The 112,322-nt window shown below is 70.3% G+C and carries 98 protein-coding genes; 60 read left to right on the forward strand and 38 right to left on the reverse strand.

Annotated features, from left to right (window positions below):
• From AC507J_RS20380 to AC507J_RS20390, 3 genes are all read right to left on the reverse strand, one after another.
• A partial coding sequence (locus tag AC507J_RS20380) for a DinB family protein (RefSeq protein ID WP_496290762.1) occupies positions 1–484 on the reverse strand: 484 nt, incomplete at its 3' end.
• 40 nt (positions 485–524) lie between these two features.
• Positions 525–965, reverse strand: a complete 441-nt coding sequence (locus AC507J_RS20385; RefSeq protein WP_496290763.1) for a GbsR/MarR family transcriptional regulator — start codon at positions 963–965, stop codon at positions 525–527.
• Between the two features lie 3 nt (positions 966–968).
• Complete coding sequence (locus AC507J_RS20390) at positions 969–1,538, reverse strand: alpha/beta fold hydrolase (protein WP_496290764.1); 570 nt, start codon at positions 1,536–1,538, stop codon at positions 969–971.
• A gap of 143 nt (positions 1,539–1,681) precedes the next feature.
• On the opposite strand from AC507J_RS20390, the gene AC507J_RS20395 reads away from it, so the two are divergent.
• Positions 1,682–2,359 (forward strand): hypothetical protein, encoded by a 678-nt coding sequence (locus AC507J_RS20395; protein ID WP_496290765.1) that lies wholly within the window; start codon positions 1,682–1,684, stop codon positions 2,357–2,359.
• Between the two features lie 51 nt (positions 2,360–2,410).
• On the opposite strand, the gene AC507J_RS20400 is transcribed toward AC507J_RS20395, so the two are convergent.
• Entirely contained in the window at positions 2,411–3,352 is a 942-nt protein-coding gene (locus AC507J_RS20400; protein ID WP_496290766.1) for an NADP-dependent oxidoreductase, read from the reverse strand.
• 128 nt (positions 3,353–3,480) lie between these two features.
• Between AC507J_RS20400 and AC507J_RS20405 the strand changes: the two genes are divergently transcribed.
• Entirely contained in the window at positions 3,481–4,095 is a 615-nt protein-coding gene (locus AC507J_RS20405) for a TetR/AcrR family transcriptional regulator (protein WP_496290767.1), read from the forward strand.
• Positions 4,092–4,502, forward strand: coding sequence for a hypothetical protein (locus AC507J_RS20410; RefSeq protein ID WP_496290768.1), 411 nt, complete (start codon positions 4,092–4,094; stop codon positions 4,500–4,502). Before AC507J_RS20405 ends, AC507J_RS20410 begins: the two co-directional genes overlap by 4 nt.
• Before the next feature lie 16 nt (positions 4,503–4,518).
• Here AC507J_RS20410 and AC507J_RS20415 read toward each other — a convergent pair whose 3' ends face one another.
• The gene (locus AC507J_RS20415) at positions 4,519–5,313 is read right to left on the reverse strand and encodes an SDR family NAD(P)-dependent oxidoreductase (RefSeq protein ID WP_496290769.1); all 795 of its coding nucleotides are present in this window, start codon (positions 5,311–5,313) and stop codon (positions 4,519–4,521) included.
• Positions 5,314–5,390: 77 nt separating this feature from the next.
• Between AC507J_RS20415 and AC507J_RS20420 the strand changes: the two genes are divergently transcribed.
• The gene (locus tag AC507J_RS20420) at positions 5,391–5,795 is read left to right on the forward strand and encodes a winged helix-turn-helix transcriptional regulator (RefSeq protein WP_496290770.1); all 405 of its coding nucleotides are present in this window, start codon (positions 5,391–5,393) and stop codon (positions 5,793–5,795) included.
• Positions 5,796–5,898: 103 nt separating this feature from the next.
• Here the strand turns inward: AC507J_RS20420 and AC507J_RS20425 are convergent, their stop codons facing one another.
• The 4 genes from AC507J_RS20425 to AC507J_RS20440 form a co-directional block, all read right to left on the reverse strand.
• Positions 5,899–7,602 (reverse strand): ABC-F family ATP-binding cassette domain-containing protein, encoded by a 1,704-nt coding sequence (locus tag AC507J_RS20425; protein WP_496290771.1) that lies wholly within the window; start codon positions 7,600–7,602, stop codon positions 5,899–5,901.
• A gap of 219 nt (positions 7,603–7,821) precedes the next feature.
• Complete coding sequence (locus tag AC507J_RS20430) at positions 7,822–9,960, reverse strand: CotH kinase family protein (protein ID WP_496290772.1); 2,139 nt, start codon at positions 9,958–9,960, stop codon at positions 7,822–7,824.
• Entirely contained in the window at positions 9,951–10,184 is a 234-nt protein-coding gene (locus AC507J_RS20435) for a hypothetical protein (RefSeq protein WP_496290773.1), read from the reverse strand. Before AC507J_RS20435 ends, AC507J_RS20430 begins: the two co-directional genes overlap by 10 nt.
• Positions 10,181–10,783: a DUF4956 domain-containing protein gene (locus AC507J_RS20440; RefSeq protein WP_496290774.1), complete on the reverse strand. Its 603-nt coding sequence runs from the start codon at positions 10,781–10,783 to the stop codon at positions 10,181–10,183. The genes AC507J_RS20435 and AC507J_RS20440 overlap by 4 nt, the downstream gene beginning before the upstream one ends.
• Before the next feature lie 895 nt (positions 10,784–11,678).
• Between AC507J_RS20440 and AC507J_RS20445 the strand changes: the two genes are divergently transcribed.
• Together AC507J_RS20445 and AC507J_RS20450 are read left to right on the forward strand one after the other, a co-directional pair.
• Positions 11,679–12,416 carry an IS5 family transposase gene (locus tag AC507J_RS20445; protein WP_496290775.1) on the forward strand — a complete coding sequence of 246 codons (738 nt, stop codon included), beginning with the start codon at positions 11,679–11,681 and terminating at the stop codon, positions 12,414–12,416.
• Between the two features lie 347 nt (positions 12,417–12,763).
• Positions 12,764–14,143, forward strand: coding sequence for a glycoside hydrolase family 10 protein (locus tag AC507J_RS20450; protein ID WP_496290776.1), 1,380 nt, complete (start codon positions 12,764–12,766; stop codon positions 14,141–14,143).
• Between the two features lie 167 nt (positions 14,144–14,310).
• Here the strand turns inward: AC507J_RS20450 and AC507J_RS20455 are convergent, their stop codons facing one another.
• From AC507J_RS20455 to AC507J_RS20465, 3 genes are all read right to left on the reverse strand, one after another.
• Complete coding sequence (locus tag AC507J_RS20455) at positions 14,311–16,062, reverse strand: ABC transporter ATP-binding protein (RefSeq protein WP_496290777.1); 1,752 nt, start codon at positions 16,060–16,062, stop codon at positions 14,311–14,313.
• 20 nt (positions 16,063–16,082) lie between these two features.
• Complete coding sequence (locus AC507J_RS20460) at positions 16,083–17,759, reverse strand: ABC transporter ATP-binding protein (RefSeq protein WP_496290778.1); 1,677 nt, start codon at positions 17,757–17,759, stop codon at positions 16,083–16,085.
• Positions 17,760–17,842: 83 nt separating this feature from the next.
• Positions 17,843–19,408: a glycoside hydrolase family 43 protein gene (locus AC507J_RS20465; RefSeq protein ID WP_496290779.1), complete on the reverse strand. Its 1,566-nt coding sequence runs from the start codon at positions 19,406–19,408 to the stop codon at positions 17,843–17,845.
• 363 nt (positions 19,409–19,771) lie between these two features.
• Between AC507J_RS20465 and AC507J_RS20470 the strand changes: the two genes are divergently transcribed.
• The gene (locus AC507J_RS20470; protein ID WP_496290780.1) at positions 19,772–20,938 is read left to right on the forward strand and encodes a glycoside hydrolase family 12 protein; all 1,167 of its coding nucleotides are present in this window, start codon (positions 19,772–19,774) and stop codon (positions 20,936–20,938) included.
• A gap of 149 nt (positions 20,939–21,087) precedes the next feature.
• Here the strand turns inward: AC507J_RS20470 and AC507J_RS20475 are convergent, their stop codons facing one another.
• Positions 21,088–22,920: an RICIN domain-containing protein gene (locus AC507J_RS20475; protein WP_496290781.1), complete on the reverse strand. Its 1,833-nt coding sequence runs from the start codon at positions 22,918–22,920 to the stop codon at positions 21,088–21,090.
• A 234-nt stretch (positions 22,921–23,154) separates the two neighbouring features.
• Between AC507J_RS20475 and AC507J_RS20480 the strand changes: the two genes are divergently transcribed.
• The 4 genes from AC507J_RS20480 (at position 23,155) to AC507J_RS20495 (ending at position 27,914) form a co-directional block, all read left to right on the forward strand.
• A complete protein-coding gene (locus tag AC507J_RS20480; protein ID WP_496290782.1) occupies positions 23,155–24,393 on the forward strand; it encodes a sugar ABC transporter substrate-binding protein in 1,239 nt (412 codons plus the stop codon).
• Positions 24,390–25,310 (forward strand): carbohydrate ABC transporter permease, encoded by a 921-nt coding sequence (locus AC507J_RS20485; RefSeq protein ID WP_496290783.1) that lies wholly within the window; start codon positions 24,390–24,392, stop codon positions 25,308–25,310. Before AC507J_RS20480 ends, AC507J_RS20485 begins: the two co-directional genes overlap by 4 nt.
• Positions 25,307–26,128, forward strand: coding sequence for a carbohydrate ABC transporter permease (locus tag AC507J_RS20490; protein WP_496290784.1), 822 nt, complete (start codon positions 25,307–25,309; stop codon positions 26,126–26,128). The genes AC507J_RS20485 and AC507J_RS20490 overlap by 4 nt, the downstream gene beginning before the upstream one ends.
• Positions 26,129–26,213: 85 nt before the next feature.
• Positions 26,214–27,914, forward strand: coding sequence for an amylo-alpha-1,6-glucosidase (locus AC507J_RS20495; RefSeq protein WP_496290785.1), 1,701 nt, complete (start codon positions 26,214–26,216; stop codon positions 27,912–27,914).
• A gap of 58 nt (positions 27,915–27,972) precedes the next feature.
• On the opposite strand, the gene AC507J_RS20500 is transcribed toward AC507J_RS20495, so the two are convergent.
• Positions 27,973–28,992, reverse strand: a complete 1,020-nt coding sequence (locus AC507J_RS20500) for a LacI family DNA-binding transcriptional regulator (RefSeq protein WP_496290786.1) — start codon at positions 28,990–28,992, stop codon at positions 27,973–27,975.
• Positions 28,993–29,048: 56 nt separating this feature from the next.
• On the reverse strand, positions 29,049–29,876 hold the full coding sequence (locus tag AC507J_RS20505) for a class I SAM-dependent methyltransferase (RefSeq protein WP_496290787.1): 828 nt from the start codon (positions 29,874–29,876) through the stop codon (positions 29,049–29,051).
• A 141-nt stretch (positions 29,877–30,017) separates the two neighbouring features.
• On the opposite strand from AC507J_RS20505, the gene AC507J_RS20510 reads away from it, so the two are divergent.
• A complete protein-coding gene (locus AC507J_RS20510) occupies positions 30,018–31,274 on the forward strand; it encodes a GlxA family transcriptional regulator (protein ID WP_496290788.1) in 1,257 nt (418 codons plus the stop codon).
• 413 nt (positions 31,275–31,687) lie between these two features.
• Here the strand turns inward: AC507J_RS20510 and AC507J_RS20515 are convergent, their stop codons facing one another.
• The gene (locus AC507J_RS20515; protein ID WP_496290789.1) at positions 31,688–31,945 is read right to left on the reverse strand and encodes a GNAT family N-acetyltransferase; all 258 of its coding nucleotides are present in this window, start codon (positions 31,943–31,945) and stop codon (positions 31,688–31,690) included.
• Positions 31,946–31,969: 24 nt separating this feature from the next.
• Here AC507J_RS20515 and AC507J_RS20520 point away from each other — a divergent pair, with 24 nt between their 5' ends.
• Positions 31,970–32,467, forward strand: coding sequence for a DinB family protein (locus tag AC507J_RS20520; RefSeq protein WP_496290790.1), 498 nt, complete (start codon positions 31,970–31,972; stop codon positions 32,465–32,467).
• Positions 32,468–32,505: 38 nt separating this feature from the next.
• Positions 32,506–32,865, forward strand: coding sequence for a Sir2 family NAD-dependent protein deacetylase (locus AC507J_RS20525; protein ID WP_496290854.1), 360 nt, complete (start codon positions 32,506–32,508; stop codon positions 32,863–32,865).
• Between the two features lie 22 nt (positions 32,866–32,887).
• On the opposite strand, the gene prfH is transcribed toward AC507J_RS20525, so the two are convergent.
• On the reverse strand, positions 32,888–33,496 hold the full coding sequence (gene prfH / locus AC507J_RS20530; protein WP_496290791.1) for a peptide chain release factor H: 609 nt from the start codon (positions 33,494–33,496) through the stop codon (positions 32,888–32,890).
• The gene (locus tag AC507J_RS20535; RefSeq protein WP_496290792.1) at positions 33,493–34,668 is read right to left on the reverse strand and encodes an RNA ligase RtcB family protein; all 1,176 of its coding nucleotides are present in this window, start codon (positions 34,666–34,668) and stop codon (positions 33,493–33,495) included. Before AC507J_RS20535 ends, prfH begins: the two co-directional genes overlap by 4 nt.
• A gap of 210 nt (positions 34,669–34,878) precedes the next feature.
• On the opposite strand from AC507J_RS20535, the gene AC507J_RS20540 reads away from it, so the two are divergent.
• Positions 34,879–35,736, forward strand: a complete 858-nt coding sequence (locus AC507J_RS20540) for a DUF4253 domain-containing protein (protein WP_496290793.1) — start codon at positions 34,879–34,881, stop codon at positions 35,734–35,736.
• Positions 35,737–35,745: 9 nt separating this feature from the next.
• Here AC507J_RS20540 and AC507J_RS20545 read toward each other — a convergent pair whose 3' ends face one another.
• Positions 35,746–36,591: an endonuclease/exonuclease/phosphatase family protein gene (locus AC507J_RS20545; protein WP_496290794.1), complete on the reverse strand. Its 846-nt coding sequence runs from the start codon at positions 36,589–36,591 to the stop codon at positions 35,746–35,748.
• A 266-nt stretch (positions 36,592–36,857) separates the two neighbouring features.
• On the opposite strand from AC507J_RS20545, the gene AC507J_RS20550 reads away from it, so the two are divergent.
• The 7 genes from AC507J_RS20550 (at position 36,858) to AC507J_RS20580 (ending at position 41,811) form a co-directional block, all read left to right on the forward strand.
• Entirely contained in the window at positions 36,858–38,348 is a 1,491-nt protein-coding gene (locus AC507J_RS20550) for a M20/M25/M40 family metallo-hydrolase (RefSeq protein ID WP_496290855.1), read from the forward strand.
• Positions 38,349–38,531: 183 nt separating this feature from the next.
• Positions 38,532–38,882, forward strand: coding sequence for a VOC family protein (locus AC507J_RS20555; RefSeq protein WP_496290795.1), 351 nt, complete (start codon positions 38,532–38,534; stop codon positions 38,880–38,882).
• A gap of 103 nt (positions 38,883–38,985) precedes the next feature.
• Positions 38,986–39,360 (forward strand): ArsR/SmtB family transcription factor, encoded by a 375-nt coding sequence (locus tag AC507J_RS20560; protein WP_496290796.1) that lies wholly within the window; start codon positions 38,986–38,988, stop codon positions 39,358–39,360.
• Positions 39,357–39,863, forward strand: a complete 507-nt coding sequence (locus AC507J_RS20565; protein ID WP_496290797.1) for an SRPBCC family protein — start codon at positions 39,357–39,359, stop codon at positions 39,861–39,863. The genes AC507J_RS20560 and AC507J_RS20565 overlap by 4 nt, the downstream gene beginning before the upstream one ends.
• On the forward strand, positions 39,851–40,405 hold the full coding sequence (locus AC507J_RS20570; RefSeq protein ID WP_496290798.1) for a dihydrofolate reductase family protein: 555 nt from the start codon (positions 39,851–39,853) through the stop codon (positions 40,403–40,405). The genes AC507J_RS20565 and AC507J_RS20570 overlap by 13 nt, the downstream gene beginning before the upstream one ends.
• Before the next feature lie 126 nt (positions 40,406–40,531).
• Positions 40,532–41,221, forward strand: a complete 690-nt coding sequence (locus AC507J_RS20575; RefSeq protein ID WP_496290799.1) for an alpha/beta fold hydrolase — start codon at positions 40,532–40,534, stop codon at positions 41,219–41,221.
• 110 nt (positions 41,222–41,331) lie between these two features.
• A complete protein-coding gene (locus AC507J_RS20580) occupies positions 41,332–41,811 on the forward strand; it encodes a hypothetical protein (RefSeq protein WP_496290800.1) in 480 nt (159 codons plus the stop codon).
• 88 nt (positions 41,812–41,899) lie between these two features.
• Here the strand turns inward: AC507J_RS20580 and AC507J_RS20585 are convergent, their stop codons facing one another.
• Positions 41,900–43,294 (reverse strand): short-chain fatty acyl-CoA regulator family protein, encoded by a 1,395-nt coding sequence (locus tag AC507J_RS20585; RefSeq protein ID WP_496290856.1) that lies wholly within the window; start codon positions 43,292–43,294, stop codon positions 41,900–41,902.
• A 218-nt stretch (positions 43,295–43,512) separates the two neighbouring features.
• On the opposite strand from AC507J_RS20585, the gene aceA reads away from it, so the two are divergent.
• On the forward strand, positions 43,513–44,784 hold the full coding sequence (gene aceA / locus AC507J_RS20590) for an isocitrate lyase (protein WP_496290801.1): 1,272 nt from the start codon (positions 43,513–43,515) through the stop codon (positions 44,782–44,784).
• Complete coding sequence (gene aceB / locus AC507J_RS20595) at positions 44,781–46,382, forward strand: malate synthase A (protein WP_496290802.1); 1,602 nt, start codon at positions 44,781–44,783, stop codon at positions 46,380–46,382. Before aceA ends, aceB begins: the two co-directional genes overlap by 4 nt.
• A gap of 46 nt (positions 46,383–46,428) precedes the next feature.
• Here aceB and sthA read toward each other — a convergent pair whose 3' ends face one another.
• Positions 46,429–47,832 (reverse strand): Si-specific NAD(P)(+) transhydrogenase, encoded by a 1,404-nt coding sequence (sthA, locus tag AC507J_RS20600; RefSeq protein WP_496290803.1) that lies wholly within the window; start codon positions 47,830–47,832, stop codon positions 46,429–46,431.
• Positions 47,833–47,987: 155 nt separating this feature from the next.
• Here sthA and AC507J_RS20605 point away from each other — a divergent pair, with 155 nt between their 5' ends.
• From AC507J_RS20605 to AC507J_RS20640, 8 genes are all read left to right on the forward strand, one after another.
• Complete coding sequence (locus AC507J_RS20605; protein WP_496290804.1) at positions 47,988–48,272, forward strand: ArsR/SmtB family transcription factor; 285 nt, start codon at positions 47,988–47,990, stop codon at positions 48,270–48,272.
• Positions 48,254–48,643, forward strand: a complete 390-nt coding sequence (locus tag AC507J_RS20610; protein ID WP_496290805.1) for a VOC family protein — start codon at positions 48,254–48,256, stop codon at positions 48,641–48,643. The genes AC507J_RS20605 and AC507J_RS20610 overlap by 19 nt, the downstream gene beginning before the upstream one ends.
• Before the next feature lie 39 nt (positions 48,644–48,682).
• Complete coding sequence (locus tag AC507J_RS20615) at positions 48,683–49,333, forward strand: biliverdin-producing heme oxygenase (protein ID WP_496290806.1); 651 nt, start codon at positions 48,683–48,685, stop codon at positions 49,331–49,333.
• Entirely contained in the window at positions 49,330–49,650 is a 321-nt protein-coding gene (locus AC507J_RS20620) for a DUF2470 domain-containing protein (RefSeq protein ID WP_496290807.1), read from the forward strand. Before AC507J_RS20615 ends, AC507J_RS20620 begins: the two co-directional genes overlap by 4 nt.
• Positions 49,651–49,768: 118 nt before the next feature.
• Complete coding sequence (locus AC507J_RS20625; RefSeq protein ID WP_496290808.1) at positions 49,769–50,764, forward strand: DUF5954 family protein; 996 nt, start codon at positions 49,769–49,771, stop codon at positions 50,762–50,764.
• A 67-nt stretch (positions 50,765–50,831) separates the two neighbouring features.
• Positions 50,832–51,194 (forward strand): metalloregulator ArsR/SmtB family transcription factor, encoded by a 363-nt coding sequence (locus tag AC507J_RS20630; protein WP_496290809.1) that lies wholly within the window; start codon positions 50,832–50,834, stop codon positions 51,192–51,194.
• On the forward strand, positions 51,191–51,694 hold the full coding sequence (locus AC507J_RS20635; RefSeq protein ID WP_496290810.1) for an SRPBCC family protein: 504 nt from the start codon (positions 51,191–51,193) through the stop codon (positions 51,692–51,694). Before AC507J_RS20630 ends, AC507J_RS20635 begins: the two co-directional genes overlap by 4 nt.
• Before the next feature lie 126 nt (positions 51,695–51,820).
• Positions 51,821–54,088: a catalase gene (locus AC507J_RS20640; protein ID WP_496290811.1), complete on the forward strand. Its 2,268-nt coding sequence runs from the start codon at positions 51,821–51,823 to the stop codon at positions 54,086–54,088.
• Between the two features lie 71 nt (positions 54,089–54,159).
• On the opposite strand, the gene AC507J_RS20645 is transcribed toward AC507J_RS20640, so the two are convergent.
• The 3 genes from AC507J_RS20645 to AC507J_RS20655 form a co-directional block, all read right to left on the reverse strand.
• Complete coding sequence (locus tag AC507J_RS20645) at positions 54,160–55,173, reverse strand: T3SS (YopN, CesT) and YbjN peptide-binding chaperone 1 (RefSeq protein WP_496290857.1); 1,014 nt, start codon at positions 55,171–55,173, stop codon at positions 54,160–54,162.
• Between the two features lie 311 nt (positions 55,174–55,484).
• Complete coding sequence (locus AC507J_RS20650; protein ID WP_496290812.1) at positions 55,485–56,651, reverse strand: CHAT domain-containing protein; 1,167 nt, start codon at positions 56,649–56,651, stop codon at positions 55,485–55,487.
• Complete coding sequence (locus tag AC507J_RS20655; RefSeq protein ID WP_496290813.1) at positions 56,641–56,985, reverse strand: CU044_2847 family protein; 345 nt, start codon at positions 56,983–56,985, stop codon at positions 56,641–56,643. Before AC507J_RS20655 ends, AC507J_RS20650 begins: the two co-directional genes overlap by 11 nt.
• 373 nt (positions 56,986–57,358) lie before the next feature.
• Between AC507J_RS20655 and AC507J_RS20660 the strand changes: the two genes are divergently transcribed.
• The 4 genes from AC507J_RS20660 (at position 57,359) to AC507J_RS20675 (ending at position 71,403) form a co-directional block, all read left to right on the forward strand.
• Complete coding sequence (locus AC507J_RS20660) at positions 57,359–60,529, forward strand: DNRLRE domain-containing protein (protein ID WP_496290858.1); 3,171 nt, start codon at positions 57,359–57,361, stop codon at positions 60,527–60,529.
• A gap of 56 nt (positions 60,530–60,585) precedes the next feature.
• Positions 60,586–64,113 (forward strand): LamG domain-containing protein, encoded by a 3,528-nt coding sequence (locus tag AC507J_RS20665; RefSeq protein ID WP_496290814.1) that lies wholly within the window; start codon positions 60,586–60,588, stop codon positions 64,111–64,113.
• A 95-nt stretch (positions 64,114–64,208) separates the two neighbouring features.
• Positions 64,209–71,015, forward strand: a complete 6,807-nt coding sequence (locus tag AC507J_RS20670; protein WP_496290815.1) for a polymorphic toxin-type HINT domain-containing protein — start codon at positions 64,209–64,211, stop codon at positions 71,013–71,015.
• The gene (locus AC507J_RS20675) at positions 70,996–71,403 is read left to right on the forward strand and encodes a hypothetical protein (protein ID WP_496290816.1); all 408 of its coding nucleotides are present in this window, start codon (positions 70,996–70,998) and stop codon (positions 71,401–71,403) included. Before AC507J_RS20670 ends, AC507J_RS20675 begins: the two co-directional genes overlap by 20 nt.
• Positions 71,404–71,771: 368 nt before the next feature.
• Here AC507J_RS20675 and AC507J_RS20680 read toward each other — a convergent pair whose 3' ends face one another.
• The 9 genes from AC507J_RS20680 to AC507J_RS20720 all read right to left on the reverse strand — a co-directional run bounded on the left by AC507J_RS20680 (position 71,772) and on the right by AC507J_RS20720 (position 82,816).
• Positions 71,772–72,020, reverse strand: coding sequence for a hypothetical protein (locus tag AC507J_RS20680; protein ID WP_496290817.1), 249 nt, complete (start codon positions 72,018–72,020; stop codon positions 71,772–71,774).
• Positions 72,021–72,074: 54 nt separating this feature from the next.
• Complete coding sequence (locus AC507J_RS20685; RefSeq protein WP_496290818.1) at positions 72,075–72,836, reverse strand: hypothetical protein; 762 nt, start codon at positions 72,834–72,836, stop codon at positions 72,075–72,077.
• Positions 72,833–73,396 carry an RNA polymerase sigma factor gene (locus AC507J_RS20690; RefSeq protein WP_496290819.1) on the reverse strand — a complete coding sequence of 188 codons (564 nt, stop codon included), beginning with the start codon at positions 73,394–73,396 and terminating at the stop codon, positions 72,833–72,835. Before AC507J_RS20690 ends, AC507J_RS20685 begins: the two co-directional genes overlap by 4 nt.
• A 97-nt stretch (positions 73,397–73,493) precedes the next feature.
• Positions 73,494–76,136 carry a hypothetical protein gene (locus AC507J_RS20695; protein WP_496290820.1) on the reverse strand — a complete coding sequence of 881 codons (2,643 nt, stop codon included), beginning with the start codon at positions 76,134–76,136 and terminating at the stop codon, positions 73,494–73,496.
• A complete protein-coding gene (locus AC507J_RS20700; RefSeq protein ID WP_496290821.1) occupies positions 76,136–77,473 on the reverse strand; it encodes an SWIM zinc finger family protein in 1,338 nt (445 codons plus the stop codon). Before AC507J_RS20700 ends, AC507J_RS20695 begins: the two co-directional genes overlap by 1 nt.
• Positions 77,474–77,554: 81 nt before the next feature.
• Positions 77,555–78,835, reverse strand: coding sequence for a multidrug effflux MFS transporter (locus tag AC507J_RS20705; protein WP_496290822.1), 1,281 nt, complete (start codon positions 78,833–78,835; stop codon positions 77,555–77,557).
• A 202-nt stretch (positions 78,836–79,037) separates the two neighbouring features.
• Positions 79,038–80,630, reverse strand: coding sequence for a GMC family oxidoreductase (locus AC507J_RS20710; protein WP_496290823.1), 1,593 nt, complete (start codon positions 80,628–80,630; stop codon positions 79,038–79,040).
• 150 nt (positions 80,631–80,780) lie between these two features.
• A complete protein-coding gene (locus tag AC507J_RS20715; protein ID WP_496290824.1) occupies positions 80,781–82,466 on the reverse strand; it encodes a sodium:solute symporter family protein in 1,686 nt (561 codons plus the stop codon).
• Positions 82,463–82,816: a DUF4212 domain-containing protein gene (locus AC507J_RS20720; RefSeq protein ID WP_496290825.1), complete on the reverse strand. Its 354-nt coding sequence runs from the start codon at positions 82,814–82,816 to the stop codon at positions 82,463–82,465. The genes AC507J_RS20715 and AC507J_RS20720 overlap by 4 nt, the downstream gene beginning before the upstream one ends.
• A gap of 278 nt (positions 82,817–83,094) precedes the next feature.
• On the opposite strand from AC507J_RS20720, the gene AC507J_RS20725 reads away from it, so the two are divergent.
• From AC507J_RS20725 to AC507J_RS20750, 6 genes are all read left to right on the forward strand, one after another.
• Positions 83,095–83,508, forward strand: a complete 414-nt coding sequence (locus tag AC507J_RS20725) for a hypothetical protein (protein ID WP_496290826.1) — start codon at positions 83,095–83,097, stop codon at positions 83,506–83,508.
• Between the two features lie 375 nt (positions 83,509–83,883).
• Positions 83,884–84,645 (forward strand): DeoR/GlpR family DNA-binding transcription regulator, encoded by a 762-nt coding sequence (locus AC507J_RS20730; RefSeq protein WP_496290827.1) that lies wholly within the window; start codon positions 83,884–83,886, stop codon positions 84,643–84,645.
• A 55-nt stretch (positions 84,646–84,700) separates the two neighbouring features.
• Positions 84,701–86,062 (forward strand): ABC transporter substrate-binding protein, encoded by a 1,362-nt coding sequence (locus AC507J_RS20735; RefSeq protein WP_496290828.1) that lies wholly within the window; start codon positions 84,701–84,703, stop codon positions 86,060–86,062.
• 56 nt (positions 86,063–86,118) lie between these two features.
• The gene (locus AC507J_RS20740; RefSeq protein WP_496290829.1) at positions 86,119–87,051 is read left to right on the forward strand and encodes a carbohydrate ABC transporter permease; all 933 of its coding nucleotides are present in this window, start codon (positions 86,119–86,121) and stop codon (positions 87,049–87,051) included.
• Positions 87,048–87,890 carry a carbohydrate ABC transporter permease gene (locus AC507J_RS20745; protein ID WP_496290830.1) on the forward strand — a complete coding sequence of 281 codons (843 nt, stop codon included), beginning with the start codon at positions 87,048–87,050 and terminating at the stop codon, positions 87,888–87,890. Before AC507J_RS20740 ends, AC507J_RS20745 begins: the two co-directional genes overlap by 4 nt.
• Positions 87,887–88,873, forward strand: a complete 987-nt coding sequence (locus AC507J_RS20750) for a zinc-dependent alcohol dehydrogenase family protein (RefSeq protein WP_496290831.1) — start codon at positions 87,887–87,889, stop codon at positions 88,871–88,873. The genes AC507J_RS20745 and AC507J_RS20750 overlap by 4 nt, the downstream gene beginning before the upstream one ends.
• 54 nt (positions 88,874–88,927) lie before the next feature.
• Here the strand turns inward: AC507J_RS20750 and AC507J_RS20755 are convergent, their stop codons facing one another.
• Positions 88,928–89,854: an NADP-dependent oxidoreductase gene (locus tag AC507J_RS20755; RefSeq protein WP_496290832.1), complete on the reverse strand. Its 927-nt coding sequence runs from the start codon at positions 89,852–89,854 to the stop codon at positions 88,928–88,930.
• Complete coding sequence (locus tag AC507J_RS20760; protein WP_496290833.1) at positions 89,851–90,483, reverse strand: DsbA family oxidoreductase; 633 nt, start codon at positions 90,481–90,483, stop codon at positions 89,851–89,853. Before AC507J_RS20760 ends, AC507J_RS20755 begins: the two co-directional genes overlap by 4 nt.
• 95 nt (positions 90,484–90,578) lie before the next feature.
• Here AC507J_RS20760 and soxR point away from each other — a divergent pair, with 95 nt between their 5' ends.
• The 6 genes from soxR to AC507J_RS20790 all read left to right on the forward strand — a co-directional run bounded on the left by soxR (position 90,579) and on the right by AC507J_RS20790 (position 97,818).
• Positions 90,579–91,028, forward strand: a complete 450-nt coding sequence (soxR, locus tag AC507J_RS20765; RefSeq protein WP_496290834.1) for a redox-sensitive transcriptional activator SoxR — start codon at positions 90,579–90,581, stop codon at positions 91,026–91,028.
• A gap of 216 nt (positions 91,029–91,244) precedes the next feature.
• Complete coding sequence (locus AC507J_RS20770; protein WP_496290835.1) at positions 91,245–91,598, forward strand: hypothetical protein; 354 nt, start codon at positions 91,245–91,247, stop codon at positions 91,596–91,598.
• Positions 91,595–92,713, forward strand: coding sequence for a hypothetical protein (locus AC507J_RS20775; protein ID WP_496290836.1), 1,119 nt, complete (start codon positions 91,595–91,597; stop codon positions 92,711–92,713). Before AC507J_RS20770 ends, AC507J_RS20775 begins: the two co-directional genes overlap by 4 nt.
• Before the next feature lie 22 nt (positions 92,714–92,735).
• Positions 92,736–95,135: a lanthionine synthetase LanC family protein gene (locus AC507J_RS20780; protein ID WP_496290837.1), complete on the forward strand. Its 2,400-nt coding sequence runs from the start codon at positions 92,736–92,738 to the stop codon at positions 95,133–95,135.
• Between the two features lie 111 nt (positions 95,136–95,246).
• On the forward strand, positions 95,247–96,050 hold the full coding sequence (locus AC507J_RS20785) for an AAC(3) family N-acetyltransferase (RefSeq protein WP_496290838.1): 804 nt from the start codon (positions 95,247–95,249) through the stop codon (positions 96,048–96,050).
• A 160-nt stretch (positions 96,051–96,210) separates the two neighbouring features.
• Positions 96,211–97,818 carry a serine/threonine protein kinase gene (locus tag AC507J_RS20790; RefSeq protein WP_496290839.1) on the forward strand — a complete coding sequence of 536 codons (1,608 nt, stop codon included), beginning with the start codon at positions 96,211–96,213 and terminating at the stop codon, positions 97,816–97,818.
• A gap of 177 nt (positions 97,819–97,995) precedes the next feature.
• Here the strand turns inward: AC507J_RS20790 and AC507J_RS20795 are convergent, their stop codons facing one another.
• Entirely contained in the window at positions 97,996–99,165 is a 1,170-nt protein-coding gene (locus tag AC507J_RS20795; RefSeq protein ID WP_496290840.1) for an MFS transporter, read from the reverse strand.
• Between the two features lie 41 nt (positions 99,166–99,206).
• On the opposite strand from AC507J_RS20795, the gene AC507J_RS20800 reads away from it, so the two are divergent.
• Positions 99,207–99,674, forward strand: coding sequence for a MerR family transcriptional regulator (locus tag AC507J_RS20800; RefSeq protein WP_496290841.1), 468 nt, complete (start codon positions 99,207–99,209; stop codon positions 99,672–99,674).
• Positions 99,675–99,741: 67 nt separating this feature from the next.
• Here AC507J_RS20800 and AC507J_RS20805 read toward each other — a convergent pair whose 3' ends face one another.
• A complete protein-coding gene (locus AC507J_RS20805) occupies positions 99,742–100,728 on the reverse strand; it encodes an aldo/keto reductase (RefSeq protein WP_496290842.1) in 987 nt (328 codons plus the stop codon).
• Complete coding sequence (locus AC507J_RS20810) at positions 100,725–101,501, reverse strand: SDR family NAD(P)-dependent oxidoreductase (RefSeq protein WP_496290843.1); 777 nt, start codon at positions 101,499–101,501, stop codon at positions 100,725–100,727. The genes AC507J_RS20805 and AC507J_RS20810 overlap by 4 nt, the downstream gene beginning before the upstream one ends.
• A 161-nt stretch (positions 101,502–101,662) precedes the next feature.
• Here AC507J_RS20810 and AC507J_RS20815 point away from each other — a divergent pair, with 161 nt between their 5' ends.
• From AC507J_RS20815 to AC507J_RS20865, 11 genes are all read left to right on the forward strand, one after another.
• Positions 101,663–102,307: a M23 family metallopeptidase gene (locus AC507J_RS20815; protein ID WP_496290844.1), complete on the forward strand. Its 645-nt coding sequence runs from the start codon at positions 101,663–101,665 to the stop codon at positions 102,305–102,307.
• A gap of 70 nt (positions 102,308–102,377) precedes the next feature.
• Positions 102,378–103,913: an ABC transporter substrate-binding protein gene (locus AC507J_RS20820; protein WP_496290845.1), complete on the forward strand. Its 1,536-nt coding sequence runs from the start codon at positions 102,378–102,380 to the stop codon at positions 103,911–103,913.
• Positions 103,914–103,931: 18 nt separating this feature from the next.
• A complete protein-coding gene (locus AC507J_RS20825; RefSeq protein ID WP_496290846.1) occupies positions 103,932–104,876 on the forward strand; it encodes an ABC transporter permease in 945 nt (314 codons plus the stop codon).
• Positions 104,873–105,766 carry an ABC transporter permease gene (locus tag AC507J_RS20830; RefSeq protein WP_496290847.1) on the forward strand — a complete coding sequence of 298 codons (894 nt, stop codon included), beginning with the start codon at positions 104,873–104,875 and terminating at the stop codon, positions 105,764–105,766. The genes AC507J_RS20825 and AC507J_RS20830 overlap by 4 nt, the downstream gene beginning before the upstream one ends.
• Positions 105,763–106,755 carry an ABC transporter ATP-binding protein gene (locus AC507J_RS20835; protein WP_496290848.1) on the forward strand — a complete coding sequence of 331 codons (993 nt, stop codon included), beginning with the start codon at positions 105,763–105,765 and terminating at the stop codon, positions 106,753–106,755. Before AC507J_RS20830 ends, AC507J_RS20835 begins: the two co-directional genes overlap by 4 nt.
• Positions 106,752–107,819, forward strand: coding sequence for an ABC transporter ATP-binding protein (locus AC507J_RS20840; protein WP_496290849.1), 1,068 nt, complete (start codon positions 106,752–106,754; stop codon positions 107,817–107,819). Before AC507J_RS20835 ends, AC507J_RS20840 begins: the two co-directional genes overlap by 4 nt.
• A gap of 84 nt (positions 107,820–107,903) precedes the next feature.
• Positions 107,904–108,350: an RrF2 family transcriptional regulator gene (locus tag AC507J_RS20845; protein WP_496290859.1), complete on the forward strand. Its 447-nt coding sequence runs from the start codon at positions 107,904–107,906 to the stop codon at positions 108,348–108,350.
• Positions 108,351–108,646: 296 nt separating this feature from the next.
• Positions 108,647–109,669: a sulfate ABC transporter substrate-binding protein gene (locus AC507J_RS20850; protein ID WP_496290850.1), complete on the forward strand. Its 1,023-nt coding sequence runs from the start codon at positions 108,647–108,649 to the stop codon at positions 109,667–109,669.
• Complete coding sequence (gene cysT, locus AC507J_RS20855; RefSeq protein WP_496290851.1) at positions 109,666–110,514, forward strand: sulfate ABC transporter permease subunit CysT; 849 nt, start codon at positions 109,666–109,668, stop codon at positions 110,512–110,514. The genes AC507J_RS20850 and cysT overlap by 4 nt, the downstream gene beginning before the upstream one ends.
• Positions 110,507–111,343 carry a sulfate ABC transporter permease gene (locus AC507J_RS20860; RefSeq protein ID WP_496290852.1) on the forward strand — a complete coding sequence of 279 codons (837 nt, stop codon included), beginning with the start codon at positions 110,507–110,509 and terminating at the stop codon, positions 111,341–111,343. The genes cysT and AC507J_RS20860 overlap by 8 nt, the downstream gene beginning before the upstream one ends.
• On the forward strand, positions 111,340–112,322 hold a 983-nt coding region (locus tag AC507J_RS20865; protein WP_496290853.1), incomplete at its 3' end, for a sulfate/molybdate ABC transporter ATP-binding protein. The genes AC507J_RS20860 and AC507J_RS20865, both read left to right, overlap by 4 nt.

Genomic DNA, 112,322 nt, shown 5'->3' on the forward strand with positions numbered 1-112,322 from the left:
CGGCGACGTTCTTCATCAGTTCGGCGTTGACCCACGCGAGCAGGTGCCCGACCGTGTGCTGCGGGTCGCGCGGCCACGGGAACGGCGCGACCGCGTCGAGGTCGGCGTCGGTGAGCCGGTCCAGCACGGCGAGCCACTCCGCCCGCAGCTCGCGTAGCCAGCCGATCGTGGCCGCGCCGTCGCCGGGCCAGTGGACCTCGGTGCGGTCCCGGGGCGGTCGATCCTGGAGGTGGTCGGTGGCGACGCTCCACCACCAGCCGATGTGCCAGGTCAGCCAGGCGACCGTGGGCACCGGGACCGGATCGGGTTCGGTGTCGGCCCAGTCCGGCACCCACCGGCCGGCCGCGTCCGGGCGGACCGTCCAGGAGTGCCCGGCGGCCTCCCAGCGGAACTGGGCCGGCTGCAACCGGTCCAGGTGGTACTCGAACAAGGACCAGGTCAGCTCGAACTGCCAGCGCAGCAGCTCACGACGGGTGGCGGACATCGGAGGATCATCACACCCGCCCGTCGGCCGGGTCGATCGGTTAATCGCGGGCCCGCCGCAGCATTTCGTCGCCGGCCTGCACGTAGGACTCGAAGAGGTCGGTGACGTCGGTCAGCCGGCCGCGCGCCCGGTCGTCCTCGGCGAGCGTGACCCCGTTCCGTAGCACCCGGATGAGGGCCCGGGACCGTTCGTGGCTGGCGGCGAGGAGCTGCTCGAACCCGCCCGCCGCCTCGACGAGCAGGCGCCGGCTGCCGGGCTGCGGAATGGTGCGCGCGAGTCCCCATGAGACCAGTTCGCGTACCGAGGTGCTCACGGCGCCTTTGCTCAGCCCGAGCGTCACACCGAGCGCGTCGAGCGAGGTCGGAGCGGAATGCAGTAGCAGGTGTCCGTAGATCCGGCCGGTGCTGCGGGAGAGGTTCCAGGAGGCGAGCAGGTCACCCATCGCACCGATGAAGGCCGCCCGATCCTCGTCGGTGGTCACGACTCACCTCTCCCCGTCGGCGCCGCTGCTGCGTGCCCATCCGTCGAGGATGGCGACGAGAGCGCGGGTCGTCGCCTCCGGCGCGTCCAGGGTGACGACGTGTCCCGCGTCCGGGATCACCTGCTCGGCCACCCGCTCGGCGGCGGCCCAGCGCGGCATCGCCGTCGCGATGTTACCGGTGCGGTCCCGCTCGCCGCGGACAAGTCCAAGCGGCACGGGCGTGCGGTAGCCCGGTTCCGGGGCGACGAGCGCGGCCGTCGCCCGCCAGACGAGGGAGTGGCCGACCAGGACCGGGCGTTCCAGCGCGAGGTGGTCGAGCAGGGCCACGAGGTCGTCCAGGGCGGACGCCGCGTCGAACCGTACGCCCGGGGCGAGCGTGGAGGCGCCGTGACCGCGTAGGTCCCAGAGCACCACCCGGTGCCCGGCCGACCGCAGCGCCTCGGCCTGCGCGTCGAACATCCGGTGGTCCACCCCGGCACCGTGGGTGAACACCACCGGGGCGCGTCGCCCTCCGGTGTCGGCGTAGCGGAGTTCGCTACCCTTCCGGTCCAGCGCCCGATCCAGATTCGCCATATTCTGAATATAGCAAACTTGCTCGTCTCGAGGCTCTTTCGTCATCGACGAGCAAAGTTCGCGTGAGACATACGCAAGTATCGACGTGATGCGGGGCAAGGGTTAGGCTCCGAGTCCGTACAGTCTTCGATGCGAGGGGTGTCATGTCCCGTCGAACCGGCCGCCCCTCCCATCTGTCGACCTCGCCGGCCCGGTCGGGACGTCCTACGGCCCGGACCATCGCGGTGGGTGTGGTGGCGGCACTGGTCGTGGGCCTGCTCGGCGGGTTGGTCGGATATGCCGTGGGGCGGCCGGACGCGACCGAGTCCAGCATCGAAGAACTGCGGGAAGCGGACGCCAGGCGCGACGCGCAGCAGATCACCGAACTCACCGACATGTCCCGCCGGACCGGCGAGGAACTCGGCCCGATCCTGGTCGCCATCAGGCAGGACGTCGAGGCCGGGCGTACCCCCGAGGCGGCGCGGGTCGGCCAGTGGCAACAGACCATGCGCCAATTGACCGCCCAGTTCGCGGACCCGCCATCGGGGATGACCGCGACCAACGTCGCCCGTGGCGGGCTGCGCAGCGCGGTGGAACAGGCCGCCGTCGCCGTCGACATGATCGCCCTGGCCGCCGCCGGTCCCGCCGAGGGGCGAACGGAGCAACTGGCGCTGGCGGCGCGTCAGGCGGCGCTCGCCGCGACCGCCTGGTCGGTCGCCGCGACGCAACTCGACCAGATCAACGTCGATGCCGGCAACGGCCACCAGCACGTGCACCTCGACGGCGACGGCGCGGAGGGCGCCCTGACCCCGGACGGTGCGGCGGAGGGCTCGGGCGGCTGACCTGCCGTACTGCCGTACCCGACACCGAACGGCGGGAGCGGATAGCGGAACTCAGACGGCCACCACGAGCTTGCCGAAGGTCGGTCGGCGTACGAAGTCGGTGAGTGCCTGCACTGCGTCGTCGAGCCGATAGCGGCGGCCGATCGTCGGGGTCAGCTCGGCGACCTCCCGCATCCCGCCGAACCGTCCCGCCACGTCGAGCACCAGTTCGAAGAGCACGTCGTCGCGGTCGAGATACTCCGGCTTCGGCGGGGGCAGGGTGATGGTGTAGAGCCGGCCACCGGGACGCAGGGCCCGTCCGACCCGTTCGACGCGGTCGCTGGGCAGCACCAGGTTGAACGCCAGGTCCACCCCGCCGGGGTAGTCGTCGTGGTAGCCGATGACCTCGGTGGCGCCGAGGGCTTGCAGCCGCGCGGCGTCCTCCGGCCGCCCGGTGGCGATCACCGTCGCGCCGCGCAGCAGAGGTAGCAGGGTGGTGCCGACGCCGCCGCTGGCACCGACGACCAGGATGGTGTCGTCCGGCTGCGGAGCGGCGGTGGCGAGCAGGGCGCGACCGGTGAGGCCGACGGTGGGCAGCGCGGCGGCGTCGGCGATGTCCAGCCCGGCCGGTCGGTGCGCGATGAACGGAGTGTCCGCCTCGAAGACGGCGTACTCGGCGAGGGTGCCGGTGGTCAGGCTCGGCCGGCTGGTGCCGACGATCTCCCGCAGCGCGCGTGGCACGCCGTGCCCGAACACCTCGTCGCCGACCCGGTACGCGGTCACGCCGGCGCCGACCTCGCTTACGGTCCCGGCGAAGTCGTTGCCGGGCACGTGCGGGAAGACGAGGTCGATGGCACCCCGGAGCTCCCCGCCCGGCAGCCGTACGTCGAGCGGGTTGATCGACGCCGCGGCGATGCGTACCTGGAACTGTCCGGGGCCGGGCCGGGGGACCGGCACGTCGGCGAGGGTGAACCGCTCGGGTGGTCCGTAGCCGGTGGCGACCACAGCCTTCATCGCTGACCCTCCGCTGACTTCGTGCCGATGTCGGCCTCGCCCTTGAGCTTCCACGGCGCCTGCTAACCGGACCGCGCGGTCACGTTAACCCTGACCGGACCGCCCGGTCAACTTGTTACGGTGAGCCGGTGGAGAGCACCGACCGCCGGCTGCGCGCCGACGCCGCACGCAACCGGGCGTCGCTGCTGGCGGCGGCGGAGGCGGAGTTCGCCGAACGGGGTCTGGAGGCGTCGATCGCCGACATCGCCCGCCGGGCCGGCATCGGCAAGGGCACCGTGTTCCGCCATTTCCCGACCAAGGACGACCTGCTCGCCGCGGTGGTCCTCGACCGCGTCGACGGGCTCACCGCGCTGGCGCGCCGGCTGTCGGAGGCCACCGATCCGGGTGCCGCCCTGCTGGAGTTCCTCGACGCCGCCGCCGACCGGCAACAGCAACTGGACCTGTCCTTCCTGCGCGAGGCAGGCGAGGTCAACGCCCGGCTCAGCGATTCCCGGGCCGAGCTGTTCGAGCAGATCACCCTGCTGGTCGAACGCGCGCAGGCGGCGGGGGCGATCCGCGCCGACATCACCGGGACGGACGTGATCCTGCTGATGTGCGCGCCGAGCCACGTGGTCAGTTTCGTGCCGTCCGCCCCGCCGGGGCTCTGGCGTCGCTACCTGGCGATCATCTTCGACGGCCTCCGCCCGCACGGCGTACGCCCGCTGCCCGCGCCCCCGCCAGGGGCCGGAAGGATGGCCCGTTGAGTGGTCGAGCCAGCCTTTTCGGCACCGGCACCGGCACCGGCACCGGCACCGGCACCGGCACCGGCACCGGCACCGGCACCGGCACCGGCACCGGCACCGGCACCGGCACCGGCACCGACTGGCGTGGTGCCCGCCCGAGTGCCGCGTTGACAACGTGTGCGCAGGTGAGCATCATTCGCTCACCCACAAGGAATGCCAAGCCGACCCGCTCGCCTTCCCGTCGATCGAGCTATCGATGCAGCTCGGCCTGCCGAGCGGGAATTGCTCAGGATGGTCGTTGCGGGCGAGTGGCGATCCCTATTCACGCTCTGGAACATTGGTCGGCGGCACCCGGAGAGGAGCGCATCGGCGACATGACGGACAACGAGCGCATGCGCATCCGGTCCGTATTCGCCGCACCCGCGTGACCTGCGCGGGCGCTCCTTAGTTGAGCAGCTTTTCCGTGAGGTCCATCAAGCGTTCGGCGTTCTGCGGGTCGAGCGTGGGGAATCTGGGCGGAAGTCGCCTGTTCCGGTCGACGGCGGTCAGCGGGTCGGCTGGCGGCGCGTCCAGGAACTGGTGGATCGGAGCCACCGCATCCGCGACGGGGCGGGCCGCCACCGACACGGCCGCCAGCAGCCCGCGGACGATCAGCGGAAGCGGGCTGCGGTCGCCGCTCTTGGTGAAGCCGGGATGGTAGAGCACGTATCGGGCCCGGCTGCCGGACCGCTGGGCAAAGCCCACGCCGAGCAGGTCGTTGGCTCGACCGGCCTGTAGTTGTGCGGTGACGACCGAGTAGCCCGACGCCAGTTGCGGGTCGGCCCAGCGCACCCCGCCCTTGGTGACGCCGACGCCGGCGATGTTCACGATCACCGGCGCGGTCGCCCGGTCCAGAGCCGCACTCAGGCCAAAGCTGAGCAGATACCGACTGACGTAATAGAGCGCGAACGTGCGTTCCAGGCCCTCGGCGGTCACGATCCGACGCGGCGCCACGGCGTTGGCGAACAGCGCGAGCGCGTCCACGACCTGGTACTCGGTGAGGATGTGCTCGACGACCTGCCGCGTCTCGGCCACGCTGGACAGGTCGACGGGAAGGAAGGTGATGGCGCCGCCCGCCAGCGCCTCGCCGCGTTCGCGGTTGCGGCCGAGCACCAGCACCCGGTCACCGCGTTCGGCTCGTCCGAGGGCGAACGCACGCCCCATTCCGTTGGTGCCGCCACTGACCACCACGACTCCCATGTCGCCTCCACTACCGTTCTCTACTGACCGTGCTCATCCTGGGCGGAAGATCGGCGGAGGCGAAAGAAGGCACTTTGATGGCCACTAGTAACACCGGTGTGCGTACCTTGCTGGACAGCCACCGGTTGCCGAACCCCGTTCCGGCCGACGAGTACGAGTGTTGTCCGGCCACGGACGTGCTGCGGCGGGTGAGTGACAAGTGGACGCTGTTACTGATCACACTCCTCGGCCAGCAGCCGTACCGGTTCAACGAGTTGCACCGGACGGTGGAGGGCATCAGTCAGCGGATGCTCACCCGGACGCTGCGGACGTTGGAGAACGACGGACTGGTCGAACGGGAAGTTTTTCCGACGTCGCCGCCGAGCGTCGAGTACCGGCTGACGCCACTCGGTGTCAGCCTGCTGGAGCCGCTCTCCGCACTGGCCGGCTGGGCGGTCGACCACCACGCCGAGATCGCCGCGGCACGTCAGCGATCCACCTGAGACACCACCTGACAACCGTGACCACGAGCAACGGCCGCAGCACGTCCCGGTAGCCGGAGCCCAGCTCAGGAGCACCCTCGGGTGATTACGCGAAGGCTCTGGATCAATGTCTCCCGCCTTGTCGGCGCGCTCCGAGCGGCAGCGTGGGCCACGCCGCCAAGTCGTGTAGCAGCTGCCGGTCGTGGGTGGCGACGACGACCGCTGCCCGGGTCTCGATCAACGCGGCGGTGAGGTCGTCAACCAGGGGCGCCGACAGGTGGTTGGTGGGCTCGTCGAGGATCAGCAGATCGGGCCGCTCGGCCAGCCGCAGGGCCAGGTTCAGCCGGCGTTGCTGCCCCTGGGACATCCGCCCGACGGGAGTACGCAGGGCCTCCTTGTCGAGCAGGTTGGTCGCGGTAAGTGACACGAGGTCGCGGTCGCTGAGCTGCCCGGCGGAGCGGAGCCGGCCGAGGTGCTGGTCGTACAGTTCGCGGGCGAGCCGGCCCGGCGGCCACTCCGGTACCTCCTGCCCGAGGCGAGCGACGCGGGCCCGGGAGAGGTGGCGGACCTCCCCGGTCGACGGTTCGAGTTCCTGCGCCAGCATCGCCAGCAGGGTTGACTTGCCCGCGCCGTTGGGGCCCGTCACCAGCAGGCGATCCCCACCGTCCAGGGTGAGGGTGACCGGCTGGTGCAGGCGACCGGAGACCGTGACGTCGTGACAGCGCAGGATCGGCAGCCCCGGACGGGTGTCGAGCGCGGGCCAGCGCAGGGGCAGTGGCGGCTCGGGCACCGTGATCCGGTGCGCCTCGAGCGCTTCCTGCCGGCGGCGCAGCGCCTGGACGAGACCGGGGGCACGGGACTGGCGTTGGTGTTTGCCGTGTCCCTTCTCCGGCCGCCAGCCGGTGCTCAGCCGCCCCTGTGCCTCGTGCACCGCCTCGGCCAGCCGCTGGTGTTCGGCCTGTTGGGCCTCGAAGTCCCGCGCCCAGCGCTCGCGCTCCCGTACGCGCCCCTCCTGCCAGCCGGCATAGCCACCGGCGAACAGGCGTGGTCGTCCGTCCTGGCTGGGGTCGAGGTCCAGGAATTCCCGGGCCACGTCCTTGAGCAGGGCACGGTCGTGGGTCACGAGCACCACCCCGCCCGCGTGCTCGCGAAGCCGTGCGGTGAGGAACGCCAACGCGTCGGCGTCGAGATGGTTGGTCGGCTCGTCCAGCAGCAACAGGTCGTGGCGCGCCCCGAGCAGGCAGGCCAGCCGGACCCGGTAGCGCTGACCGACCGACAACGTCGACAGCGGGCGCGTACGGTCGGTGCAGGCGTCGAGCCCCGCCAACGCCACGTCGACGCGACGCTCCGCATCCCAGGCATCGAGTCGTACGGCGGCGTCGAGGGCGGCGGCGTACGCGTCGTCTGCGCCGTCCACTCCTTCAACCAGCGCGGTCGCGGCCTCCTCAAGCGCCCGCAGGGCGTGCTGGGACTCGCGGATCGCAGCCGCCACGAGGCTGCCCACCGTCTCGCCGCCGCGTGCCTCCAAGGCCTGCCGGGCGACACCGATCGTGCCGGTCCGCTGCACCGTGCCCTGGTCGGGCGCGATCAGGCCGGCCAGTACGTGCAGCAACGTCGTCTTGCCCCGGCCGTTCTCGCCGACGATGGCCAGTCGAGAACCGGCCGAGACGGTCACGCTGACGTCGGTGAGCACCACTCGACCACCCAGCACCACCCGCACGCCGTCGGCTCGAACGTGTGCCCGGCCGCCGGCCGGCAACCGGCTACCCCAGTTGAGGTCGGTGTCTTCGGTCAGGTGCTGCGATGGGGGCTGTTCAAGATTCTTCACTGTCTGCTCTCAGGCTCGTCATGGAGCCGGGCAGCACGAGAAGGCCGCCCGGCGGGGAACGCCAGGACGGCGGAACAGAGCTAGTTGAAGTCGGTAGACCCTGCCGCCGTCAGCGGCGGGACCAGAGCTTCATCGTGGCGACACCTGAGTGCATGCCCCAACCCTATACCTGGTACCGGGCCGCTGCCGGCCCGGTGCCCAGGTACGTCTGCCGGTAGGTCAGCTCGCCGTGCAGGTCGCGGTGGTTGTGCTGGTGGAACCGGCGGCGGAGCCGAGGAAGCCGAAGGTGGTGCTGGCGCCCGGGGCGAGCGTGCCGTTGTAGCTGACGTTGCGGGCGGTGACCGTCGATCCCTGGGCGGTGACCGTGGCGTTCCAGGCCTGGGTGATCGCCTGGCCGCTGGCCAGTGTCCAGGTCACCGTCCAACTGCTGATCGCCCGCGGGCCCGCGGTGACGCGTACCTCACCCTGGAAGCCGCCGGCCCACTGGTTGGTCACCGTGTACGTCGCGGTGCAGGCGGCGCTGTCCGGCGGTGGCGTGGTCGGCCCGGGCGGGGGAGTGGTGGGCGGGGGAGTGGTGGGCGGTGGCGCGGTCGGCGGCGGGGTGGTCGGCGGAGCGGTGGTCGGCGGGGGAGTTACGGTCCCGCCCCAACCGGCGGTCGAGTCCAGCCAGGCCGCCCGGCGCAGCATCCAGTCCCGCATGAACTGGACCTGCCCCTGCCAGGTCGACGCGGTGGGGGTGATGAAGGGCCCGATCATCCGGGTGCTCAGGTTGGGCCAGCGCTGGAAGTTGCGTTGCGCCGCGTTTGTCAACGGGGCGCTGAGGGCGTTGATCCGGGCCTGCAACGACGCGTCGGCGAGCGCGCCACGGCGCAGGGTCTGCCAGCGCAACCGGACCTGGTTGACGAAGGCCGGGTCCCGCAACAGCTGGTTGTACCAGTCGTTCGCCACCGGTTGGCGTCCCTGCTGGTACTGCCAGCCCGAGGTCTGGTCGTTGGCGAAGTAGCCGCCGACGCCGAAGCTCAGGTCGTAGTCCCAGAGCGGACCGGCGAAGATCTTGGTGTCCCGGTCCTTGTAGAAGTACGCGCTGCGGACGTAGGAGTCCATCTCCCGGCTCAGTTCGTTGATGATGAGCTGGTCGACGAAGGAGTCCACGTCGATATAGGCGCGATAGCCGGTCGTCGGGTCGGCGAAGTTCGACGCCCGTAACACGTTGTGGAACTCCTGGATGTGGTTGCGCAGCCAGTCCCGCTGTTCCGGCTGCAACGGCGAGGGGTCGGCGACCTCCAGGTAGTTCCAGCAACTCGCCGCCGGCCCGGTGCACGGCAGGGTCGGCTCCTCGGCGGCCATCCACTCGAACTTCCAGATGTAGCCACCGGTGATCCTCGGCAGCGTGCGGTCGTCCTCGCGGAGCTGCTTGAGGTCGAGGCGGTTCTTGGAGTTCTTGACCGTCTCAACGATCATGTAGACGCCCAGGTAGTCGTCGGCGCCGACCGGGCCCGCGTCGGTGTTGAGGTAGAACTCGGCGAACGCGTACCGGGGCGCGGGTAGGCCCATCTGCCGCCCGAGGTCGTAGACGAAGGCCTCCCGGATCAACGCCTTGTCGGTGAAGGGGCCCCGGAGCACCCAGTCGGCGTCGGCGGGCATGCCGAGCACCGGATAGTCGGCGTCGTCGTCCTCGTTGTCCCAGAACTCCAGCCGGTACGGCGTCTTCTCGAACGAGGACGACGACTGCCCGCGCAGCCGGAACCCGGCCCGGGTCGCCACGGTGGGGGCAGCGGCCAGCGAGGTGGTGCCACCGCCCGGCTCGAAGATCATTGTCGCGGCGTCGAAGTAGTCCCGGTCGGGTCGGCCGGCACCGTACGAGTCGATCAGGATCACCGGCAGGTCGTGGGCGGCGCTGGTGGTGCGGGCGACGTACATCGCCGTGCCGGGTGCTCCGGACGCCGTCTGCCCGACGAAGGCCTGCGCGCGTAGCTGCGTGGTCCGGGTCAACCGCAGCGGCGAGCCGGAGTAGAGCGGCGACTGTGCGGTGGGCAGCCGCCCGTCGGTGGTGTAGCGGATCTGGGCGCCGCTGACGGTGCTGCTCAGCGACACCGAAACCTCGCCGGAGAAGGTGCCGCTGGGCACGGAGAAGCGGATGTCACCGAGCAGATCGTCGGCGGCGGCCGCCGCCGCGACGGCGTCGGCCGTCGAGGTGGTGGTCGTGGTGAAGCCGGCGGTGCGCTCGGTGCCGGCGAGTGCTTCGGCGCCAGCTGGTGCCGGGGACGGGACGAGCAGCCCGGCGGCCAGCCCGGCGGCGGCCAGGACTGTCGCGGCGCGGAAGGTCGCGGTGCCGGTGCTGCGGACGGTCAGACGCACGATGCCTCCTGTGCGGAGCGAAGGGTGGTGCGGAACACCCGCTCGCCGTCGATCTCGAGCACCCGGGCGGACGCGACGAGCTGGTCCAGCAGGTGCGGCAGTTGGTCGAGCGGTACCACGTACTTGCGGTCGACCCTGGTCTGGAGCGCGGCCCGGTCGACGAGCTCGGCCAACCCGACGGCTGCCAGTTGGGCCAGGGACGAGGTGAACGCGGGCGAGTTCATCGGTGCGCTCCCGCCGGTGCCGGCCGGCTCGGGGTGGCCCTGGTGGTGCCCGGGCGCGTCGAGTACCGGACGTCGACCATTGTGGTCTCGTTGACCAGATCGAGGCGCTGCACGGTGACGACGTGCACCCGGGCGCCGAGCAACTGTTCCAGTTGGGCGACGAGCGCCACGTGATCGGTCACGGCGGAGTCGAGCACCAGGATCTGATGCCGGTAGTGGCGTAGCACCCGGGGATGGTCACCCAGGAACATCACCACCACGATAAGTCCCATCAGGGCGCCGCTGAGCCAGATCTCGGTGGTGCTCAGCGCGCCGAGGATGCCCAGGGCCAGGGCCGAGAAATAGTACGCGACCTCGTGCTGGTCGAGCTCCGTCGAGCGCAGTCGGATGATGGAGAGTACGCCGAACAGCGCCAGCCCCAGGCCGAGCCCCGCGCCGACGTTACTGGCGCTCAGGGCGCTCGCCACCGCCAGGACGCCGATGTTCACGCCCAGGTAGGCAACGACGAGATCGCGGCGGCGGTGTCGCGGAAAATAGAGCCCGAAGACGAGCAACGTCACCGCGCAGATGTCGGCGGCGAACAGCACGAGCTGGGACATCTTGTCTCTTCCTCCCGAGTCACTGCCGCGTCGGCCCGCGCCGTTCCGTGCTGCCCCGGCACGGACACCCGTGCTGCCCCGGCACGGATTGCGAACGGATGACCGAACGTTACCGAAAGTTCCGGTGAACTTGCGGGAACTGTTGCGGAAAATGGTACGGCTCGACATCGAGACAGGTCAATGCCGAGCTGCGGGTGTCAACGGGTCACCCATCGCGCGAGCAAGAGCTTGATCGCGTTTCGTCAGGCGGCTGACCGATCCGGATGGCGGACCCGGAAGTCTCCGGAAACCCTATGACACCTGAGGGCTCGCCGCCGTCACGCCCGTGCAGGACGAGGGGGGCCGACTGCCCGATGCCCGACCCGCTGTCGCCACCGGGCAGGTCCCGGCTGCCCGATCCCTTCCGGAAGCTGAACGGCAGCCGGATCTCGGCCGGGTCCGACTGGTGCTGCCGCCGGGCGGAGGTCAGGCAGCTTGCGTAGCGCTAGGTCTAAGTGCGACCGGCAATAGGCCGTCCGTGGTGTCTCGCCGCCGCCCCGCGTCGCTCACCGCCGCCCACAGCTCGGCCCACTGCCGGGCGGCCCGACGCCGGCACACCCTTCCGCGGTCCCTGTCGAGCTGAGCCGTCTACGCCATCACACGACGCAACGCCCACCGTCACCCCGCCGGCAAGCCGCGATCCGTCAATGCGCTCAGCTCGACAGGACCAACACCCGTACCCTGACCCGCCCTATTGCCGGTCACACTAAGTGAGCGTCCGAGAACTCGGTTGGGTGGATGTCACAAGGCGGTGAAGCGCGGCGTGTAGCGGGTCGGTATGAGGCGAGCTCCTGGTGGATCGGCGGTTGTCTAGGCCAGCCGTTCACCAGGAGCTCGTGGTGTCATTGTCGCCTGCGTGTGTCTGCTCGTCATGCCCGGCCCATCCGGTGGGCGTGCACCGTCGACCTGCGGGTTCTACCCGTCGTCATCGCTGACTGACGCCCAGTGGGCGATCATCGAGCCGTTGCTGCCGGCGCCGGGCAACACCGGCGGGCGGGGTGGGCGGCCGGAGAAACATTCCCGTCGTCTGATCCTGGACGCGATCTTCTACCTGGTGCGGGGCGGGATTGCGTGGCGGCAACTACCAGTCGGGTTCCCGCCACCGACCACTGTCTACGACCGGTTCCGCGTCTGGGCCAAGGCCGGCGTGTGGCAGGCCGTCCATGACGCGCTGCGCGACCTGGTCCGCGTGTACGAGGGCCGTGACCTGCAACCGACCGCGGCGATCATCGACTCCCAGCCGGTGCGCGGTGCGGACACCGTGCCCCGCACCCGTCGCGGCTACGACGCGGGCAAGAAGATCAACGGAACGAAACGGCACCTCGCCGTGGACACCGGCGGCCTGTTGCTGGCCGTGATCGTCACGATGGCCGCAAGGCAGGACCGCGACGCCGCCCACCGGCTACTGGCCCGACTCCGGGAACGCTTCACCACCATCACGCTGGTCTGGGCCGACGCCGGATACACCGGACGGTTGCTCGTCTGGGCCCGCACCGTCCTGCACCTGAGCGTCCAGATCGTCAAACGCAGCGTGATCCACATCGCCATGATCATGGTCATGTCACGCCGCCTCGCCCGCACCGGCAACTGGTAACCGGAGTTCCCGGACGCTCACTAAGGCGAGAAGCCGGCGAGGCCGCAGAGTGTCACCGGCGCGGTCTCGAACACGAGTGTCGCGATCGCCGCACGGTAGCTCCGGCCGCGACGAGCCCGCCTGGTCCCGGGTGCAATGCGGCGGTCTTCGTACCCCCGGGGTGGCTTCGGAAGTTGCGGTTTAACTTCCGGAAGTTATTGACGTGCGTGAAACATCGCTGCAATACTTCCGGCCAGAAAGGCCGATGTGATCCCTTTGTCAGGGATTCACGGGCATCACCCCTATCCCCCCGCACGTCCGGATTCATGCTGCCCGAACCGGGCCACCGGACCCGGAAGGAGCGTCAGATGCTTAAGGACTCTTCCCGAGCGCCGGGACGGCCGAGAGGACTGCGCGCGGCGCTCGTCCTGTCGGCCGTCGGCCTGCTGGCAGCGGCGGGTGCCGTGGCGCTGCCCGGCAACGCCAGCGCAGCGAGCACCCTGGGCGCCTCGGCGGCTGAGCGCGGTAGGTACTTCGGCACCGCCGTCGCGGTGAGCAGGCTCAACGACTCGGCGTACACGACCATCCTGAACCGCGAGTTCAACCAGGTCACCGCCGAGAACGAGATGAAGATCGACGCGCTTCAGCCGCAGCAGGGGCAGTTCAATTTCGCCAACGGCGACCGGCTCGTCCAGCACGCGCGCAGCCGGGGTATGCAGGTCCGGGGGCACACCCTGGCCTGGCACGCCCAGCAGCCCGGCTGGATGCAGAACATGTCCGGCACCACGCTGCGCAACGCGATGCTCAACCACGTGACCCAGGTCGCCACCCACTACCGTGGCCAGATCGCCTGGTGGGACGTGGTGAACGAGGCGTTCGCCGACGGTTCGAGCGGTGCCCGTCGCGACTCCAACCTCCAGCGCACCGGTAACGACTGGATCGAGGCGGCCTTCCGCGCCGCACGTCAGGCCGACCCGAACGCCCAGCTCTGCTACAACGACTACAACATCGACAACTGGAACGACGCCAAGACCCAGGCCGTCTACCGGATGGTCCAGGACTTCAAGAACCGTGGCGTGCCAATCGACTGCGTCGGCCTCCAGTCGCACTTCACCGGCGGCTCGAACTACCCGAGCAACTACCGCACCACGCTGTCGAGCTTCGCCGCGCTCGGCGTCGACGTGCACATCACCGAGCTGGACATCCGCAACGCGCCGGTCGACGCGTACCGCAACGTCGTCAACGACTGTCTCGCCGTCGCGCGCTGCAAGGGCATCACCGTCTGGGGCATCCGCGACTCCGACTCGTGGCGTGCCAGCGAGAACCCGCTGCTCTTCGACCGCAACGGCAACAAGAAGGCCGCCTACGACGCCGTACTGAACGCGTTGAACAGCGGCAGTGGCCCGAACCCCACGCCCACGGCCACCACCCCGCCGCCCACCGGCAACCCGACCACGCCGCCGCCCACCGGTGGCGGGTGCACCGCGACGATCACGCCCGGCCAGGTCTGGGGTGACCGCTACAACACCTCGGTGACGGTCAGCGGGGCCAGCACCTGGTCGGTGGTCGTCGTCATCACCGCGCCGCAGAAGATCTCCAGCACCTGGAGTGGCAACCCCACCTGGGACAGCAGCGGCAACGTGATGACGATGCGCTCCAACGGCAGCGGCAACACCTTCGGCTTCACCACGATGATGAATGGCAACTCCAGCGCCCGGCCGCAGATCCGATCCTGCACCGCAGGCTGACCCGACCCACCCCTTGCAGTCGGCCGTGCGCTCTCACCCGCACGGCCGACTCTCGTCTCCGCGATCATGCACTTTCCGCCCCCGCATAACGGACATTCCCCTCTTGTCGGCGACCGAAAGTGCAAGATCGACGGGGCGAGGGGGGTGGGGGACGGGTGGGGTGGGGGTTAGCGGTGCCAGGCGGACCAGAGGGTGGCGTAGCGGCCATTGGCGGCGACCAGCTCTGCCGGGGTGCCTAGTTCGACGATGCGGCCGTGCGACATCACGGCGATCCGGTCGCAGGCGTGCGCCTGGCTGAGCCGGTGCGCGACCACGATGGCCGTGCGCCCCTGGATCAGGGCTGCACTTGCCTGTTCGAGCTGCCGGGCGCCCGCGCTGCCGGCCTCGGCACTCGCCTCGTCGAGGACCACGATCGGCGGGTCGAGCAGGGCGACCCGGGCCAGCGCCACCTGTTGCGCCTGACCGGCGGTGAGCGGATGCTCGCCGTCGCCGACCCGGGTCGCCAGCCCGTCGGGCAGCGCGGTGACCCAGTCGGCGGCACCGACCAGCTTCAACGCGGCGTGCAGGTCCTCGTCGGACGCGTCGGGCGCGGCCAACCGGAGGTCGTCGGCGAGCGGCCCGGCGAAGACATGGACCTCCTGGGTGACGACACCGACGGTCCGGCGCAGCTCGGCCGGATGCAGTTCGTCGATCGGGCGGCCACCCAACCGCACCTCGCCGTCGGCGGCGGGAAAGACACCACCGAGGATGGCCGCGAGGGTCGTCTTGCCGGCCCCGCTCGCACCGACGATCGCCAACGACTCACCCTCGGCGATCTCGATCGAAACATCCTGTACGACCGGCGGGCCACCCGGATAGCGGTGCCCGACCGACGTAGCGGTGATGCCCGCCGGGCGCCACGGGGAGACCGGACCCGCCGGCCGAGCTGCGGGCACGTCGAGCCCGGCGATACCGACGAGCCGCGCGAGCGCGGCGCCGGCCGACTGGATGTCGTTGAACGAGATCAACAACATGCCGAGCGGCCCGAAGAGCCGGTGGAAGAGCAGGGCGGCGGCGGTGACGTCGCCGACCGTGCTGTCGCCCGCGCGGACCAGCAGGAAGCCGGTGAGCAGCACGGCGGTGAGCCCGATCGCCTCCGCGTAGTTCATCGTGTTGGCGAACCAGAGGAAGCCACGGACGGCACGCAGCCGCGCGACCACGGCATTCCGCGACGCCTCGTCCACCCGTCGGTTCTGGCGTTCCTGCATGCCGTACGCGTGCACCGTCCGGGCCCCGGTGAAGGTGGTGAGCATGCTCTGCGTACGGACCGCCGCGGCCTGCCGCTCGTCGGCGTAGAGCCGCTTCGCCTGGGGCACGAACCGGCGCAGACTCAGCACGTACACCGGGAAGACGACCAGGAACGCTGCGGCGATGCGCCAGTCGAGCGAGGCGAAACCGGCGAAGGTGATGACGACGGTGACCAGCGCGGTGAAGATTCCGGCCGCCAGTCGTACCGAGTCGGTCACCCGCTCCACGTCCTCGGTGACCCGGGAGGCGACGTCGCCCGCCCCGGCGCTCTCCAGCCGGGCCGCGTCCATCCGCAGCGCCCGGTCGAGCACCTCCTCACGGAGATCGGCGCAGGCCCGCATGCCCCACTCGGTGACCAGCCAGTTGGCGGTGCCGGTGAGCACTGCGGCGGCCAGGCCCGCGCCCAGGATCCAGGCCGAGGTGAGCAGCAGCGATTCGACTGTGTCGCCGGCCACCACCAGGTCGACGAGCCGACCGAGCAGGATCGGCACGACGACCGCCGCCACACTCGCAGCGGTCGCCGCCAGCACCGAGGTCCAGGCGAGCAGCGGATAGCGCCGCAGGGCACGCCAGAAGGCGGCGAGCGTCACCCGGCCGGTCGCCACCGGCAGGATCGTGGGGTCCGTGGTCATCGCAGCACCACTGGTCGGGGTCATCGCAGCACCACCTCCGCGTACGAGGAATCGGCTAGCAGTTCGCGATGACGTCCGGCGGCCGCCACCCGGCCGTCGCGGAGGAAGACGACGCGGTCGCAGCGGTCGAGCAGCGGTGCGCTGGTGGTGACCAGCACGGTCGAGCGACCGTCGCCCGTCCGGTAGGCGCGTATCCCGTCGGCGATGGCGTGCTCGGTGACCGCGTCGATCGCCGTGGTGGGGTCGCGGAAGACGGTGACCGGCCGGTCGGCCAGCAGCGCGCGGGCCAGGGCGATGCGCTGGCGCTGGCCACCGGAGAGGTTCAGTCCGTGGTCGACCAGGTCGCGGTCCAGACCGGCGGTGTCGGCGAGCACATCGTCGGCGGAGGCCGCCGTCAGGCCGGCGGTCAGCGCGGCGTCGTCGCGATCGTCGCCGGTCTGCAGCACCTCGCGCAGGGTCGCCCCGAACAGGTCGACCCCGTGCGGCTCGACCAGCACCGTTCGACGCAACGAGGCGAGCGCCAGCTCCCGCATCGGCGTACCGGCCAGCGTCACCTCGCCCTCCTCGGGCGCTCGCGCGCCGGAGAGCAGGTCGGTGACGTCGTCGGCGGTGCCGGCGTCGCCGGAGACGATGCCGACCAGCTCACCCGGGGCGACGGCGAGGTCGACGCCGGCCAGGTTCGGCGCGTGCACCGCGTCGAGGGCCAGTGTGCCGGGCTGGGCCGTCCGCGTCCCGGACAGCCCCTCCTCCGGGGCGGTGAGCACCTCGGCCACGCGGGCCGCGCTGGCGCGTGCCGTCGCCAACCGGAAGACGCAGTCGGCGAGATTGAGCACCGGATCGGTGATGAACGTGGCCAGCCCGACGATCGTGATGAGCTGCCCGACCGTGATCCGCCCCTCCAGCGCGAACCAGCCGGCCAGGGCGGCCACGGCGGTGACCAGCAGCCCGGTGGTGAAGGTGGACGCGCCGATGAACACGGCACCGGCCTTGACCGTGCCCACGCCGGCGCGCAGCGAGGTACGGCTGGCCGTACGGTAGCGGCGGGTGGCCTCGTCGACGCCACCGACGCCGCGCAGCGGTCGTAGCCCGCGCAGCAGGTCGGCCGCCGTGGCGGCGGCCCGGCCGACGGCCTCCTGCTGTGCTGCGGTACGGCGCCCCACGACCGGCCCGAGCGCGTTGAGCCCGAGCACCAGAATCGGCACGCCCACCACCAGCCCGAGTCCGAGCGACCAGTCGATCCGCAACAGCACGATCGTCGACACCGTCAGGCCGACGAGGGCGCTGACCCCCCGACTGCCCAGTTCGAGCAGGTCGGCGGTGCCCTGGGTGTCGGAGGTAGCGATCGAGAGCAACTCGCCGCTCTGGCGTCCGGTACGGATTCCCCGGCCACCGGCGACCCGCCGGACCACCCGCATCCGCAACTGGTGCGACTCCTCCGCCACCGCCCTGGAGAGGAACCAGAAGCCCGACCGCCAGCCCATGGTGAGCGCGGTGAACAGCGCGAAGATGCCCAGGACGGACCAGGCCATCGCGGAGGTCGACCCGGTGCCGACGGCCTGGTCGATCACCAGGCCGATCGCCACCGGGACGAGCGCCTCGCACACCTGGTGCAGGGACCAGAAGAGGGCGCAGAGGGAGGTGTCCCGACGCTGGCGCCAGAACATCTGGCCGATCAATCGCCCCGTGGATTGCCTCATGCGCCCGCCTCACGCTCGATAGTTAGGGCAGGCTAACCTGTCGTCCCCGCTCGATGCCATCCGCTGGCGCCGCGGCGACGTGGTCAGTCACCGTCGGGCGGCGTCGGCTGGTAGTCGAACCAGTCGAAGGCGGCGCTGCCCTCGGTGACGTAGAGGCCGAAGACCCGACCGGTGAAGCCGGAGGCGACCTCGGTGGAGAGGTAGCGGCCGTCGAGTTCGGCCAGGACGACCGGCCCGTCCGCCGTCGCCACCTCGAAACTGACCGTGTCGGAGGCGGCGGAGCGTACGCCGAAGGGGGCCCCGTCCGCCGTCACCTGGTCGGCGGCGGTCACCGTCGGTGGCAGCACGTCGGAGGTCCTGGTGGCGATCGTCAGCGCGACCGGCCCGGCCGGCACCGGCAGCTCGCCGAACACCTGGCGGAACGGTCCGACCCGGCCGACGACCCGCACGCTGCCGTCGGAGACCTCCAGGTCGTAGTGGTGTGCCTCGTCGATGCGCAGGGTCAACCCGGCCCGCCCGGCGCCGGGGTCGACGAGGACGCCGGCCCGGCAGTCGTGGTGCAGCTGCCGGTGGGCGACCATGGTCGCCCCGGCCCGGTCGAGGGTGTCGCCGACGGCGTGCAGGGTGAGCCAGCCCGGTCGCTCGGTGAGCGACCAGCTCGTCGCCGGCCGGTTTCGCAGCGAGACCCAGCCCGGCGCCAGCGTCGCGTCGTCGAAGTCGTCGCGGTGCCCACCGGGACCGGGGGCGGCGGCGAGCGCGGGCGGGCTGCCGGCGGGGGCGGCCATCACCTCCTCGACCGGGTCGACCAACGGCCAACCGTCCACCCACCGCACCGGCACCAGGAAGGTCTCCCGGCCGAGTACGTGGTACGGCGGCCAATGGCCCTTGGCGCGGATGCCGAGCAGCACCAGCCACCAGCTTCCGTCGACGGCCTGGACCAGGTCGGCGTGGCCGGTCGCCTGGATCGGCTGGTCGGTGCTGCGGTGGGTGAGGAACGGGTTGGCCGGTCCCGGCTCGAACGGACCGCGGATGTCGCGGGAGCGGGCGATGGAGACGGCGTGCCCGGTGTGCGTACCGCCCTCGGAGACCAGCAGGTACCACCATCCGTCGATCCGGTACAGGTGCGGGGCCTCCGGGTACTGCCCGCCGGTGCCGGACCACACCGGCACCGGACCTTCCAGGACCGTGCCGGCCAACGGATCGATCCGGTACGACTCCACTCCAGACACGGTCAGCCAGCAGTCGCCGTTGTCGTCCCAGGCCAACGACGGATCGACGTGCCGCAGCTCGAAGTAGACCGGATCCGACCACGGACCGGCCGGGTCGGTGGCGGTGACCAGCAGGTGTCGGCCGATGTTGACATTTGTGGTGACCATCCAGAACCGGCCGTCGTGGTACCGGATGGTCGGCGCGAAGATGCCGCCCGAGGCGTGCGTGTCCGGCGGCAGTTCGAGTTGGTTCGGGCGGTCGAGCACGTTGCCGATCTGCCGCCAGTTGACCAGGTCGCGGCTGTGGAAGATGGGTACGCCGGGGAAGTACTCGAAGCTGGAGCAGACCAGGTAGTAGTCCTCGCCCACCCGGCAGATGCTCGGATCGGGGTGGAAACCCGGGACGACGGGATTGCGGAAGGTGGCGGCGGAGTCCGTCATGCGGGTAGATCTTAGGGTGACGAGCCGATAACTCCAGGGCAGCGTTGCTGCCTGCCTGCCCGTCGGCGCTCGTTGACGGCCATCCGACGATTGTCGTACCTTCACAACGATACTTATCGATGATGGGCATGGCGGTCGAGCCGGCGTCGTGTCCGCCGGGCGGCTACTCGGGCACAGTCGCCGGGCGAGTTGGGCTGTTAGGCGGTCGGAACCTGCATCGATGCGTTGGCTGGCCGCCGCACGCGCCGCCGCCGACTGCCGCAGCCGTACGTGATCACGCCTGATCGGACGGACAGAACCGTCGTGAGTGAACGCGAACATCGGGGCAGCTTCGGCCGGCGGTCCGGACCGAAGGAGAGAGTAATGGCGAAAAGTAGACGCCTCGCCCTGTGTGCCGCCACGGCGGCCGTCACCGTTGTCACCGCCGCCGTCGGGGTGGCCGTCGCCCATGCCGCAGCGGTCGGCTGCGCCGTCCGGTACGCGGTCTCCGCTCAGTGGCAGGGCGGCTTCAACGCCGACGTGACCATCACCAACCTCGGTGACCCGTTGTCGTCCTGGCGGCTCGCCTGGTCGTACGGTGCGGGTCAACGGGTCACACAGGCGTGGAACGCGACCGTGACCCAGAGCGGTGTCCAGGTGACCGCGACCAACGTGTCGTACAACGGCGCGATCGGCACCAACGGGACCGCGAGCTTCGGCTTCAGCGGCTCGTGGACCGGCAGCAACCCGGTGCCCACCGCGTTCACGCTCAACGGGGTGACCTGCACCGGATCCAGCAACCCCGGCCCGACACCGACCCCGACGCCACCGCCAAGCAATTCACCGCCGGCCGGCGACTACCCGCCCTCCGGCCGGCTCTGCAACAGCAGCGACCTGATCGACATCGGCAAGTACTGGATCCCCAACAACCAGTGGGGCTCGACCGGCGCCACCGGCAGCCAGTGCATCTGGACCACCGGCGGATCGGGGGATCAGATCCGGTGGGGGACCAGCTACACCTGGAGCGGCAGCGCCAGCAGCGTCAAGTCGTACGCCGCCGCGATCCTCGGCTGGCACTGGGGTTGGCGGCGTCCGAACACCGGCCTGCCGGTGCAGATCTCGGCCAACCGCAACGTCAACACCTCCTGGCAGTTCAGCGTCACCGGCAGCGGCAACATGAACGTCGCGTACGACATGTGGTACCACCCGATGGCCAACCCGGGCTCGGCGGACCAGCCCACCGACGAGCTGATGATCTGGCTGTACCGTTCCAACGCCTACCCGGCCGGCAGCCGGCAGGGCACCGTCACCATCGCCGGCACCACCTGGGAGGTGTGGCGCGGCTATGTCGGCACCTGGAACGTCTACTCGTACGTGCGGACCAGCAACACCACAAATGCGACGCTCAACATCCGCGACTTCACAAATGACGTGGTCTCCCGGGGCTGGATGAGCAGCTCGAAGTATCTGACCAGCGTCCAAGCCGGACCGGAGATCTTCACCGGCAGCGGTGAGGTGGTCACCGGGTCCTACTCGGTCACCGTCGGATGACGCTCGTCAACACTCTTCAGGTCGGTGCCAACCAGGTCTGGCGCCTGCCGGCCTGACCCGGCCACCGCGTCGACGGCCACGGCGGCCCCGTCCTCGGATCGGACGGGGCCGCCGCAGCTGGTCGACTGTTCACCGGCGGTGATCGGCGGTCACCGGCCCCAGAGCCGCCAGGTCTGGTTGAGCGGGCTGCCCTGGCCCGCCGGGTTGCACGTCCACTGGTGGATCGGGGCGCGGGGCGCGGTGGAGATGGTGCTGACGTCCACGCACTTGTTGCTGTGTCGGGCCACGAGCTGGTAGTCGTGCGAGTCGTTGCCCGGATAGGTCACCTTGCGCAGGGTGAACTGCTGGTTGAGGCCGCTGTGGCAGCTCCACTGGTGCACGGCCGCACCGTCGGCGGTGGAGACACCACTGACGTCAAGGCACTTGCCGCTCTGCTGGTTCACCACCGTGAAGGTGTTCGCCACGCCGGCCACCGGCCGGAAGTTCCACAGCTGCTGGTCGCCGCCGTCGCAGTGGAACTGCTGCTGGACGTTGCCGTCACCGGTCGCCCGGTCGGTGTTGTCCAGGCACTGCTGGGAGTGCTGGGCCACCGCCACCGACTGGAAGCCGCCCTCGGCGGGCGGCAGCAGCGTCAGGGTGTACGTGTCGGTCTGGTTGGTGTAGGGCAGCGTGACCGTGGCGTTGTTGCCGCTCACGGTGACCACGTTTGACGAGACGGTGATCGGGCCCTGGACCGCGCCGCCGCCGTTGTTCGGGATCCGCTGCACCAGCACGCGCACCTGGTTGTTCTGCACGATGCCGCTGGTGGTGTCCAGCCGTTGCAGGTTGACGGTGAGGTTGCCGGTGGTCCGACCCCCGCCGATCAGGACCTTCGCCGTCCCGGCCGTCTTGGTGGCAAAGGCGTCGTACGACGGGCTCGGCGTGACCGAGACGATCTGCCCCGTCTGCGAGGCGTAGAAGCGGTAGACCCACCATTCGCCCTTGGGCTGGTGCTGCCCGGCCGAGTTGCGTACCAGCAGGTTGCCGAGGTCGTTGTGCAGGTTGCCGGCGCTGGCCCAGTTGGCCCGCAGTCCGTCCGCGCGGGCGCGTTCCAGCCGCGAGATGTACCACGCGCCGTCGGCGGGGTTCTGCTCGTCGGGCGCGGCGTACTCGTTGATCTGGTACGGGCGGGGGTGCGGGATGCCGCGCGGGTCGAGGGTGGCGTTGGCGGCGGCGACGTTTGCCACCGGGTCGCCGGGCAGCGAGTGCCAGCTGATGATGTCCGGCACGGTGTTGGTCGAGCGGACGAAGTCCAGGTACTGGTTCCAGAAGGTGTGGTTGGTCGACGGTACGCAGGCACAGCTCGGCCCGACGATTAGCTGGTTGGGGAACTCGGCCCGGATGCGCTGGTAGGTACGCCGCCACAGCTCGAAGTACTGGGAGATCGGGCGGTTCCAGAACAGGGTGATGTTGGGTTCGTTCCAGATGTCCCACTGCACGGTCAACCCGGCCGCGCGGACGTCGTTGATCACCCGGTTGAGGAAGTTGTCGTAGTCGGTCCAGTTGCCGTTGTCGCCGGGAAAGCGGGAGATAGCGGCACCGTCCGCACCCCACAGGTCGTGCGGCAGGAGGATGAACTCGCCACCGAGCGTGGCGGTGCGGCGGGCCTGGGCCAGGGTGGAGTTCCACCGGCGTTCGTAGTTTCCGCCGACCCAGCCGCTGCCGGGCAACTGTGCGCCACCGGCGCGCATGTACCGGAACTTGACGTCCCGGTAGAAGTGATCGGGCGGGCCGGCGGCGTTCTCGGTCATGCCGTAGATCCAGCCGGCCGCCCGGTACGTCGGCGTGCCACTGGTCACCGAGAAGTTCACGCTTATCGACTCGTCGGCGGCGCGGGCCGGTGTCGCGACCGCGCCGACGGCGGTCGCCGCCAGGGCACCGACCGTCAGTCGGGCGACGATGCGGCGGACGGGTCCTGGTCTGCTCGTGCGGGGGAGCTTCACGGGGGACTCCTTCGGGACGGAAGCGCGCTCCTGCCGGGTGCAGGGGTGTGGCGAACCGATTCGCTGGGAGCGTAGGAGTTGGCAGTGATGGATGTCAACGTCGTGTCATTCGGGTGAAGCATCGGTTTCTTGCGGCGCTCAGGGGATGGCCCGTCGACTCTCTTGACCGGATTTGCCGGGCGGGCCTATCGTCGGCCGAACCGATTCGGCGAATCGGTTCGAAGGAGGCGTCTCATGACACGTTCCATCCGGCGAGGGCGCGCGGTGGGCGCCGCCCTGTTGGCCGTCGTCATCGCCGGCCCGGCCACCGCCTGCTCCGCGGACGATCCGTCGGCCTCAGCCGGCGGGGCGTACACCATCTGGGACCCGTACCCGCAGTTCACCGACGACTCCGACTGGGTGCGGCTGCTCCAGAGCTGCGGTTCCTCGGCCGGGGTGACGATCGAACGCACCGGCTACGACACCACCGACCTGACCAACAAGGCGCTGCTCGCCGCGCAGCAGGGCAACTCTCCGGACGTGCTGGTCATCGACAACCCGGTGATCAGCACCCTGGCCGAGGCGGGCGCGCTCACCACGACCGACGAGACGAACCTCGACGTGTCGGCGATGGAGCCCAACCTGCTCGGCGCCGGGCAGCGCGACGGCAGGACGTACGGCGTGCCGATCGGCGCGAACACCCTCGCGCTCTACTACAACAAGGACCTGCTGACCGAGGCGGGCGTGGACATCGCCACGGTGACCGACTGGTCGTCGCTGACCGCGGCGCTGGTCAAGGTCAAGGCCGCGGGTAAGCGGGGCATCACCTTCTCCGCGATCGGCACCGAGGAGGGCAGCTTCCAGTTCCTGCCCTGGTTCTGGGGCGCCGGCGCCCAGTTGACCGCCCTGGACTCGCCGCAGGCGGTGTCGGCGCTGACCCTGTGGACCGATTGGCTGGCCGCCGGCCACGCGCCGAACTCCGTAATCAACAACACCCAGACCACCAGTTGGCAGGAGTTCGCCAGCGGTGACTACGCGTTCGGTGAGAACGGCACCTGGCAGCTGGCCAACGCGGCGAAGCTAGACTTCGAGTACGGCATCATCCCCATCCCGGCCCGCTCGGGCGGCACCGCACCGGCCCCCACCGGCGGTGAGTTCATCTCCATCCCGGTGCAGGGCGACACCGACCGGTACGCCACCTCGCAGCAGATCGTCACCTGCCTGACCAGCGGTGACAACCTGATCACCACGGACAGCACGCTCTCCTATATCGCCCCGGTGGCCGCCGTGCAGGACCAGCAGGTGGCGGCGAACGCCGAGCTGAAGGTCTGGGTGGACGCGGTCCGGGCGGCCAAGGGCCGTACCGGCGACGACCTCGGCACCCGGTACCCGAAGATCTCCGAGCCGCTCTGGACGGCGGTGCAGTCCGCGCTCAGTGGCGGCCAGCCGCCGCAGGAGGCGCTGTCGGCCGCGCAGCGTGCGGCGGGTCGGTGACCGCCACTCCGACGGGACGCCCACCACACCGACGTGCCGCCGGTGCCCGGTGGGCGGCCTGGGCGTTCCTGGCCCCGATCGTCGGCTACCTGGTCGCCTTCTACGCCTACCCGCTGTACCGCAACATCGAGCTGAGCCTGCGGGAATACACCGTCCGCTCGTTCGTCCAGGGCGGTGCGCCCTTCGCCGGGCTGGACAACTACCGCGAGGTGCTGGCCGCGCCGACGTTCGCCCCGGCGGTGCTGCACACCGCGGTCTTCACAGTCGTGTCACTTGTCTTCCAGTTCACCATCGGCCTGGCACTGGCGCTCTTCTTCCACCGGCACTTCCCGCTCTCCCGTACGCTGCGCGCGCTGTTCCTCGTACCGTGGCTGTTGCCGTTGATCGTGTCGGCCTCCACCTGGTCGTGGCTGCTCAACAGCGAGGCCGGCCTGGTCAACGCGGCGCTCGCGGTGGTCGGCGTGGACCCGGTCAACTGGCTGACCTCGCCCCGGTGGTCGCTGCTCTCGGTGATCATCGCCAACATCTGGATCGGCATCCCGTTCAACCTCGTCGTGCTCTACAGCGGAGTGCAGGCGATTCCACGCCAGCTCCACGAGGCGGCGGCGCTGGACGGGGCGAGCGGCTGGCAACGCTTCCGGTGGATCACCTGGCCGCTGCTGCGCCCGGTCTCGGCAATCACGCTGCTGCTCGGGCTGATCTACACGCTCAAGGTCTTCGACCTGATCTGGATCATGACCAGGGGTGGCCCCACCGACTCGTCGACGACCCTGGCCACCTGGTCGTACCGCCTGGGCTTCGGCAACCTGCTACCCGAGTTCGGGCCCGGGGCGGCCGTGGGCAACCTGCTGATCATCCTCGCGGTCGGCGCCGGAGCGGTCTACATCGGTTACGAGCGGAGGCAGCAGCTGCGATGAACCGGGCGACGCGTGACTGGTGGCGGACCGGGCTCGGAGTCCTGTTGACCGGGCTGATGCTCCTGCCCGTCTACTGGATGATCAATGTCTCGTTCACCCGGGACCAGGACCTGCGCAAGAGCCCACCGCACCTCTTCCCGGTCGACGGCACGCTCGACGGCTACCGGGCGGTGCTCACCCAGCAGTTGCCGTACGTCGGCACCAGCCTGGTGGTCGGGCTCGGCACCGTGGCACTCACCCTGGCCCTCGCCGCCCCCGCCGGGTACGCGCTGGCCAAGCTCCGGCCACCCGGTGGCGGCGCGGTCCGGTTCGTCCTGCTGATCGCGCAGATGATCCCCGGGATCATCATGGCGATGGGCTTCTACGCCATCTACCTCAACCTCGGGGTGCTCAACACCCTGCCCGGGCTGATCCTGGCCGACTCGACGATCGCGGTGCCGTTCGCCGTGCTGATCTTCACCGCCTTCATGTCGGGGATACCGGACGACCTGCTCCAGGCCGCACACGTCGACGGCGCCAACCGGCTGCGTACGTTCTGGTCGGTGGTGCTGCCGGTCAGCCGCAACGCGATCGTGACCGTGGCACTGTTCGCGTTCCTCTGGGCCTGGTCGGACTTCATCTTCGCCTCCACCCTGGCCGGTGGCGGCGATCACCGGCCCGTCACGCTCGGCATCTACCAGTACATCGGCAACAACAACCAGGAGTGGAACGCGATCATGGCCACCGCTGTGGTGGCCTCCATCCCCACCACCGTGCTGCTGGTCCTCGCCCAGCGTTACGTCGCCGCCGGGGTCACCGCCGGCGCCGTCAAGGACTGAGCCGACCGTGCCGCACGCACCCACCCCGCCGAGCGCACCGACGCGCCGACCGCATCAGCCGTACCAGGAAAGGCAGTCCGCGCCCATGACCGTCGTCCGCACCGGCCCGACGTTTTCCATCCAGGACATCCCGTTCAGCCATCGCGGATCCTGGTTCAGCATCTCCCCGGTGGTGGCCGCGCACACCCACGCCCACGACCTGCACCTGGTCTCCCACCAGACCGGAATGCATCCGGTGCTCCGACTCACACCCACCGCCGACGCCACGGTGACGGCCACCCCGGCGTTGCTGACCTGGCGCCACCAGGGCGGCCTGATCGAGCTGACCTACGATGGCCCGGAGGCCGTCCGGTTGCGCGGCCGTGGCCTCGGTCTACGGATCGCCGCCGCGCGGGACACCCTCACCCCGTTCAGCGGCAGTTATCTCTACGCCGACCCGGTCACCGGCTCGTACGTCCTCACCTCGTACGAGACCGGCCGCCGCTACCGGGTCACCCCGCTCGCCGGCGACCTGCGGGCGGTGGGTGCTGAGGCGCTCGGTACCGCCGAGCGGGCCCTGGTCCTGCCGAGCGACAAGCCGTGGGAGATCGCCGTCGAGGAGTACCGGACCGCCCGTAGCCGGTACCCGGCCGGCCGGGACTTCGACCAGCTCGTCCGGTCGATGGCCGCCGATTTCGCGAGCTTCGTCGACGCGCTGGCACCCTGGCGCGGCCCGGAGACACCCGCCGCGGAACTGGCCGCGTACGTGCTCTGGTCGGCAACGGTCGCGCCGGCCGGGTTCCTCGCCCGCCCCGCCGTGCTGATGTCCAAGCACTGGATGAACAAGGTGTGGAGCTGGGACCACTGCTTCAACGCGCTGGCCCTCGCCGGGGCCGACGCGGAACTGGCCTGGGACCAGTTCCAGCTGCCGTTCGACCACCAGGACCCGACGGGGGCGCTGCCGGACTCCGTCGCCCACTCGGAGGTACTGCACAACTACGTCAAACCACCCGTGCACGGCTGGGCGTTGCGGCAGCTACGGCGGCGACTGAACCGTCCGCTCTCCCGCGACCAGTTGTCCGACGCGTACCAGCGGCTCGCGCGCTGGACCGGCTTCTGGCTCGACCACCGTCGGGTGCCGGGTCACCAGCTGCCGCACTACCAGCACGGCAACGACAGCGGCTGGGACAACGCCACCACCTTCGACGGCGAGCGGGTCATCGAGACCCCCGATCTCGCCGCGCTGCTGCTACTGCAACTGCACCAGCTCGCCGAGTTGGCCGCGGAGCTGCGGCTACCGGAGGAGGCGGCGCGGTGGAGCCGTACCGCCGCAGGCATCCGCGCCGAACTGCTGGGCGAGCTGTGGGACGGGCAGCGGTTCACCGCCCGGAGCGCGCGCGACGGTCGGGCCCGGTCGAGCAGCAGCCTGCTCGACCTCATGCCCATCGTCCTCGGCGCGGAGCTGCCCGCCGACGTCAGCGCCGCGCTCGCCGGTGGGCTGAAGCGCCACCTGACCGCACACGGGCTCGCCACCGAGCCGGTCGACTCGCCGCACTACGCGGCCGACGGCTACTGGCGCGGGCCGATCTGGGCACCGGCCACGATTCTGATCGAGGACGGCCTGCGCCGGGCGGGGCACACCGGGCTCGCCGACGAGATCAGCCACCGGTTCCGGGCGCTCTGCGAGAAGTCCGGCTTCGCGGAGAACTTCGACGCCGAGACGGGCACCGGTCTGCGCGACCGGGCATACACCTGGACCGCCAGCAGCTACCTCCTCCTCGCCGCCGACCACCACCGTCGTCACTGACCCGGTTGACCAAGAGGTCGCGTCACGCACCCCCGTGACCGTGACGCGAACCTCTTGGTCAACGCGGGGGCAGGGGGGCCGGTCCGGTGCTGGCGCGCAGCGAGATCGGGGGGCGGTAGAGGTGGTGGCGGGGGCCGGCAGTCGGGGCGGCGATCCGTTCCAGCAGCAGCGCCACCGCCTCCGCGCCCATCTCAAGGGTGGGTACGTCCGCCGCCGTCAGCGGCGGGCGGAAGTCCTCGGCCCAGTGCGTGGCGGCCACCCCGACGACGGAGAAGTCGCGCGGCACCATCCGGCGCTCCGCCGCCAGCGCCCGCTGGATGCCGGGCAGCGCGGCCTCGTTGATCGTGGCGACGGCGGTGACCTCCGGATGGCTGGTCAACAGCCGGGTCATGGCGGCCTCACCGGCGGGCGCGTCGTCACCACAGCACAGGTCGACTCCGGTCAGGCCCCGCTCGGTCACCGCCTGGGCGAAGCCGGCCAGCGCGCGGTGGCCGGGACCGTAGCCGGCGGCGACCAGCTCGGCCGAGCGGTTCACCAGGGCGACATGTCGGTGCCCCAGATCGGCCAGGTGATGGACGCACCGGGCGATGAGTCCCTCGTAGTCCACGTCGACCCAGCTGGTGCCCGCCGGCTCGGCGGTGCGGCCGATGGTCACGAAGGGCAACCGGCTCTGCCGCAGCCGGGTGACCCGGTCGTCCTCCAACCGGATCTCCATCAGGATCACCCCGTCGACCCGGCGGCCCGTCACGATCCGTTCGAACGACCGGTCGTGGTCGCCGCCGGAGGGGGAGAGCAGCACGTCCAGGTCGGCGCGGGCGGCGGCCTCGACCACGCTGGCGACGAAACCGAGCTGCATGTCGGTCAGGCGCTGGCTGGCCGGGGGGATGACCAGCCCGAGGGTACGGGTGCGCCCCTCCTTCAACGCCCGGGCGTTGGCGTTGGGGCGGTAGTCCAGCTCGTCGATGACGGCCTGGATCCGTTGCCGGGTCGGCTCCGAGACCGCCCGCTTGCCGCTCAACACGTACGACACGGTGCTGCGGGACACGCCCGCGCGGCGGGCGATCTCCCCGATGTTCATCCCGCTCCTCGCTGTCGAATCGATTCAACCCAGGTTATGAGGGGTGTCCGGCAGGGTCAATGCGGTTGCCCGGCCGAACGCCGAACCACCGCCGGTCGGCGGACCCGGCCCAACAGCGTCGTGACACGGACGTTCTCCCGGAACCGGGTTTCCGGCTCCAACGCCGCCCGGATCCGGGCGGCGAGTTCCGTGCGCTGTTCCGGCGGGGGCAGGGCGTCGAGGGGGAGGGCCGAGTAGACGCCGCCGACGACATCGTCGAGGACGATCTCATCGGCGTACTCGACAACGACCTCATCGACGTCGTAACCGGCGGCGACCAGGCTGTCCCGGTAGCGTCGCTGGCTGGCCGCGTCGGTGCCGCAGGTCTGCGTGAGCCTGGTGCCCCACCACTGCTCCAGGCAGTCGCGCAGCGCACGGGACCAGGCGGTGTCCTGGAGCCACAGGGGTGTCCCGTTGGTCACCACGGCCACTCCTCCGCCCGGCCGCAGCAGCGCGGAAAGCCGTGCGAAGAGCGTCTGATGATCCATCCAGTGCAGCGCCTGCCCGATGGTGACCGCACCGACAGAGCCACCGCCGAGCAGCGCCACCAGCGCGGGCACGTCGGTGTCGGCACCGAGCAGCCAGTTGACGTTGTCGATGCCCTGCTCCCGGGCCGCATCGCGGGCCAGCGTCAGCATGTCCGGTTCCGGATCGACCCCGACCACCGCCCGCACCCGCGACGCGATCGGCAGGGCCAGCTGACCCGTGCCACAGCCAAGGTCGACAACCGTGTCCTGCGCCGTCAGGTCGAACGCCTTCGCCAGCGCCGCCACCACCGCCGGTGGATAGCCCCGCCGGTAGCGCTGGTAGTAGCTGGCCACCTCACCGCCGAAACCAAGTCCCATGGCGTCAGCCTTTCCTGCCGAGCCGCCCCGGACCACGGATTCTGCTGACAGCAGCACGTCCGCCCCTGACAGCAGCACCTCCGCCCCGCCGCCGGCCGGTAGCTCCGGCCAGCAAGCGACGCCCGGCGATACAGTCGGGCGATGGACGGGACGCGGGTCATCGTCGTAGTCGGCTATCCCGAGGCCGAGCTGCTGGAGATCACCGGCCTGGCCACCACCTTCACCTACGCGAACCGGGGCCGGGACACCCCGCGCTACGAGATCCGGGTGGTCTCGCCCGGCGGCCGGCCGATCACCGGCCGGTCCGGACTGACGCTGGCGGCCCAGGCCGCGCTCGAACGGCTGCACGGACCGGTCGACACCCTGATCGTCGCTGGCGGCGAGGGACATCTGGCCGCGTCCGAGGACGCCCGCCTGGTCGGACACGTACGCCGGCTGGCCCGGGAGGCGCGGCGGGTGGCGTCGGTCTGCACCGGCGCCTCGGTGCTGGCCGCCGCCGGTCTCCTCGACGGCCGCCGGGCCACCACGCACTGGATGTTCGCCGACCAGCTCGCGGCCAGCTATCCCGCGGTACGGGTCGACCCGGCGCCGATCTACATCCGCGAGGGCGCGGTCAGCACCTCCGCCGGAGTCACCAGCGCCCTCGACCTCGCTCTCGCCTTCGTGGCCGAGGACCACGGTGGCGAGGTGGCCCGGCGGGTCGCCCAGGGGTTGGTGACGTATCTGCACCGGCCGGGCAACCAGGCGCAGATGAGCATGTTCCTCGCCGCGCCGGTGCCGGACGACACCCTGGTCCGGGACCTGGTCAAGGCCATCAACGAGGCGCCGGCCGCCGACCTCAGCCTGGCCGCGCTCGCCGCCCGGGCGGCGGTGAGCGAACGTCACCTGACCCGGCTCTTCGTCGCCCAACTCGGCCAGACGCCGGCCCGGTACGTCCGCACGGTCCGGCTGGAGGCGGCGGCCCAACTGCTCGCGTCGAGCCGGTTGCCGCTGGCCCGGATCGCGGCCCGCTGCGGATTCACCTCGGCGGAGGCGTTGCGGCAGGCGTTCGTCGACCGGTACGGCGTCACACCGTCGCGTTACCGGGCCGGCTACCAGGCGTCCAAGGGGCCCGTTGAGCATCATGATCCACAAAGGTCAGTTGACCGCGGCGAGTACGAGGAAACCGATACCCAGCGGCACGTCCAGCAGCATGCAGAACTCGGCGAGCGACCGGGGCACCACCCGGTTGCGTCGATAGTGGAGCAGATCCCAGGCACCGTGCCCGGTCAGCACCAGACCGCTGAGCACGAGCCCGGCGGTCGGCGCGAGGAAGAGCGCGGTGACCGCGAGCACGCCGTACCCGATCAGGGCGGCGGTCTGGGCGGTGAGCGCCGGTCGGGACGCCCGACCGAGTAGGCCGACGGCCACCAGCACCACCGCGACGATACCGAGACCGGCCCACCAGACCAGGCCGATCAGCTTGCTCGCGGCGACCAGCAGGCCGCCGGCCGGGATGGCCGCCCAGGCCACCCAGGGGCGGTCCAGCGCGGCGGCACCGAGATAGCAGAGCAGGGCCACACCGACCACGATCGCGAGGGTCTCCCGGTCCGGGCCGCTGGCCAGGACCAGCATCGCGGTGGCCACGCCGAGCAGGCTCGGCCAGCGGTGCGTCAGCGCCGACCACCGGGGTACGTCGGTGCCGGAGGTCAATGTCGAGGCGTTCATGTGCCAGACGATGCCCGGGCCCGTCCGGACCGGTCGAGCACGTCCGCCGCCCAGGTCCGGAATCCTGGCCTGCCGGTCCGCCGACCATCGCCTACTCCGGGACCTCAGCGAGAAATCGGTGCTTCCCGGCTGGGCAGCTCAACCCAGTAACGTCGGAGACGGCCGAGTTCGGTGTCGCGGATGTCCTCGAGCACGCCGCCGTGGCGTTCGATGACCCGTGCGGAGGCCAGGTTGTGGTCCTTGCAGGTGATCAGGCAGCGGTCCATGCCACGGTCCTGCGCATGGTGCAAAACGCTGCATGCCGCGTTGGCGTTCAGCGCCGCTGCGCAGCGCGCCGCCGTCGGTATGTTGTTGTCGTCCAAGGGCGGCCTTGGGATGCTTCGGCCATGTCTTCTCCAGCAACGCGGTCTATCGACGACATCAGGGACGAGCCACTGCGGGCCCAGTTCGAGTTCTTCATCGACCTGCACCGCGCCGCGCTCACCGCCTGCCTGGACGGGCTGACCGAAGAACAGGCCCGTCGGTCGCTGGTGCCGTCCCGCACCACCCTGCTGGGCCTGGTCAAGCATGCGACATTCGTGGAGAAGGTCTGGTTCGACGAGGCGATCAGCTGCCGGTCGCGCGACGAGATCGGCATCCCCGCCACCCCGGACGAGTCCTTCATCCTGGACGACGCCGACACCATCGCCGACGTCCAGCGGGCACACCGGGAGGCCTGCGCGGCGGCCCGGCGCGCGACGGCGGCGCTCGACCTGGACGACCTGGTGCACGGCAACCGGCGCGGCCCGCTCCCGCTGCGCTGGGTCTACCTGCACGTGCTGCGGGAACTCGCCCAGCACTGTGGGCACGCCGACATCCTCCGCGAGCAGATCCTCGCCGAATGACGCCGGCCGAAGTCCCTACCAGCAGCGAAGTGGGTGAGATGGCGGAACCGGCGGTGGCGGAAGCTGCGGCGCTGCTTGGACGGGCCCGACGGGTGGTGGTCTTCACCGGCGCGGGCATGTCGGCTGAGAGCGGGGTGCCGACCTTCCGCGACGCCCTCACCGGGCTGTGGCGGCGCTACGACCCGCAGGCGCTCGCCACACCGGAGGCGTTCCACGCCGACCCGGCGCTGGTCTGGGGCCCGGCCGCCGAGGTACCCCAGGTCGCGGCGAGGTGCGGTGGCACGGTGATCCAGATCAATCCGCAGCCGACGCCGCTGGACGCGGTGGCCCAGGTGAACCTGCGCGGTCCGGCCGCCCAACTGCTTCCCGCTCTGGTGCGTGCCGCCTGGGACGCCTGACCGCCGCGTCTGCACCGCGCCACTAGGGACGTTCGGTTCGGGTGGGGTTGCCGCGTACCACCTGGTCGTGGATGCGCCAGCGAGCCGTGGTGGCGGAGCGTACCGCGGCCTCGTCGGCCTGCGCGAGGCGCTGTCGCAACAGGTGCAGGGCGAGACGACGGTTGAGGCTGAACTGCCGTTCGGTGTCGACCACGACGACCATCCCCGAGGGGTGGTGCGTGACCCGCACCGCAGTGCTGGCCTTGTTCCGATGTTGGCCACCGGGACCGCCGGTGCGACAGGCGACGATCTCGACGTCCGACTCCACGAACGGTGTGGTGGCGGCGTCCACCCGGCACGGTCGGGCGGTCACGTACCAGTTCTTCCGGCCGGTGCCGGCCCGGTACGGGCTCGGCGCCTGCCAGCAGAGCGTCCCGGTCCAGGTGGCGGCGAACGCCTCGGCACCGGGACCCTGGATCTCGATCACGACCGATCGGTAGGTGCCGGGCCGGTCACCGGCAACGCTTTCCACCCGGCGGGTGGGCAACCGTTGCCGAGCGGCGTCGGTCTCCAGGCGGCCCAGCAGGCGAGCCAGGGCCCAGGCACACTCCTGCGGACCACGTCCGGCGGAGAGCAACAGCTGCACGCTCACCGCCGGCCCCGCGTCCGGCGGTCCCGCCGCCCTGCCGTACCGGGATCGGCCGTCTTGTACGTGACCAGCGGGACCGTGGTCACCACCGGGGTCGCCAGTCGGTGCTCGACCAGGTCGGCGATCACCTGCTCGATGCGTTTGTAGGCGGTCGGCGCCTCCTCGAAGAGCAACTGGCGGTCGCCGCACACCACCAGGGACCCCACCGGCGTACGACGCAACTCCTCGACGGTGTGCTTGACCCGGCCCCGGCGCAGGGCGTCGGCCCGGGACATCTTGCGGCCGGCGCCGTGCGCCACCGAATGGTTGGCCTCCGGCCCGGCGTGCGCCGCCACCAGGTACGACGGGGTGCCCCGGGTGCCGGCGACCAGCACGTCCCGGCCGTCGCCCGGCGCCGCACCCTTCCGGTGCAGGTAGCGCCCGTCGCGTACCTCGACCAGGTTGTGACACTGGTCGACGATCGGCTCGGTCGGCTCGGCGCCCAGCGCGTGGGCGACCCGGGCGGCCAGCAGCCGCCGGTTGAGCGCACCCCAGCGTACGGCCTCGTCGTGCCTCGCCAGGTACGCGTCGGGGTCCGGCGCTGGGCCGGCGCCGTACCGCTCGGTGTGTTCCCGCAGGATCCGCTCGCCGAGCCCGCGGGAGCCGGTGTGGACGACGAGTACGAGGTCACCGGCGGCCAGCCCGAGCCGGCTCGCGTGCGCCGGGTCGAGAACGGTGCCGACGCGCGCCAGCTCGACGAAGTGGTTGCCCCGGCCGACCGTGCCGAGGCCCTCGGTGTGGCCGGCGGGAATCTCGCCGGCCAGAACGGCCCAGGCCGGATCGTCGGCGTCGCGCTCCGGGTCCAGCGGACGGTCCAGGTCGGGGAAACGCGCGGCCAGCTTCTCCGGTACGGGCCGTTTGAGTTTGATCGGGAAGACCGCGATGCCGCAGCCGATGTCGGAGCCGACCAGGAACGGGTACAGCACGGTCGAGGCCATCGCGGCGCCGATCGGAGCGCCCTTGCCGGGATGTAGATCGGGCATGGCGGCGATGTGGATCATGCCGTCGAGGGCGGCGACCTGATGGCACTGCGCGACGGCGTCGGACTCGATCCAGCTGGTGGGGGAGGCGAAAACGGTGATCGTGGCCGGGTCGGTCGCAGGCGGACGCGACTGCCGCAGGCTGGGCTGAGACAAGGAAGGGACTCTCCTGGGAAGCAGGATGCACGGACGGCGGGCGTGATGGCACGGGCGGACGCCGGAGATGTCTCGGCGCGCCAGGGGTGCGGTCCGTCAGAACGTCATGACGCAGACCCTGCCGGAGCCGTACCGCCCGGGCAACCGATTATTCCGCCGTCCGGCCCGTCGGTCACCGACTGTCCGACCCCGTCGCTATCCTCACGCCTCGTGACGTCGCAGCTGAACGAGATGCCCGCTGACCTGGTGGAGTTGTTCGCGGACGGGGCCTTGCGTCCGCGTGCGCTGACCGTGCCGCTGCCGCCCGGGCGGACGGTACGCGGTGACGAGGGTGCCGGTGAGCGACCGGTGTTGTGGTTGACCGACGGCCCGGCGCCGGCCGGGCTCTGGTCGCGGCTGCACGCGGCACACGACGACTCCGGGCTCTGGCCGTTGCTGCTGGACAGCCTCCCCGGTGACCCGTCCCGCCCCTGGGACCAGGGCGAGTTCTGGCCGCGTCCGGCGTTTTCCGCAGCGGAGCATGACGTCGAGCGGCTGCTCGCCGACTGGTGGGCGTCCTACACCGACACCGACGAGGCCGAAGACATGCTCGCCCCGGCGGAGCGGCTCGCGGTGACCGCCCCGTACGGCCGGGACTGGCCCGGCCTCGCCCCGGCGGCCCAGCCACGGATGGCGCCGCAACAGCACGCGGAGCACTGGGCCGAGCAGCTGTCGCAGGCCCAGCCCAGCATGCGTCTCGGCCTGGTCGCCGCGGAGCGGGGCAGCGCCGCGTTGGCGGCCCTGGGCTGGCAGGGCGCGGTCAACTACACAAACGACACCGGCAAGCTCGCTGCGGTGTTGGGCAGTTGGGAGGAGCGGTTCGGGGTCCGGGTGATCGGCGTCGGCTTCGCCGAGCTGTACCTGAGCGTCGCCGCGCCGCCGAAAGACCTCGCCGAGGCGCTGCCGATCGCCGCCGAACACTTCGCCTTCTGCCCGGACAACGTCTGGCAGGGGCAGCGCCCCTGCACGCTGCCCGCCTACGCCGATCGCCTGGTCGACGCCCCGACCTGGGCGTTCTGGTGGGACTGAGCGCCCTGCTCAGAGGGCGGGATCCTGCGGACGGTCGGCGGTGAGGGTGACCAGGAACGCGGCGTGGTCGGTGGTGCCGGCCATGCCGATCGACCGGGTCGACTCGATGGTGATGTCGGCCGTGGCCATGAACTGCTGCACCCCGCCGTCGTGCCGGTGCCGATAGCCGGCCGGCACGCAGGAGCGTACGTCCGGCGCGCCGCCGTGCCGCAGGTTGAGGTCGCCGCTGACCACGGTGGGCTGGTAGCGGGCGCGGGCGTGCAACTCCGGGATGGCCACGCCGAGCAGGTGCGAGCACTGGGCCAGGGCGAGCGTCGAACTGGTGTACGCCAGGTGCGTGGTGCAGGCGAAGTAGGCGTCGGTGGCGTCGACGCAGAGCCAGGCCCGCTGTTCCGGGTCTGCCGGGTCCTGCGCCGGGTAGAACCCGTTGTGCACGGTGTGCCCACGGTCCGGTGCCGCGAGGTGGGCCAGCACCCCGACGCCGTACTGCTCCCCGTTGACGCAGCGGTACGGGTCGCCGGTGCGGCCGTTGCGGGCCGGCTGGAAGGCGGTCACCACGGTGCCGTCGTGCACCTGCGTCATCGCCTGCTCCAACGCTTCCACGTCGCCGGAGCAGATCTCGTTGAGGGTGACCACGTCGGGCCGTTCGGCGCGGATCACCTCGGCGGCCCGGTCGACCGAGCGTCCGGTGTAGCAGCCCTTCGCCATGCCGCTGTTGCAGAGGTTCATCTGGAGCACCACCAACCGGGTGGGCTCGGCGGGACGCGCCACCGAGCAACCGGCCAGCAACGCGGCGAGGAGAACCAGGCTGACGGCCAGCGGCGGCCGGGGAACCCGGTACGGACGACCAGCCATGCACCTGCCCTGCGCTCGCGGAAGGGTGGCAAGTGTATCGGCATCCTCGATCCGACCGGCTGGCATCATCGCTCTCCGCGATCATGGTTGCCGAGTCGCGTGACCGCCCCGGCTTGCCGAATGACGGCCACCTCGCACTCGTCGCGCTATGGAGAAATAGGTATGGCCCGATCTGTTTACCTCATTCTTCGCGCCGTCCTACTCTGCGGCTGCCGGTGATCCCGGCGTTCCCTAGCCGGCAGGAGAAATCGTTGCGATTCACTTCGGTGTTGCGTGCATGCACGGCCCTGGCGCTGACCCTCGTCACCGTGGTCGCCGCGCCGACCACCGCCACCGCGACGACCGGTGCGGCGTCCACCCTGGCGATACCTGACATCTCGCTGACCAACACAAAGGCGCATCTGCAACAGTTCCAGACGATCGCGACCTCCAACGGCGGCAACCGACGCTCGACCAGCGCCGGCTACACCGCCTCGGTGACCTACGTGTACAACAGACTGGTCGCCGCCGGATTCACCGTGACACGGCAGAACTGCACCTCCGGCTGCACAAGTGGAGCCGGCCCCAACGTGATCGCCGACTGGCCCGGCGGTGGGGACCCGAACAGCGTCTACCTGTTCGGCGCGCACCTGGACGGCGTCTCCGCCGGTCCGGGCATCAATGACAACGCATCCGGGTCGGCCACGCTGCTGGAGATCGCCCTGACCCTCGCGGCGACCAATCCGAGCCTGACCAGCCGAGTCCGGTTCGCCTTCTGGACCGACGAGGAGCAGGGCCTCAACGGGTCCAGGTTCTACGCCAACACCCTGCCCAGCACGGAACGAGCGAAGATCAAGGCGTACTTCAACTTCGACATGGTGGGCTCCACAAACGGTGGCTACTTCATCAACCGGATCACTTCCGTACCCGGCCAGACGCTGAAGGCGTACTACGACTCCATCGGCGTGCAGACCGAGGAGAACACCGAAGGCGCCGGCCGCTCCGACGACGCCCCCTTCAACGCGATAGGCGTGCAGACCTCGGGCGTGGCGGCGGGCGCGTCCCGGGTGAAGACCGCAGCGCAGGTGGCCAAGTGGGGCGGCACACAGAGCGCCTTCGACCCCTGTTACCACCGGGCGTGCGACACGTACCCGAGCAACATCTCCGACACCGTGCTGAACCGGGCCGGCGACGCCGCCGCGTACGCCCTGTGGACCCTCGCTGCCGGAACCCCGGCGACGGTGATCTGGTCGGACACCTTCGAGACGGCCACCGGCTGGACCACCAACCCCGCCGGCACCGACACCGCCACCGTCGGCCTCTGGGAGCGCGGCGTCCCGCAGGCCACCAACTCCAGCGGCCCAAAGCAGCTCTCCGCCACCATCTCCGGCACGAACAACCTGGTCACCGGCAGACTCGCCGGTACGTCCGCAGGCGACTACGACATCGACGGCGGTACGACAAGCGTCCGCTCGCCCGCCATCACGCTGCCCGCCACCGGCCCACTGACGCTGAAGCTGTCCTGGTATCTCGCCCACGGCAGCAACGCCACAAGCGCGGACTTCTTCCGGGTCTCCGTCGTGCACAACGGCGGCACCACCGCCCTGTTCACCCAGTCGGGCAGCGCGACCAACCGCGACGCCGCCTGGGCGTCGGGCAGTTGGAGCCTCACCGGCTACGCCGGCCAGTCGGTACGGATCCTCATCCAGGCAGCCGACGCGGCCACCGCCAGCCTGGTGGAGGCCGCCGTCGACGACGTCGTCATCACCCAGGGATAGCCCGGCGTCGACCTCCACGGCGGCCGTCGTCCCAGCACCGGGACGGCGGCCGCCGAGCGTTAGGCTGGGCACTGTCGGTCCACGGCTCCGTCGCCATCGGCTCGTCCTGCCGGGCCGACACTGCGGAGTCTCGTCCTGCCGGGCCGACACGGCCGGAGTTCAGCATCGGCTAAGGAGGCGGAGATGGCGGTAGGAATATTTGCCGGCATTCCGGTGCGTGACTATGACACCGCCTTGGCGTGGTACCGGCGACTGCTTGGCGCTGAGCCTGCCTTCTACCCGAACGAAACCGAGGCGGTCTGGCAGTTGGCCGAGGATCGTTACGTGTACATCATCCAGGATCTTGACCGAGCCGGCGGTGCGGTAAGCATGATCTGGGTCGACGACCCGGTCGCCGAGGTCGCGAACATTTCCGGGCGTGGTCTGGAGCCGGTCAACGTCGAAAAACACGAGTCGGTATGGAAGTACGTGTTCCGCGACAGCGACGGCAACGAGATCGGAATCGGCGGAGACATCTCGACGACCGGGCGATAACCGGCGCAGCGCCGGGACCGAGCCGACCCGGCGACTCCTTCGTTGACAACATCATCCGTGTCCCCATACGCTTAACATGTTGGTTAAGTGAAGGGGGCTTCCGATGGCTGGCACCGATCAGCTCAGCGCGGTGTTCTCGGCGCTCGCCGACCCGACCCGACGGGCGATCATCGCCGAGCTGGCCGAGCGCGACGCCACGGTCACCGAGCTCACCGCTCCGTTGTCCATCTCGATGCCGGCGGTGTCGCGGCATCTGAAGGTGCTCGAGCGCGCCGCGCTCATCTCGCGGTCCCGCTCCGGCAAGTGGCGCGCGAGTCACCTCGAAGCTGCTCCGCTGCGCGAGGCGGCCGACTGGATCGAGCGCTACCGGCGGCTCTGGGACTCGTCCCTCACCCGCCTCGATGCTCACCTCGCCGCGGTGCAGGCCGCCGGAGTGGCCCCGGACCGGATCGCCGACGACCCCAGGGAACTCGAATGAACACCGAAACTCCGCAGCTCGTCATCTCCCGCGTGGTCGACGCGCCCCGGGAGCTCGTCTACCGAGCCTTCACCGACCCCGACCACCTGGCGGCGTGGTGGGGCCCGACCGGCAACTCGCTGCCGCGCGACACGATCGAGTTCGACGTACGCCCCGGCGGCTATCAACGGTGGACCGAGGTCAACGCCGCCGTACCCGACCTTCGCGTGCACGTCCACTTCGACCTCACCGACGTCGCCGCCGGCGAACTGCTCGAAGGCGTCATGCACGTCAGCGGCCGGCTGCCGGCGGGCATTCAGCCGTTCGAGTCCAGGCTCCGGATCGAGTTCCATGACGAGGCCGACCGGCGGACGCGACTCGAGATCCGCCAATGGCTCCCCGAACACCTGGCACACCCCAGCGAGGAGGGTTGGCGCCAGGCGTTCACCAAGCTGGCCGCCACGCTGATGAACGTCCGGACCGTTGCAGTTGATCATCGAGAGGTAGCGACATGGCCAAGCTGATCTACCTGACGAACGTGTCGCTTGACGGCTACATCGAGGACGAACGCGGCAACTTCGCCTGGCTCCCACCCGACGACGAGGTATTCGCGTTCACCACCGACCTCCTGCGACCGGTCGGCACCCTCCTCTACGGGCGGCGCCTGTACGAATCGATGGCCGTCTGGGAAACCGACGCCGCCCTGGCCGCGCGGTCCAAGCTCATGGCCGACTTCGCGACCGTCTGGCAGGCGCCGAACAAAGTCGTCTACTCCACGACCCTCGCCGCGGTGTCCACCGCCAACACCCGACTCGAACGCCTTTTCGACCCCGCCGCGGTACGCGAACTGAAGGCCACGGCCAGCAGCGATCTCACCGTCGGCGGTGCCAACCTCGCGACGCAGGCTTTCCAGGCCGGGCTGGTCGACGAATGCCAGCTGTTGGTCTGGCCCGTGATCGTCGGCGGAGGCAAGCCGGGGCTGCCGACCGGCATGCGCGCCGACCTCGAACTGCTCGATGAGCGCCGATTCCGGAACGGCGTCCTGTACCTGCGCTACCGAACGTGACGGCCTCGTCCACGGAGACGATCTTTACCTGCCGACGCCCGCGGTCGGTCAGCAGAGCCTCAGCGGCGGGTCTGCCCGTAGCGGAATCGCTTGGCCTCGGGCGGTGATGTCGACAAGGCTTCGGTGGTGCCCGACCTGATCGACATCATGCTCGGCGACATCCGCCTTTCGCTGCGGGTATGGCCCGCCACTGAGCCGGCCCACCCTCCCGTCGTGCTCTTGCACGCCACCGGAGAAGCCGCCTGCGACTGGGACGTGATCGCGGCGGAACTGGCCGCCGAGCGTACGGTCTATGCCGTCGATATGCGCGGCCACGGTGCCAGTGACTGGCCCGGCACGTACCGGTTGGAGTTGTTCGGCCAGGACGTCCTCGGCCTCCTCGACCGCCTCGGCACAAACGTGATCGACCTGGTTGGACACTCCCTCGGCGGCCTGGTCGCCTGCCTGGTTGCCGCGGCGCGACCCGGGCACATCCGCCGGCTGGTGTTGGAGGACGTGCCGTTTCCACATCTGCGTCCGCCCGCCCCGCCCGAGCGGCCGGCGGGGGAGTTGCCGTTCGACTGGCGGGTGGTGGAGCAGGTCCGCCCCGAGATCGACGATCCGGATCCGGGGTGGGCCGACGTCGTCGCCCGGATCACCACACCCACGCTGCTGATCGGTGGCGGCGCGCCGAGCCCCGTACCCCAGCAGCAGGTCGCCGAGCTCGCCGACCGGCTGGCCGAGGCCCGGCTGGTCACCATCAGCGCTGGCCACCTGGTGCACAAGAGCGCGCCGGGGGCGTACCTCGACGCGATCGTCCCCTTTCTCGGTGCGTGAGCAGGAACAGGCTTTCTGCCGCCGCCCGGCGCAAAGACCGGCAAGGGCGACTCGCTGCCGTCGGCGGCTCGGACTGTCGCCGAGTGCGGGAGATCGCTTAGCCTCGGCTGGTGGAAGACGGGCTCCTTCGTCGGCTGCGGGTCGAGCAGGCCCGCGCGCTGCTCTACGACGCCGACCCGCACCACGCGGTGATGCTGGCCTGCGATCTGCTGGTGGCCGGTGTCGGCGGCGAGGCAGTGGTGGCGCTCGCGGCGCAGTCGGCTCGGACACTGCCGGTGCATGAGGCGAATCGGCACCTGGCCGCCGTGACCGCCGAACTCGGGCTGCCGGAGCCGGCCCTGCCGACCGCGGTGACGCTGATCGCGGTCGACACCGGCGAGCGGATCCTCGACCGGAGCATCTCCGCCGAGGAGGGAATCCACCGGCTCTACGTCGTGGGACACGAGGGCAGCCCGCTCAACGACCTGCTCCCGGCGGTCGCCGCCCTGGCCGAGCGTCTCGAAACCGACCTCGACGGACACGCCGACGACGACCTGCAAACCCGCCTGACCGCCCTGTCCCGCACCATCCTGAACCGCAGGCCATCCTGAACCGCCGTGTCGACCATGAGGTTGGCGGCAGCGGAGAGGATCAACTTCGCCGCTGACCTCATGGTCAACCGAATGGATCAGGTGCTGGTCAGCCCCGTAGCGGGTAGGGGACGAAGGTGCTGCGGTTCTCGTCCACGTCGAGTTGGCGGCTGATGGGTGGGGCGGCGCGTTGCGGGCAGGTCATCCGGTCGCAGGTCTTGCAGCCGGGGCCGATGGGGGTGGCGGCCTCGGCGGCGTGCAGGTCCATCCCGGTGGAGTAGACCAGTCGGCTGGCGTGCCGGGTCTCGCAGCCCAGCCCGATCGCGTACACCTTGCCGGGTTGGCCGTAACCGCCGTGGTGCCGGGTGATGGTGCGGGCGATCCACAGGTAGCGTTGGCCGTCCGGCATCGCGGCGACCTGGGTGACCACGCGGCCGGGTGAGCTGAACGCCTCGTAGACGTTCCACAGTGGACAGGTGCCGCCGGTGCGCGAGAAGGGGAAACCGGTGGCGGACTGGCGTTTCGACATGTTCCCGGCCCGGTCGACCCGGACGAAGGAGAACGGCACCCCGCGCGCCCGGGGCCGTTGCAACGTGCTGAGCCGGTGGCAGACCGTCTCCCAGCCCATCGCGTAGTGCTGGGTGAGCAGCTCGATGTCGTACCGGCGCTGCTCGGCGGCGGTCAGGAACTGCTCGTACGGCAGGATCAGCGCCGCGGCGAAGTAGTTGGCCAGGCCGACCCGGGTCAGTATCTGGGTCTGCATGTCGTCGAACTGCTCCGACTCCACGATCTCGTCGATGACGTCGGCGAACTCGAGCAGCGCGATCTGGGCGGCCATCCGCATGGCCTCCTGCCCGGACCGCAGCGACGTGGACAGGTGCAGGGTGCGCGTCTGTGGGCGGTACCGGTGCAGCTCGTCGCCGAGCGCGGCCGCGTCCTCACGGCGTACGCGTACCCCGTGTTGCTGCGCGAGACGGTCGCGCAGCAGCCCGCGGACCTCGCCGCGACGCAGCCCCATCTGCGCGGCCAGTCGCTCGGCCTCCTCGTCCAGGTCCGGTACGTAGTTCTGCCGCCGGTAGAAGAACTCGGTGACCTGGTCGTGCGGGCTGCGGCCGACCCGTTCGCGGTCGCCGACCAGCTCGGCGAGCTGCTCGTCCACCTGCTGGTAGCGGCGGTGCAGCTCGATGACGGCGGCGGCGACCTCGGGCAGCCGGGTGGCCAGCTCGGTCAGCTCGGCGAGGCCGGCCCGACCGGGCAGCGCCTCCCGCAGGCCGGTGACCAGGCGCGGGGTGTCGTGCGGGGCGAACACCGTCGGGTCGACGCCGAAGAGCTCGGTGATGCGCAGCAGCACCGGGACCGTCAGGGGCCGGGTGTCGTGCTCGATCTGGTTGAGGTAGCTGGGGGAGATGTTCAGGTGTCGGGCCAGCTCGGTCTGGCTGAGGGCCCGTTCCTCCCGCATCCGACGCAGCCGGGCCCCGGCAAAGGTCTTGGCCAACGCCCTCACCTCCCTGTACACGCGGCGGAATCCGGTCACATTAGCACTGCTGTGAATCGGGTCTTTCGCAAGTTTGCAAAATCGCCTGTTGACTTTTCAATAATTGGCCTTTTCCGTCTCTCGACCCGCCCCGAGCAGCCGTGTGACCGTGGGCGACACACCGGTGGCCAGCGTCGGCGCAGCACCGGCGAGTGGGCCAAGCGGAGATGTGAAGGGGATGAGAATCGATGGTTACCGCGGTCGAGCAGGTGCAGCACGATTGGGACACCAACCCGCGCTGGCGGGGTGTGCGGCGTAGCTACCGCGCCGAGGACGTGGTGCGGCTGCGGGGTGCGATCCAGGAGGAGCACACCCTGGCCCGGCACGGCGCGAACCGGCTGTGGCGGCTGCTGAACAGCGAGGACTACATCCACGCCCTCGGTGCCCTCACCGGCAACCAGGCGGTGCAGATGGTCCGCGCCGGGCTCAAGGCGATCTACCTCTCCGGCTGGCAGGTGGCGGCCGACGCCAACCTCGCCGGGCACACCTACCCCGACCAGAGCCTCTACCCGGCCAACTCGGTGCCCGCGGTGGTGCGCCGGATCAACAACGCCCTGCTGCGCGCCGCGCAGATCACCACCGCCGAGGGGGAGACCTCCGGCATCGACTGGTTGGCGCCGATCGTCGCCGACGCCGAGGCCGGCTTCGGTGGCGTGCTCAACGCGTACGAGCTGATGAACGCCATGATCGCGGCCGGCGCGGCCGGCGTGCACTGGGAGGACCAGCTCGCCTCCGAGAAGAAGTGCGGCCACCTCGGTGGCAAGGTGCTCATCCCCACCGGCCAGCACATCCGCACCCTGGAGGCGGCCCGGCTCGCCGCCGACGTGGCAGGCGTGCCGTCGGTGGTCATCGCCCGCACCGACGCCCAGGCCGCCACGCTGCTCACCACCGACGTGGACGAGCGCGACCAGCCCTTCGTCACCGGCGAGCGCACCGCCGAAGGCTTCTACCGGGTGCGCAACGGCATCGAGCCGTGCATCGCCCGGGGCCTGGCGTACGCGCCGCACGCCGACCTGCTCTGGATGGAGACCAGTACCCCGGACCTGGAGGTGGCCCGCCGCTTCGCCGAGGCGATCAAGGCCGAGCACCCGGACCAGCTGCTCGCCTACAACTGCTCGCCGTCGTTCAACTGGCGCAAGCACCTCGACGACGCCACAATCGCCAAGTTCCAGCGCGAACTCGGCCACATGGGGTACAAGTTCCAGTTCATCACGCTTGCCGGCTTCCACGCGCTTAACTACTCGATGTTCGACCTGGCCCGTGGCTACGCCGCCGACGGCATGTCGGCGTACGTCTCGCTTCAGGAGCGGGAGTTCGCGGCCGAGCCGGCCGGCTACACCGCGGTCAAGCACCAGCGGGAGGTCGGCACCGGCTACTTCGACCTGATCAGCACCGTGCTGAACCCCGCCGCCGAGACCACCGCCCTGCGGGGGTCGACCGAGGAGGAGCAGTTCGCATGAGATACGAGATCATCGGCCCGATGGCCGAGCGGTTCGACGAGGTGCTCACCCCGGACGCGCTGGAGTTCCTGGTCACCCTGGACAGCGAGTTCGCCGCCCGGCGGGTGGCCCTGCTGGACACCCGCCGGGCCCGGCGGGACCGCTTCGCCACCGGCCAGCTGCCCGACTTCCTGCCGGAGACCGCCGGCATCCGCGCCGACCCGACCTGGCGGGTGGCACCGCCGGCACCCGGCCTAATGGACCGGCGGGTCGAGATCACCGGGCCGCCGGACCGGAAGATGACGATCAACGCGCTGAACTCCGGCGCCAAGGTCTGGCTCGCGGACTTCGAGGATGCCACCGCCCCGAGCTGGGACAACGTCATCGGTGGACAACTCAACCTGATCGACGCCCTGGACCGGCGGATCGACTTCACCGACCCGCGCGGCAAGCACTACGCCCTCGGCGAGGAGCTGGCCACGATCGTGGTCCGGCCGCGCGGCTGGCACCTGGTGGAGAAGGGCATCGTGGTGGACGGGCGGCCGATCTCGGCCAGCCTGGTCGACTTCGGGCTCTACCTGTTCCACTGTGCCCGCCGGCAGCTCGCGGCCGGTTCCGGACCGTACTTCTACCTGCCGAAGCTGGAGGGCCACCGCGAGGCGCGGCTGTGGAACGACATCTTCGTCTTCGCCCAGCACTACCTGCGTCTGCCGCAGGGCACCATCCGGGCGACCACGCTTATCGAGACGATCACCGCGGCGTTTGAGATGGAGGAGATCCTCTACGAGCTGCGGGAGCACTCGGCGGGCCTGAACGCGGGCCGGTGGGACTACATCTTCAGCATCATCAAGAATTTCGGGCAGTGGCCGGACTTCGTTCTGCCGGACCGCGCCGAGGTCACCATGACCGTGCCGTTCATGCGCGCGTACACCGAACAGCTGGTGCGGACCTGCCACCGGCGCGGCGCGCACGCGATCGGCGGGATGGCCGCCTTCGTGCCCAGCCGGGACCCGGAGGTGAACGAGACGGCCCTCGCCCGGGTGCGGGCGGACAAGCAGCGGGAGGCCGGTGACGGCTTCGACGGCTCCTGGGTCGCCCATCCCGGCCTGGTGCCGACCTGCCGGGAGGTCTTCGACGCGGTGCTCGGCGAGCGGCCGAACCAGGTCGACCGGCTCCGCGACGACGTCGAGGTGAGCGCCGCCGACCTGCTCTCGGTCGACAAGACGCCGGGTCAGGTCACCGAGGCGGGGCTGCGGTCCAACGTCGCGGTGGCGCTGCGCTACATCGACGCCTGGCTCGGCGGCACCGGCGCGGTGGCGCTCTGGAACCTGATGGAGGACGCGGCGACCGCCGAGATCGCCCGCTGCCAGGTCTGGCAGTGGCTGCATCACGGCACCCCGCTGGCCGGTGGCGGCTCCGTGACCGAGGAGCTGGTCCGGGCGATGCTCGCCGAGGAACTGGCCGCGTTGACCGAGGGGCGCGAGGGCGCCGAGCGGGAGCGCGCCGAGCACGCCGCGCAGATCGTCGAGGAAACCGCCCTGGGCGAGGAGTTGCCGTCCTTCTTCACCCCCGCCGGGTACGCCCGGCACCTGGGCCCGCGACGTAAGCAGACCCGCTGAGCAGCGGTGACGACGCCGGGCCGGGGGCAGTCGCCCCGGTCCGGCGTCAGCCGGCGATCCGGGTGATGTTGCGGATCTTGTTGGCGGCGTCGAGGGCGGCCACCTTGTATGACTCGGCGAGGGTGGGGTAGTTGAAGACGGTGTCGATCAGGTAGTCGACGGTGCCGCCGAGACCCATCACCGCCTGCCCGATGTGAACGATCTCGGTGGCCCCGGTGCCGAAGACGTGCACGCCGAGCAGCCGGCCGTCGGCGGGGGAGACGAGCAACTTCAACATGCCGTACGAGTCGCCGACGATCTGCCCCCGGGCCAGCTCGCGGTAGCGGGCGATGCCCACCTCGAACGGGGTGGCGCTGTCGGTCAGCTCCTCCTCGGTCTTCCCGACGAAGCTGATCTCCGGGATCGTGTAGATGCCGATCGGCTGCAACTCGTGCATCGGGCGCTCCGGTTCGCCGCAGGCGTGCTGCGCGGCCAGCCGGCCCTGCTCCATCGAGGTGGAGGCCAGCGCCGGAAAGCCGATCACGTCGCCCACCGCGTAGATGTTCGCCACTGCGGTGCGGTAGTTCGCGTCGACCTCGATCCGGCCGCGCCGGTCCGCCGAGAGGCCGGCGGCGGCCAGGTCCAGCCCGTCGGTCTGGCCCTGTCTACCGGCCGAGTACATGACGGTGTCCGCAACGATCTTCTTGCCACTCTTGAGTACGCAGAGCGCCGCGCTCTGGTGCTTTTCGACCGCGGCGACCTCCTCGCCGAAGCGGAACGTCACCGACAGATCGCGCAGGTGGTAGCGGAGCGACTCGATGATCTCCTCGTCGCAGAAGTCGAGCATCTTGTCGCGGCGCTCGACCACGGTGACCTTGGTGCCGAGCGCGGCGAACATGGAGGCGTACTCCATGCCGATCACCCCGGCACCGACCACCACCATGCTGCGCGGCACGGCCTCGAGGTTGATGACGCCGTCGGAGTCCACGATGGTCCGGTCGTCGAAGTCGACGCTCTCCGGACGGGCCGGCCGGGTGCCGGCGGCGATGATGGCCTTGTCGAAGGTGACCCGGGTGTCCCGGCCGGAACCGCCGTCGACCCAGACCGAGTGCGGGTCCGCGAACCGCCCGGTGCCGGTGATCAGAGCGACCCGGTTACGGGTCAACTGGTTGCGGATCACGTCGGTCTGCCGGTTGATCACGTGTTGGGTGCGGGCGGCCAGGTCGCCGACCGTGATCTCCTCCTTGACCCGGTAGCTGCTGCCGTAGAGGTCCCGCTGGCTCAGGCCGGTCAGGTAGAGCACGGCCTCGCGCAGCGTCTTGGACGGGACAGTGCCGGTGTTGATGCACACCCCGCCGATCATGTCGCGGCGGTCCACGATGCCGACCCGCCTGCCCAGCTTGGCGGCGGCGATCGCGGCCTTCTGACCGCTGGGTCCGGAGCCCAGCACCAACAGGTCGTAGTCGTACACGATCACCAGCGTCGCAAGATGTCGCGGTGTGCGCCAGTCCTGGCGTCGAAGCGGCATCCCGGGTTTACCCGCTCGGAACAAAGCCGTGGCAACCAGGGGGCTTCGGTCCGGTCACGCATTGACATGCAAGTGGTGACTTGCCTATTCTCCCCGGTGTGGGCGACGTGTACAAGGCGCTGGCGGATCCCACCCGGCGGGCCATCCTCGACGAGTTGCAGGACCGCAGCGGTCAGACGCTGTTCGAACTCTGCGTCCGGTTGACCGGCAAGGGGTTCACCTCGACGCGGCAGGCCATCTCCCAGCACCTCGGCGTCCTGTCGGAGGCCGGGCTGGTGGTGGTGCGCCGCGAGGGTCGGTACATGTTCATCGACCTCGACACGTCCCCGCTTCGGCAGATCTACGAGCGGTGGAGGGTTGGACCGTGCGAATCGGACACATGAGCATCTTCGTCGACGACCAGGACAAGGCGTTGGCGTTCTACACGGGCGTGCTCGGCTTCGTCAAGAAGACCGAGGTCCCGCTGGGGGAACACAGCTGGTTGACCGTGGTGTCCCCGGAGGACCCGGACGGCGTGGAGCTGGTCCTCGAACCAGACAAGCATCCGGCGGCGGCGGCGTTCAAGAAGGCCCTGGTGGCGGACGGGATCCCGTTCACGATGTTCGGTGTGCCGGACGTCGCCGCCGAGTACGAGCGGCTGAAAGGGCTCGGGGTGACCTTCACCCAGGAACCGCTTGACGCCGGTGGGGTGACCACCGCGGTCTTCGACGACACCTGCGGCAACCTCATCCAGATCGCCGCCGTCCGGACCTGAGGCCCGGCGTACCGGGACCGCGACGGTTAGCCTTGCCCGATGGTGGTGGCATCGGGGTTCGCGGCGCGGGTGCGGGAGTCGACCAGGGCGGACCACCGCGCCGCGCAGGACGTGCCGTACTTCGACGCCCTGTTCGCCGGTCGGCTGGACCGGGCCGGTTACGCCGCGCTGCTCGAGCAGCTGTACGTGGTGTACGAGACGCTCGAAGAGGCGGCCGAGGCGATGCGCGACGACCCGGTGGCCGGGCAGTTCGTCCTCGACGGGCTGCGCCGGCTGCCGTGCCTCGCCGCCGACCTCAACTTCCTGCGTGGCCCCGCCGGAGCCACCCGGATCCGACCGAGCGCCGCCAGCCGCCGATACCAGGACCGCCTCCGCGAGGTCGCCTTCACCTGGCCGGCGGGCTTCGTCGCCCACCACTACACCCGCTACCTGGGCGATCTCTCCGGTGGCCAGATGATGGCGCGGGCCCTGCGCCGCTCCTTCGGCTTCGACCGCGACGGCATCCGCTTCCTCCGCTTTCCCGGGCTGGATCCGCACGCCGTCAAGGAGCGCTACCGAGACCTGCTCGACGCGGCGCCGTGGGACGAGCGGGAACGGCGGGCCTTCCTGGCCGAGGTCTCCCGGGCCTACCGGCTGAACACCGACGTGCTGGCGCAACTGGGTCGGACCGTCGTGCCGGGTGCGGCGTGACCGGCCCGGAGCCGTTCCCGCCGGCGGTGGTCGCGGCGGTGCGGGCACACATGAACACCGACCACGCCGACGACTGCCGGGTGATCTGCCAGGGGCTGGGTGGTCAGCCGGGCGCGACGGCGGCGACGATGTCCGACATGGACGCCGACGGGATGGACTTCACCGCGATCGTGGACGGTGCACCCGTCGCCGTGCGGGTTCCGTTCGCCACCCGGCTCACCGAACGCCGGCAGATCCGATCGGAGGCCGTCCGGATGTACCGGGAGGCCAGCGCCGCGCTGGACGCCAACGCCGCCGGCCGACCCGCAGCCGACTGAGAGCCCGTAACCGATTCGCAAGGTGGCGCTGAAACCGTAGCTTCTCGATGTTCGTCGGTGGTCGTGTCGGGTCGGCGAGACTGGCGTGTCGAGCGTGATGGTTACAGAATGCTGAAGTGTGGGTCACGGTGAGCAGTTGCCGGACGCGGTGATCCGGGTCCGGCGTCGACACGATCCGATCAGCATGGTGACCGAGCACGACGCCGTCGAGCGTGCCGGCGCGTACCCGAGCCTGCGGATCGGGGCTCCACTCTTCGGCTACGCGGTGGATCTCGGCGGCGGCCGGTGGCGCGTACACGCCCTGGTCGAGGAGACGCCGCAGGCCGCCCGAGACGCGTTGGCCCACCGGCTGCGTGAGCAGCTTGCCGAGACCGCCGACCCGGACGTGGTGGCCGAGTTGACGGCGGTGGGCAAGGTGCTCGACTGGGAGAAGGTCAACGAGGCGACCGTCGCCGGTCGGCGGCACCGGGTGGTGCGGGCGGACACCTTCGCCCGGTTCGGCCCGGACGGGCCGGAGCCGCCCCGACCCACCGACCCGGATCCGCGTACGGCCGACTCGTGCGACAGCTTCCTCGGCGGGGCCGACCTGATCGCCGACCCGGCCGCACCCACCGGCGTCGGTGCGGCGGTGCTGAAGGTCGAGCTGCTGCCCGCCCGCTACCCCCGGTCCCAGGTACCGGCCGACGTGTACGCGGACAGCCTCGCCGCGGTGCGTTCGCACCCGAACGGTGTGCTGCTGCCGACCCGCTACGCGGTCGCCGAGCAGGTGGGCGGCGGGTGGCAGCCGTCCAGCCGGGCGGTCGCCACGCCACAGGAGGCGCGCGAAGTCGTCATCTTCGACTTCCGGTGGCTCATTCCGCGCATCGCCGACCCCACCGAGCAGGAGGCCGCCGAGTACGCTCGGGCCGCCGACGAGCTGGCGGCCAGCCGCGCCGACGAGGTGACCGTGCTCGGGCGCCGCTTCCGGATCACCCGCATCGAGACCCTGCTGCGTTTCTCCGCCGACGGGCCCGAGTCGCCCCGCCCCTCCGATCCGGACCCGGAACCACCGCCCGAGGCGCACTTCGCCCAGCTCCGCGCCGAGGGCCGACTCCCCGGCCCCGACCAGGCCTGATCCGACGTCGTCGGGGAGCGGGGGCAGCGGAGTGGAAAAAGCGTAACCTATTGGTTACGCTTTCGGCGTGGACGAGGTAGCCGCCGCAATCGCGGATCCGGTGCGCCGGCGGATCCTCGAACTGCTGCGGGAACGCCGGCTCACGGCCGGCCGGATCGCCGAGCACTTCGAGATCAGCCGGCCGGCGGTCAGCCGTCACCTGCGCGTACTGCGCGAAGGTGGGCTCGTGCGCGACGCCGTGGTCGGCCGCGAGCGCCACTACGAACTCGACCCGGCCCGGCTGCGTGAACTGCTGCGGTGGCTGTCGCAGTTCACCGGGGCCGAGCCCTGGGAGCGCCGGTTCGACGCGCTGGAAACCGAGGTCTTCCGTACCCGCCGCGAGCGCCGCACCGGTGGCTCGCCGTACTCGAACGAGGAGCGGACAGCTTGACACCCACCCCAACCGGGCGCCTCTTTGGCACCGACACCGGCACCGACCTGGTCCTCACCCGCGAATTCCGGGCCCCGATCGAGGACGTCTGGGCCAGCCTGACCGAACCGGATCGCACCGCCCGGTGGTACGGCCGCTGGACGGGCCAGGCCGCACCCGGTCAGCGCATCCGGGTGCAGCTGGCCTTCGAAGAAGGGGAACCCTGGTCCGAGATGCGGATCGAAGCCTGCGAACCGCCCCGCCGGCTCGCCCTCTCCGCGTCGGACGAATCCGGCACCTGGCGGCTGGAGCTGCTGCTCACCCGGCACGCCGACCGGACGCAGTTGCGCTTCGCCCAACACCTGGACACGGTCGAGGGGCTCGGCGAGATCGGGCCCGGCTGGGAGTACTACCTGGACCGGCTGGTGTCCGCCCAGGACGACACCGCGATGCCGTCGTTCGATGACTACTACCCGGCGATGAAGACCTATTTTGATCAGCTGAGCCGCTCGCCTCGCTGATCTGCCGGGCGGGACGGGTGTGATCGGAAAAGACGGGGCGGGTGACGTTCGACCCGTTTTGTTCTCCCTGGCCCGGGTACCGCCCCTGGGGTCCGGTCGTTGTGCTCCAGGGAGGTACCCGTAGAGATGGAATCGCGTAACCCCGCGAAGGCGGTCAAGGACGTCGTGGAATCCGCCGCGGAGAAGGTCACCGACGTGCTGACCCCCGAGGTGCCCGGCGCGCCCGGCAGCGCCCCGCCACCCCTGGAGGAACCGACCACGCCGCACGACCCGCTGCCGCCGAAGCCGGAGCAGGGCTCCCCGCAGAGCCGCACGCCGACCGGCGTGCACACCCACACGCCGGCCACCGCCAGGGGTCAGCAGGGCGCCTTCCTCACCACAGCGAACGGTGCCCGGCTGCGCGACACGGACCACTCGCTGAAGGCGGGACCGCGCGGCCCGGTGCTGCTCCAGGACCATCACCTGCGGGAGAAGATCACCCACTTCGACCATGAGCGCATCCCCGAGCGGGTGGTGCACGCCCGCGGGGCCGGCGCGCACGGCACCTTCACCGCGTACGGCACCGCCGAGAACGTCACCCGGGCGGGCTTCCTGCGCAAGGGCCGCGAGACCGAGGTCTTCGTCCGCTTCTCCACAGTGCTCGGCTCGCGCGGGTCGGCCGACACCGTCCGGGACACCCGGGGCTTCGCGACGAAGTTCTACACCGACGAGGGCACCTTCGACCTGGTCGGCAACAACATGCCTGTCTTCTTCATCCAGGACGCCATCAAGTTCCCCGACATCATCCACGCCGGCAAGCCGCACCCGGATCGGGAGATTCCCCAGGCGCAGAGCGCCCACGACACCTTCTGGGACTTCGTCTCGCTGCACACCGAGGCGCAGCACCACACCATGTGGAACATGTCCGACCGGGGCATTCCCCGCTCCTACCGGACGATGGAGGGTTTCGGCGTACACACCTTCCGCCTGGTCAACGAGGCCGGTGAGACGGTGCTGGCCAAGTTCCACTGGAAGCCCAAGCTGGGCGTGCACTCCCTGGTCTGGGAGGAGGCGCAGATGCTCAGCGGCATGGACCCGGACTTCCACCGGCGCGACCTTTACGACGCCATCGAGGCCGGGGCGTTCCCCGAGTGGGAACTCGGCATCCAGATCTTCCCGGACACCCCCGAGGAGACCTTCGCCGGCATCGACCTGCTCGACCCGACCAAGATCGTGCCGGAGGAACTGGCCCCGGTGCAGCCGGTGGGCCGGCTGACGCTCAACCGTACGCCGACGAACTTCTTCGCCGAGACCGAGCAGGTCGCCTTCCACGTCGGCCACCTGCCGCCGGGCATCGACGTCACGAACGACCCGCTGTTGCAGGGCCGGCTCTTCTCGTACCTGGACACGCAGTTGACCCGGCTGGCCGGGCCGAACTTCGCGCAGATCCCGATCAACCGGCCGCACGCGGCGGTCAATGACATGCTTCGCGACGGCTTCCACCAGCAGGCCGTCCACGCGGGGGTGGCACCCTACCGGCCGAACTCGCTGGACGGCGGGAACCCGTTCCCGGCGGGCGAAGACGACCACCCCTTCATTGACGTGCCGGTACGGGTGGCCGAGGCGCCCAAGGTACGCCAGAGTCCCGCCTCGTTCGACGACCACTTCAGCCAGGCGCGGCTCTTCTGGCTGAGCATGTCGCCGGTCGAGCAGGAGCACATCATCCGCGCCTACACCTTCGAGCTGGGCAAGTGCTACCACCAGGCGATCAAGGAGCGGCAGCTCCAGTGTCTGGCCAACATCGACCCGGTGCTCTGCGCCCAGGTCGCCACCGGCCTCGGGTTGCCCGCGCCGGAGCCCACGATCCCGCTGGCCGACGTCACGCCCAGCCCGGCGCTCTCCCAGGCCGGCCGGGAGTGGCCGGCCGACGGCCGGATGATCGGGATCGTGATCGACCCCGACGCCGACCTGGACGCCGTCCGCCAGGTTCGCCGCGCGATCTTCGGTGCCGACATGGTGCCGCTACTGATCGCCCCGCACGGCGGCATGATCGGTGACCTGCCGGCGCAGCGCAGCTTCGCCACCGGCCGCTCGGTCGAACTCGACGCGGTGCTGCTCGCCGCCGCCCCGCCGCCGGCGCCGGACGCCCTACCGGCCCGCGACGCCAAGGCCGGCGCGGCGGGTCCGGCGTCGGTGCCGGTCGACCCGCGCGTGCTGCTGCTGGTCGAGGAGTGCTGGCGGCACGCCAAGGCGATCGGCGCCTGGGGTCCGGGCGTCACCGTTCTGGAGCAGGCGGGCGTAACCGCCAGCCCTGGCGTGGTCACCGGCGACTCCGCCGACGACGTCTTCACCGCCGTACAGCAGCTGCTTGCCAACCACCGGGTCTGGGAGAGGTTCCCCGCCTCGGTCTCCTGACCCGCCAGCAGTACGCCGAGGGGCTGCCGCGTCGTCGCCGGGCAGCCCCTCGGTCTCTGTCGGCGGTCGACTCAGGAGCTGGCGGGCTTGGGGTCGCCGAAGAACCGGCTCCCGCCGAACTCGTCCTGAAGGCGGTCGTCGAGTTCGTCGGCGAGGCTGGCCATCACCTGCACGGCGAGCATGAGATGGGCGGCCTGGAAGTTGCGGCCGAAGACCGGAATGGAAGCCCACACCGTGTCCTGCACGTGGTACAGCCGGCCGATCGGCATCACATTTGTCAGTTCGGAGAGCCGCGCGTAGAGCCGTTCGGAGGGCTCCACCTCGGTGAGGACCGGGGAGAAGACGTCGATAAGCTGCGGGTTGTCGCGTACCCGGATGAACAACATCGCCGAGCCGGCGCGGATGCCGATGTCGCCGTCCACGTCCACGCTGAGTTCGTCGACCGAGATTCGCAACGTCGCGGCGATCACCGCACGCACCCTTTCCGCCAGCGACACCCGCTCGTCGGCCCGGTCGGCGACGAGGGAACTGGCGACGGCGTCGGGAGCCGACCGGTGCCGGGCGGCGCCCAGCGGGGCGGTCTCGATCGGCTCGGTGGCATCGTCGTGCGCGAAATACACCAGGAAGGCGGGGTGCGGAACAGCGCAGACATCGCGCAGCGTGCGGGAGACCACCATGGCCAGCTGCTTCGCGCTGTCCCGAGAAGAGCGCAGACTGAAGGAGTTGCCGGAGCCGGGCAGCACGCCCGGCGGCGACCAACCGAGCGCGATCAGATCGCCGACGGAGGACCGGTCCAACCGGTAGCCCTCGGGCAACTCGGCGTTGCCGACGGCGTACGCCTGGACGACGCCGTCCTCGGACACCCGGATCCGGATCGGGTAGACGGCGGTGCCGGTGCCGGAAGCGGCCGGGTCGAGTGCCAGGTGCACCTCGGCGCCGGGGGCCAGTGCGGACAGCACGGCGGTCAGCGCGGTCGCGAATTCGCGCCATGCTCCGGCCGTCTTGGCTCGCAGGTCGACTGCGGTGGGCTCGTTTAGCTGAAAACCCGGATCCGGATCAGCCGTGGCCCGTACCGCGATCGGCAACCGGTCGGTACGCAGTGGTCGACCGGACGGCGCGCACAACGTCAGCCGCAGCGCGCGCTCGCCCGCCGGCCCGTGCGCGGTCATCACGAAGCGCACCGGCTCCATCGACCCGAGGGTGAACCGTGGCTCCTCGACCGCGCGTACCCGCAAGTGCGGTGCGCCGTCGAGCAGAATCGGAAGCGCGATGCCCTCGCCGGTCGTAGCCTCGATCCAGACCTCCACCAGGTAGTCCTGACCGATCACTGCGGTGCGCGGCCACCGGACGATCGGCTCGACGGTGATCTCGGACCGGGTGGAGGAGAGCGGTTTGCTCATCGGCGGCCTTCCCGCAGCGGTGGCAGCGTCGCATAGTCGCTCGGGCCGCCATAGTAGGCGTACATGAAAGTGTGGAAGAACGGCAGCAGTGCCCGTGCCGCGGCCGGGTCGTTCGACCGGGGCGGGGTACGGACGCTGTACCTCCGACGCAGATCACGGATGGTCACCGCGATCGGCGTGCCAGGCCGCTCGCGCAGCAGCCTGATGACTTCCCGGAGGTAGCGGTGCGCCTGCTCCTCGGCGACCACCCCGACCGTGCCGAGGAAGCCGGTCGCCCCGGCCCGCAGGAACGCCTCGGCGAAGCCGCGCTGGGTGGCGTCGTTGTACTCCGGATCGTCGATCAGCCGGGCTGAGTGGCAGGCGTTGAGGAAGACCAGCCCGCCGAACCGGGCCAGTCGGGAAAGGCGTGCCGTGTCCACGTCGGCCACCGACACGGCGTCATCGAGCAGGAACTCCAGGCTGGAACCGCTGAACCTGCCATGGCAGGCCGCATAGACCAGGGCGAACGGGCCGCCCGGCTCGTCCAGCCTGGCCAGCAGGTCCCAGAACGTCTCGGTGATCACCGCATTCAGGTCTTTCAGCACCTCCAGGTCCGCCCGCATTGGCCCGTCGGCCAGGTACGCGACCACTTCGCCGCCGGCCTTCGCCCGGTGCTGCGGCAGCCGGCTGACCATCGACCTGGCTCGAGGCATGGTGACCCACCGGGTGACGGTGACGGCGCTGCCCAGCCAGTCTCCGTCGTCCGGCCCGGCCAACCAGAACAACTCCCAGGGAATGCCGAAGTCGGTGCAGTCCCGGACGATCAGGGTGAGCTCGTCGCCGTGTCGGGCGCGCAGGCCAGTCAGCCAGCGCTGTAGCTCGATCTTGGAACTCGACCAGTTCTTGAGGCGAAGAAACGTGTGCGCCGGTGACTCGCCACCATCCCTGGTGATCAGGGCGGCCACATCGATCCGGCCCGGCCGCCGGTGTCGGTCCGGCGCGGTCCACAGCAGTTCGTCGCAGCAGCAGTAGCCACGTAGTCCGAACCGCTGACCGTCGTCGTGGACCAGTGGCAGGACGTCCAGGACCGCCACCCCCGGCGGATAGGCCGCTCGTAGGTCGATGGTGGTGGTGCCCAGCGAGGCCGATTCGCCGCTGGGCAGCCTGGCCGGGTCAAGGACCATCCGGGGACGCCTTCCAGCGCAGTGTGACCTGGAGTTGGGCGCCTGCGGTGAGCTCCACGATCCGGGCGCCGACCTTGCCGTCCACCTTGACCGCCAACTGCAACTCGATCTCGTCGGGGCGGTGACCGGCCATCGCGTCCACTCGGGCGGTCATCGCCTCGGCGCAGGCATCGACGAGGTCGAGAGCGTCGTCGAAGAGGGCACGTCCGGTCGCCAGCACCCGGCCATCAGGCCCCCGGGTTTCGCCATCGCCGTAGATTCCGGCAAGCTCCGCACCGGGAACCGGCTCGATCTCAATCCTGATCGGACGGTCACCAACGTCAAAGTTTCCCACCGGTCCATGGTGACCGACGAGTGCACCCGAGCGATTCCCGTGCGGCGCAGGACGGGGGGATTGTCAGCAAAAGTCCTGCTGGGCGGTCGTTCGCCGCCATTACCTGACGCAATATTGACAACCTCCGTTCCAGGGTGCGTCATGGTGCTGAGCGTGTGTGCTGGAAACCGGGTTTTCCCTTAGCTGCCATCGGCGCAATGAGCTGCAGATATCTCCTTTGGTCGGCTGGTTTCGATCAATGGCCGAGGGTGATGTCCACTTCGGCGCGATCCGTCGTGACGGGATGTGACCGGCCTTGTGCTCTTGGTTGAACGGTCCCTAAAGTCTCGCTCGCTAACTTCATATTCACGGGGGAGGGGTTGTGGCACGTCGAGTGACGGCCACTGTCCGATCATGCCTTGCCGCAGGTGTCGTCGTGCTGACGGCCACCGCGCTGGCGGGCATTCCGGGTGAACCTGCGGAGTTCCAGGCCGCCGGACCGGATGGCGTGACGGGTGGCGTACAGAGCCGGACCGATGAGGCGGAGTCGCTGCGAGCGGCCCGCGAGACCGGTAAGCCGGTGCAGGTCAAGAGTCTGACTTCGGAGACGACCGAGGTCTTCGCACTGCCCGACGGGCAGTTTCGGGCTGACGTCGCCGCCGGCGTGCAGCGTTTCCAGCGGAACCGTGAGTGGGTTCCGGTCGACCTCGGGCTGAGCCCGCAGCCGGACGGTTCGGTGGCGCCGGTCGCCCACCCGAACGACCTGCGGATCTCTGGCCCGACGGAGGCCGGCGACCACGAACTCGTCGCCGTGGGCCGTGGCGAGGACCGGGTCGCCATGGGCTGGTCCGGAGCCCTGCCCACGCCGGTGCTCAGCGCGAACCGCGCCACCTACCCGGACGCCCGACCCGGTGTCGACCTGGTGGTGGAGGCGACCCGTCTCGGCTTCGAGCAGTTCCTGATCGTCAAGAACCGGGCGGCCCTGGCCCAGGTCGAGAAAGTCCACTTTCCCTTCTCTGGCCCGGGCGTGGCAACCGCCACGCGGGGCACCGACGGATCGGTCACCATGACCAACCGAGCCGGCGCGCAGACGGCTCGCATTCCCGCCCCGCTGATGTGGGACGCGCGCCGCGACATCGCGGGCAACCCGGCCAGCGTGAAGCCGGTCCGCACCGACGTTGTTCAGCGGGACGGCCGGGTGGAACTGACGTTGACTCCCGATCCGGCCTGGCTGCGCAGCAGTTCCACGGTCTTCCCGGTCACCATCGACCCGACGGTCAACCCGCTGGGGACGACGTTCGACACCTACGTCCGAGAAACCGTGACAACCGACCAGAACCAGCAGCCCAACCTCCACATCGGGCTGCTGGCGACCACGCCGGCCACGCTCACCCGGTCGTTCATCACCTGGGACACCACGGCCCTCGCCGGCAAGCAGATCACCGCCGCGACGGTCTCGTTCTGGAACTTCTGGTCGCACACCTGCACCCCGACGTCCTGGGAGATCTGGTCCACCGGCACGTCGACCTACACGACCACCTTCACGAACCAGCCATCGTGGGACCACCGAGAGGCAACCTCGACCGCCACACACGGCTCGACCGACTGCGCCGACGCCTGGGCGACGATCGACGGCAAGAACTTCTTCCAACGCGCCGCCACGGCGAACAAGACCCGGGCCGGCATGGGCATCCGGGCGACGGACGAGACCATCACCGCCGGGTTCAAGCAGTTCCGGTCACGGGAGGGCCCGGCCCCCGCAGAGGACCCGAAGGCTTCCGTGACGTACAACTCGTACCCGACGGTGACCGCCCGCTCCACCGTCCCCGCCTCGACCTGCGCCACCGGGGCGTCCCGACCGCTGGTCAACACGCTTACGCCGCAGCTGAGGGCAGGCGTCTCCGACGGAGACGGCACCGCGATGACGGTCACCTTCGAGTGGTGGGCGATGAACGCCGACAAGCCGATCGGCACGGCGGTCTTCAGCGCCGTCGCGTCCGGCGCCACCGCGTCGACGACGGTCCCGGCCGGAGCCTTCGTCGACGGTGGGATCTACCGGTGGCGGGTCAAGGCGGCAGACGGCGTCACCGGCAGCGACCTCTGGTCGTCGTTCTGTGAAATTCAGGTGCACACGACGGGCACCCCGGTGACCGGCTGCACCGGTGGCACGGAGAGCGACTTCAACGGCGACGGTGTCGCCGACATCGCCATCGCCGATCCGGAGGCCACGGTGAACGGCGCCAGCCGCGCCGGCCGGATCAACGTCGCCTACGGCGGCGGCACGACAGTGCACACCCTGCACGAGGGCGCGGCCAAGGTACCCGGCGCGCCGGAGGCGGGCGACCGGTTCGGGACGGCCGTCTCCGCGTACGACGCCAACAACGACGGGTGCACGGACCTCGCGGTCGGGGTGCCGAACCAGAGCGTCAGCGGGCAGGCCCAGGCCGGTGCGGTCTACGTGCTGCTCGGTTCGCCGGCTGGCCTGGCCCAGGGGGCCGCGTCAGTCGTCTACCACCAGGACGTCACGAACGTGCCGGACACCGCCGAGGCGTACGACTGGTTCGGCTACGCCGTGGCCGGCAGCCGGACCGCCAGCGGTGAGCCGTACCTGGTCATCGGCGTCCCGGGTGAAGGGCTGGCCAACGCTCTGACCGGCATCGTGCACTACCTGCGGGGCAATGTGAACGTCGCGCTGAGCCAGGGTGGCGGTGGCATCCCCGGCGCGGCGGAGATCGACGATCGGACCGGCTTCTCGGTCGCGGCGTCCACGCACCACTGGGCGGTTGGCTCGCCCGGCGAGGCGATCGGTACCGAGGTGTTCGCCGGAGCGGTGAACGTCTTCAGCCACACGCTGACCAACGGGCTGCCGACGCTCGCGGCCGGCCTTGAGCAGGACGTCGCGAACGTCTCGAACGTGGCGGAGGCGAACGACAACTTCGGCAAGTCCATCGCCCTCGCCCCGTACCGTCCAGTTGGCAGGCCGGCAGGCCAGGCGGATTCACTGCTGGTCGTCGGGGTGCCGGGCGAGGACATCACGGTGGCGGCGACCAACACGCCGGCACCGGATGCCGGGCTGGTCCACCGCTTCCACATCACGGCGGCGAACACCTTCACCGAACTACCGGAGATCACCTATACCTCGGCGGACGGCAACTACCTGGGCGAGAAAGTCGCCGTGGTGAACACCGCGCCGGCCAGTGAGGGCACCAACTCGACGATGTTCATCGCGATCGGCGTGCCGGGTGAGGACGCCTCGAACGGCGCCGCCGACTCGGGGCGGGTCCGGATCTTCCCGGCCCTGGCGAACCCGATCGGCACGCCCATCACGCTGGACCGGCGCGGCGGCAGCCTGCCGGGCTCGGCGACCGGCCAGGAGTTGGTCGGCACCTCCCTCTCGGCCACCGCACAGCGACTGCACGTCGGCACCCCGTACGGCACGGACGCCGTGTACGGCTTCCGGTGGGCCGACCTGGCGGCCGGCAACCGGGCCCCGAGCAGCACCTGGCAGCCCGGACAGGGTGGGCTCCCCACCGGGCACACCGCGTTCGGGGCGGAGATCGGCTGATGGCACACATGGATCCGCGCAGTTCAACGGGGGAGGACCAGAAGGTGGCCAAGCGGATGAGAACGAGAAACCGGTTGTTTCCGCTCGGCTTCACGCTGGGCCTGGCCGGTCTGATGTCCACGCTTGTGTTCATCCAGACGCCGACGGTGCCGCCGGCGCCGGTGGCGGCGCTGGAGGCGGAGCCGGTCCGAGACACCGAGGCCGAGGCGCTGGTCGCGGCGGCGGCGCTCAACCAGCCGGTGGAGGTGCTGTCCCACCGCACCGAACATCGGGACGTCTTCGCGCAGCCGGACGGCACGCTTATCGCCAACGACCACGCGCAGCCGGTCCGGGTCACCCAGGGTGACGCCTGGGTGCCCGCCGACGCCACCCTGACCGTGCAGGCCAACGGCACGTACGGCCCCGCGGCGGCACTGCTCGGGATGCAGCTGTCCCAGGGCGGCAACGTCCCGCTGATGGTGGTGACCCGGGACCAGAAGAGCATGACGCTGACCTGGCCGCACGGGTCGCTTCCCGCGCCGGCGGTCAGCGGCAGCCAGGCCGTCTACCCGAACGTCTTCCCGGACGTCGACCTCGTCGCCACCGTCACCGTCGAGGGCTTCTCGCACGTGCTTGTGGTGAAGACGCCGGAGGCGGCCGAGTTGCCGGAGTTGCGGAACCTCCGGCTCGGGGTGACCGGCGTGGGGCTGATCATCCAGGAGACCGAGGAGGGCGGGGTGGTGGCGCTCGACCCGGTCACCAACAACCCGGTCCTGGAGGCCGACGCCCCGACCATGTGGGACAGCGGCAGCCAGGCGGGTGACGGCGAGAACGCCGCCGCCCGGACATCGTCGCTGAGCACCTCCATCGACCCCGGTGCCGCGTCCGCCGAAGGTCCGGGAGACAGCTCCCGGGTGGCGCAGGTCGGCTTGGACTACGCCGACGGCACCCTGACCCTGACGCCGGACCGGGCCATGCTCACCGATCCGGAGGCGTCCTTCCCGCTCTTCGTCGACCCGGTGTGGCAGAGCAACACCAACAGCGGTTGGGCGATGGTCGACAGTGGCTATCCCAACGAGGAGTACTGGAAGTTCGACGGCAAGCGGCACGAACGGATCGGGCTCTGCCCCAACTCCTGTAACAACTCGAAGGTGAAGCGGCTGTTCTACCAGGTCTCCACGCCGTACGCGGGTAAGGAGATCCTCAGCGCGGAATTCCGGGTGACCATGCAACACGCCTGGAACTCGACGGCGCGGGCCGCCGCGCTCTACCTGATGCCCAAGTCGGCGAAGATCGGCTCGTCGACGAACTGGAGCAACCAGCCGGGCGGCTCCGGCTGGAGCGGTGCCACCCTGGTGGACACGAGATCACACACCAGCACCCAGGCGAGCTGCACGTCGACGAACCACAACTTCAGCTGGAACGCGAAGAAGGCGGTCGAGATCGCCGCCGACGAGGCGCGGGGCTCGATCGTCCTCGGGGTGCGGGCCGCCAACGAGGGCGACTCCACGCACAGCAAGCGCTTCTGCGACAACGGTCTGCTGTCGGTGCAGTACAACCGGGCACCCCTGATTCCGAAGATCAGTGAGCTCACCATGTCGCCGGGTGGTCAGTGCGTGAGCGGCAGCAACGCGCCGTACGTGGACGTGCCGCCTCGGCTGAGCGCGATCGCCCGGGACCCGGACCATTCCTCGGCCAAGGCCGAGCAGGTAAAGGTCGAGTTCAAGGTGACCTGGACCCCGCCCGGTGGATCGTTGCAGACGCGCACGTACACCACCGGGAAGAAGTCCAGCGGGTCGGTGTTCACCTGGCCCGTGCCGAACGAGATCCCCCAGAACGTCGCCATCTACTGGGAGGTCCGGGCCGGCGACGACATCACCTGGAGCAAGTGGAGTTCGTACGAACAGCATCGCTGCCAGTTCTTCTTCGACAAGACCAGCCCCAGCGCACCGGACGTCGACTCGGACGTCTACCTGCCGCAGGACGCGGCCGACAACGGCACGCCCGAGGCGCCGCACTGCATCGAAAGCGACGAGTGGCTCGGCTCGATCGGGGTACCTGGCAGTTTCACCTTCGATTCGGCCGCTACTGACGTGGTGGAGTACCGGTACGGCTTCAACGTCAACCCGGTGCCGACCAACTCGCTGCGGCCGACCACCGACGGCGGTCCGGTCACGCTGCCCAACTGGTACCCGGACCGGGAAGGCCCGCGGACGATAAACGTCCAGGCCATCGACCGGGCCGGCCGATCGAGCAGCATCGCGTCCTGCACCTTCCGGGTGGGCAAGCGGCCGCCGACGGCCCAGTGGTCCCTCGGTGAGGTCGCGGGAGAAGGCGCGGCGGACGACGCTCTCGGTGACCACAACGCGACCGCCGGCAGCGGCGTCACCTTCGGTGAGGAAGGCCCGGGCGGCACCTCCGACACCGCCGCCCGCTTCGACGGCAGCGGCAACGCCTACCTCGCCACCGTCCGGCAGGTGCTCACCGACACGTCGGCGAGCTTCGCCGTCACCGGCTGGTTCAAGATCGACAATCCCAGCCGGCGGCAGACGGCGGTCAGCCAGGACGGTACCGGTGAGCCCGGCTTCGTGCTGGGGGTGGAGAACGGGACCTGGCACTTCCGGATGCCGGTGAACGACGTAAACACGTTGGGCCGATGGCAGGTGGAGGGTGACGCGGCAACCACGGGCTGGACGTACGTCACCGCCATCTTCGACGGCACGAAGCGGGAGATGTCACTCCAGGTCGGCACGAACCAACCACGCGTCGCGCAGCGCCGGTCGCTGGCCAAGTCACGCGGTCCGCTCCAGCTCGGCCGGGTGCTGACCAAGAGCGGGTACGTCGACAACTGGCAGGGTTCGATGGCCGACGTCTCCGTCTTCGATCGGCTGATCCTCCCCGAGGAAGTCACCGGGCTGAAGAAGACCGCGCCGAGCCGCAAGGCGTACTGGCGGTTGAACACGGAGAGCGGCAAGGTCAGCCCCGAGGACCGGGGCGGCGCCGGAATGACCCTGGGACCGCAGGCCTCGATCCTGGTGCACCCCGCGCTGTCGCTCCTCGGTGGTGGGCATTTGGTCCTGGCCGGCAACTCGAACAGCTACGCCAGCACGCCGATCAACGCCGACATGGCGGGCAGCTTCTCGATCAGCGCCCGGGTCAAACTGACAAGCAACTGCGCGGGTACGCCGATGACGGTGTTCGCCCAGAAGGGCTCGCGCGGTAGCTCGGTCGTGGTGCGCTGCAATCAGGACGGCCAGTGGGAACTCGCCACCACCGACACCGACAAGGTGGCTCCGACCTGGACGACCCGGGTCACCGGCGAAGCACCGAAGCTCATCGGCAAGGGCGACCACCTCACCCTCGTCTACAACGGCTACATCCGCGAGATGGCGCTCTACGTCAACGGCACCTTCAGCGAGGCCATCGAGCTGACGTCGCCGTTCGTGGCCACCGGAGGGGTGCAAGTCGGCCGGGCGTTCATCGACGACGCCTACCGAGAGCACCTGTCCGGGGCGGTCGACGATCTCCGCGTCTACGACGGGGTGACCGACCCGGTGCTGATCCAGAAGCTCAACGTGTCCATCCGCGAACAACCGCTGCTCTGAATCGGCCAGTGGGTCCGCCCGCGCCGCGGGCGGACCCACCATCGCCCCCGTGTGCCTAGGTCTTTCTCCTCGTACCCGCGACCCCTGGAGGGGTGATGTTCTCCCGACTCCTGGTCCGCCCCGGCGCGTTCAACCGCCGGATCGTCCGACCGGTTTCCTGGGTGATGGCCGGTGTGATGGGCGCGAGCCTGATTCAGGTCGCCACCGTCCCCGCCTCGGCCGAGCCGAAGCCGAACCGCCCGTCGACCTCCGCGACCGGCACGCCGCTGCCCGAGCGGGATGCCCGACCGGCCCGGCCGATGAAGGCCAACCCGGCGGTCGCCGCCGCCACCACCGAACCCGCGCCGGTCTCCTGGCCCACGGCGGGCGCGGTGGAGATCGCGGTACCGACACCGCAGTCGGCGGCCCGCGCGACAGCCGACGCCGTCGGGCCGGCGACCACCGCAACCGCCGGTGGCCTGCCGATCTCGGTCGCCGCCGCGTCCGCCGCACCGGCATCCGCGGCCAGATCCGGCACCGCTGACCGGGACCGGTCCGCCGCGCCCGGCAAGGTACGGGTCGAAGTGCTCGACCGGAAGGCCTCCGAGCAGGCCCGGGTCGACGGCCCGATCGTCCGGGTGACCCGGGCCGACGGCCAGTCCGCCGCCGGCAAGGTCCGGCTCGGTCTCGGTTACGAGGGGTTCGCCGGTGCGTTCGGCGGCGACTTCGGCGCCCGGTTGCGGCTGATCCGGCTTCCGGAGTGTGCGCTGACCAGCCCGGGGAAGCCGGAGTGCGGTGGCGAACCGGTGCCGACCACAAACGATGGTGAGGCGAAGACGGTCGCCGCGGAGGCGAGCACCGGCGCACTCTTCGCGATGGTCGCCGAGGACGCTTCGTCGCAGGGCGACTACGGCGCGACGAAGCTGGCCCCCTCCTCGAAGTGGTCGGTGGCCCCGTCGACCGGCGGATTCTCCTGGAGCTACCCGCTGCGGACGCCGCCGGTGCCGGGTGGCAACGCACCGCCGATCACGTTGGCCTACTCGTCGCAGTCGGTGGACGGGCGGACGGCTGCCACGAACAACCAGGGCTCCTGGATCGGGGAGGGCTTCAACTACGAACCGGGCCACATCGAACGCCGTTACAAGCCGTGCTCCGAGGACGGGCACGACCAGTACGCCGACCAGTGCTGGGCGTTCGACAACGCGACGATCATGCTCAACGGCAAGTCCACCGAGCTGGTAAAGACCGGCGAGCACACCTTCCGCTTCGCCACCGACGACGGCTCTAAGGTGCAGCGGCGCTTCGACACGGTCAACGACGACGACAACAACGAGTACTGGGTGGTCACCACCGTAGACGGCACCGAGTACCACTTCGGTCGCAACCGCCTGCCGGGCTGGACGTCGGGCAAGGAGGAGACCGCCTCCACCTGGACGATGCCGATCTACGGCGACGACGACAAGGAGCCGTGCAACAAGGCCACGTTCGCCGAGTCGTACTGTGATCAAGCGTGGCGGTGGAGCCTTGACTACGTCAAGGACCGCTCCGGCAACGTCACCTCGTACTTCTACCACCAGGAGGCCAACTACTACGCGCGCGGCAAGCGGACCGACGTCAACGGGGTCCGGTACGTGCGTGGCGGCTGGCTGAAGCGGATCGACTACGGTCAGCGCGAAAACACCATCTACACCGCCAACGCCCCGGCCCGGGTCACGTTCGACACCAAGGAGCGGTGCCTGCCGACCGGGAACATCGACTGCGACCCGGCGGACCTGACCACCGCCACGGCCTCGCACTGGCCGGACGTGCCGTTCGACCGCAACTGCAACAAGGACACCAAGTGCAAGCCCGACCAGATCACCCCGACGTTCTGGACCCGGGCCCGCCTGACCGGCATCACCACCGAGATCCGGAACGCCTCGGGTTGGACTCCGGTGGACGAGTGGAAGCTCGACCACCTGCTCACCGACAACGCTGACGGCTCCCGCACGCTGTGGCTGCACAAGATCACCCACCGGGGCCTGGTCGGCGGCTCGATCGCGATGCCGGCGGTCGAACTCGGTGGTCTGCAACTGGCGAACCGGATCGACAAGCCGGACGACGCCATTTCTCCGCTGATCCGGTTCCGCCTGGCCACCGTCTGGACCGATGCCGGTGGGCAGATCGACGTCAACTACAAGGAGCCGGACTGCACGGTGTCGAACCTCCCGACCCCGGGCAACAGCACCAGGCGGTGCTATCCGGTCAAGTGGAACCCGCTCGGTAGCGGCGACCCGATCACCGACTGGTTCCACAAATACGTGGTCGAGCAGGTCATCGAGACCGACCGGACCGGCGGCTCGCCGGACATGGTGACCAAGTACGACTACCGCGGTGACGCCGGCTGGCGGCATGCCGATCCGGACGGCATCACCGACCCCAAGGACCAGACCTGGAGCGAGTGGCGGGGCTACGGCAGGGTGATCGTCACCGCCGGGGAAGGGCATCTCCAGACCACCAAGGCCGAGCACCGCTACCTGCGCGGACTGCACGGGGACAAGGCACCAGGTGGTGGCACCCGGGACGTCAAGGTCAGCGACTCCGCCGGTGTGCAGCACACCGACCACGACCAGTTCTCCGGCCATCAACTGGAGAGCGCGACCTACGACGGCGCCAACGAGGTGAGCAAGAGCATCTCGGTGCCCTGGCGACACGAGAAGGCCAGCCAGACCATCCCGGGCGGTACGCGGAAGGCATGGTTCACCAACACGGCCGAGACGCGCAGCTTCGTGAAGGTGTCCAGCGGAGCGTGGCGCGAGACGAAAACCACAAACAAGTTCGAGACCGGATTCGGCCGGATGACCGAGACCGAACACCACGGCGACGTGGACGTGGTGGGTGACGAGTCCTGCACCCGTACCTACTACGCGGACAACGCGGACCGGCACTACTACAGCCTGGTCTCCCGGGTGGAGTCGGTGTCGGTGCGCTGCTCGGCGACCCCGAACCGGGCCACCGACGTGCTCTCCGACAACCGGACCTTCTACGACGGGGACGCCTTCGGGGTCGCGTCGAAGGCCGGCAACCCGACCCGGTCCGAGCGGTTGAAGAGCCACAACGGCACGACCGCGACGTACATCCGGGCGGCCGAGGGCACCTTCGACTCGTACGGCCGGCCGAAGACCTCGACCGACGCCCTCGGCGCGACCACGACCACCGACTACACCGAGACGCACGGGTTGACCACGAAGGTCAAGCAGACCAGCCCGCTGGAGCACGCCACCACTACCGAGTACGCGCCGGCCTGGGGTCAGCCGATCAAGCAGACCGACCCGAACCAGCTGGTCAGCAAGCTCGAGTACGACGCCTTGGGTCGGTTGTCGAAGGTGTGGATGCCGGATCGGACCGGTGCCGACGGGCTGGACCCGAGCATCCGGTACACCTACCTGGTCCGCACCGACAAGCCGGTCGCGATCAAGACCGAGCGGCGGCAGAACGACGGCTCCTACAACGTCGAGTACGCGCTGCACGACGGGCTGCTGCGGCCGAGGCAGGTGCAGACCGCGGGGCCCGACGGCACCCGGCTGGTCGCCGACACCTTCTACACCGGCACCGGCAAGCTCGCCAAGACGTACGCCACCTACCAGGTGGCCGGCGCGCCGCGCGACACCATCTACCCGGCGGTCAACGGCGAGGTGAACGGCCAGACCCACTACGTCTACGACGGCGCGGACCGGGTCAAGACGGAGATCTTCGCCGTGGCCGGCAACGAGAAGTGGCACACCACCACCAGCTACGGCGGTGACCGCATCTCGGTCGACCCCCCACAGGGTGGCACTCCCACCACGACGATCATGAACGCCCTGGGCCAGACCACCGAACTCCTCCAGTACAAGGGGGCCAGCCCGTCCGGGGCGGCGGACAGCACCAAATACACGTACACGAAGGCCGGCCACCTGGCCTCGGTCACCGACCCGGCCGGCAACGTGTGGCGGCACGAGTACGACCAACTCGGCCGCAAGGTCAAGTCGATCGACCCGGACGCCGGCACGTCGACCGTCGAGTACGACGCCCTGGACCGGGTGACCAGCACCGTCAACGGCGTTGGGGCCCGGATCAGCACCACCTACGACCAGATCGGCCGCCAGACCGCGGTCTACCGGGGCGCCGCCGAGACGGGCACGCTGCTGAGCAGCTGGACCTACGACCTGGAGCTGCTCGGCACGCTCTCCTCCACGAGCCGGTGGATCGACGGCGCCGAGTACGCCACCTACCTGGCGGCCTACGACGAGTTCTACCGGCCGCACGCCACCTACTACTCGGTGCCGGAGCACGCCGGTGCGGAACTCGCCGGCCTCTACACCTTCGGCACCGAGTACAACCGGGACGGTTCGATCCAGTCGGTGAGCATGTCCGACGGAGGCGGGCTGCCGTTCGAGACGATCGCCTACACCTATGACGGGCTGGAACGGCTCATCGGGCTGACCGGCGACGACACGTACCTCAACGACACCGACTACGCCGCCACCGGCGAGGTGCTCCAGACCGAGGCGCTGGTGGGCACCCGCAAAGTGTGGTCGACCTACGAGTACGAGCAGGGTTCCAAGCGGCTCACCCGACAGCGGCTGGACCGTGAGGCGGCCCCGGTCGTCGACATCGACGCCCGCTACACCTACGACCAGTCCGGCAACATCCTGCGGATCGAGAACAACCCGTCCGGAACCCGGGACACGCAGTGCTTCACCTACGACTACCTGCGCCGGATGGATCGGGCGTGGACGTCAGCGAGCACCGCGACCGACCCGTGCGCGGGCGGCCCGTCGGTCACCGGCGTCGGCGGGGTGGCGCCGTACCACCACGCCTACACATTCGACCTGACCGGTAACCGCAAGACCGAGACACAGTACGCCAGCAACGGCACCTCGCTGATCGAGCGCAGCTACACCTATCCGGCGGCTGGCCAGGCGCAGCCGCACACCCTGCAGCAGATGACGGAGAAGACCCCGCAGGGCGACCGGCTCTACTCGTACCAGTACGACGCGGCCGGCAACACCACGAAGCGGACGAAGACCGGCGAGGATCAGACCCTGGTCTGGGACGCCGAGGGCAACCTCGCCTCGGTCACCGACGCCACCGGCAAGAAGACCAGCTTCTTCTACGACGTGGACGGCTCGCGGATGCTCCGCAAGGAGCCGACCGCGACCACCCTCTATCTACCCGGCATGGAGATCCGGCTCGACCACCAGACCCGCAACACCGACGCCACCCGCTACTACGGGTTGCCCGGCGGGGGCACCCTGGTCCGCAAGCTGAACGGTGTCCAATACGTGGCCAGCGACCACCACGGCACCGGTCAGGCGACTGTCGACGAGAGCGGTGCGATCACCCACCGCCGGACGACTCCGTACGGCGAGAACCGCGGCACCCCACCGGGGCCGGGACAATGGCCGACGGAGAAGGGCTTCGTCAACGGGAACATCGATTCCACGACCGGTCTGGTCAACATAGGCGCACGCGAGTACGACACGATCACCGGCCGGTTCATCTCGGTCGACCCGATCATCGACGTCAACGATCCGCAGCAGATGAACGGGTACGCGTACGCAAACAACAACCCGATCTCGTTCTCGGACCCGGACGGTCTGCGGTTCTGCTCCGACGACGCGTGTGGTCCTGGCGCTGACTACGTGGACATGTACGGCAACTACCACAAGGTCGACGGCCACAACGACGGGTGTGATGGCTGCTCGGGTGCGTACGACCCGGACGTGCCGGGCAAGAACCAACACAACAACCCTCGCGCGACGCCCGCCGAGCGGGAAGCCGCGGCCAAGGCAGCGGCCGAGAAGGAGCGGCAGCGCCGGATTGCCGCGGCCAAGGCGAAGATGCTCAACGCCGCGAAGGCCCTGGCGAAGATCCTGATGGACGAGTTGGGCATCACCGATGCCCTGGACTGCTTCCTCAAGGGCGACATGGGTGGCTGTCTGGCCACCGCCGGCAACGTCGCAGCAGCCGCGATCGGTGGTGCCCTGGGCAAACTGGCCGCCAGATACGGCGCACCCTGGAAATGGAAAAAGCTCGCCGACCTCACCGACCGCGTCGGCAAACTCCTCGTCAAGCTTTTCGACGGTATCAAGACGTACTTCAAGGGGTGCCACAGCTTCGCGCCCGGCACGCTCGTCCTGATGGCAGACGGCTCGGTACGACCGATCGAGACACTGAAGCCGGGGGACAGGGTCGTCGCGACCGATCCCGAAACGGGGAAGACCACGGTCGAGGAGGTCGTAGCCACCTACATCAACCTGGACATCGAGCTGACCGACCTCACCCTGGCCACCCCGGACGGCGGGCAGGTGCTCGTCGAGACCACGGCGAACCACCCGTTCTGGAGCCTTGACCGATCGGCCTGGATCGACGCCGCCGAGTTGCGTGCCGGCGAGTCGATGATGACCAGCGACGGCTCATCGGTGACCGTGGCCAAGGTAAGGTCCTACCTCGGCCAAGAGGTCATGCACGACCTCACCGTCAACCAGATCCACACGTACTATGTGATAGCCGGCACGACGCCGGTCCTCGTGCACAACTGCAACGGCAAGGCAACCGTCAATTGGGAAGGCGGCCACGCGTCGATCGATGTCGAAGTCAACGGTAAGGTGGTGAGCACTCACAGATTGGGCGCCGAAGGTGACATCACCGAGCCGGATTACTTTGATGAAGTCGTATCGCCTCGCGCCAGGCGGTATGAAGTTGACCTGCCGAATGGCGCCAAGGCTCAGCGATACCAGCGCGATACGGTTGGCGTTGAGCAGGATCCTTACGATGTTGAGACAAATAGCTGTCTCACGTATTGTGGCGATGTTTTACGTGCTGGTGGCGTGGACGTTCCTAGTACCTCCACCGGGCTCGCAAGGTGGTTGATTCAGAATGGCCGAAGGGTTGGGTGACGTCGGAATGAGTGAAGTGGGCCCAGCCAGTCTCGTTGGCCTAGCGGCAGGCATGATTTTGTCGGCAAGAGTTGGGCTTGACCTAGTCGAAGCCGCAGGTGAGCTAATCGCCGAGGATGCTCGTTTCAATAAGTGGGTTCACGCCAGAAAGGCTGAGTCCACCGCTGTTGAACTATGGAATCTGGCGGCACTGGCCAAGGCGCAGCAGGAAGATTGCAGTGCCGCGTGGAGTGCGTACCTAGCGGCAGGCGCAGAGTCTCGGTCAACCAGATACCAGGAGTTGATCGCACTCCTCAAGTCGCAGGGTGATCAACTTCGCGCTATTCGTATCTCGGGTGTCATTGATTATCGCGATCCGGGAATCCCTCCAGAGCTTCTCGATTGGTAGTTGATGTTCCCTGTGGGAGTGATTCAGGGGAGGATTTAGGTGCGGTTCAAGGTTCGCCTGGGGTGCAGGAGTATCGTAGTGATCGCATAGGAAAGTTGATCCTATCCGCAGCGAGCCGGATCGAATTCGTCCGGCTCGCTGCGGCTTTCCCAGTGGCGCTCCGCTTGGCTCATTTTCGAGGAAGCGCGCCGTTTGGCCGGCGGCAAGGTGGCGAAGGTCGACAAGGAGAGGTCGGCGTTGTTGTTGACTATCCGGAAATAGGCGGGATCCTTGGAGATTGTCGCGCGCAGCTGGCGTCGATTATTCGCGCTTTGGTGCCCGGCGCCGATTTCCCGACGCCGGGTGCCGGAGATGCGCGCCGCCTAGTGTCAAAGCGACGGTGGTTGCGCAAACAGGAGGAAAGCCTGGTCGTCTCGTTCGGTGTTTACCGGACGGCGGATCAGGCGGGACAGTTCGCGTAGCCCGGCTGCCTCGACCTGGGCGGCGACCTGGTCGGCCGAGTAGCGATACCGCCGAAGGTCCACCTCGTGGCCGAACCGGCGGTACGCCTCGGCGAGGTCGCGGATGCCCTCGCCGGCCTGGAACGCGACGAGCAGGTGGCCGCCAGGCCGCAGCACCCGGGCGGCCTCCGCGAAGATCTGGGCCTGGCCGGCGGGCGGCGTGTGACCCGATCAGCCGCCGCTGCGGGGGCGTGAAAGCGTCTCCATGTCGATGAGCGGCCGTTCCGCCACCACCGCGCCGGTGGGGGCGTAACCGATCAGCGTGGGTGGGGCGATTCGCTCGTTCGCCACGTACCAGAAGAAGAACATCCCTTCCGCGGCCAACACCGGTCGGACGGTCCCGTCGGGTAGCCGTAGTTCGGCCCGGGCCGCGGTTCCGGCGCTCGCCCACATGGTGTGCGTACCGTGTTCGTCGGCCGAGCCGCCGAGACTGCTGAACGGTTTCGGGTCCGGGTCAGCCGGCGCGCACTGGCCACCGGCGAGCCGGAAGTTCGCCGGCGCCGGTCGGTCCAGCTCGCCGGGCGGCTCGAACAGCGGTGCGACACAGGTGGTGCCGTCCGGGCTGGTGGCGGTCCAGACCGAGAGCACCTGGCCGTCGGGGCCGGGTGCCTGAGCCACCCGCCGGGCCTGCTGGGCGTGCACCGCGCCGCCGGTCTCGCTCGCCCAGAACGACAGCGGTCGGGTGAACGACTCCGGCAGCAGCCCAGCGGCGGCGGCGACGCCCGCGCCGGAGGCCACGAATCCCGCAGCCAAGGCGGTGGTGAGCAGGATTCGCCGACCCCGCGCGTGGACGGTCGGCGGCGGTGCGCTGCCGGCGGCGGTCAACAGTCGGTCCAGTGTGGCGTCCCGGGCCGCCGCCGGCCACTGCGCCGGCACGGTACTGACCGGCCGGAGCTTCTCGAGGGTACGGACGAGATCGCGGTTGTCGGTCATGCGGTGCCTCCTGCGAACGGGACCGGGCGTGGGGTTTCGGTGTCGACGCGGGCAGCTGGGTCGGCGGCGGTGCGCAGCCGCCGCCGGGCCCGGGAGAGCCGCACGTGGAAGGTCGGCAGCGAACAACCCGCGACCCCCGCCGCCTGACGCGGGGTCAGGCCGTCCCAGGCGACCAGGAGCAGCGCCTCCCGTTCGGCGGGGGTCAGCGCGGCCAGTCGGTCCAGCACCTCCGCGCGTTCGGTGGCGAGCACGTCCGCGGCGGTGGCCGGCTCGGCGACCTGCCGGAACCGTTCCAGCTCGACCGCCACCCGGGCCTGCCGCTGGGCCGAGCGGCGCAGGTTGGCGATGGTGTTGCGGGCGACCACCAACAGCCAGGGCAACGGGTCGTCCGGTACCTTCGCCAGCCGCCGCCAGGTCACCAGGAACGTCTCCGACACCACCTCCTGCGCGGTGTCCGGGTCCACGTGCCGCAGGGCGTACGCCATCACCCGGTGTCCGTACCCGGTCCAGAGCGCCACGAGCCGCTGTTCCTGCTGTTTGGCTGCATCGTCTTGGTTCACAACAGGTAATGTCCCGACCGGCCGCAGACTTACGGCGAGGGTGGGAAAGGGTGCGTGGGCCCGGTTCGGGTCGCGCCGGGCCCACGCCGTCCGGATGTCACCCGGCGCGCAGCGCCCGGTGCAGGCGGCGGGCCTCGGTGACCAGGCGGCTCGACCCGCCGCGTGCGGCCACCTCGGTCAGGCCCGGCAGATCGATCCGTACGCCGGTGGCGGTGGTCGTCTCGGTGGCCAGCGTGAGCAGGTCCGGCAGGCCGCGCGGCGCGGTGGGCGCGGCGAGCATCGCCGGCAGCGCGGCAGCCAGCAGTCGCCACACGGTAAGCGGTGCACCGGCCTGCGCGGCGTCGCGCAGTGGTTCGACCGCCCGGGTCAGCTTGACCAGCTGCCCGGCGACCAGCGTGCCCAACTGTTCGCCGAGGCCCGCCGGGTCGAGTTGGCCGGCGGCGGCGAGGGTGAGCAGCGCGTCCAGGGCGGCCACCCGGTCGGCGGCGTGCCGGGCCGCGAGGCCGTACGCCACGGCCAGATCGAGGGCCACCCCACCCGGGCCGGTGGCCTCGGCGAGCAGCGGTAGCACCGCGGTGCCGCCGCTGACGTCCATGTCCGCGCTGGCGGCCACCGTCGGCAGCAGGTACGCCGCCACCACGCCCCGGTGCCCGGGCAACGTCGACGGCCACAGGTGCGCCCATTCGGCGTGCCCCGACCAGAGCGTCCCCGGCTCGGCGGTGACCAGCCCGTACCGGTCGTGCTGGCCGTCGGGTGGGCGCAACCCGACCAGGATCCGCTTGGGCGGCAGGTGGTAGAACGCCCAGTCGTGGCGGCCATGGCTTGGCCGCCTGGCCACCGTGCTGGTCCACATCACCGGCTGCGGCAGCCCGCCGCCGCGCAGCCAGGCGGCGAGCCGGTCGCCAGCCGAGGTGCCCAACGCCGCCGCCTTCTCCGCCACCGGTTCCTCGACGCCGGCCGGCAGGCGCAGCAACGCCTGGGTGAAATCCCAGTGCCAGGGGTCCCGATCGCCGAGCGCGGCCAGCCGCTCCACAAGCACCAACGGGTCGAGGAGGCCGTTGGCCGAGGTGGGGGTGGCCAGCAGGCCGGCCCGACCCGGATCGTTCACGTGTGCACCGATCTCGGCGAGGCGGGCGCGCAGCAGGCGGTGCGCCGGCGGTACCCGTGGGTCGGTGGCGACCAACTCCGGTGCCGTCGTGGTGGCATCGGTACGGCGTACGGCGGCCAGCAGGGCGGCCCACCGGCTGAGCCGCCGGGGATTCGGCTCGGCACCGGCGGCCTGGAACAGGTCGACCACCAACTCACGAAGGCAGAGCGGGTCGTGCCGGATCTCCGTCCAGGACCAGTGCCGGCGTTCGATGACGGGGGCGAGGACGGCGCGTACCCGGGATCCGTCGGTGGCGGTGAGCCGGACCAGCCCGTCCAGGATGCGGTCCAGCCCGGTGCCCGGCGCGGGCTGGCCGAACAGTGCGGCGACCTCTTCGGCCAACTCGTCCAGGTCGGTGATCGGCTCGGCAGCCGGCGCCGGTGGCAGGGGCGCGGGCAGGTCGTCTCCGCGCGGCTCGGCGACCGCCGGGCCGATATCGGCCCGGCGGAAACCGTGCCGGCCGGCCAGCGCCAGGGCCCGGTCCCGGACCTCGACGGCGGGATGTTCGGCGGCAACCGCGATCACCTCGGCGACCTCGGCGGCCCGGTCCGGGTGCTGGCGGGCCAGCCGGTCCAGCCAGGTCAGCTGGGCCCGGACCAGCGCCTTCTCGGGCCGGGCCAGCACCTGACCGGAGGCGTCCAGCAGCGACTCCATCGCCAGGTCGGGCAGCTCCCGCAGGGCCTTCTGCGCCATCGTGGCGACCGGAGCCGGCGCGTCGGTGAGCAGCCGCAGGTAGTCGGTGCGGCGGTCGGTGATCTCGGCGGTGGTCGGCTGGAGCAGGCCGAGCAGGGTGGTGAAGGCGCGTAGCGCGGCGGGCCGGTCACCACGAAGCAGCCGACCGATCGAGCCGTCGATAAGCGTGGCCCGGTCGACCACCCGCTCGGCGGCGAGCTGGGCCAGCGCGGTCAGCAGCGCGTGCCGCTCCCGGTCCTCCCAGCGCCGGTAAACGACCGCGAACATCATCTGCGTGCCGAGGCCGTCCACCTCGAACAGGCGCGGCAGCATCATCGGCAGGAACGGGTCGTCGCGCAGCCGGTCGGCCACCGGCACCGGCCGCCCCCGGCGATGGCGGTCGGGGAACTCGACCGCGCCCAGCCAGAGCTGCACCGACCGGTCGTCGGTGGGCGGCGCGGCCCCCTCGGCGCGCAACAGCGTGGCGACGAACTGCCAGCGGCCGGTCCAGGTCCGCTGGCCGAACCGGGCCGCCACCCGGTAGGCCAGGTCGACGAGCCAGTCCACCCCGCGCTCCTGGGCGACGCCGCGGACCAGCTCCGCCGCGCGATGGCCGTCCAGGGTCACGGAAGCACGACCGAGGATCGCCGCGGCCTGGGCGGCGGTGGGCAGGCAACCGACCACGAGCACCGCCAGGGCGGTGCCCGCGCCCTGGCCCCACCAGGTCTCCCGGTCGCGCTTCTTGAACCAGCCGGTCAGCTCCGCGCCGATCTCCCGGCGGCGCTGCTCGGGCAGGCCGGCGAGCGCCGCCGCGATCACCTCGGCGTGCCCCTTCGACACCAGGTCGAACAGGTCGCCGGTGCCGCCGGCCGCCAGTTCCCGCTGCCGGCGTGCGGTGCCCTCAACCAGATCCACGCTCATCACACCAGCTCCTCGACCTGGTCATGCAACGACATCCGGGCGGCCAGGGCATGCCGGCACGGACCCCGCTGCCCCCGGTGCTTGGCCCACCACTGGCAGGTGCAGGTGAGACGGCCATCGGCGAGTTCACGGACCCGGTACACCTGGTCGTCGCTGCGGACGGTCACCGCCGTGCCGTCGCGGTGCACCGCCCCGGCGTCGAGCAGGGCCCGCGCCCCGACCAGCCGGGGATTGTCCCGCTCGGCACGCCCGGCCTCGTAGGGCATGACCCGATGGAAGTACGCCGCCTCGGCCACGTCGTAGCCGACCCGACCGGCGGTGCCGAGCTGCGCCAACGCGCCCCGGACCCGGCCCGCGTCGAGGCCGGCCTGGGCGGCCAACCGGTCCACGTCGATGGTCGGGTCCCAGGACAGCAGCGCGGAGACCAGGTCGGCATCGTCGACGACGTCGTCACCGGCCAGCGCGGTGAGCGCCGCGCCCTCGCCGGAGAAGCCCCGGTACGGCTCGGGGGAGAGGGTGAGCGAGAGCCGCAGTGCGCCGGTGTCCAACTCCCAGACGCTCGGCACCGGGGCGGCACCGGCCGCCACCGTCGGCCCGTACACCCGCAGGGCCTTCGCGAAGCGAAGCATCGGGCGCAGCGCGACCAGCCGGCTCGGCCCGGCCAGGCAGACCGCCCCCGGCACCGGCCGGGAGGTCAGCCGCAGGGTCCGGCCGGCCGGCACCACCCAGAGCACCGAGCGGTCCTTGCCGGTCGGCAGCCGGCGCAGGAACGCCGCCGCCTCGGTGGCCGGCAACTCCGCCCGGGGCTCGAACCGGGCGGCCAGCACCTGCACCTCGGCGAAGCCCCGCAGCCAGCGCACCGGCAGCGGGACCTTCTTCTCCACCACCGCGCCATCCATTGTGGACACCGTCAGGTCGTCGGGGCCGACCGAGAGGTGCAGCGGGTCCAGGCCGCCGACCCGGCTCAGCGCCTCCCGCAGCGGGTTGTTGACGTCGACGTTTGTCGTGCCGTGCTCGACCACGTCGCCGTCCAACCCGGCCGGCAGCGCGTCGAGCCGCGCGTACACGCCGCAGCAGCCGGAGAAGGACTCGAAACGAAGGCGGTCACGGCTGCCGGTCACCACCGGGTCGAGGCTGGCCGGGCTGACCGGCCGGTGGTAGCGGGTGCGGGCCACCTCCGCCACGGCCAGCAGGCCGACCGCCGCGGCCTGCGGGGTGGTGAGGAAGCCGGTGAAGAAACGGGGGTTCGGCGCCGGCCCGCCGCTGGTCTGGAGGGCGAGCGCACCCCGGCCGAGCGTGGAGGAGGCGAGATAGCGGTACGTCTGCACTGCGTTCACGCCGCCGGACGGTAGAGCACCCCACCGACATCCGTTGGCTGGGCAGGGTCTGACCTGCGCCGGGCGGGGTCCGACCTGCGGTCAGTGGACCACGACGACGGCCGGTTCGGGTCCCATCGGGGCGAGGCGGGCCGGGCGTACCACGAGGAAGAGCACGGCCACGGCGGCGAGCAGACCACCGGCGATCACCAGGGCCATCGCCACGGCGCCGGTGCCGAGCACGCCGACCATGGGTGCGGCCACCGCACCGACGCCGAACTGCACCGCGCCGAGCAGGGCGGAGGCGGTGCCGGCCGCCTCGCCGTGCCGGCTCAGTGCCAGGGCCGGGGCGTTCGGCATCGCCAGGCCGGTGGCCGCGAGCACCAGCCACAGTGCCGCGAGCAGGGCCGGCAGCCCGCCGAGTCCGGTCGCGGCGACGCCGAGCAACACCAGGGCGGCAGCCGAGCCGATGAAGAGCGCGGCCACCAGGATCTGCTGCGGCGAGTAGTGGCGCAGCAGCCGTACGTTGCCCTGGGTGGCGGCGATCAGGCCGATCGCGCCCGCGCCGAACGCGAACCCGAACTGCTGCTCGCTGAGCCCGTACTGGCCCTGCATCACGAACGAGGAACCGGCGACGTAGGCGAAGATGGCCGCCATGGTCAGCGCCGCCACCAGCACCAACCCGACGAAGGCACGGTCGCGCAGCAGCGAGCGGTAGAGCCGGGCGGTGGGCAGCACGCCGCCGCGCTGGCGGCGCCCGGGCGGCAGCGTCTCCGGCAGACCGAGCGCGGCGATCAGCATCAGCAGTACGCCGAAGACCACAAGCGCCGCGAAGATGCCCCGCCACTGCGTCCAGCGCAGCAGTTCGCTGCCGAGCGTCGGTGCCAGGACCGGGGCGGCGCCCATCACCAGCAGCAGGCGGGAGAGGACCCGGGCGAAGGACGCGCCGCTGAACAGGTCGCGTACCACCGCCATGGCGATCACCGCGGCCGCCGCCGCGCCCAGCCCCTGGACGACCCGCAGCGCACCGAGCACCGCGATGTTCGGCGCGAGGGCGCAGCCCAGCGAGGCCACGACGTGCAGCGCGGTGCCCGCGATCAGCGGTGCCCGGCGGCCGAGCGCGTCGGAGAGCGGGCCGATCACCAACTGGCCGACGGCGAGGCCGATAAGCGTGCCGGTGAGGGTCAGCTGCACCGTCGACGAGCTGATCGCGAAGTCGTCGACGATCGCCGGCAGCGCCGGCAGGTACATGTCGATGGTCAGCGGACCCACCGCGATCAGCGAGCCGAGTACGAGGATGAGCCGCAGCCGTTGCCGGCTGGTCATCAGGTCGCCGGGCATCAGCGCGGGTGGCGGGGCCACGGGGGTGTCGACGGCGGTCATCGGGACGTCACCGCCCGACCCGGACGCAGGGCAGGCTGTGGTGCGAAGGTCATATCTGGCTCCAACCCTCAACCGGCCGGCGGATTCCCGGTCGGCGCTTTGGTAACGCAGCTCACAGCGTTGGAGCGGGGGTCGGCGTCCGTCCCGGATTCTACCTCCTTCGATGCCTGTCCGGCATTGCCGTGGCGCGGAACGGGGTGGGTCAGGCGGCCCGGATCAGGTCGGCGGCCCGCCAGGCCAGCGCCATCACCGGCGCGTTGAGGTAACCCGAGACGATTACCGGCAGCACCGAGGCGTCCACCACGCGCAGGCCGGCCACGCCCCGGACCCGCAGTTGCGGATCCACCACGAAGTCGTCGTCCGGGCCCATCGCGCAGGTACCCACCGCGTGGTAGCCGCAGTAACCGAGCGCCAACCCGGCCTCGACGATCTCGTCGTCGTCCTGGACGGCCGGGCCGGGCAGCATCTCGGCGGTGATCCGCTTGGCGATCGGGCCGGTGGCGAAGAGCTCCCGAGCCCGACGCAGGGCACCGATCGCGACCCGCCGGTCATGCGCGGCGTCGAAGTAGTTGGCCACGATCCGGGGTGCGGTGTCCGGGTCGGCGGAGGTGATGGCGAGGCTGCCCACGCTCTCCGGGCGGGTCACCGTGACCTGGGCCATCAGCCCCGACTCGGACTCCAGCTCCAGCGCGCGCCCGGGTCGGCGGGGTGCGGCCGAGAAGGGCGCGATCAGCAGCTGGGCGTCGGGGTGCTCGGCCCCCGGGGTGGACCGGAGGTACGCGCCGACGTCGTACACCGGCAGGGCCAGCGGCCCCCGGCGGGTGAACAGGTACCGCAGCATCTCCCTGGCCTGCCCGAGCGGGCTGCTCAGTCGCGGGTTGTAGCCGGCCCGGCCGGCCAGCCGGAACTGCATAGGCGTGGTCCGGTGCTCCCGCATGCCCTGGCCGACCCGGGGCCGGTCCAGCAGCACCGGGACACCGGCTCGGCGCAGCGTGTCGGCCGGGCCGATGCCGGAGACCTGCAACAGCTGTGGCGTAGCGATGGCTCCGGCGGCGAGCACCACCTCGGCGGCGGCCCGGTAGTCGACCGTTCCCGCACCCCGCCGGGTCCGTACGCCGACGACCGTGCCGTGCTCGACGAGGAGACGCAGTACGACGGTGTTGACCACCACGGTCAGATTGGGCCGGTGGCGGACCGGATGCAGGAATGCCTCGGCGGCGCTGCTGCGGCGACCGTCGCGGATGGTCGCCATCAGGTAACCGATCCGCTCGTCCTCGCCGGCGTTCAGGTCGTCCACCCGATGCCAGCCCAGCTGCTCGCCGGCGGCGATTGTCTCCTCGCAGATCTCGTCGGTGCCGGTGGCGGTGGAGAGTCGCAGCGGACCGCCCGCGCCGCGTACCTCGGAGGCGCCGAGCGGGTTGTCCTCAAGCCGCTTGAAGATGGGCAGCATGGTGTCCCAGCCCCAGCCCGGGTTGCCGAGCCGTTCCAGCTCGTCGTAGTCGAGCCGGTCGCCACGGGCGTACACCATGCCGTTGATCGAGCTTGACCCGCCGATCAGCCGGCCGCGCTGCCAGACCTCCCGCTGCCCCGGGCGTACCTCGGCCGGGTAGTGCCAGGCGGTGCGCCGGTCGTCCATCAGCCGGCTGAATCCCTTTGGTATGCGGACCCAGGGGCTGCTGTCCCACCCGCCGGCCTCGACGAGCAGGACCCGGCTGCCCGGATCCTCGGTCAGCCGGTTGGCCAGGACGCACCCGGCCGAACCCGCACCGACCACGATGTAGTCGAACTCCGTCATCCGGACCCCCTCGGTTCGCGCGCCGAGTGCTGCACAAACCGTAGTGTCCTGATCACGGAAGGGGAAGGTGTAAGTTGCGGAGAGCGTCGCCGGCCCCACCGTGGGTGGTGGAGCCGGCGACCGGTGACTCTCTGTTGTGGACCGTTCCGGTCAGGCCGCGTCGGCGACGTTGCCGGCCGGCACGGCGCGCCGCTCGGCGGGGTAGCGGATGTTCTCCACCATCTCGGAGATCTCCGTCGGCGGCGGAGCGGTCATCTTCGACACCACGATCGTGACGACGAAGTTGACGATGGCGCCGATCGTGCCGATGCCCTCCGGGCTGATGTCGAGGATGTGCGGGTTGGCCTCGGTGCCGAACACCTGCAATGTGTAGATCATGTAGCTGGCGGTGAAGAGCATGCCGGTGATCATGCCGGCCGCCGCCCCCGTCGCGTTGCATCTCTTCCAGAAGATGCCGAGCACGATGACCGGGAAGAAGCTCGCCGCCGCCAGGCCGAAGGCGAAGGCGACCACCTGGGCCACGAACGCGGGCGGGTTGATGCCGGCGTAGATCGAGACCAGCACCGCCAGACCCATCGCGATCCGGCCGGCGAGCAGCCGCTGCGCGTCGGTCGAGTCCCGCTTGATTCGGCGGAAGTACAGGTCGTGCGAGAAGGACGACGAGATGACCAGGAGCAGACCGGCCGCGGTGGACATCGCGGCGGCCATGCCACCGGCGGCCACCAGGCCCACGATCGGCGCCGGCAGGCCGGCGATTTCGGGGCTGGCCAGCACCAGGATGTCGTTGTTGACGACCAGGTCCGCGCCGGAGGTCGGGCTGTTGCTGACCGAGTTGATTGTCGTCACCCCGTCGCCCACGGTGACCAGACCGGTCGCTGCCCAGTTGTTGACCCAGGCGGGCAGCGCGTCGGCCGAGACGCCGTTGACGCCCTGGAGCAGGTTCAGCTTGGTGAACGCGCCGACCGCCGGGGCGGTGGTGTAGAGCAGGGCGATGAAGAACAGCGCCCAGAACGCCGAGTAGCGGGCGCCGCGCACGCTCTTCGTGGTGTAGAACCGGACGATCACGTGCGGCAGACCGGCGGTGCCGATCATCAGCGACATGGTGACCAGGAAGACGTCGATCTGCGGCCGGGCCGCGAACGCCTCGGTGTACTGGTTCAGCCCCATCTGGACGCTTATCGCGTTGAGTTCGTCGAGGATCTGCCCGAACGACACCTGCGGGATCGGGATGCCGGTCATCTGCTGGGCCACCGCCACCGCGGGGATCAGGTAGGCGACGATCAGCACCGTGTACTGGGCCACCTGGGTCCAGGTGATGCCCTTCATGCCGCCGAGCACCGCGTACAGGCCGATGATCACCGCGGCGACGATGACGCCGCCGGTGACGTCCAGGCCCAGGAAGCGGCTGAAGACGATGCCGCCACCGCGCATCTGCCCGACCACGTAGGTGAAGGAGATGACGATCGCGGCGACGGCGGCGACCGTCCGCACGGTTTCCGAGTACCGGTCACCGACGAATTCGGGGACCGTGAACTTGCCCCACTTGCGCAGGTACGGCGCGATCAGCAGGGCCAACAGCACGTAGCCGCCGGTCCAGCCCATCAGGTAGATGGAGCCGTCCGAGCCGAGGAAGGCGATCAGGCCGGCCATCGAGATGAACGAGGCCGCGGACATCCAGTCGGCGGCGACGGCGGCACCGTTGGCGACGGTTGGGATGCCCTGGCCGGCGACGTAGAAGCCGGCGGTCTCCTTCACCCGGCTGCGCCAGGCGATGTAGAGGTAGACGGCGAAGGAGGCGCCGATGAAGATGAGGGTCCAGGTCTGGATCTGGCTCACTTGGCCGCCCCCTCGGTCTCCTGCTCACCGACACCGAACTGGCTGTCCAGGCGGTCCATCATCTTCGCGTAGACCAGGATCAGGATCACGAAGACGTAGATCGATCCCTGTTGGGCGAACCAGAAACCGAGCGGGAAGCCGGCGATGACGATTTCGTTCAACGGCTCGACCAGCAGAATTCCGAAGCCGAACGAGACGATGAACCAGATGGCCAGCAGGATCACCATGAGCCGCAGGTTCCGGCTCCAGTACTCCTTGCGCCAGTCGTTGTCCGGCGGCGAGGCCGGCGGTGGTGACGATGGTGGCGGTTCCCCGCCCCGGGTTTCCTTATCGGGGGTGACTTCGGTCATGGTTGGAGCCTCCCGGCGGGTTGTGCGGTCGATCACACCGTGGTGTTGGGACAGGGAACGTGAACCGCCCTGGTCGGGCAAGGGTTGATCTGCGGAGCGGAGCCATCGGTCGGTGAACGGTCCGAGCCGGTCCATGAACGGTCGACCGGTGCACGTGAGCGGCACTCGCATCCGGTTTGGGTCGGTTGCGGCGCTGCCGGTGACCCGTTCACCGACGCGGGGCGACCGTTCACCGATCGTCGGCCCGGTCGCAGGCCGCGTCCGCCTAGCATCCGGACATGGCTGACAGCGCATCCACCGCCGCCCCCGTCCGTCGGCGCATCCTGCACGCCGGCAGTCTCGGCATGATCGTCGGCGGCCTGCTCGCGCTTGTCGGCTCCCTGCTGCCCTGGGTCATCACGCCGTTCGGCTCGCTCAACGGGATGGCCGGCCCCGGCCTGTGGACGCTGAGCGTGGCGTTCCTCGCCATCGCCGGTGCCCTGCTGCCGTACCGCAGGTTGGCCATCGCGCACAGCCTGATCCCCGGGGTGACCGTGGCCCTCGTCGTCGGCTGGCAGACCGCCCGTCTGATCAGCCTCAGCGCCAGCACGGACAGTTGGGGGCAGTTGATGCCCGGCATCGGCATGGTCATGGTCGCCGGCGGCGCCGTGGTGCTGATCCGCACCGGCCTGCGCCTGCTCTCGCTCCGCTGACTGCCGCTCTCGCTCCGCTGACTGCCTCCGGGCTCCGCTGACTGCCGCTCCTTGCTCCGCTGCCTCCCGTGCTGGCTTCGCTGCCTCCCGCTTTGGCTTCGCCGGCTCCCGCTTCTCCTGCCCGCCGACACCTGCGCGCGCTTCGCTGAGTCCTGCCCACCGCCTGCCCGAGCGGGCAGCCCGGGTCGAGATCGGGCACGATGCTGCGGCAAACGGGCAGGCGGAATCCGTGATATGCGGCTTATGTCCGTTCTCTGCTGCCCGATCCGGGCCGACAAGCGGGCAACGAAACCACCGGATTGACCGGCATGTGACTGCGGTCACCCGTTGTTCCCGGTGTTACAAAAAGACGCAAGAGCCGACGGGAGGTGCACAGTGGACGCGAACCAACGCCGACACCACATCCTCACGCTGGCCCGTCGGCAGGGCGATGTCGACGTGCGCAAAATCGCCGTCGACCTCGGGGTCGCGCCGGAGACGATCCGGCGCGACCTGGCCCTACTGGCCCAGCAGGGGCTGGTCCGCCGTACCCACGGCGGCGCGTACCCGGTGGAGACCGCCCGCTTCGAGACGAACCTGGAAACCCGGGCCACCCGGATGGTCGTGGAGAAGCGGCGGATCGCCGCCGCCGCCGTCGAACACCTCGGCGACGCCGAGTCGGTCTTCATCGACGAGGGATACACCCCGCAACTGATCGCCGAGGCGCTGCCCACCCACCGGCCACTGACCATGGTGACCGCCTCGCTGCACACCGCGGCGGCGCTGGCCGCGTACCCGAGCGTCACCGTGCTGTTGCTCGGCGGCCGGGTGCGCGGGCGCACGCTGGCCACGGTCGACCACTGGGCCACCGGCATGCTCGCCGGCTTCGTCATCGACCTGGCCTACATCGGGGCGAACGGCATCTCCCGCGAGCACGGGCTGACCACGCCCGATCCCGCCGTGGCCGCGGTAAAGGCCAAGGTGCTGGCGGTGTCGCGGCGGGTGGTCTTCGCCGGTGTGCACAGCAAGTTCGGCAGTCACAACTTCTGCCGCTTCGCCGACGTCGCGGACCTGGACACCATCATCACGGACACCGCGCTGCCGGCGTCCGAAGCGCACCGCTACTCGCTGCTCGGCCCGGTGGTGCTGCGCGTCTGAGCGCCGCCGGTCGACCTTCCTTCACCCACCACGACACCACCACCGGAGGTTCGCTGTGCCCAAAACACGATCTCCGCGCCGATGGCGCGGCACGCTCGCCGCCGCCCTGGCGGTCGGCCTGACCGCCACCGCCTGCTCCGGAGCCGGCGGTGGCTCCTCCGGCGACGGTACCGCCATCACCGTCCTGATGGTCGGCAACCCGCAGATGGAGGACCTGGCCCGGATCACCGCCGACAACTTCACAAAGGACACCGGGATCACCGTACGGTTCACCATCCTGCCCGAGAACGAGCTGCGGGACCGGGTCACCCAGGACGTCGCCACCCAGGGCGGCCAGTACGACGTGGCCACCATCGGCGCGTACGAGGCACCCATCTGGGCGCAGAACGACTGGCTGCACGAACTCAGCTCGTACGCCGACGCCGACAGCGGCTACGACAAGGGTGACCTGCTCGAACCGATGGTCGCCTCGCTCTCCGGCGAGGACGGCAAGCTCTACGCGGCGCCGTTCTACGGCGAATCCTCGTTCCTGATGTACAACAAGGAACTCTTCGACGCCGCCGGCCTGACCATGCCGGAACGGCCGACCTGGCAGCAGGTGGCCCAGTTCGCCGCCCGCCTGGACGACAAGGACGCCGGGGTCGCCGGCATCTGCCTGCGCGGCCTGCCCGGCTGGGGCGAACTGTTCGCACCGCTGACCACGGTGGTCAACACCTTCGGTGGCACCTGGTTCGAACAGGACTGGACGCCGAAGGTCAACGCGCCCGAGTTCACCGAGGCCACCAAGTTCTACGTCGACCTGCTGCGCTCCCATGGCCAGCCCGGCGCGCCGCAGTCCGGCTTCACCGAGTGCCTCAACACGTTCGGCCAGGGCAAGGCCGCCATGTGGTACGACGCCACCTCCGCCGCAGGCACGCTGGAGGACCCCAACTCCAGCACGGTGGCCGGCAAGGTCGGCTACGCGTACGCGCCGGTCAACAAGACCGATTCGGCGGGCTGGCTCTGGGTCTGGGCCCTGGCCATGCCGAAGACCACCAAGAACGCCGACGCCGCCTGGCAGTTCATCTCCTGGGCCACCGGCAAGGAGTACGAGAAGCTGGTCGGCTCCTCGCTCGGCTGGTCCCGGGTGCCGGCCGGCAAACGCCAGTCCACCTACGAGATCCCGGAGTACCGGGAGTCCGCCGCCGCCTTCGCCGACATCACCCTGCGCTCCATCCAGGAGGCCGACCCGGTCAACCCGGGCGTGCAGCCACGACCCGCGCTCGGCGTGCAGTTCGTCGGCATCCCCGAGTTCGCCGACCTCGGCACCAAGGTCTCCCAGGAAGTGTCAGCCGCGATCGCCGGCCAGGTCAGCGTCGACAAGGCGCTCACCGACGGCCAACGGCTGGCCGAGGAAGCCGCCGCCAAACACCGGTAGTCGCACGCCGGGGCCGGCTCGTCCGGCCGGTCCCGGCCCTGCCCCGAGGTGGATCGATGACCACGACCATCACCACCGGTGCGGACGCGACACCGCGCCGCACCGTACGTCCCACCCGGCCGGACCGCAGGCAGCGCTGGTCCCGCCGCGCCCCGCTGCTGCCCGCCCTGGTCTTCGCAATCGTGGTGACCCAGCTGCCGTTCCTGTTCACCCTCTACCTCTCCACCCAGAGCTGGAACGCGTTGCGGCCCGGCAGCCGCGAGTTCATCGGCCTGGCCAACTACGCGACCGTGCTCAGCGACGACCGGCTGCGCGCCGCCCTGGTCAACACGGTGCTGCTCACCGCCTCGTCGGTGCTGGTCTCCGTGCTGCTCGGCCTCGGCCTGGCCATCCTGCTCGACCGCAGGTTCCCCGGCCGGGGGATCGTGCGGACCCTGCTGATCACCCCGTTCCTGGTGATGCCGATGGCGGCGGCACTGCTCTGGAAGCACGCCATCTACAACCCGTCGTACGGCCTGATCAACGGCATCCTCGGCGGCAGCACCGACTGGGTGTCGCAGTATCCGATGGTCTCCGTGGTGGCCGCGCTGGTCTGGCAGTGGACCCCGTTCATGATGCTGATCATCCTGGCCGGGTTGCAGAGCCAGTCCCTGGAAACCTTGGAGGCCGCCCGGGTCGACGGCGCCGGCCCCTGGCAGACCTTCACCCGGGTCACCCTGCCCCACCTGCGGCCCTACCTGGAGCTGGGCGCCCTGCTCGGCTCGATCTACCTGGTGCAGACCTTCGACGCGGTCTTCACCATCACCCAGGGCGGCCCGGGCCGGGCCACCACCAACCTGCCGTACGAGATCTACCTGACCACCTTCCGCAAGTTCGAGTACGGCGAGGCCGCCGCAGCGGGCGTGGTCGTGGTGATCGGCACCATCATCGTCGCCACCTTCGCGCTGCGGCTGATCTCCAGCCTGTTCCGGATGGAGGATGCGCGATGACCCGTACCTCGAACCCGGCCCGGCGCAGCGCGGGCCCGACCGGGGCCGCCTGGACCGTGCTGGCCTGGCTCGCCGGCCTGCTCTTCTTCCTGCCGGTGCTCTGGATGGTGCTCACCGGTTTCAAGCGTGAGGTCGACGCCGCAAGCAACCCGCCGTCCTGGTTCTTCACGCCCGTGCTGGACGGCTACCGGCAGGTCTTCGAGCGGGACCTGATGCCGTACCTGCTCAACTCGCTGATGGCCAGCGTCGTCTCCACCCTGCTGGTGCTCGTGCTGGCCACCCCGGCGGCGTACGCGTTGTCCATCCGGCCGGTGGCCCGCTGGCGCGACGTGCTGTTCTTCTTCATCAGCACCAAGATGCTGCCGGTGGTCGCCGCCCTGCTGCCGATCTACCTGCTGGTGCAGAACCTCGGCATGCTTGACAACGTCTGGACCCTGATCGTGCTCTACACGGCGATGAACCTGCCGATCGCGGTCTGGATGATGCGCTCGTTCCTGCTGGAGGTGCCGACCGCGCTGATCGAGGCGGCGGCGATGGACGGCGCCAACCTGCTGGTCACCATCCGGCGGATCCTGCTGCCGATCGTCGCGCCCGGCCTGGCCGCCACCGCGTTGATCTGCTTCATCTTCAGCTGGAACGAGTTCTTCCTCGCGGTCAACCTGACGGCCACCCGGGCCGGTACCTCGCCGATCTTCCTGGTCGGCTTCGTCACCTCCGAAGGGCTCTTCCTGGCCCGGCTCTGCGCGGCGGCGACCATCGTGTCGTTGCCGGTCGTGCTGGCCGGCTGGATCGCCCAGAAACAACTCGTCCGAGGACTCTCCATGGGGGCGGTCAAGTGAAAGCAGCAGTCATCGTCACGCCGGGTCAGATCAACGTGGAGTCCGTGCCGGACCCGACGCCCGGACCCCGCGACGTGGTCGTCGAGGTGGCCGGCTGCGGCATCTGCGGCACCGATCTGCACATCATGGACGGCGAGTTCGCGCCCGCGTACCCGATCGTGCCGGGCCACGAGTTCGCCGGCACGGTGGTCGCGGTCGGGCGGGACGTCACCGAACTGCGCATCGGTGACCCGGTCGCCGTCGACCCGTCGCTGCACTGCGGCGAGTGCTACCAGTGCCGGCGCGCCCGGGGCAACCTCTGCGAACGGTGGAACGCCATCGGCGTCACCGTCCCGGGCGGCGCCGCCGAGTACGCCCTCGCCCCGGTCCGCAACTGCGTCGCCCTGCCCGAGGGGGTCGCGCCGGCCGACGCCGCGCTGATCGAGCCGCTCTCCTGCGCCGTACGCGGTTTCGACGTACTGCCCCGGCGGCTGGCCGACCACTACCTCATCTACGGCGCCGGCACCATGGGCCTGATGATGCTGGAGCTGGCCAAACGCTGCGGCGCGGCGACCGTGAGCGTGATCGACCCGAACCCGGACCGGCTCGCCACCGCGGTCCGACTCGGCTGTTCGGCGAGCGCGGCGAACGCCGACGAGTTGGACCGCCCGCGCGGCTGGGATGTCGTGATCGACTGCACCGGCGTGCAGGCCGCCATCTCCGACGGCCTGCGCCGGGTCGCCCCCGCCGGCACCTTTCTCCAGTTCGGCGTCAGCGAGTACGCCACCCGGGTACCTGTGGCGCCGTACCGCATCTACAACCAGGAGATCACCGTCACCGGTTCGATGGCCGTCCTGCACAGCTTCGACCGGGCCGCCGAACTCTTCGCCGCCGGCGTCCTCGACCCCGCCATCTTCATAAGCGACCGCTTCCCCCTGGCCTCCTACGCCGACGCCATGTCGCAGTTCCGCGCCGGCATCGGCCGCAAGCTCCTGATCACCTAAGGAAGGGCACCTTATTAACGCCTCGTGTATAGAAAGGGCCCCCTATTAACAAACTCAGGAGCGAGCGATGTCGAGCACGTTCTTGCCGCGCCCGTGTCCCGACTCCACGTCCCGGTGGGCCTCCGCCACGTCTTCGAGCGGGAAGGTGTTGCGGATGTGGACCCGAAGGGCTCCGCTGGCCACCCGGTCCAGCAGGTCGGCCAGGCGATGGGCGGACCGTCGGCTGCGAAGGAAGCGGCAGCCCAGTTCCTCCGCGAGCGGGACGTCGACAATCGTCGCGATCCGGTTCCGGTCGGTGACGAGGTCGACAGCGGTACGCAGGTTGTCGTGCCCGGCGGTGTCGAAGGCGACATCGATCTTGGGGGCGACGGCCCGGATCCGGTCGCCCTGCCCCGGGCCGTAAGCGACGGGAGTGGCACCAAGCGACTCGACGTAGTCGTGGTTGCTTCCGCTGGCGGTGCCGATCACCGTCGCGCCTGCCTGCACGGCGAGCTGCGTGAACATGGTTCCGACCCCGCCTGCTGCGCCATGGACGAGGACTACCTCACCGGCGGACACGGCGAGGTCCTCCATGGCGGTGTGGGCGGTCTGCCCAGAGGCCGAGAGGGCACCCGCGGCAGCCCACGACACGGCGGCGGGTTTACGGACGATCTGCGACTGCGGCACGGCCACGTACTCCGCGTAGCAGTTGAGCACGTTGAACCCGGCCACCTCGTCACCGATCCCGAACTGCGTGACGCCGTCGCCGACCTCCACCATTACACCGGAGAACTCGTTACCGAGAATCTGCGGGAAACGGATCGTGACTCCCAGCGCGGTCCAGCCCTGGCGGACCGCAGCGTCGGTCACCTGCACGCCTGCGTTGACCACCCGGACCAGTACGCCGTCGGGCGGGGCGCTCGGGCGCGGTAGCTGCCGGACCCGCAGCGCCTCGGGTGGCCCGAAGGCGTCGATCGCGGCAGCGCGCATCGTCGCGTTCACCGGAGCGCCCCGGTCACGAGGAGGAATTCGCTCAGCTCCGCGACCGATGCGCTGCCAGCCAGGCGGCGGCTATCGGCCGTGACGACGGTGGGCACCGAGGTCACGCCCAGTCGTCGTGCCTCGTCCACGTCGGCGAGCACCTCACCGGTAAAGCTCTCACCCGTCACGGCCTGCTCGGCCGCCGAGGCGTCGAGCCCCCATCCGGCCGCGAGCCGAGTCAGCACCGTGGCGTCGGCCAGGTTCTCGTTGCGGCTGAAGTGTGCCTCGAACGCGGCATCCCACGCCGCCTCGGCGCGGTCATCCCCGTCCTTGGCGGCCAGCTTCAACAGCCGATGCAGCGGCGCCGAGTCGAACGTGAGCGCGGAATCGATGTTGATGTGCAAACCCTCGCTGGCACCCTCAGCCCGGATGAGCCTGCTCCTGGCCGCCCACTGTGCCGTCGACATTCCCCACTCACGTACGGCGACCTCGGCGATCGTCTTCCCGGGGTTCGGGGGGCCGTCAGGTTCGAGCAGATAGCTGCGGTGGCGTACGCGCTGGTCGGCCGCGGCAGCCGCTCGGTGCAACCGTCGTGACCCGATCCAGCACCACGGGCAGCGCACATCCGCCCAGACATTGACCTCGAACATGCCTGCACTCCTCGCCGTTCGACGAATCCTCTTGACGTGGAGTCGACTACATCAAGTTCACTCGACGTCAAGTCCGGCAGAGAGGAAGTGCTGCGATGCCGCAGGTGCACGAGAACGTCATCTGGCTTCGGCCCGGGCAGGTCGCCGAACGGGCCGGCGTCGCCGTCTCGACCCTGCACTACTACGAGTCGCTCGGTCTCATCCGCAGCCGCCGCACCACCGGCAACCGGCGCGAGTACCGCCGAGACACGTTGCGGGTGCTCGCGTTCATCCGCGCATCGCAACGAGTGGGGATCAGCCTCGACCGCATCAAGGCGGCGCTCGACGAGCTTCCAGACGAGGGGCTGCCGACCATGAAGGACTGGGCCCGCATCTCTCGCGAATGGCGCAACGATCTGAACAGTCGGATCGATCACCTCATCGCGCTCCGCGACAAATTCTCCAACTGCGTCGGCTGCGGATGCCTGTCGCTGAAGTCCTGCCCCTACTCCAACCCGGACGACATCCTCGGCGCCGACGGCCAGGGCGCACTCCGCTTTCCGTGACCACCGCCACCCGTGGCGGCGAGCGCCACGATCGTTGACGTTTCAGCTACTCGACACGCCGACGGGGGAGTAGAAATTCCGTCAGGGATCGCGTGAAGGGGCGGATGCCGAGTGGCTAGGCGTATCCATTTACGCAGGATTGCCGGATTTCGTACTATTTTACGGTATATTTCCCCCTAGGTGGGTCGTACCATCGGCCACCCCCTTGGAGGGATGATGGCTTTCCGGGCCAGGAAACTGCGGGTGCAGCTGCCGTGCAGCGTCGAGGGCTCGCTGGTCGAGGTCGACGACCAGCCGATGGAGCCCCAGGTCGGCACCTGGATCGGCACCTGCTATCTCACTAAGCTCGACTGGTGTAAATGTTCCTATCGGCCGCCGGAGAAGCTGATGGTCGGCGGCCTGGTGGAGCCCGAGCTCCTGCCGCTGCTGCGAAAACAGCTGGAGCACCGCCTCGCCGAGATCGACCTGGTTGCCGAGGTGACGAAGAAGCAGCTGAAGGCGCAGCTCAGTGACCTCGACGTGGCGGAGGCTGCGCTGCGTGACCGGCAGGAACCGGGCGACCGGCAGTGAGCCTCGCGGGCCGGCCCACGTTACGGGCCAACCCTCGTTACGAACTGGTGCCGGCCGACCGGCTGACGCAGGCCGACCGCCGGCTTCTCGGCGACGACGACGACCTCTACGGAGTCCTGCGACCGCAACCTGGTTCAGGTCTTGACGCACGTTCGTGTTCGACCGACGTCGCGCTGCTGTTTCTGACCCTCGGAGAGCCGGGGACGCTACCCGCCTTCGCCCGCCACAAGCTGGGTGACGATGCCGAACGTGTCCTGGCCCGCCTTGTCGCGGACGGCGTGGTCGAAATGTTGACCGGCAACGGTTTCGTCTCCGGAGCCGCAGCCGTGGACGTGCTGCCACCGGTGGACTCCGGCGCGGGTCAGGGCCGGATCGCCGAGTTGTCATTGGAAGCGCTGCGGTACGGGCAGGCGCTCGAAGGACTGTCCGTGGACGCGCTTGCGTCGCGGCTCTACTCGTACGGCCGAATTCCTTGCTCGCCCGCGATGCACCGCCGGATACCCGATGAGCGGGCTGCGGAGAAGTTCCTCGGCGACGTCGCCGACCCTGCCTGGAGGCAACGGCCGGCCTGGAGCCAGCCGCGATCGCCCTGGCGACTCTGGACACGCACATCGCCGGGGCACCAGCCCCACGACGACGTCGCGTACAAGCTCTACGTCAGCCCGGCATTGGACGCCGTGCCCGCCGCGGTGGCAGCGGTCTCCGGCACCCTGGCCGCTTCGCGAGGCGTCATCGCCTTCAAGGTCGCCCGGGACGTCTGCGGGCTCTGCCGGCCCGACAAGCTGGTCGTCTACTTCGATCGCCTCGACGACCTCCGGCAGGGCGCATCGCTACTGGCGCAGGAGATCGCGGGCATGCCCGCGCACGGCGTACCGTTCACCGCCGCCGTCACCCTCGACGGGCTGCTGTCCTGGGGTGCGGACCCGCCACCCGAGGGCGGGCCCAGAACCAGCTGGCGCATGTGGGTGACCCAGCGCCTCGCCGACTACCTTGCCGCCGCAGCCGACCGAACCCATCAGCCCTGGCAGTTCGCCCTCCGGCGGCTGCGGCTGGCCGGAGTCGATACCGACACCTGGGTACCGACCGGCTCGACGTGGCGCGCGGCTCTGTCGTGACCCGGACCATCAGGGAGGCAGCATGACCGCGTACGGGCCGATGGTCCTGCCGGACGACGTGGTGGTGGTGCCGGCGGCCGAGCTTGCCGGCGACCTGCGGGAGCAGATCGACCACCAGCCGGGCGATCACTGTGTCACCCGGCCGCTGTCGCGCGCCACCACCAGCCTCGTCGACCGCGACACCGCCGCGTTCCTCGAACGGTTCCGCGAGCCGACGACAATCGTCGACGCCGTCATCGCCTTCAGTGCCGCCTCCGGCGTCGACCCGCGGCAGACGCTAACCGACGTCCTGCCGGTCCTGACCGGCTTCATCCGCGACGGTGTGCTGCTGCCCGCCGACTCGGCGCTCGCCGCCCGGGTCGAGGCGTCGCTCGCGCCGGGCCGGTCCGTCGCGGGCGGGCAGGTCGTCGAGCCGGTTCACGTTCTGCTGGACACCGAGGTGTACCGCCTCCGGCTCGCCGACGGCACGATGGCCGCACTGAAGATCGTGCGCGACGGTGCCCAGGCCGACATCGGGCCCTTGCTGCACCGCGAAGCCGCGACGCTGCGCGGCCTCGACGGACGCCACAACCCCCACCTCATCGCTGCGGGGGAGTACGCCAGCCGGTCGTTTCTCGTCCAGTCATGGATCGCGGGCGTCGACTCCCACGACGCTGCGGCCGAGGCGCGCAGGCTCGGCGGCCCGGCGGGCGTCGCAGCGCTGCTGAGCCTGGTCGACGGCGTCGTCGCCGCCTTCTCCCACCTGCACGCGCAAGATGTGCTCCACGGCGACGTGCACCCGCGTAACGTCCTCGTTGACGCGCAGGGTCGCGTGGTCCTGTTGGACTTCGGGCTCGCGGTCAGGATCAGCTCCGTGGCGAACGGAGGCGGTGTCAGGCGTGGCGGAGTCGACTTCTTCCTCGACCCGGAAAGCGCCAAGGCTCGCTTGAGTGGCCAGCGCGTCACCCCGCTGACCCCGGCCGGTGAGCAGTACGCGGTCGCGGCGCTCATCTACCACCTGCTCACCGGCGCGCATACGCACGCCTTCTCGCTGCACGCCGAACACATGCTGCGTCAGCTGCGCGACGAGCCAGTGCTGCCCTTCGACGCCCATGCCGGGCCGAAACTTCCGGCAACCGAAAAGGCCCTGCGGCGGGCGCTCGACAAGGACCCGGATTGCCGGTACCCGTCGCTGGCGCACCTGCTGGCGTCCCTGCGTACCGCAGCGGCATCGGACCGCGCAGCGCCCCGCACGGCCCCGCCGTTGCGGACGAAGGGGCTGGTGGACAAGGTCCTCGGCCGCCTCGCCGCGCCGGGGCCGCTCTTCGACGGCGGGCTGGCCCCGCCGACCTGCTCCGTCATGAACGGCGGTGCCGGGTTCGCCTACGCGCTGCTGCGCATCGCCCGAAGCCGCGGCGACTGGCAGCTGCTCGCCCAAGCCGACCTGTGGGCGCAGCAAGCCGAACAGAGGTCGGCGGCCGAGGAGGCATTCGTCAACCGCGAGCTCGGCATCACCCACGAGATAGTGGGCGGCAACTCCTTCTACCATCACATCAGCGGCGTCCACGGGGTGCAGGCGCTGGTCGCCGAAGCGCGAGGCGACCACCCGGCACGGGACAAGGCGATCGACAAGTTCCTGCGGACCGCGGCCGCGCCCAGCCCTGAGCTGGATGCCGCATTCGGACGGTCGGGTCTGCTCCTGGGCTGCGCCATGCTCCTCGAAGCCTGCTCGGGCAGCTCGCGACACACAGCCCTGCGCGGGCTCGGAACAATGCTCTGTGACTCGCTCTGGTCCGACCTCGCCGCCGACGACCCCATCGGCGAGGGACCGCGCCGTCGAGTCTACGGAGCGGCCCACGGCTGGTCCGGTTACCTTTTCGCCGTGCTCCGCTGGGCACAGGCGTCGAAGTCGCCCGCCCCGGAAGGCATCGCCGACCGCCTCGACCAGCTCGCGTCCCTCGCCCAGCCGGCCGGTCGCGGACTGCTGTGGCCCTTCGACAGCAGCAGCCCACGGACCGACACCCTCATGGGCGCCAGCTGGTGCAACGGCGCAGCCGGACACCTGCCCCTGTGGTGGCTCGCGCACACCCTGACCGGCGAGCCACGCTTCGCGCAGCTGGCTCAGGGCGCCGCTTGGGCGGCCTGCGAGGGCCCGCTCGACGCGCCCGGCGAGCTCTGCTGCGGCCTCGCCGGCCGCGCCTACGCGCTGCTGCGGCATTACGCCAACACCGCCGAGCCGGTGTGGCTCGCCCGCGCCAAGCTGCTGGCCCGGTCCGCGGAGACCAAAGCCCTCGAAACCTCGCTCCGGCCCGACAGCCTCTACAAGGGCGAGGTCGGACCGGCCTTGCTCCTGGCCGAGCTGGACTCCCCCGACCCGGTCACCATGCCGCTCTACGACAGCGAAGGATGGCCGCTCTACGACAGCGAAGGATGGCCGGTCTAGACCGCCGCGAAGCGTTGCAGCTACAAGCGAACACGACGCAGCGGACCGGGCCGTCGCAGCCCGATATCGACAGTGGCGTCCCTGCCCCTGCGGTCGCTCGCCTAGGTAGGGTTGCTGATCGACACTGACCTGCCTTACACGCGTACCGCGCTCGCTGACGACCTGGCGTCGCTCGGGGTGCGACGTGGGTCGGTGCTGCTGGTGCACTCGTCGCTCAAAGCGCTCGGCTGGGTCTGCGGCGGCCCGGTCGCGGTGGTCCAGGCGCTGCTCGACGCCCTGGGCCCGGACGGCACGCTTGTGGTACCGACCCATACCCCGGACAACACCGATCCCGCCGGCTGGCAGCATCCGCCGGTGCCGGAGTCGTGGTGGCCGGTGATCCGCGCACACATGCCCGGGTTCGACCCGGCCGTGACGCCGAGCCGGTGGATGGGCGTGGTCGCGGAGACGGTCCGCACCTGGCCCGGGGCACGGCGCAGCGACCACCCACAGGTGTCGTTCGCGGCTGTCGGCCCGGCCGCCGACGCTGTGGTGAGCGGGCATCAACTCGACGAGATGCTGGGCAGGAACTCGCCCGTGGGTGCCGTGTACCGGCTGGACGGAGACGTCCTGCTGCTGGGCGTCGGACACCGCAGCAACACCTCGCTGCACCTGGCCGAGTACGGGTTGCCGGACCCACCGCGCAGGCAGGAAGGCTCGGCCGTGCGCACCTGCACCGGCCGGGCCTGGACCCGTTGGCAGGATGTCGACACCGACGAGGGCGACTTCGACCAGCTCGGCGACGCTTTCGAGAGCAGCGGCAGCGTACGGATCGGGCAGGTGGGCGTGGCCGAGTGCCGACTGATGCGCCAGCGCGCGCTTGTCGACTTCGCCGTCGATTGGCTCGCGACCAATCGGATGCCTCGCAGGCCATAGCATCAGCCGAACACGGGTCGGCGAGGTGCCGGGCCCACACTGGACTACCGCAGCCGCGCATCGATGGGGTGCAGCGAGTGGCGATAGGCTGCCGGCGGCGTGCGACTGAGCTGAGGGGACGGACGATGGGCGGAGCGGGTTCGGCCTGCGGAGGGCCGGCGTGAACGAGGGGCTGCGCACCGGTGACCCGGCCCGACTCGGTGGTTACGAACTGCTCGGCCGGCTCGGCGAGGGCGGCATGGGCAGTGTCTTCCTGGCCCGGTCGCCGCAGGGACGGCGGGTGGCGGTCAAGGTGGTCCGCCCGGACCTGTCCTACGACGATGAGTTTCGGGGCCGGTTCCGCAGTGAGGTGAACCGGGCCCGGCAGGTGCCGCCGTTCTGCACTGCCGAGGTGCTCGACGCCGACCCCGATCATGATCCGCCGTACCTGGTGGTCGAGTACGTCAACGGGCCCAGCCTGGCGCAGGTGATCCGGGAGCAGGGACCGCAGGGGGCGGCGCGGACGCACAGCATCGCGGTGGGGGTGGCCACCGCGCTCACCGCCATTCACGGTGCCGGGGTGATCCATCGGGATCTCAAGCCGGCGAACGTGCTGATGGCGCCGGGTGGGATCAAGGTGATCGACTTCGGTATCGCTCGCGCGTTCGAGGCGACGAGTCAGCACACCCGGACCAACCAGGTGGTCGGCACGGTCGCGTACATGGCTCCGGAGCGGCTCGACACGTCGTCCGGTCAGTCGGTGGGTCCGGCGGCGGACATCTTCGCCTGGGGCGTGCTGGTCGCCCACGCCGCGACCGGCCGCAACCCGTTCGCCGGCGACTCCGCCACCGGCACCGCGATCCGGATCCTCACCCAACCACCGGACCTGACCGGGCTCGACGGTCCGCTGCGGGAGCTGATCTCCCGGGCGCTGGAGAAGGATCCCGCCGCCCGGCCCACCGCCCGGGAACTGCTCGACGGGTTGCTTACCGCAGCGGATCGGCGGGCTGGCACGGCGGCATCGCGGGCGGACGACGGCGGGTCGCGTACGCCTTCCGGGACCGGCGGCGGCCAGGGCGGGCCGGGCCGGGTCGGTGCGAGTGCGAAGCGGCGTGGCGTGCTCGTCGCCCTGGGCACCATCGCTGCGGTGATCGCGGTGCTGGTGCCCGCTTTCCTGTTCGGTCCAAAACTGCTGGAGGGCCGCACCGCAGCCGGCCAGACCGGCTCACCAGCGGCTCAGGACCCGGTGGCTGACGCGTCCGCGCCCGAAACGGGTTCGACCGGGTCACCGTCCGCGCCCGGCACGAGTTCGCCGACCGCGTCACCGTCCTCCGTGGACAACAGCACCGGGGCCATCCTGGGCGGGAAGCGACGAATCGTGCTGCACGTGGTGGAACTCGACCGGAACCTATCGATGCCGTACATCGACGAGGTCGGCGTGAGCCGTGGTACCGGCAAGGACGCCCTCTTCGCGCTCGAACCGGTCGGCGTCGACTACATGATCAAGTCGTTGAACCCGGACACCAAGGGCCAGCCGTGCCTAGGTGTCAAGATCGATGTCGAGGGCTACGCGTCGCTGGTGGGCACCGACTGCGTGCCGACCGCCGCGACCTTGTTCGGGATCTCCCGGGAGAGCAAGGACGACAAGGGACGCACGTCCTACGCCATCTTCAGCGACACGTACGGCGTGGTGCAGTGGGACGACGACTACAAGAAGATCTATGTGGAGCATCTCGGTGATGCCCCCATCGACACCACGTTCGTCCTGGTCGACCGCGGCGCGCTCTGACTCGTCGACCGGCGGTTGCCAGCGCCGCGCGCTGTGTGCCGACTCGGGTCACGCTCGTTCCGTGAACGAGTGGCATCCAAGGCGGTGCGAGGCCACTCGTTCACGGAACGAGCGTGATCTTTCTGCCCAGCGAGGGGCCGGTGCCAGCGAGGGCGTGGCGTCGGCGAGGGCGTGGTGTCAGCGCGCGCCGTTGGGCGAGGCGGCCAGGGCCGGTGTCGACCGGCGGGCGATGCCGGTGGCGAGGACGGTCGCGCCCAGCACGGAGACGCCGGCGAACGGGCCGATCCAGGCCGCACCGAGGCCCACCGCGAGCACCACGCCGCCGAGCGCCGCACCGAGCGCGCCGGCCGCCCCCGCGACCGAGATGTTGACCGCCGCGACCAGGCCGGTGGTGGCCGCGTCGACCTGGCCCATCAGCCAGGTCTGGACCAGCGGTACGACCAGGAACGCCGTCGCGCCAAGCAGGACCAGGCCGACCAGCGCCAGCGGCGCCACCGGCAGCAGCAACGGCTGGGCGAGCAGAATCAGTGCCAGTACGCCGACGGCGGCCGGCAGCCGGCGGGTGATCGCGTCGGGGCGTACCCGGCCGGCGAGCAGGTTGCCGGCGATGGTGCCGAGGCCGTAGCCGACCAGGCCGATGCTGACCCAGCCGGGGCTCAATCCGGTGACGGTGCGCAGCATCGGGGCGACGTAGGTGAAGGCGGCCACGAAGCCGGTCAGCGCCAGCAGGGTGACACCGAGGCCGGCGAAGATGGCGGGGCGGGCCAGCGCGCCGACGCTGTCCCGGACCCCGGTCGGCGGCGGCGCGGCGATGCGGGGGCAGCAGACGACGACGCCGAGCAGCCCGAGGGCGGCCATGCCGGCCACCACCACGAAGGTGACCGGCCAGCCGTACGCCTCGCCGATCAGGCTGCCCACCGGCAGGCCGAGCACGGTGGCCAGGGCGAACCCGCCGAACACCCGGGCCACCGCGACGGTCTGTCGCTCGGGTGCCACGGCGGCCATCGCGACCTGGGAGGCCACCGCCATGAACAGCGCCTGCGCCAGCGCCGACCCCAGCCGGGCGGTCAACAGCATCGGGTACGACGTGGCCATCGCGCTGGCCACCGCCGATACCGTGGCCAGCGCCATGGTGCCGGCGAGCAGTTCCCGGCGCGGCAGCCGGCGGGTAAGTACGGCGGCGACCGGTCCACCCACGGTCACCACGATCATGTACGCGGTGACCAGTTGCCCGGCGGCGGGCACCGACACGCCCAGGTCTGCGGCGACCTGGGGGAGGAGGCCGACCAGCACGAACTCGGCGGTGGCCACGGCGAAGGAGCAGACGAAGAGTACGTAGAGGATCACAGGCGGACGCTAAAGCCTGACATCGACGTTAGAGTCAAGCGATGCGGATCGGGGAGTTGAGCGCGCGGACCGGTGCCTCGGTGCGGATGCTGCGCTACTACGAGGAGCAGGGCCTGCTGACGCCGGTACGCACCGATTCGGGCTACCGGATCTACCAGGAGGCGGACGTCGACCGGGTGGCCCGCATCCGGTGCATGCTCTCTGCTGCGCTGCCCTCCGGTGTGGTCGGGCAGGCGCTGAAGTTCCTGCTGGACGGGCGGGCGGTGATTCCCGACGAACCCGCCGACCGGACCGGCCTGGCCGACACCCTGCAGGGCGAACTGGACCTGTTGACCGCGAAGATCGAGTCGTTGCAACGGAGTCGACACCTGCTCGCCACAATCGTCGCCGACGTACGCGGTGAGGTGGTCGGGCCCGGCCACCCCGGAGACCCGGGTAGCGCGGTGGTGCGCCGGTCGGTCCGCAAGGCGGGCCCGGCAATCGGTCAGACGCCCCGAGATTCCCGCTGAGGCTCCACCGCAGTGTGCTGAGGCTCCACCGCAGTGTTAGGAAGGGGCCCTTCCTATACACCAGGCGTTAATAGGGGGCCCTTCCTTGCAGTAAGCCGGCGGCGACCAGGTCGGACCAGAACTCCTTGGGTGGGGGTGGGGCGGCCAGCAGGGCGGCGTTGCGGCGTACCTGGTCGGGCTGGTCGGCACCGACCACCACGGCGGCGATCGCGGGATGGGCGGCGGCGAAGGCGAGCGCGGCGGCCGGCAGGGTGGTGCCGTGCCGGTCGCAGACCGCGACGATCGCCTGTACCCGATCCAGCACCGCAGGCGGCACGTGTGCGTAGTCGTAGCGGAGGCCGGCGTGCGGGCGGGCCACGGCGAGCAGGCCGCTGTTGAAGACGCCCACGTTGAGTACCGACACGCCGCGCCGCTGGCACTCGGGCAGCAGCGCGTCGAGCGCCGGTTGTTCCAGCAGCGTGTAGCGGCCGGCGAGCATCACCGCGTCGACGTCGGTCTCGGTGACGAACCGCAGCAACGTCTGCCAATGTTTCGAGCCGACCCCGATCGCGCCGATCGTGCCCTGGGCGCGCAACTCGTGCAGGGCCGGGTACGCCTGCGCCAGGGCCGCCTCCTGATGCTCCTCCGGATCGTGGATGAGCACGAGGTCGATCCGGTCGAGGCCGAGCCGGGTCAGGCTCGCCGTCAGGCTGCGGCGTACCCCGTCGGCGGTGAAGTCCCACACCCGGCGGTGGTCGGCGGGTACCTGGAAACCCTCCGGATCGAGGCGGCCGGCCCCCGCCGGGTCCGGCACCAGGAGCCGACCGACCTTGGTGCTGATGGTGTACGACTCCCGGGGGCGGGCCCGCAGCGCGGCACCGAGCCGGCGCTCGGAGAGCCCGAGACCGTAGTGCGGCGCGGTGTCGAAGTAGCGGATGCCGCAGTCCCAGGCCGTCGCCACCGTGGCGGTCGCTTCCGCGTCGTCGATGCGCTGGTAGAGGTTGCCCAGTTGGGCGCAGCCGAGACCGAGCCGGCTCACCGTCACCGCCGACCGCCCGAGGCGGACTCCGCTCATGCCGGGCTCGGCGGCGTGGGAAGTCGCAGGCCGTGCATGCCGCCGTCGACGGCGAGGACGCTGCCGGTGGTCGACCCGGAGAGCGGACTGGCCAGGTACGCGACGGCGGCGGCCACCTCCTGCGGGGTGGTGAGTCGACCGGTGGGCTGGCGGGCCCGCAACTTGGCCAGTTCCGCCGTCGGATCGTCGGCGGCGGCGAGCAGGCGGCGTACCCAGGGGGTGTCCGCCGTGCCGGGGTTGACGCAGTTGACCCGGATGCCCTCGGCGACGTGGTCGGCCGCCATCGCCAGGGTGAGCGCCTGGACCGCGCCCTTGCTGGCGCTGTAGAGCGCCCGCTGGGGCAGGCCGAGCCAGGCGGCGATGGAGCCGATGTTGACGATCGCCGCGTGTGCCGAGGCGCGCAGGTGCGGCAGGGCGGCCCGGCTCACCCGGACGATGCCGACCACGTTGACGTCGAGCACCCGGTGCCATTCGGCGTCGGAGTCGGTTTCGATGCTGCCCACCGCGCCGACGGCGGCGTTGTTGACCAGGACGTCGATGCCGCCGAGCGCCTCGTGCGCGGCGGCGATCGCGGCGCGTACCGAGCCGTCGTCGGTCACGTCGGCGGCCAGGCCGAGCAGCGGCTCCGGTACGTCCTGCGGGTTCAGGTCCAGGCAGGCCACTCGGGCACCCCGCTCGGCGAGCAGGGTGGCGGTCGCCAGCCCGATGCCGGACGCACCACCGGTGACCACCGCCGCCAGCCCGGCGAACTCCCTGCTGTCGGCACCGCTCATGCGAGCGCTCCGCTCCGCCGTTCGGCTGCTCGCCACAGCTCCACCGGTCGCCCCCAGACATCGGTCGCAATGAGCCGGCAATACATCCGATGTCTATCAGCGATCATCACGCTGCACAAGACCATGAATGGGAGCGGGCGGACGTCTGCCACCCTTGAGGGGTGACCACCGGCCACCCCCGCTCCCGCCACCGGGCCCGTACCCGCCGCAGCCTCCGGATCGTCCTCGTCGTCGCTCTGCTCGGGGTGTTCGCCGCCGCAGCCGCGTTCGTGGTGCCGCAGCTGTTGCCGCCGGGCCCGCGACCGTTGTTCCAGATGCCCGTCGGCTGCGGCGAGACCTGGCAGATCGGCACCTACCCCGGCCACGGCGAGTACGACGTGGACTTCTTCCCTCTCGAAGGCGAGCCCTGGGGCCAGCCGGTGCTCGCCTCGTACGCGGGCACCGTCACGGTCGCCGGGATCAACGGCTCGCTCGGTGGGCGTACCCCGGAGGATCCGGACGGTCCCCGGGGTCGGGGCGGCGGCTACTGGGTGAAGATCGACCACGGCGGCCGGTGGGAGACCCAGTACCTGCACCTGCTCGAACCGCCGCTGGTGCAGGTCGGCCAGGAGGTCGCCCAGGGTGAGCAGATCGGGCGGATCGGCAGCACCGGCAACTCCGGCGCTCCGCACCTGCACTACGAGCAGCGCCGGGGCTGGCAGAAGGTGGAGGCCTGGTTCGACGGGCAACCCTCCGGCATCACCCACGACGACGCCGAGTACACCCTGCGTCTGACCAGCAACAACTGCCCCGCCCAACGGCCCTGACCCTGCCGACTGCCGGCTTTGCGGCTAGCGTGGGGTCCGGCAGGAGGCAGCAGGATCAAGGGGGAGGACCATGTCCAGCACCAGATTCCGGTTGGCCGGCGCCACACTCGCGCTGACGCTTGTCGCAGCGGCGGGATGCAGCGCGGGCGAAGGGGTCGACGTCGACGGGGCGGACGGAGCCGCCGCCGGTGGGGTCCTCAACGCCGCCATCGGCGGCGAACCGGACCAGCTAGATCCGCACAAGACCTCCGCCTACTACAGCTTCCAGGTGTTGGAGAACGTCTACGACACCCTGGTCGAGCCGGACGCCAACCTGGAGATGAAGCCGGCGCTGGCCACCGAGTGGACCACCAGCGACGACCAGCTCACCTGGACGTTCACCCTTCGTGAGGGGGTGAAGTTCTCCGACGGTTCGCCGCTTACCGCCGAGGACGTGGTCTACTCCTACACCCGGATCATCGACGAGAAGCTGAACAACGCGTACCGGTTCGCCACCGTCAAGTCGGTGACCGCGCCGGACCCGGGCACCGTGGTCGTCACGCTCGACGCGCCGACGCCGAACCTGCTGGCCAACCTCGGCGGGTTCAAGGGTGTGGCGATCGTGCAGAAGTCCAACGTGGAGTCCGGCGAGATCACCACCAAGCCGGTCGGCACCGGCCCCTTCGCGATCGGCAACTACACCTCCGGCGACCACATCCAGCTGGTCCGCAACGAGAACTACTGGGGTGAGCAGCCCAAGCTCGACGGGGTGCGGTTCACCTTCGTCAGCGACCCCACGGTGGCCCTGCAGAATCTGCGCGGCGGCGAGGTGCAGTGGACCGACAACCTGCCACCACAGCAGGTGCCCGCCCTGCTCGACGGCGACGATCCCACCGTGCGGTCGGTGCCGTCGACCGACTACTGGTACCTGGCGCTGAACCAGGCCCGCAAGCCGTACGACAACGTCGACGTGCGCCGGGCGATCGCGTTCGCGCTGGACCGGGAGGCGATCACCAAGGCCGCCAAGTTCGGGCTGGCCACCGTCAACCAGACCGCCATCCCGCAGGACAGCGCCTTCTACTACGAGTACGCCCCGTACTCGCACGACCCGAACCAGGCCCGGCAACTGCTCGACCAGGCCGGCGTCAGCGGGCTGACCATGGACCTGATGGTCACCAGCGAGTACCCGGAGACGGTCACCGCCGCGCAGGTGATCGCCTCGCAGCTGGAGGGCATCGGCGTCACCGTGAAGATCCGTACGCTGGACTTCGCGCAGTGGCTCGACGAGCAGGGCAACGGCAACTTCGACTCGTTCATGCTGGGCTGGCTGGGCAACATCGACCCGGACGAGTTCTACTACGCCCAGCACCACAGCGGCGGCACCTTCAACTTCCACAAGTACGCCAACCCCGCCGTGGACCGGCTGCTCGACCAGGCCCGCACCGAGACCGACCAGGGCGCCCGCAAGCAGCAGTACGAGCAGGTGGCCAAGCAGATCGTCGACGACGCCAGCTACATCTACCTCTACAACCCGGACGTGGCGCAGGGCTGGTCCCGCCAGGTCGCCGGCTATGAGGTACGCACCGACCGGGCGATCCGGTTCCGCGACGTGGCCCTCGCCCGGTGAGCCGGCGGGAAACCTCGGATGGCCCGCTTCGTCCTCCGCCGGCTGCTCCAGTCCGGCGTCGTGCTGCTCGGCGTGACCCTGGTGGTCTTCCTGCTGCTGCAACTGGTCCCGGGTGACCCCGTCCGGGTCGCCCTCGGTACCCGCTTCGACCCGCAGACCTACGAGGCGCTGCGGGCCCGGGCCGGGCTGGACCAGCCCCTGGTCGTGCAGTATTTCGACTACCTGCGGCGGGCGCTCACCGGCGACCTCGGGGTGAGCTTCCGCAGCGGCCAGCCGGTCACCTCGATCGTGCTGGAACGGCTGCCCGCGACGCTGTCGCTGGCGGTCACCGCGGTGCTGTTCGCGATGCTTATCGCCTTCCCGCTCGGCATCCTCTCGGCCATCCGCAGCGGCTCGCTGATCGACCACGCGGCGCGGGTGTTCAGCCAGTTCGGCGTCTCGGTGCCCGACTTCTGGATGGGCATCATGGGCATCCTGCTCTTCGCCGGGGTGCTCGGCTGGCTGCCACCGTCGGGCTACGTGGCGCTCACCGAGGACCCGGCCCGGTGGGCGTCGCACGTGGCCCTGCCGGCGGCGACGGTCGGCCTGGTCACGGCGTCGATCCTGACCCGGTTCATCCGTTCCTCGATGCTGGAGGTGCTCTCCGAGGACTACGTCCGCACCGCCGAGGCGAAGGGGCTGCGGACCCGGGTGGTGGTGTTGCGGCACGTGCTGCGCAACGCGCTGATCCCGGTGGTCACCGTCGTGGCGGTGCAGTTGGCCAGCCTGCTCGGCGGCGTGATCGTGATCGAGGTGCTCTTCGCCTGGCCGGGCATCGGCCGGCTCACCTTCGACGCGGTCCAGGCCCGGGACTATCCCGTGCTCCAGGGTGCCGTGCTGCTGGTGGCCGCGTTGTTCCTGCTGGTCAACCTCCTGGTGGACATCCTCTACGCCCGCCTCGACCCGCGGATCACGGTCCGATGAGCGCGCAGACCGCCCGCAGCAGCGAAGGGCAGCTGCGCCGGGCCCTGTCGGCACTTCGCCACGATCCGCTGGCCCTGACCGGCAGCGCCGTGCTCGTGCTGCTGGTCGTGGTGGGCGTGGCCGGGCCCTGGCTGGCGCCCTCGGGCATCAACGAGGTCGACGTCGACCGGATGCTCCAGCCGCCCAGCTGGGCGCATCCCTTCGGCACCGACGAGTTGGGGCGCGACGTGCTCAGCCGGGTCATGGTCGCGGCCCGGGTCTCGCTCCAGGTGGGCCTGGTCAGCGTCGGCATCGCTCTGGTGGTGGGGGTGACCCTCGGGTTGCTCGCCGGCTACTACCGGGGCTGGCTGGACAACGTGCTGATGCGCTGCATGGACGTGCTGTTCGCGTTCCCGGTGCTGCTGCTGGCGGTGGCCATCGTGGCGGTGCTCGGGCCGGGGCTGCTCACCGCGATGATCGCGATCGGGGTGGTCTATACCCCGATCTTCGCCCGGGTCACCCGGGCCGGTGTGCTCTCCGTACGGGAGCAGGTCTTCGTCCGGGCGGCGATCTCCATCGGCGCCTCCGACCTGAGGATCATCGGCCGGCACGTGCTGCCGAACATCGCCGCGCCGCTGATCGTGCAGACGTCGCTGTCGCTGGCCTTCGCGATCCTCTCCGAGGCGGCGCTCTCCTTCCTCGGTCTGGGCGTGCAGCCACCGGAGCCCGCCTGGGGCCGGATGCTCTACGACGGCCGCGGCTTCGTCACCGAGGCGTGGTGGCTTGGCTTCTTTCCGGGCGCCGCCATCTTCCTCACCGTCCTGGCGTTCAACCTGGTCGGCGACGCGCTGCGCGACGTGCTCGACCCCCGCCAGCTCACCGTCAGCGAAGCCAGGAGGAGCACGGCATGACCGACCCGGCCGTACTGGCCATCGAGGACCTCAGCGTCACCATCGGCACCCGGCGCGGACCGGCCCGGGCGGTGGCCGGGGTGGACTGGTCGGTCCGGGCGGGGGAGACCCTGGCCCTGGTCGGCGAGTCGGGCAGCGGCAAGAGCATGAGCGTGCTCGCCGCCACCGGCCTGGCACCGCGTACCGCCCGGGTGACCGGCCGGGTCCGGCTGCTCGGCACCGACCTCACCGAGTTGTCGGCGGAGCGTCGTCGGCGGATGCGTGGGCGGCACGTGGGTTTCGTCTTTCAGGACCCGATGACCTCGCTCAACCCGGTGCTGACCGTGGGCCGGCAGGTCGCCGAGGCCGGCGAGGAACACCTAGGCCTGACCCGGCGTGCCGCCCGCAGCCGCGCCATCGAGCTGCTCGACCTGGTCGGCATCCCGTCGGCCGGGCAGCGGGTCGACGCGTACCCGCACCAGTTCTCCGGCGGCATGCGCCAGCGCGTGGTGATCGCCATGGCGCTGGCCTGCGAGCCCGATCTGCTGATCGCCGACGAGCCGACCACCGCCCTCGACGTCACCACCCAGGCCCAGATCGTCGAGCTGGTCGCCGACCTGCAACGGCGGCTGGGCACCGCGGTCGTCTGGATCACCCACGACCTCGGTGTGGTCGCCGGCATCGCGGACACGGTGGCGGTGATGTACGCCGGTCGCATCCTCGAACAGGGGCCGGTCGACGCGGTCTTCGGCCAGCCGTCGCATCCGTACACTGTGGCCCTGCTCGCCGCCCGGCCCGACCCGACGGCCGACGGCGGTGCTGACCTGGAGACGATCGCCGGTTCGCCGCCCAACCCGTTGGAACTCCCCGCCGGCTGCGCCTTCTGGCCCCGCTGCCCGGTCCGGGGCGACGCGCGTTGCGAGCACGAGTTGCCGCCGCTGGTTCCGGTCGCGCCGCAGCACCACGTCCGCACCTTCTACCCGCAGCGAGCCGACGGGGAGGGCTCATGAAAGGCCGTCCGGGTGATGTGGAGAACGTGCCGGTCACGTCGGCGGGCGTGGCGCACGGTGGCGTGCCGAGGCAACGTGGACCGGCCGACATCGTGGCCGAACTCGACGAGTTGAAGGTCTGGTTCCCGACGCCGGCCGGCGTGGTGCGGGCCGTCGACGGGGTGTCGTTGCAGGTACGCCGGGGCGAGACGCTGGGGCTGGTCGGCGAGTCCGGCAGCGGGAAGTCCACCACCGGCCTGGCCCTGCTGCGCCTGGTCGATCCCACCGCCGGCAGCGTCCGGGTGGCCGGGGAGGACGTGACCCGGTGGTCCCGGCGACGGCTGCGCGCCCTGCGCCGCCGGGTCGCCATGGTGTTCCAGGACCCGCAGGCCTCCCTCGACCCGCGCCACACCGTCGGGTCGAGCATCGCCGAGCCACTGGCCGTGCACCGGCTCACCGACGGGGGAGCGGCCCGCCGGCGACGGGTGGCCGAGCTGCTCGACATGGTCGGCCTGCGCCGCGACCTCGCCGACCGGCACCCGCACGAGCTCTCCGGCGGGCAGCGCCAGCGGGTGGGTATCGCCCGCGCCCTGGCCGGTGAGCCGGACCTGATCGTCCTGGACGAACCGATCGCCTCGCTCGACCTGAGCGTGCAGGCACAGATCATGAACCTGCTCCGCCGCCTGCAACGGGACCTGGGGCTTACCTACCTGTTCATCGCCCACGACCTCGCCGCCGTCGAGCACATGAGCGATCGGATGGCGGTGATGTACCTGGGCCGGATCGTGGAGAGCGGTACGCCGGCCCAGATCTGGCGCGAGCCGGCCCACCCGTACACGGCGGCCCTGCTCTCCGCCATCCCGGTGGCCGACCCGCAGGTCGAGCGGGAACGCCGGCGGATCATCCTGCGCGGTGACATCCCCAGCCCGGTGGACCCGCCCGACGGCTGCCGGTTCCGGACCCGCTGCCCGCAGGCCCGGCCCGACTGCGCCGACACCGATCCGGTGCTCGCCGAGGTGGGTTCTGGGCAGTACGCGGCCTGCCTCTATGCCGGGGAAGCCGTCCGCGCGATGCGGGCGGCGTGATCGACGATGCCTTGACGGAGCGACCACAGCTGACCACTATCCCTATATGTCTGATGGAGTATGTAGGGCATGAGGGGTGTAGTCGTGTACGTGTCGGCGCGATCGGACTACGCCATACGGGCCATGCTGGCGGTGGCGCAGCATCATCCCGAGGTGGTGAAGGCGGCGGTGCTCGCGGCCAACCAGGACATCCCGTACTCCTTCCTCCAGGGCATCCTGCTGGACCTGCGCCGCGCCGGCCTGCTGCACGGCCTGCGCGGCTCCGACGGCGGCTACGCGCTGACCCGCGCGCCCGAGGACATCACGGTCGGTGACGTGCTGCGGGCCACCGGCGGAGCGCTGACCACGGTCCGTGGTGCTCCGGCCGAGGTGGCGACGTATCACGGGGTGGCCGCCGGCCTGGGCGAGGTGTGGCTGTCGGTGCACCGCGCGATCGAGCGGGTGGTCGACCGGTCCAGCCTCGCCGACCTGCTCGCCCCGGCCGATCGGTCGGGGTGCGACGCGGCCGATCGGCCGCCCCGGGTGGCCTGACGGCCCGCTGGTGTGGCCGGGTGCCCGGTCCGGCCCGGTTAAGGCTTGAAAACCTGTCGAGTTAGTGGGATATTCGGTGCGCGGTCGTGCGGATGATCACGGCTGTCGCGCCGGCCCGCCGCGCGCGACGGCTGATCGCCGCCGGCACGGTGTTGCCAGTCGGGCATCGAGGCCCGGTCCGTGACCGCGCCCCCGTCAATGCTATTTCGCTGGCAACCCAAAACGGACATATTCCCTATTTAATCGGTCGGATTTATATAGTGCGGGCGCGCACTGGACGGAGGACTGGACCGAAGATGAGGCACCGGATCAGAGCGGCCGCCGCTCTCGCCGTGATCACCAGCCTGGCCCTGGCGGGCTGCGGGGGCGGCGACCAGGCTGCGGGCAGCGCCACCACGCTGAACATCATCGGTTTCGCGGTGCCCGAGGCGGCGAACAAGGCCATCGCCGCGGAGTGGACCAAGACCGAGGCGGGCAAGGGAGTCAGGTTCAAGACCTCCTACGGCGCCTCCGGAGACCAGAGCCGGGCGGTGGTCTCCGGCCTGAAGGCCGACTACGTCCACTTCTCGGTGACCAGCGATGTCACCCGCCTGGTCGACGCCGGGCTGGTCGATCAGAGCTGGGACGACGGCCCGACCAAGGGGATCGTCTCCTCCTCGGTGGTGGTGCTCGCGGTGCGCGAGGGCAACCCGAAGAACATCCAGGGCTGGGACGACCTGATCAAGCCGGGCATCGGCATCGTCACGCCGAACCCGGCCTCCTCGGGAGCCGCCCGGTGGAACGCCCTCGCCGCCTGGGGACACATCGCCGCCAACGGCGGGACCGACGCCGAGGCCGAGGAGTTCCTCACCAAGCTCTTCGGCAACGTGGTGTCGCTGCCCAACAGCGGCCGCGACGCCACCACCACCTTCCTCGGCGGCACCGGTGACGTCCTGCTCGCGTACGAGAACGAGACGATCCTGGCCCGGCAGAACGGCGAGAAGCTGGACTGGGTGCTGCCGGCGACCACGGTGCTGATCCAGAACCCGGGCGCGATTCTCTCCGACGCCGACCCGAAGGCGAAGGAGTGGCTCGACTTCGTGCTCGGCCCGCAGGGTCAGCGGCAGTTCGCGCTCACCGGCTTCCGGCCGATCATCGACGGTGTCGACACCACAGGCATCGAGGGCGCGATCGACCCGAACAACCCGTTCCCCGCACCGCAGAAGCTGCTGACCGTGGAGCAGGACTTCGAGAGCTGGTCCGCGCTCTCCAAGAAGTTCTTCGACGAGAACGACGGCATCGTCACCAAGGTCATCGCGGCCTCCGGGAAGGCGAAGTGACCTCGGCGACCCTCGCTCCGGACCGGCCGGCGGGCAACCGCCGGTCGGCCCGGGGCGGCCTGCCGCTGACCCGGGTCTCCGGGCTCGGGCTCGGCGTGGCGATGGTCTGGTTCAGCCTGCTGGTGCTGATCCCGTTGGCCGCCGTGGCGGTGACCGCGGCCGAGGGCGGGTGGGACGGGTTCTGGCGGACGGTGACGAACGAGCAGACCGCCGCCACCCTCCGGCTGACCGTCGGCACGGCGCTGCTCGTCACGGCGGTCAACATCGTGATGGGCACCCTGATCGCCTGGGTGCTGGTGCGGGACCGCTTCTTCGGCAAACGCGCGCTGGAGGTCCTCATCGACATCCCGTTCGCGCTGCCGACGATCGTCGCCGGCCTGGTGCTGCTGTCGCTGTACGGGCCGGACAGCCCGTTGGGCGTGAACATCGCCAACACCAGGATCGCGGTCTTCCTCGCCTTCCTCTTCGTCACGTTGCCGTTCATCGTGCGGACCGTGCAGCCGGTGCTCGCCGAACTCGAACCGGAGACCGAGGAGGCGGCGGCATCGCTGGGCGCGAGCCGGTACACCACCTTCCGGCGGATCATCCTGCCGAGCCTCACCCCGGCCATCGCCGCGGGTGCCGCGCTCTCCTTCGCCCGGGCCGTCGGCGAGTACGGCTCGCTGGTGCTGCTCTCCGGCAACCTGCCGATGCGTACCGAGGTGGCCTCGGTGCGCATCCTGAGCAGCATCGAGAACGACAACCCGGAGAGCGCCGCGGCCGTCGCGGTGGTGCTGCTGGCCGTCTCGTTGGCCGTCATCGTCGTCCTCGACGTCATCCAGCGGAGGGTGATCCGCCGTGGCTGAGCACTCCGTCGTCGCCCGTACCCGCACCGGCCGTGGTCCCGGGCGTTACCTGCTGCGCCTCCTCGTGACGGCGTACCTCTTCCTCCTGGTGGCCTGGCCGGTGTACCTGGTCGTCCGGAACGCGTTCGCCGACGGGCTGGGCAGCTTCACCGACATCCTGACCGACCCGGACGTGACCCACGCGTTGCAACTGACCGTGGTCGTCGCGGTGATCGCCGTGGTGATCAACACCGTCTTCGGCGTCGGCATCTCGATCCTGCTGGTCCGCTACGACTTCCCCGGCAAGCGGACGCTCAACGCCCTGCTCGACATGCCGCTGTCGGTCTCGCCGATCGTGGTCGGTCTCGCCCTGGTCCTGGTCTACGGCGGCCGGGAAGGCTGGTTCGGCCCGGCGCTGGAATCCGCCGGCCTACAGATCATCTTCGCCCTGCCGGGCATCGTCATGGCCACCGTGTTCGTGGCGTTGCCGCTTGTCATCCGGGAGGTCGTGCCGGTTCTGGAGGAGGTCGGTGACGAACAGGAACAGGCCGCCCGCAGCCTCGGCGCCAACGCGGTGCAGACCTTCCGCCGGATCACCCTGCCGGCGATCAAGTGGGGCGTGATCTACGGCGTGGTGCTCAGCCTCGCCCGGTCGCTTGGCGAGTTCGGCGCGGTGAAGGTCGTCTCCGGCAACGTGCTCGGCGAGACCCGTACGGCCACTCTCGTGGTCGAGGAGAAGTACCTGAACTTCGACAAGGGCGGATCGTACGCCACCGCGTTCCTGCTCGCTCTCGTCGCCGTCGCCTGCGTCATCGTGGTATCCGCCCTAAGGCCGAAGGAAGACCGTTGAGTATCGAGATTGTCAACGTCGGCAAGCGTTTCGGTGACTTCGTCGCGCTGGACAACGTGTCGGTGAGCATCCCGTCCGGGCGGCTCACCGCCCTGCTCGGCCCCTCCGGCGGCGGTAAGTCCACGCTGCTGCGGATCATCGCCGGGCTGGAACGTGCCGACACCGGGACGGTGGAGATCGAGGGCGTGGACGCCACCGGACTACCGCCGCAGAAGCGCAACGTCGGCTTCGTGTTCCAGCACTACGCGGCCTTCAAGCACCTGTCGGTGCGGCGAAACGTGGCCTTCGGGCTGGAGATCCGCAAGCGTGCCAAGGACGAGATCCAGCGTCGGGTCGACGAGTTGCTCGCCCTGGTCCACCTGGAACAGTTCGCCGACCGGCTGCCGGCGCAGCTCTCCGGCGGGCAGCGCCAGCGGATGGCGCTGGCCCGGGCGCTGGCCGTCGAGCCGACCGTGCTGCTGCTCGACGAGCCGTTCGGTGCCCTCGACGCCAAGGTCCGCAAGGAACTGCGGGACTGGCTGCGCCGGCTGCACGACGAGGTGCACGTGACAACTGTCTTCGTCACCCACGACCAGGAGGAGGCCCTGGAGGTCGCCGACGAGATCGTGGTGATCAACGAAGGGCGGGTGGAGCAGATCGGCTCGCCCGAGGAGCTGTACGACAGCCCGGGCAACGAGTTCGTCATGCGCTTCCTCGGCCCGGTCACCCAGCTCGGTGACCAGCTCGTACGCCCGCACGACCTGCGACTCTCCGCCGACATCGCGGGTGGCACCGGGGCGGTCGGCCGGGTGACCCGGGTGACCCGGATCGGCTTCGAGATCCGCGTCGAGGTCACCACCTCCGCCGGTCAGCCCGTGACCGTCACCCTCACCCGCAACGAGTTCCTAGCCCTGGGCATCCAACCCGACTCCGAAGTCCGAATCACCCCCACCCCCACCCAGCCCCCGGTTGATCATGAAGTTGTTGTCACGACACGCCG

The sequence above is a fragment of the Micromonospora sp. PRAS1 genome (assembly GCF_059553435.1).

Excerpts from the sequence above, each read along its gene's own strand:
- soxR (WP_496290834.1), top strand. The coding sequence starts at position 90,579 with ATGCCGCAGGTGCACGAGAACGTCATCTGGCTTCGGCCCGGGCAGGTC.
- AC507J_RS20830 (WP_496290847.1), top strand. The coding sequence starts at position 104,873 with ATGAGCGCGCAGACCGCCCGCAGCAGCGAAGGGCAGCTGCGCCGGGCC.
- AC507J_RS20570 (WP_496290798.1), top strand. The coding sequence starts at position 39,851 with ATGGCCAAGCTGATCTACCTGACGAACGTGTCGCTTGACGGCTACATC.
- AC507J_RS20495 (WP_496290785.1), top strand. The coding sequence starts at position 26,214 with ATGACCGTCGTCCGCACCGGCCCGACGTTTTCCATCCAGGACATCCCG.
- AC507J_RS20500 (WP_496290786.1), bottom strand. The coding sequence starts at position 28,992 with ATGAACATCGGGGAGATCGCCCGCCGCGCGGGCGTGTCCCGCAGCACC.
- AC507J_RS20810 (WP_496290843.1), bottom strand. The coding sequence starts at position 101,501 with ATGAGCGGTGCCGACAGCAGGGAGTTCGCCGGGCTGGCGGCGGTGGTC.
- AC507J_RS20840 (WP_496290849.1), top strand. The coding sequence starts at position 106,752 with ATGAAAGGCCGTCCGGGTGATGTGGAGAACGTGCCGGTCACGTCGGCG.
- AC507J_RS20520 (WP_496290790.1), top strand. The coding sequence starts at position 31,970 with ATGTCTTCTCCAGCAACGCGGTCTATCGACGACATCAGGGACGAGCCA.
- AC507J_RS20420 (WP_496290770.1), top strand. The coding sequence starts at position 5,391 with ATGGCCACTAGTAACACCGGTGTGCGTACCTTGCTGGACAGCCACCGG.
- AC507J_RS20725 (WP_496290826.1), top strand. The coding sequence starts at position 83,095 with ATGGCTGACAGCGCATCCACCGCCGCCCCCGTCCGTCGGCGCATCCTG.
- AC507J_RS20650 (WP_496290812.1), bottom strand. The coding sequence starts at position 56,651 with ATGGTCCTTGACCCGGCCAGGCTGCCCAGCGGCGAATCGGCCTCGCTG.
- AC507J_RS20665 (WP_496290814.1), top strand. The coding sequence starts at position 60,586 with ATGAGAACGAGAAACCGGTTGTTTCCGCTCGGCTTCACGCTGGGCCTG.
- AC507J_RS20710 (WP_496290823.1), bottom strand. The coding sequence starts at position 80,630 with ATGACGGAGTTCGACTACATCGTGGTCGGTGCGGGTTCGGCCGGGTGC.
- AC507J_RS20490 (WP_496290784.1), top strand. The coding sequence starts at position 25,307 with ATGAACCGGGCGACGCGTGACTGGTGGCGGACCGGGCTCGGAGTCCTG.
- AC507J_RS20740 (WP_496290829.1), top strand. The coding sequence starts at position 86,119 with ATGACCACGACCATCACCACCGGTGCGGACGCGACACCGCGCCGCACC.
- AC507J_RS20835 (WP_496290848.1), top strand. The coding sequence starts at position 105,763 with ATGACCGACCCGGCCGTACTGGCCATCGAGGACCTCAGCGTCACCATC.
- AC507J_RS20455 (WP_496290777.1), bottom strand. The coding sequence starts at position 16,062 with ATGACCACGGACCCCACGATCCTGCCGGTGGCGACCGGCCGGGTGACG.
- AC507J_RS20560 (WP_496290796.1), top strand. The coding sequence starts at position 38,986 with ATGGCTGGCACCGATCAGCTCAGCGCGGTGTTCTCGGCGCTCGCCGAC.
- AC507J_RS20780 (WP_496290837.1), top strand. The coding sequence starts at position 92,736 with ATGACCGCGTACGGGCCGATGGTCCTGCCGGACGACGTGGTGGTGGTG.
- AC507J_RS20395 (WP_496290765.1), top strand. The coding sequence starts at position 1,682 with ATGTCCCGTCGAACCGGCCGCCCCTCCCATCTGTCGACCTCGCCGGCC.
- AC507J_RS20465 (WP_496290779.1), bottom strand. The coding sequence starts at position 19,408 with ATGACGGACTCCGCCGCCACCTTCCGCAATCCCGTCGTCCCGGGTTTC.
- AC507J_RS20850 (WP_496290850.1), top strand. The coding sequence starts at position 108,647 with ATGAGGCACCGGATCAGAGCGGCCGCCGCTCTCGCCGTGATCACCAGC.
- AC507J_RS20435 (WP_496290773.1), bottom strand. The coding sequence starts at position 10,184 with ATGAACTCGCCCGCGTTCACCTCGTCCCTGGCCCAACTGGCAGCCGTC.
- AC507J_RS20525 (WP_496290854.1), top strand. The coding sequence starts at position 32,506 with ATGGCGGAACCGGCGGTGGCGGAAGCTGCGGCGCTGCTTGGACGGGCC.
- AC507J_RS20440 (WP_496290774.1), bottom strand. The coding sequence starts at position 10,783 with ATGTCCCAGCTCGTGCTGTTCGCCGCCGACATCTGCGCGGTGACGTTG.
- AC507J_RS20390 (WP_496290764.1), bottom strand. The coding sequence starts at position 1,538 with ATGGCGAATCTGGATCGGGCGCTGGACCGGAAGGGTAGCGAACTCCGC.
- AC507J_RS20460 (WP_496290778.1), bottom strand. The coding sequence starts at position 17,759 with ATGAGGCAATCCACGGGGCGATTGATCGGCCAGATGTTCTGGCGCCAG.
- AC507J_RS20555 (WP_496290795.1), top strand. The coding sequence starts at position 38,532 with ATGGCGGTAGGAATATTTGCCGGCATTCCGGTGCGTGACTATGACACC.
- AC507J_RS20670 (WP_496290815.1), top strand. The coding sequence starts at position 64,209 with ATGTTCTCCCGACTCCTGGTCCGCCCCGGCGCGTTCAACCGCCGGATC.
- AC507J_RS20615 (WP_496290806.1), top strand. The coding sequence starts at position 48,683 with ATGGTGGTGGCATCGGGGTTCGCGGCGCGGGTGCGGGAGTCGACCAGG.
- AC507J_RS20720 (WP_496290825.1), bottom strand. The coding sequence starts at position 82,816 with ATGACCGAAGTCACCCCCGATAAGGAAACCCGGGGCGGGGAACCGCCA.
- AC507J_RS20510 (WP_496290788.1), top strand. The coding sequence starts at position 30,018 with ATGGACGGGACGCGGGTCATCGTCGTAGTCGGCTATCCCGAGGCCGAG.
- AC507J_RS20695 (WP_496290820.1), bottom strand. The coding sequence starts at position 76,136 with ATGAGCGTGGATCTGGTTGAGGGCACCGCACGCCGGCAGCGGGAACTG.
- AC507J_RS20470 (WP_496290780.1), top strand. The coding sequence starts at position 19,772 with ATGGCGAAAAGTAGACGCCTCGCCCTGTGTGCCGCCACGGCGGCCGTC.
- AC507J_RS20505 (WP_496290787.1), bottom strand. The coding sequence starts at position 29,876 with ATGGGACTTGGTTTCGGCGGTGAGGTGGCCAGCTACTACCAGCGCTAC.
- AC507J_RS20685 (WP_496290818.1), bottom strand. The coding sequence starts at position 72,836 with ATGACCGACAACCGCGATCTCGTCCGTACCCTCGAGAAGCTCCGGCCG.
- aceA (WP_496290801.1), top strand. The coding sequence starts at position 43,513 with ATGGTTACCGCGGTCGAGCAGGTGCAGCACGATTGGGACACCAACCCG.
- AC507J_RS20415 (WP_496290769.1), bottom strand. The coding sequence starts at position 5,313 with ATGGGAGTCGTGGTGGTCAGTGGCGGCACCAACGGAATGGGGCGTGCG.
- AC507J_RS20805 (WP_496290842.1), bottom strand. The coding sequence starts at position 100,728 with ATGAGCGGAGTCCGCCTCGGGCGGTCGGCGGTGACGGTGAGCCGGCTC.
- AC507J_RS20760 (WP_496290833.1), bottom strand. The coding sequence starts at position 90,483 with ATGTTCGAGGTCAATGTCTGGGCGGATGTGCGCTGCCCGTGGTGCTGG.
- AC507J_RS20480 (WP_496290782.1), top strand. The coding sequence starts at position 23,155 with ATGACACGTTCCATCCGGCGAGGGCGCGCGGTGGGCGCCGCCCTGTTG.
- AC507J_RS20675 (WP_496290816.1), top strand. The coding sequence starts at position 70,996 with ATGGCCGAAGGGTTGGGTGACGTCGGAATGAGTGAAGTGGGCCCAGCC.
- AC507J_RS20800 (WP_496290841.1), top strand. The coding sequence starts at position 99,207 with ATGCGGATCGGGGAGTTGAGCGCGCGGACCGGTGCCTCGGTGCGGATG.
- AC507J_RS20545 (WP_496290794.1), bottom strand. The coding sequence starts at position 36,591 with ATGGCTGGTCGTCCGTACCGGGTTCCCCGGCCGCCGCTGGCCGTCAGC.
- AC507J_RS20640 (WP_496290811.1), top strand. The coding sequence starts at position 51,821 with ATGGAATCGCGTAACCCCGCGAAGGCGGTCAAGGACGTCGTGGAATCC.
- AC507J_RS20565 (WP_496290797.1), top strand. The coding sequence starts at position 39,357 with ATGAACACCGAAACTCCGCAGCTCGTCATCTCCCGCGTGGTCGACGCG.
- AC507J_RS20770 (WP_496290835.1), top strand. The coding sequence starts at position 91,245 with ATGGCTTTCCGGGCCAGGAAACTGCGGGTGCAGCTGCCGTGCAGCGTC.
- AC507J_RS20705 (WP_496290822.1), bottom strand. The coding sequence starts at position 78,835 with ATGACCGCCGTCGACACCCCCGTGGCCCCGCCACCCGCGCTGATGCCC.
- AC507J_RS20820 (WP_496290845.1), top strand. The coding sequence starts at position 102,378 with ATGTCCAGCACCAGATTCCGGTTGGCCGGCGCCACACTCGCGCTGACG.
- AC507J_RS20825 (WP_496290846.1), top strand. The coding sequence starts at position 103,932 with ATGGCCCGCTTCGTCCTCCGCCGGCTGCTCCAGTCCGGCGTCGTGCTG.
- AC507J_RS20450 (WP_496290776.1), top strand. The coding sequence starts at position 12,764 with ATGCTTAAGGACTCTTCCCGAGCGCCGGGACGGCCGAGAGGACTGCGC.
- aceB (WP_496290802.1), top strand. The coding sequence starts at position 44,781 with ATGAGATACGAGATCATCGGCCCGATGGCCGAGCGGTTCGACGAGGTG.
- AC507J_RS20400 (WP_496290766.1), bottom strand. The coding sequence starts at position 3,352 with ATGAAGGCTGTGGTCGCCACCGGCTACGGACCACCCGAGCGGTTCACC.
- AC507J_RS20745 (WP_496290830.1), top strand. The coding sequence starts at position 87,048 with ATGACCCGTACCTCGAACCCGGCCCGGCGCAGCGCGGGCCCGACCGGG.